At 38.0% G+C, this 108,735-nt stretch carries 98 protein-coding genes and 1 pseudogene (1 of these 99 only partly in view); 36 read left to right on the top strand and 63 right to left on the bottom strand.

Annotated elements, in window-relative coordinates; translation table 11 throughout:
• The first annotated feature begins 14 nt into the window (after positions 1-14).
• Complete coding sequence (locus VB691_RS08355) at positions 15-6,878, top strand: SdrD B-like domain-containing protein (protein ID WP_323291029.1); 6,864 nt, start codon at positions 15-17, stop codon at positions 6,876-6,878.
• A 346-nt stretch (positions 6,879-7,224) separates the two neighbouring features.
• Positions 7,225-8,940, top strand: coding sequence for an ATP-binding protein (locus VB691_RS08350; RefSeq protein ID WP_323291012.1), 1,716 nt, complete (start codon positions 7,225-7,227; stop codon positions 8,938-8,940).
• A gap of 170 nt (positions 8,941-9,110) precedes the next feature.
• On the opposite strand, the gene psbB is transcribed toward VB691_RS08350, so the two are convergent.
• A complete protein-coding gene (gene psbB, locus VB691_RS08345; RefSeq protein ID WP_323291011.1) occupies positions 9,111-10,634 on the bottom strand; it encodes a photosystem II chlorophyll-binding protein CP47 in 1,524 nt (507 codons plus the stop codon).
• Between the two features lie 834 nt (positions 10,635-11,468).
• Between psbB and VB691_RS08340 the strand changes: the two genes are divergently transcribed.
• Both VB691_RS08340 and VB691_RS08335 read left to right on the top strand, forming a co-directional pair.
• Positions 11,469-14,657: a CARDB domain-containing protein gene (locus VB691_RS08340; RefSeq protein WP_323291010.1), complete on the top strand. Its 3,189-nt coding sequence runs from the start codon at positions 11,469-11,471 to the stop codon at positions 14,655-14,657.
• Between the two features lie 58 nt (positions 14,658-14,715).
• Positions 14,716-15,510, top strand: a complete 795-nt coding sequence (locus tag VB691_RS08335; protein ID WP_323291009.1) for a PEP-CTERM sorting domain-containing protein — start codon at positions 14,716-14,718, stop codon at positions 15,508-15,510.
• Positions 15,511-15,565: 55 nt separating this feature from the next.
• Here the strand turns inward: VB691_RS08335 and VB691_RS08330 are convergent, their stop codons facing one another.
• Genes VB691_RS08330 through clpS form a run of 3 tightly spaced genes read right to left on the bottom strand, consistent with a single transcriptional unit; the run spans position 15,566 to position 17,072 of the window.
• Entirely contained in the window at positions 15,566-15,874 is a 309-nt protein-coding gene (locus VB691_RS08330; protein WP_323291008.1) for a hypothetical protein, read from the bottom strand.
• Between the two features lie 26 nt (positions 15,875-15,900).
• On the bottom strand, positions 15,901-16,737 hold the full coding sequence (locus VB691_RS08325; RefSeq protein ID WP_323291007.1) for a CPBP family intramembrane glutamic endopeptidase: 837 nt from the start codon (positions 16,735-16,737) through the stop codon (positions 15,901-15,903).
• Between the two features lie 41 nt (positions 16,738-16,778).
• Positions 16,779-17,072, bottom strand: coding sequence for an ATP-dependent Clp protease adapter ClpS (gene clpS / locus VB691_RS08320; protein WP_323291006.1), 294 nt, complete (start codon positions 17,070-17,072; stop codon positions 16,779-16,781).
• 215 nt (positions 17,073-17,287) lie between these two features.
• On the opposite strand from clpS, the gene VB691_RS08315 reads away from it, so the two are divergent.
• Positions 17,288-18,235, top strand: coding sequence for an AI-2E family transporter (locus VB691_RS08315; RefSeq protein ID WP_323291005.1), 948 nt, complete (start codon positions 17,288-17,290; stop codon positions 18,233-18,235).
• 353 nt (positions 18,236-18,588) lie between these two features.
• On the opposite strand, the gene VB691_RS08310 is transcribed toward VB691_RS08315, so the two are convergent.
• Positions 18,589-19,119, bottom strand: coding sequence for a hypothetical protein (locus tag VB691_RS08310; protein ID WP_323291004.1), 531 nt, complete (start codon positions 19,117-19,119; stop codon positions 18,589-18,591).
• Between the two features lie 13 nt (positions 19,120-19,132).
• Positions 19,133-19,330: a hypothetical protein gene (locus VB691_RS08305; RefSeq protein ID WP_323291003.1), complete on the bottom strand. Its 198-nt coding sequence runs from the start codon at positions 19,328-19,330 to the stop codon at positions 19,133-19,135.
• Positions 19,331-19,557: 227 nt separating this feature from the next.
• Here VB691_RS08305 and VB691_RS08300 point away from each other — a divergent pair, with 227 nt between their 5' ends.
• The gene (locus tag VB691_RS08300; RefSeq protein WP_323291002.1) at positions 19,558-19,947 is read left to right on the top strand and encodes a hypothetical protein; all 390 of its coding nucleotides are present in this window, start codon (positions 19,558-19,560) and stop codon (positions 19,945-19,947) included.
• Between the two features lie 42 nt (positions 19,948-19,989).
• On the opposite strand, the gene VB691_RS08295 is transcribed toward VB691_RS08300, so the two are convergent.
• From VB691_RS08295 to VB691_RS08275, 5 genes are all read right to left on the bottom strand, one after another.
• Entirely contained in the window at positions 19,990-20,619 is a 630-nt protein-coding gene (locus VB691_RS08295) for a DUF3782 domain-containing protein (protein WP_323291001.1), read from the bottom strand.
• Between the two features lie 78 nt (positions 20,620-20,697).
• Complete coding sequence (locus VB691_RS08290; RefSeq protein ID WP_323291000.1) at positions 20,698-21,264, bottom strand: DUF3782 domain-containing protein; 567 nt, start codon at positions 21,262-21,264, stop codon at positions 20,698-20,700.
• A 118-nt stretch (positions 21,265-21,382) separates the two neighbouring features.
• Positions 21,383-24,016, bottom strand: coding sequence for a cyanophycin synthetase (cphA, locus tag VB691_RS08285; protein WP_323290999.1), 2,634 nt, complete (start codon positions 24,014-24,016; stop codon positions 21,383-21,385).
• Between the two features lie 121 nt (positions 24,017-24,137).
• A complete protein-coding gene (locus VB691_RS08280) occupies positions 24,138-25,001 on the bottom strand; it encodes a cyanophycinase (RefSeq protein WP_323290998.1) in 864 nt (287 codons plus the stop codon).
• 188 nt (positions 25,002-25,189) lie between these two features.
• Entirely contained in the window at positions 25,190-25,312 is a 123-nt protein-coding gene (locus VB691_RS08275) for a hypothetical protein (protein WP_323290997.1), read from the bottom strand.
• A 126-nt stretch (positions 25,313-25,438) separates the two neighbouring features.
• Here VB691_RS08275 and trmD point away from each other — a divergent pair, with 126 nt between their 5' ends.
• Entirely contained in the window at positions 25,439-26,140 is a 702-nt protein-coding gene (trmD, locus tag VB691_RS08270) for a tRNA (guanosine(37)-N1)-methyltransferase TrmD (RefSeq protein ID WP_323291028.1), read from the top strand.
• 5 nt (positions 26,141-26,145) lie between these two features.
• On the opposite strand, the gene pstS is transcribed toward trmD, so the two are convergent.
• On the bottom strand, positions 26,146-27,309 hold the full coding sequence (pstS, locus tag VB691_RS08265) for a phosphate ABC transporter substrate-binding protein PstS (RefSeq protein ID WP_323290996.1): 1,164 nt from the start codon (positions 27,307-27,309) through the stop codon (positions 26,146-26,148).
• Positions 27,310-27,653: 344 nt separating this feature from the next.
• Between pstS and VB691_RS08260 the strand changes: the two genes are divergently transcribed.
• From VB691_RS08260 to VB691_RS08250, 3 genes are all read left to right on the top strand, one after another.
• Positions 27,654-29,603 carry an FAD-dependent oxidoreductase gene (locus tag VB691_RS08260; protein WP_416244859.1) on the top strand — a complete coding sequence of 650 codons (1,950 nt, stop codon included), beginning with the start codon at positions 27,654-27,656 and terminating at the stop codon, positions 29,601-29,603.
• Between the two features lie 39 nt (positions 29,604-29,642).
• On the top strand, positions 29,643-30,839 hold the full coding sequence (corA, locus tag VB691_RS08255) for a magnesium/cobalt transporter CorA (RefSeq protein WP_323290995.1): 1,197 nt from the start codon (positions 29,643-29,645) through the stop codon (positions 30,837-30,839).
• A gap of 171 nt (positions 30,840-31,010) precedes the next feature.
• On the top strand, positions 31,011-31,154 hold the full coding sequence (locus tag VB691_RS08250; protein WP_323290994.1) for a hypothetical protein: 144 nt from the start codon (positions 31,011-31,013) through the stop codon (positions 31,152-31,154).
• Here VB691_RS08250 and VB691_RS08245 read toward each other — a convergent pair.
• Positions 31,151-31,510 (bottom strand): sulfite exporter TauE/SafE family protein, encoded by a 360-nt coding sequence (locus VB691_RS08245; protein ID WP_323290993.1) that lies wholly within the window; start codon positions 31,508-31,510, stop codon positions 31,151-31,153. The genes VB691_RS08250 and VB691_RS08245 overlap by 4 nt on opposite strands.
• A 106-nt stretch (positions 31,511-31,616) precedes the next feature.
• Here VB691_RS08245 and VB691_RS08240 point away from each other — a divergent pair, with 106 nt between their 5' ends.
• Positions 31,617-32,126, top strand: coding sequence for a hypothetical protein (locus VB691_RS08240; protein WP_323290992.1), 510 nt, complete (start codon positions 31,617-31,619; stop codon positions 32,124-32,126).
• 7 nt (positions 32,127-32,133) lie between these two features.
• Here the strand turns inward: VB691_RS08240 and VB691_RS08235 are convergent, their stop codons facing one another.
• Together VB691_RS08235 and pheT are read right to left on the bottom strand one after the other, a co-directional pair.
• Positions 32,134-32,403 carry a YciI family protein gene (locus tag VB691_RS08235; RefSeq protein ID WP_323290991.1) on the bottom strand — a complete coding sequence of 90 codons (270 nt, stop codon included), beginning with the start codon at positions 32,401-32,403 and terminating at the stop codon, positions 32,134-32,136.
• A gap of 64 nt (positions 32,404-32,467) precedes the next feature.
• Positions 32,468-34,909, bottom strand: coding sequence for a phenylalanine--tRNA ligase subunit beta (gene pheT / locus VB691_RS08230; protein ID WP_323290990.1), 2,442 nt, complete (start codon positions 34,907-34,909; stop codon positions 32,468-32,470).
• Between the two features lie 159 nt (positions 34,910-35,068).
• Between pheT and VB691_RS08225 the strand changes: the two genes are divergently transcribed.
• Together VB691_RS08225 and VB691_RS08220 are read left to right on the top strand one after the other, a co-directional pair.
• Positions 35,069-35,215, top strand: a complete 147-nt coding sequence (locus VB691_RS08225) for a DUF6888 family protein (protein ID WP_323290989.1) — start codon at positions 35,069-35,071, stop codon at positions 35,213-35,215.
• Positions 35,199-35,420, top strand: a complete 222-nt coding sequence (locus VB691_RS08220) for a DUF6887 family protein (protein WP_323290988.1) — start codon at positions 35,199-35,201, stop codon at positions 35,418-35,420. Before VB691_RS08225 ends, VB691_RS08220 begins: the two co-directional genes overlap by 17 nt.
• A gap of 6 nt (positions 35,421-35,426) precedes the next feature.
• On the opposite strand, the gene VB691_RS08215 is transcribed toward VB691_RS08220, so the two are convergent.
• The gene (locus tag VB691_RS08215) at positions 35,427-37,013 is read right to left on the bottom strand and encodes an ABC transporter substrate-binding protein (RefSeq protein WP_323290987.1); all 1,587 of its coding nucleotides are present in this window, start codon (positions 37,011-37,013) and stop codon (positions 35,427-35,429) included.
• Between the two features lie 340 nt (positions 37,014-37,353).
• Between VB691_RS08215 and VB691_RS08210 the strand changes: the two genes are divergently transcribed.
• The gene (locus VB691_RS08210; RefSeq protein ID WP_323290986.1) at positions 37,354-39,048 is read left to right on the top strand and encodes a mechanosensitive ion channel family protein; all 1,695 of its coding nucleotides are present in this window, start codon (positions 37,354-37,356) and stop codon (positions 39,046-39,048) included.
• Between the two features lie 27 nt (positions 39,049-39,075).
• Here VB691_RS08210 and VB691_RS08205 read toward each other — a convergent pair whose 3' ends face one another.
• From VB691_RS08205 to VB691_RS08190, 4 genes are all read right to left on the bottom strand, one after another.
• On the bottom strand, positions 39,076-40,200 hold the full coding sequence (locus VB691_RS08205) for a glycosyl transferase (protein ID WP_323290985.1): 1,125 nt from the start codon (positions 40,198-40,200) through the stop codon (positions 39,076-39,078).
• A 208-nt stretch (positions 40,201-40,408) separates the two neighbouring features.
• Positions 40,409-40,951 carry an EF-hand domain-containing protein gene (locus tag VB691_RS08200; RefSeq protein WP_323290984.1) on the bottom strand — a complete coding sequence of 181 codons (543 nt, stop codon included), beginning with the start codon at positions 40,949-40,951 and terminating at the stop codon, positions 40,409-40,411.
• 114 nt (positions 40,952-41,065) lie between these two features.
• Positions 41,066-41,476, bottom strand: coding sequence for a CAAD domain-containing protein (locus tag VB691_RS08195; RefSeq protein WP_323290983.1), 411 nt, complete (start codon positions 41,474-41,476; stop codon positions 41,066-41,068).
• 236 nt (positions 41,477-41,712) lie between these two features.
• The gene (locus tag VB691_RS08190; protein ID WP_323290982.1) at positions 41,713-42,588 is read right to left on the bottom strand and encodes a 6-carboxytetrahydropterin synthase; all 876 of its coding nucleotides are present in this window, start codon (positions 42,586-42,588) and stop codon (positions 41,713-41,715) included.
• 258 nt (positions 42,589-42,846) lie between these two features.
• Here VB691_RS08190 and VB691_RS08185 point away from each other — a divergent pair, with 258 nt between their 5' ends.
• Together VB691_RS08185 and VB691_RS08180 are read left to right on the top strand one after the other, a co-directional pair.
• Positions 42,847-43,449, top strand: a complete 603-nt coding sequence (locus VB691_RS08185) for a DUF6272 family protein (RefSeq protein WP_323290981.1) — start codon at positions 42,847-42,849, stop codon at positions 43,447-43,449.
• Positions 43,450-43,490: 41 nt separating this feature from the next.
• On the top strand, positions 43,491-43,844 hold the full coding sequence (locus VB691_RS08180; protein ID WP_323290980.1) for a slr1659 superfamily regulator: 354 nt from the start codon (positions 43,491-43,493) through the stop codon (positions 43,842-43,844).
• 1 nt (position 43,845) lies between these two features.
• On the opposite strand, the gene VB691_RS08175 is transcribed toward VB691_RS08180, so the two are convergent.
• Positions 43,846-45,798 (bottom strand): SpoIIE family protein phosphatase, encoded by a 1,953-nt coding sequence (locus VB691_RS08175; RefSeq protein WP_323290979.1) that lies wholly within the window; start codon positions 45,796-45,798, stop codon positions 43,846-43,848.
• Positions 45,799-45,806: 8 nt separating this feature from the next.
• The gene (locus tag VB691_RS08170) at positions 45,807-47,081 is read right to left on the bottom strand and encodes an ABC transporter substrate-binding protein (protein ID WP_323290978.1); all 1,275 of its coding nucleotides are present in this window, start codon (positions 47,079-47,081) and stop codon (positions 45,807-45,809) included.
• A gap of 301 nt (positions 47,082-47,382) precedes the next feature.
• On the opposite strand from VB691_RS08170, the gene VB691_RS08165 reads away from it, so the two are divergent.
• Entirely contained in the window at positions 47,383-49,203 is a 1,821-nt protein-coding gene (locus VB691_RS08165) for an alpha/beta hydrolase (RefSeq protein WP_323290977.1), read from the top strand.
• Positions 49,204-49,299: 96 nt separating this feature from the next.
• Here VB691_RS08165 and VB691_RS08160 read toward each other — a convergent pair whose 3' ends face one another.
• Positions 49,300-49,980: a COP23 domain-containing protein gene (locus VB691_RS08160; RefSeq protein ID WP_323290976.1), complete on the bottom strand. Its 681-nt coding sequence runs from the start codon at positions 49,978-49,980 to the stop codon at positions 49,300-49,302.
• A 396-nt stretch (positions 49,981-50,376) separates the two neighbouring features.
• Between VB691_RS08160 and VB691_RS08155 the strand changes: the two genes are divergently transcribed.
• A complete protein-coding gene (locus VB691_RS08155; protein WP_323290975.1) occupies positions 50,377-51,036 on the top strand; it encodes a DUF2301 domain-containing membrane protein in 660 nt (219 codons plus the stop codon).
• Between the two features lie 83 nt (positions 51,037-51,119).
• Here the strand turns inward: VB691_RS08155 and VB691_RS08150 are convergent, their stop codons facing one another.
• The 5 genes from VB691_RS08150 to gcvP all read right to left on the bottom strand — a co-directional run bounded on the left by VB691_RS08150 (position 51,120) and on the right by gcvP (position 59,646).
• Positions 51,120-53,738 (bottom strand): family 10 glycosylhydrolase, encoded by a 2,619-nt coding sequence (locus VB691_RS08150; RefSeq protein ID WP_323290974.1) that lies wholly within the window; start codon positions 53,736-53,738, stop codon positions 51,120-51,122.
• A gap of 247 nt (positions 53,739-53,985) precedes the next feature.
• The gene (locus tag VB691_RS08145) at positions 53,986-54,321 is read right to left on the bottom strand and encodes a XisI protein (protein WP_323290973.1); all 336 of its coding nucleotides are present in this window, start codon (positions 54,319-54,321) and stop codon (positions 53,986-53,988) included.
• Positions 54,309-54,725 carry a XisH family protein gene (locus tag VB691_RS08140; RefSeq protein WP_323290972.1) on the bottom strand — a complete coding sequence of 139 codons (417 nt, stop codon included), beginning with the start codon at positions 54,723-54,725 and terminating at the stop codon, positions 54,309-54,311. The genes VB691_RS08145 and VB691_RS08140 overlap by 13 nt, the downstream gene beginning before the upstream one ends.
• A 134-nt stretch (positions 54,726-54,859) precedes the next feature.
• Positions 54,860-56,236 (bottom strand): serine/threonine-protein kinase, encoded by a 1,377-nt coding sequence (locus tag VB691_RS08135; RefSeq protein ID WP_323290971.1) that lies wholly within the window; start codon positions 56,234-56,236, stop codon positions 54,860-54,862.
• A 449-nt stretch (positions 56,237-56,685) separates the two neighbouring features.
• Positions 56,686-59,646 carry an aminomethyl-transferring glycine dehydrogenase gene (gene gcvP / locus VB691_RS08130; RefSeq protein WP_323290970.1) on the bottom strand — a complete coding sequence of 987 codons (2,961 nt, stop codon included), beginning with the start codon at positions 59,644-59,646 and terminating at the stop codon, positions 56,686-56,688.
• Positions 59,647-60,031: 385 nt separating this feature from the next.
• Between gcvP and VB691_RS08125 the strand changes: the two genes are divergently transcribed.
• Positions 60,032-60,328 (top strand): HigA family addiction module antitoxin, encoded by a 297-nt coding sequence (locus VB691_RS08125; RefSeq protein WP_323290969.1) that lies wholly within the window; start codon positions 60,032-60,034, stop codon positions 60,326-60,328.
• Positions 60,329-60,563: 235 nt separating this feature from the next.
• On the opposite strand, the gene VB691_RS08120 is transcribed toward VB691_RS08125, so the two are convergent.
• From VB691_RS08120 to aspS, 4 genes are all read right to left on the bottom strand, one after another.
• On the bottom strand, positions 60,564-61,382 hold the full coding sequence (locus tag VB691_RS08120; RefSeq protein WP_323290968.1) for a methyltransferase domain-containing protein: 819 nt from the start codon (positions 61,380-61,382) through the stop codon (positions 60,564-60,566).
• Positions 61,369-62,064 carry an alpha/beta hydrolase gene (locus tag VB691_RS08115; RefSeq protein WP_323290967.1) on the bottom strand — a complete coding sequence of 232 codons (696 nt, stop codon included), beginning with the start codon at positions 62,062-62,064 and terminating at the stop codon, positions 61,369-61,371. The genes VB691_RS08120 and VB691_RS08115 overlap by 14 nt, the downstream gene beginning before the upstream one ends.
• Positions 62,054-63,235 carry an 8-amino-7-oxononanoate synthase gene (bioF, locus tag VB691_RS08110; protein ID WP_323290966.1) on the bottom strand — a complete coding sequence of 394 codons (1,182 nt, stop codon included), beginning with the start codon at positions 63,233-63,235 and terminating at the stop codon, positions 62,054-62,056. Before bioF ends, VB691_RS08115 begins: the two co-directional genes overlap by 11 nt.
• 79 nt (positions 63,236-63,314) lie before the next feature.
• Positions 63,315-65,111 carry an aspartate--tRNA ligase gene (aspS, locus tag VB691_RS08105; RefSeq protein WP_323290965.1) on the bottom strand — a complete coding sequence of 599 codons (1,797 nt, stop codon included), beginning with the start codon at positions 65,109-65,111 and terminating at the stop codon, positions 63,315-63,317.
• Positions 65,112-65,389: 278 nt separating this feature from the next.
• On the opposite strand from aspS, the gene VB691_RS08100 reads away from it, so the two are divergent.
• Positions 65,390-65,566 (top strand): hypothetical protein, encoded by a 177-nt coding sequence (locus tag VB691_RS08100; RefSeq protein WP_323290964.1) that lies wholly within the window; start codon positions 65,390-65,392, stop codon positions 65,564-65,566.
• 2 nt (positions 65,567-65,568) lie between these two features.
• Positions 65,569-65,883 carry a hypothetical protein gene (locus tag VB691_RS08095; RefSeq protein WP_323290963.1) on the top strand — a complete coding sequence of 105 codons (315 nt, stop codon included), beginning with the start codon at positions 65,569-65,571 and terminating at the stop codon, positions 65,881-65,883.
• Between the two features lie 81 nt (positions 65,884-65,964).
• Here the strand turns inward: VB691_RS08095 and psb34 (VB691_RS08090) are convergent, their stop codons facing one another.
• The gene (gene psb34, locus VB691_RS08090) at positions 65,965-66,135 is read right to left on the bottom strand and encodes a photosystem II assembly protein Psb34 (protein ID WP_323290962.1); all 171 of its coding nucleotides are present in this window, start codon (positions 66,133-66,135) and stop codon (positions 65,965-65,967) included.
• A gap of 294 nt (positions 66,136-66,429) precedes the next feature.
• On the opposite strand from psb34 (VB691_RS08090), the gene VB691_RS08085 reads away from it, so the two are divergent.
• The gene (locus VB691_RS08085; RefSeq protein ID WP_323290961.1) at positions 66,430-66,627 is read left to right on the top strand and encodes a hypothetical protein; all 198 of its coding nucleotides are present in this window, start codon (positions 66,430-66,432) and stop codon (positions 66,625-66,627) included.
• A 108-nt stretch (positions 66,628-66,735) separates the two neighbouring features.
• On the top strand, positions 66,736-66,897 hold the full coding sequence (locus VB691_RS08080) for a PCP reductase family protein (RefSeq protein WP_323290960.1): 162 nt from the start codon (positions 66,736-66,738) through the stop codon (positions 66,895-66,897).
• Positions 66,898-67,154: 257 nt separating this feature from the next.
• On the opposite strand, the gene VB691_RS08075 is transcribed toward VB691_RS08080, so the two are convergent.
• The 7 genes from VB691_RS08075 to VB691_RS08045 all read right to left on the bottom strand — a co-directional run bounded on the left by VB691_RS08075 (position 67,155) and on the right by VB691_RS08045 (position 73,714).
• Entirely contained in the window at positions 67,155-69,311 is a 2,157-nt protein-coding gene (locus VB691_RS08075; RefSeq protein ID WP_323290959.1) for a Tex family protein, read from the bottom strand.
• Between the two features lie 22 nt (positions 69,312-69,333).
• The gene (locus VB691_RS08070; RefSeq protein ID WP_323290958.1) at positions 69,334-69,927 is read right to left on the bottom strand and encodes a Uma2 family endonuclease; all 594 of its coding nucleotides are present in this window, start codon (positions 69,925-69,927) and stop codon (positions 69,334-69,336) included.
• A 111-nt stretch (positions 69,928-70,038) separates the two neighbouring features.
• Positions 70,039-71,055, bottom strand: a complete 1,017-nt coding sequence (gene hpnH / locus VB691_RS08065; protein ID WP_323290957.1) for an adenosyl-hopene transferase HpnH — start codon at positions 71,053-71,055, stop codon at positions 70,039-70,041.
• A gap of 368 nt (positions 71,056-71,423) precedes the next feature.
• The gene (locus VB691_RS08060) at positions 71,424-72,035 is read right to left on the bottom strand and encodes an alpha/beta hydrolase (RefSeq protein ID WP_323290956.1); all 612 of its coding nucleotides are present in this window, start codon (positions 72,033-72,035) and stop codon (positions 71,424-71,426) included.
• Positions 72,036-72,179: 144 nt separating this feature from the next.
• A complete protein-coding gene (locus VB691_RS08055) occupies positions 72,180-72,692 on the bottom strand; it encodes a Spy/CpxP family protein refolding chaperone (RefSeq protein WP_323290955.1) in 513 nt (170 codons plus the stop codon).
• A 54-nt stretch (positions 72,693-72,746) separates the two neighbouring features.
• Positions 72,747-73,148, bottom strand: a complete 402-nt coding sequence (locus VB691_RS08050; protein ID WP_323290954.1) for a hypothetical protein — start codon at positions 73,146-73,148, stop codon at positions 72,747-72,749.
• The gene (locus VB691_RS08045) at positions 73,148-73,714 is read right to left on the bottom strand and encodes a sigma-70 family RNA polymerase sigma factor (protein WP_323290953.1); all 567 of its coding nucleotides are present in this window, start codon (positions 73,712-73,714) and stop codon (positions 73,148-73,150) included. The genes VB691_RS08050 and VB691_RS08045 overlap by 1 nt, the downstream gene beginning before the upstream one ends.
• Before the next feature lie 116 nt (positions 73,715-73,830).
• Here VB691_RS08045 and recJ point away from each other — a divergent pair, with 116 nt between their 5' ends.
• Together recJ and VB691_RS08035 are read left to right on the top strand one after the other, a co-directional pair.
• The gene (gene recJ, locus VB691_RS08040; protein ID WP_323290952.1) at positions 73,831-76,161 is read left to right on the top strand and encodes a single-stranded-DNA-specific exonuclease RecJ; all 2,331 of its coding nucleotides are present in this window, start codon (positions 73,831-73,833) and stop codon (positions 76,159-76,161) included.
• Positions 76,162-76,185: 24 nt separating this feature from the next.
• The gene (locus VB691_RS08035; RefSeq protein WP_323290951.1) at positions 76,186-77,016 is read left to right on the top strand and encodes a tetratricopeptide repeat protein; all 831 of its coding nucleotides are present in this window, start codon (positions 76,186-76,188) and stop codon (positions 77,014-77,016) included.
• An 88-nt stretch (positions 77,017-77,104) separates the two neighbouring features.
• Here the strand turns inward: VB691_RS08035 and petJ are convergent, their stop codons facing one another.
• A complete protein-coding gene (petJ, locus tag VB691_RS08030) occupies positions 77,105-77,443 on the bottom strand; it encodes a cytochrome c6 PetJ (RefSeq protein WP_323290950.1) in 339 nt (112 codons plus the stop codon).
• Between the two features lie 234 nt (positions 77,444-77,677).
• On the opposite strand from petJ, the gene petE reads away from it, so the two are divergent.
• Together petE and csaB are read left to right on the top strand one after the other, a co-directional pair.
• Complete coding sequence (gene petE / locus VB691_RS08025; protein WP_323290949.1) at positions 77,678-78,037, top strand: plastocyanin; 360 nt, start codon at positions 77,678-77,680, stop codon at positions 78,035-78,037.
• Between the two features lie 111 nt (positions 78,038-78,148).
• Positions 78,149-79,189 carry a polysaccharide pyruvyl transferase CsaB gene (gene csaB / locus VB691_RS08020; protein WP_323290948.1) on the top strand — a complete coding sequence of 347 codons (1,041 nt, stop codon included), beginning with the start codon at positions 78,149-78,151 and terminating at the stop codon, positions 79,187-79,189.
• A gap of 74 nt (positions 79,190-79,263) precedes the next feature.
• On the opposite strand, the gene psb34 (VB691_RS08015) is transcribed toward csaB, so the two are convergent.
• The 11 genes from psb34 (VB691_RS08015) to VB691_RS07965 all read right to left on the bottom strand — a co-directional run bounded on the left by psb34 (VB691_RS08015) (position 79,264) and on the right by VB691_RS07965 (position 87,770).
• Entirely contained in the window at positions 79,264-79,434 is a 171-nt protein-coding gene (gene psb34 / locus VB691_RS08015) for a photosystem II assembly protein Psb34 (protein ID WP_323290947.1), read from the bottom strand.
• Positions 79,435-79,683: 249 nt separating this feature from the next.
• Positions 79,684-79,827 carry a high light inducible protein gene (locus tag VB691_RS08010; protein WP_323290946.1) on the bottom strand — a complete coding sequence of 48 codons (144 nt, stop codon included), beginning with the start codon at positions 79,825-79,827 and terminating at the stop codon, positions 79,684-79,686.
• Between the two features lie 145 nt (positions 79,828-79,972).
• Positions 79,973-80,278, bottom strand: a complete 306-nt coding sequence (locus VB691_RS08005; protein WP_323290945.1) for a DUF2442 domain-containing protein — start codon at positions 80,276-80,278, stop codon at positions 79,973-79,975.
• Complete coding sequence (locus tag VB691_RS08000) at positions 80,259-80,495, bottom strand: DUF4160 domain-containing protein (RefSeq protein WP_323290944.1); 237 nt, start codon at positions 80,493-80,495, stop codon at positions 80,259-80,261. Before VB691_RS08000 ends, VB691_RS08005 begins: the two co-directional genes overlap by 20 nt.
• A gap of 268 nt (positions 80,496-80,763) precedes the next feature.
• Positions 80,764-82,026: a hypothetical protein gene (locus VB691_RS07995; protein ID WP_323290943.1), complete on the bottom strand. Its 1,263-nt coding sequence runs from the start codon at positions 82,024-82,026 to the stop codon at positions 80,764-80,766.
• Between the two features lie 43 nt (positions 82,027-82,069).
• Entirely contained in the window at positions 82,070-82,951 is an 882-nt protein-coding gene (locus VB691_RS07990) for an NAD(P)-dependent oxidoreductase (protein WP_323290942.1), read from the bottom strand.
• Positions 82,952-83,111: 160 nt separating this feature from the next.
• Positions 83,112-83,621 carry a hypothetical protein gene (locus VB691_RS07985; protein ID WP_323290941.1) on the bottom strand — a complete coding sequence of 170 codons (510 nt, stop codon included), beginning with the start codon at positions 83,619-83,621 and terminating at the stop codon, positions 83,112-83,114.
• A gap of 171 nt (positions 83,622-83,792) precedes the next feature.
• Positions 83,793-84,749 (bottom strand): ABC transporter permease, encoded by a 957-nt coding sequence (locus tag VB691_RS07980; RefSeq protein ID WP_323290940.1) that lies wholly within the window; start codon positions 84,747-84,749, stop codon positions 83,793-83,795.
• 322 nt (positions 84,750-85,071) lie between these two features.
• Positions 85,072-85,311 (bottom strand): hypothetical protein, encoded by a 240-nt coding sequence (locus VB691_RS07975; protein ID WP_323290939.1) that lies wholly within the window; start codon positions 85,309-85,311, stop codon positions 85,072-85,074.
• Between the two features lie 32 nt (positions 85,312-85,343).
• Positions 85,344-87,080, bottom strand: coding sequence for a peptide ABC transporter substrate-binding protein (locus VB691_RS07970; RefSeq protein ID WP_323290938.1), 1,737 nt, complete (start codon positions 87,078-87,080; stop codon positions 85,344-85,346).
• Between the two features lie 132 nt (positions 87,081-87,212).
• Positions 87,213-87,770, bottom strand: a complete 558-nt coding sequence (locus VB691_RS07965; RefSeq protein WP_323290937.1) for a DUF2808 domain-containing protein — start codon at positions 87,768-87,770, stop codon at positions 87,213-87,215.
• 187 nt (positions 87,771-87,957) lie between these two features.
• On the opposite strand from VB691_RS07965, the pseudogene VB691_RS07960 reads away from it, so the two are divergent.
• Positions 87,958-88,707 (top strand): annotated as a pseudogene (locus VB691_RS07960) (class I SAM-dependent methyltransferase); the annotation flags it as partial.
• Here VB691_RS07960 and cbiB read toward each other — a convergent pair.
• The 3 genes from cbiB to VB691_RS07945 are packed head-to-tail and all read right to left on the bottom strand — an operon-like array spanning position 88,697 to position 90,585.
• Positions 88,697-89,695 carry an adenosylcobinamide-phosphate synthase CbiB gene (cbiB, locus tag VB691_RS07955; protein WP_323290936.1) on the bottom strand — a complete coding sequence of 333 codons (999 nt, stop codon included), beginning with the start codon at positions 89,693-89,695 and terminating at the stop codon, positions 88,697-88,699. The pseudogene VB691_RS07960 and the gene cbiB sit on opposite strands and share 11 nt — an antisense overlap.
• Positions 89,696-89,724: 29 nt before the next feature.
• On the bottom strand, positions 89,725-90,129 hold the full coding sequence (locus VB691_RS07950) for a GFA family protein (protein ID WP_323290935.1): 405 nt from the start codon (positions 90,127-90,129) through the stop codon (positions 89,725-89,727).
• A 12-nt stretch (positions 90,130-90,141) separates the two neighbouring features.
• Positions 90,142-90,585: an RrF2 family transcriptional regulator gene (locus tag VB691_RS07945; RefSeq protein ID WP_323290934.1), complete on the bottom strand. Its 444-nt coding sequence runs from the start codon at positions 90,583-90,585 to the stop codon at positions 90,142-90,144.
• 312 nt (positions 90,586-90,897) lie between these two features.
• Between VB691_RS07945 and VB691_RS07940 the strand changes: the two genes are divergently transcribed.
• Positions 90,898-91,281 carry an AbrB family transcriptional regulator gene (locus VB691_RS07940; RefSeq protein WP_323290933.1) on the top strand — a complete coding sequence of 128 codons (384 nt, stop codon included), beginning with the start codon at positions 90,898-90,900 and terminating at the stop codon, positions 91,279-91,281.
• Between the two features lie 363 nt (positions 91,282-91,644).
• Here the strand turns inward: VB691_RS07940 and VB691_RS07935 are convergent, their stop codons facing one another.
• The 3 genes from VB691_RS07935 to VB691_RS07925 all read right to left on the bottom strand — a co-directional run bounded on the left by VB691_RS07935 (position 91,645) and on the right by VB691_RS07925 (position 93,912).
• Positions 91,645-92,895, bottom strand: a complete 1,251-nt coding sequence (locus VB691_RS07935) for a transposase (protein WP_323290932.1) — start codon at positions 92,893-92,895, stop codon at positions 91,645-91,647.
• A 190-nt stretch (positions 92,896-93,085) separates the two neighbouring features.
• Positions 93,086-93,358: a DUF3143 domain-containing protein gene (locus VB691_RS07930; protein ID WP_323290931.1), complete on the bottom strand. Its 273-nt coding sequence runs from the start codon at positions 93,356-93,358 to the stop codon at positions 93,086-93,088.
• On the bottom strand, positions 93,355-93,912 hold the full coding sequence (locus VB691_RS07925; RefSeq protein ID WP_416244844.1) for a J domain-containing protein: 558 nt from the start codon (positions 93,910-93,912) through the stop codon (positions 93,355-93,357). Before VB691_RS07925 ends, VB691_RS07930 begins: the two co-directional genes overlap by 4 nt.
• Before the next feature lie 66 nt (positions 93,913-93,978).
• Here VB691_RS07925 and VB691_RS07920 point away from each other — a divergent pair, with 66 nt between their 5' ends.
• The 4 genes from VB691_RS07920 to VB691_RS07905 all read left to right on the top strand — a co-directional run bounded on the left by VB691_RS07920 (position 93,979) and on the right by VB691_RS07905 (position 96,579).
• Complete coding sequence (locus tag VB691_RS07920) at positions 93,979-94,569, top strand: thylakoid membrane photosystem I accumulation factor (protein WP_416244842.1); 591 nt, start codon at positions 93,979-93,981, stop codon at positions 94,567-94,569.
• Between the two features lie 79 nt (positions 94,570-94,648).
• Complete coding sequence (locus VB691_RS07915; RefSeq protein ID WP_323290930.1) at positions 94,649-95,401, top strand: polysaccharide deacetylase family protein; 753 nt, start codon at positions 94,649-94,651, stop codon at positions 95,399-95,401.
• 12 nt (positions 95,402-95,413) lie between these two features.
• Complete coding sequence (locus VB691_RS07910) at positions 95,414-96,004, top strand: GNAT family N-acetyltransferase (RefSeq protein ID WP_323290929.1); 591 nt, start codon at positions 95,414-95,416, stop codon at positions 96,002-96,004.
• Positions 96,005-96,159: 155 nt separating this feature from the next.
• Positions 96,160-96,579 (top strand): response regulator, encoded by a 420-nt coding sequence (locus VB691_RS07905; protein WP_323290928.1) that lies wholly within the window; start codon positions 96,160-96,162, stop codon positions 96,577-96,579.
• Between the two features lie 52 nt (positions 96,580-96,631).
• On the opposite strand, the gene VB691_RS07900 is transcribed toward VB691_RS07905, so the two are convergent.
• The gene (locus VB691_RS07900; RefSeq protein WP_323290927.1) at positions 96,632-97,495 is read right to left on the bottom strand and encodes a tetratricopeptide repeat protein; all 864 of its coding nucleotides are present in this window, start codon (positions 97,493-97,495) and stop codon (positions 96,632-96,634) included.
• A gap of 255 nt (positions 97,496-97,750) precedes the next feature.
• Between VB691_RS07900 and VB691_RS07895 the strand changes: the two genes are divergently transcribed.
• Positions 97,751-98,083 carry an antibiotic biosynthesis monooxygenase gene (locus VB691_RS07895; RefSeq protein ID WP_323290926.1) on the top strand — a complete coding sequence of 111 codons (333 nt, stop codon included), beginning with the start codon at positions 97,751-97,753 and terminating at the stop codon, positions 98,081-98,083.
• Between the two features lie 78 nt (positions 98,084-98,161).
• Here VB691_RS07895 and metK read toward each other — a convergent pair whose 3' ends face one another.
• From metK to VB691_RS07875, 4 genes are all read right to left on the bottom strand, one after another.
• Positions 98,162-99,421: a methionine adenosyltransferase gene (gene metK, locus VB691_RS07890; protein WP_323290925.1), complete on the bottom strand. Its 1,260-nt coding sequence runs from the start codon at positions 99,419-99,421 to the stop codon at positions 98,162-98,164.
• Positions 99,422-99,497: 76 nt separating this feature from the next.
• Positions 99,498-100,235: an HAD family hydrolase gene (locus VB691_RS07885; protein ID WP_323290924.1), complete on the bottom strand. Its 738-nt coding sequence runs from the start codon at positions 100,233-100,235 to the stop codon at positions 99,498-99,500.
• 25 nt (positions 100,236-100,260) lie between these two features.
• The gene (locus VB691_RS07880) at positions 100,261-101,385 is read right to left on the bottom strand and encodes a mechanosensitive ion channel family protein (RefSeq protein WP_323290923.1); all 1,125 of its coding nucleotides are present in this window, start codon (positions 101,383-101,385) and stop codon (positions 100,261-100,263) included.
• A 45-nt stretch (positions 101,386-101,430) separates the two neighbouring features.
• A complete protein-coding gene (locus VB691_RS07875; RefSeq protein ID WP_323290922.1) occupies positions 101,431-102,531 on the bottom strand; it encodes a mechanosensitive ion channel family protein in 1,101 nt (366 codons plus the stop codon).
• 215 nt (positions 102,532-102,746) lie between these two features.
• On the opposite strand from VB691_RS07875, the gene ligA reads away from it, so the two are divergent.
• Positions 102,747-104,777, top strand: a complete 2,031-nt coding sequence (gene ligA, locus VB691_RS07870; protein WP_323290921.1) for an NAD-dependent DNA ligase LigA — start codon at positions 102,747-102,749, stop codon at positions 104,775-104,777.
• A 2-nt stretch (positions 104,778-104,779) separates the two neighbouring features.
• A protein-coding gene (locus VB691_RS07865; protein WP_323290920.1) for an AAA family ATPase crosses the window boundary here: on the top strand, positions 104,780-108,735 show its 5' portion. The gene runs 1,429 nt beyond the window's last position; the window shows 3,956 of its 5,385 coding nt (coding positions 1-3,956); its start codon is at positions 104,780-104,782; the stop codon falls past the right edge of the window.

The following is a 108,735-nucleotide window of genomic DNA, read 5'->3' as shown; positions in this document are numbered from 1 at the left end:
AATTTACTGGTTTAATTCCAGGTGACTACAGCGTAATGTTTGTGGCTCCTGAAGGGTTTAGTGGTGTTAGTCCCTTCCAAGAAGGAAATGCCCCCGAAATTGATTCTGATGCGAACCCCAATAACGGTTTGATGTCCAATGTTATTACCCTCGAAGCAGGGGATAATAATGACACTATTGATGCGGGTTTCTTCAAAGTACCTGGCATTCTCATTGATAAATATACCAATGCTGCGGGTTCCCCTAACGCTTATGATGCTGATACCCCTACCGGCCCTGAAATTCCTGTAGGTGAGACAGCGATCTTTACCTATAAGGTGCGTAATACCGGAGAAACCCCATTAGTTGATGTGATGGTCACGGATGATAACGGGACTCCCGATGATCTCAGTGATGACTTTAACCCGACTTTCGTCGATGGGGATATTAATGGCAATCACATTCTCGACCCAGGAGAACAATGGATCTGGAATGCTACCCACATTGTAACTGAAGGTCAATATACCAATATTGGTAAAGTCAAAGCCACCGATCCTAACAGTGGACAAATGGTAATGGATGATGATCCTAGTAATCACATTGGCATCATTCTCCCTGGAACCATTGGTAACTTTGTTTGGAATGATGTTGATAAAGATGGGATTCAAGATGCTAATGAGTTAGGTATTGCTGGTGCAACAGTTAAGCTACTCACGGGAGCAGGAGTTTTATTAGCACAAAAAACCACCGATGTCAATGGACTTTATCAATTTACGAACCTAAATCCTGGCGACTATCGGGTGATGTTTGTCAACCCCGATGGGTTTGATGGAGTTAGTCCTTTCCTAGTTGGCAATAATTCAGGGATAGATTCTGATGCGAATCCTAATAATAACCTCACCTCCACTGTAATTACCCTAGCCAATGGAGAAACCAACAACACGATTGACGCTGGTTTCTTCCAAAATCCTGCGAGTTTAGGGGATTTTGTTTGGAATGATCTTAATGCTAATGGCATTCAAGATGCAGGAGAACTTGGAGTAGATGGGGTAAAAGTTACCTTAACGGGTGCGGGTGCAGATGGTCTGTTTGGTACAGGCGATGACATCATGGAGATGCAGAACACTGCTAACGGTGGTCAATATCTGTTTAATGGACTGACACCAGGGGATTATAAAGTCACCTTTAGTAACTTACCCGCAGGGTTTGTCTTTACTCAAGCTGATAAAGGGACAGATGATAAAGATTCTGATGCGAACCCCACTAATGGCATGACTCCAGTTGTCACCCTCAAATCAGGGGATAATAACCTCACCTTAGATGCGGGTATTTACAACCCAACTCCTGGCATTAAGATCATTAAGGATGCTAACCAAGAGTTTACAGCCCCCAATACACCTGTCACCTATACCTATTCAGTCTCTAATACAGGTGGCGTAGCACTGGCCAATGTCACCGTTACCGACGACAATGCTACCCCAAACTTTATAGTTGATGACTTCAACCCGACCCCAATACTCGCTAATGGCAAGAATATCGGAGATCTTGATGGTGATAATCTACTCGACACCAATGAAATCTGGAAATACACTGCTACGGTTATTCCTCCAGTGGAGATGGATGTTACCTACAATGGCGTAACCTATGATTCTGGGACTCTTAGCTATCAAACCCTCGCTAACGGTGATATTCGCGTCTTCTACCGTCAAAGCCAAGATGTTAATGATAACAACTACACTGATAGTGGTAATGCTCCGACTTGGAATCGTAGCCACAAATTCAACGATCTAGTTGGTAGTGACAAAGCTGGGTTTGAGGTGCGGGCCACAGATGGCACGGTACTGTTCAAATTCTACCAGGACTATATCAGTGCGTCGGGGAATGCAACTTCTACCTACTCAGGCTACCAGTCTCTTGGCATTAGTGGTGGTGATGGTAAATTAGAGAGTGGCGGAACCCTGAACGCTCAGGCGGCGACTTTACTGAAGGACTTCGATAGCACCCTGGAACTAAACCTCAACCGTGCGGGTTATACGACTCAAACGGTGAACTCTCCCATTGGTGACGCAAACTGGGATTACGTTAATGGCTACTACTTCACTATCTCGGCGGCTGCTTTCAATGGTGGTAAAACCTTCGGCGGCGTGACCATCTTTGACCAGCACAACTCCCCCTCAAAAGTGGGTACTAACTCCCTAGTTCCTGAGATGATAGGGAGTGTTGCAGTTAATACGGCTGTAGTCACAGGGGTTGGTAATGGTACCACCGTAACCGATCATGATGATGCCTCCGTTGTCATTGTGACTGGTCCTCTAGGTTCAATTGGCGATCGCGTTTGGTTCGATACCAATGCCAACGGTGTACAGGACTCTGGCGAAGCAGGTATTAGCGGCGTAAAAGTTACCCTAACAGGTGACTTCAACAATGATGGAATCGTTGACTACACGGCTACCACAACTACAGGTGCTAACGGTATCTATAACTTTGGTGGGTTGCCCTCTGCTAACTATAAAGTGACCGTAGATGCGGCAACTTTGCCAGCAAATTACATCCAAACCTATGATCTCGATGGTTTATCAACTCCAAACATGGCTGTTGGCAACCTAGCCTCTGGACAAAATCGCACAGACTTCGACTTCGGTTATGTTGGTTCAGCCCCTGGCTTCTCATTGGTCAAGACAGCTAACAAAACCTTTGCTGGAGCAGGTACACCTGTCACCTACACCTACGAAGTCACCAACACCGGAAGCAGCCCCCTGAGTAATGTTGTTATTAAGGACGACAACGCTACGCCTAATTACGCAGGGGATGATTTTAACCCGACTGCCCTGTTAGGTACTAATGGCAAAAACATCGGCGATCTCGATGGCGATAACTTGCTTGATACCAACGAAATTTGGAAATATACTGCCACGGTGATCCCACCTGTGCAGATGACGGTAACGATCGATGGCACGGTCTATGACTCAGGCATATTGACCTACACCACCCTGGCCAATGGAGATATTCGCGTTAACTATCTCCAAGATTTCAACTTCAATGACAACACTTACGGTACTGGCTCTGACTCTGGCTGGACAAGCCAAGGCAAAACCCACACCTTCAGTAACCTGACAGGTAGCGACAAGGCCGGCTTCGAGGTTAAGGATGGTAATGGCACTGTACTGTTCAAGTTCTACCAAGATTACATTACCTCGTCAAGTACCAACATTGACGGCTACACCTCTTACTCCGGCTACGAGTCCCTGGGCATCAGCGGAGGTGATGGCGGTCTAGAGAATGGCGGCACCCTCAACGCTAGTGCTGCAACCCTGCTGTACGACTTCGACAGTACCCTGGAAACCAACCTTAACCAAGCAGGGTACACGGGTTTAACTACCAACTCGCCAATTAACGATCCCAACTGGAACGACGTTAACGGCTATTCCTTCACCGTTAAAGCTTCGGCCTTCGGTACTGCTGGCTTTGGAGGTGTAAGTATCTTTGACCAGCACAACTCCCCTGCGAAGACAGGCGGCAGCAATAGCTATATTCCTGAAGTAGTAGGCGGCTCATCGACAAATACTGCTGTTGTTACGGCCCAATTAAACGGCAATACTGTGGTGGCGGTTGATGATGCTACAGTGGCGATTATTACGGGTCCGCTGGGTTCAATTGGCGATCGCGTTTGGTTCGATACTAATGCCAACGGTGTACAGGACTCTGGCGAAGCGGGTATTAGCGGCGTAAAAGTTACCCTAACAGGTGACTTCAACAATGATGGAATCGTTGACTACACGGCTACCACAACTACAGGTGCTAACGGTATCTATAACTTTGGTGGGTTGCCCTCTGCTAACTATAAAGTGACCGTAGATGCGGCAACTTTGCCAGCAAATTACATCCAAACCTATGATCTCGATGGTTTATCAACTCCAAACATGGCTGTTGGCAACCTAGCCTCTGGACAAAATCGCACAGACTTCGACTTCGGTTATGTTGGTTCAGCCCCTGGCTTCTCTTTAGTCAAGACAGCCAATAAGACTTCTGCGGCAATAGGCGAGAAAGTTACTTTTACCTACGAGGTTTACAATACCGGAAGCAGCCCCCTGAGTAATGTCGTTATTAAGGACGATAACGCTACACCGAATTACGCGGGGGATGATTTTAACCCGACTGCGGTGTTAGGTAGTAATGGCAAAAACATCGGCGATCTCGATGGCGATAACCAGCTTGATACCAACGAAATCTGGAAATATACTGCCACGGTGATCCCACCTGTGAAGATGGATGTCATTATCAACGGTACAGCCTATGACTCAGGCATATTGACCTACACCACTTTGGCTAACGGCGATATTCGTGTCAATTATCTCCAAGATTTCAACTTTAATGACAACACCTATGGTACTGGCTCTGACTCTGGCTGGACAAGCCAAGGCAAAACCCACACCTTCAGTAACCTAACAGGTAGCGACAAAGCGGGCTTTGAGGTTAAGGATGGCAACGGCACTGTGCTGTTTAAGTTCTACCAAGACTACATCACTTCATCGAGTACCAATATCGATGGTTACACCTCTTACTCCGGCTTCCAGTCCCTAGGTTTTAGCGGCGGTGATGGCGGTCTGATAAGCGGTGGCACTCTCAATGCCAGTGCAGGTACTCTGCTATACGACTTTGACAGTACCCTGGAAACCAACCTTAACCAAGCAGGTTACACTGGTTTAACTACCAACTCGCCGATTAATGATCCCAACTGGAACAACGTTAACGGCTACTCCTTCACGGTTAAAGCTTCGGCCTTCGGTACTGCTGGTTTTGGCGGTGTAAATATCTTCGATCAGCACAACTCCCCGGCGAAAACAGGCGGTAGTAACAGCTATATTCCTGAAGTGGTAGGCAGTTCATCCACTAATACCGCAGTCGTTACTGCTACATTAAACGGCAATACTGTTGTCGCGGTTGATGATGCTACAGTTATGATCGGACAGTCTGGTGGCCCTGACCCTGGTTCAGAATGTATTACTGGTCCTATTGGTGGCATTGATCTAGGGGACTTAACCAAATATTTGTTTTTCTTTGCTAATGGCAGTCAAGATGCCAACTGGCAAGGAGCGACTAAAGGCTTTGCAGGGGATGTGGTAGTTGATGGCATTCAAGCGACTGAGCGCACTTCTGGTGGTGTTCCTTATGCTGGCACTATCTATACTAACGCCAGTACATTGGGTGCTTGGCAGGGCATTGTCGATCAGAACCCTGGTCAGGCCAATGGAGTTACAGGTCAAACCACACTTGTTACAGACTTGGAAACAGATTTACTCAATGCCTTCACCCAAATTAATGCTCTCGCTGCTACCCCTGGCTATACAAGCGTTTCCTCCACTTCCCTCAATGGTCTTAACACCCAAGATGGCATCGCTAAAACCTATGTCATTAACATCACTTCGGGTCTTAATTTCTCTAGCCAAATCAACATCACTGGTGATGCGTCCGATACCTATGTCCTGCGTTGGGATACGGATGGCAACCCCAATAATGGCTATCAAGGTCAGGTTAAGCCTCAAAGTGGCGGTGCGATCAATCCTTTAGGCGGTCTGACGGCTGCTAATTTCATCAACGTCGCGGGGGATATTAACGCTTCTGGTGGTGGCAGTAATCCTAGTGGACTGCCCCAAGGGCCCATTGATGAATCGACGGGAACCCTGATTAATGGCGGTTCTAACTTTAGTGGCGGCGGCTTCTTTACAGGTTACTGGCTAACTACCGGAGATCCTACCAGTGGAGATACAGCCTCTCTGAGTAACGCTATCTTTACGGGCGGTTGGTACACCCTCAGCGATAAGTTCAGCATGACCTCTGGTACTAGCGGGGTTCATATCTGTCCTAATCCTGCGACTATGGACTCTACATACCCAGGTAATGTTAATAATGGGGGTACAGGGGTTACTGCCCCCACTGGGGACTTAGAGGATGCCTTTGGCAAGCCAACTTCCATGACCTTTACCTACATTGGTGGTAATGTCATCAATACAGGTGGCAAGAACAACAACCAAGATGGTAAGACTGCCATCGAAAGTGGCGCACCTGACAATGATTCGAGTGCTTACATTGTGGTTTCTGAAAGTAACAATGTGGCTGATATCAAGAGTGGTAGCAAGAAAGTTTACTTCGCAGGTAATGTGGACATTGGTCAATCCTTTACTGCTAGTCTTGGCTTCACTAATGAAGATAAGTTCGAGAATGACACTCGCTTCTTAGTCTTTGAGGATGAAGCAGCTTTCATTGCGGGTTCTAATCCCTTACAAGTCACCAAATACAAAACAGATGGCTCTGAGCCTATCACTCTTGGGGATAAAATTGCTGGCGTTGAACTTGTGGGATATCAAGGGCTGGCTGACGGCTACAATAACCACGCAATAGATCCCCTCACGGGTGAAATCGGTAAAGGCTTCTCAGTAGTTGGTCTGTTTGGGGATGCCGAGGAACTAACCTTCCGCTATGACTCAAACCTAGCGATTCGTACAGGAGGTAAGGATAAAGACCTTAACGGCTACGGTGATCAGGATGGTAATGCCAAGATTCTCAGCAATCGTACCCTCGATGATGATCTTCTGAGTGGTGGTTCTTCCTTCATCCGCGTTAGCGATAAGAGTAATGCTAATGACCTCGGTGGTAAAGAGTATTTTGAGGGAGTGGTCGGTCTTGGACAAGAATTTACAGCTAGTGTCTTTGCACCTAGCGCGAATACTAGCAAATTTGGCTCTAATACCTACATCCACTTCTTTGATGACTTAGGAGGAACTTACCTGGGTTCTGCTCAGTATAAGACAGATGGTTCTCAACCCATGCAACTTGAAGATGAACTTGCTGGTGCAACCCTCATTGGTTTCCAGGGTGTGGGTGGTTCTGCTTTTCTCTAACTAGAAACCTAAATTTTGCATAAATTTGATTAATTAGAGGAGATGTTATAGCTAACATCTCCTTTTTTTATCTATTTCTCAAGAACAAAGGGCGTATGCTATACGCCCCTACAAAAACGGAATTTATCTCACTGTCGGAGCGAAAGGAAGCTGCGCCCGCAATGTAACATAAACGAACTTACTTCATGTATTTTGATGGTCAAATTTGATAGTTTGATCAGATTTTGGGGAATTTTAGGGTCATAGGGTATGAGAGTGAAGCACTCATGATGGAAAGTAAACAAATACTTGTGAAGAATGTTTGATCTCATGCCACTCGCTAGTCCTCTATTCCCTATACTGATTTATGAGTTCTTTGATAAATTTAGAGAATCTTCCCATTCCAAACAGTGAGATGTCGGTTCCAGATCTATCCAACCATTCTTCGTGGCAAGCATTGCAAGCTGAATTGGTCTTTACTCAAGATCGATCAGGTCAATATTTATCATTTTATTGGGAGTTAGGAGAAGCCTTAGGCATTGACCCCTCAAATATTGTGGGCTTTTTTCCTGAACAAAGTCTGAAGCCCGCTTTACCCGATGCTTATTATGAGAGAATCAGACGAGTCTTAGAAAGACGTATCCCTGAACAATGTTATTGTCTCTTTGAATATAAAGGTCAAACCTTTCCCTTGGAATTGGTAATCAGTCCCATTTTGACCCAACAGGGACCAACTAACCGGGTGCTGGTGATGGGCCATCATTTACTAGACATTGATCACAGCTTAATCAATAATTCCGCCTTACCCACTCACCCAGATCCCTATCAAACCCTACTGACTAAAATTGCCCGAAAAATTCGCCGCACCTTGAATTTGGAAACTATCTGGCAAGAAACCGTCGATAACTTGGGAGATGCTCTACAAGTTAGTCGCTGTTTGATGATAGCGATCGCCCCCAACCAAGAATATTTAGAAGTCAAGGCCGAATATCGTCAACCAAGTTGTTCCTCTCAGTTAGGTTATCGCTTTGATCCCCTAACAGAACTTTGGTGGGAACGGGCTTTAACCCAACGCGAACCGATCATTATTGAAGAATTAACTGATAATTATCATCAAATTCAATCAGTATTAATTGTCTCTACCTTCTATCAAAATCAACGCAATGGGTTAATTTGTTTACAACAAGGCGATCGCAGTCGTTATTGGTATCCCGCAGAACTAGAACTGATCCAAGAATTAGCCGATCAAGTGGGAACGGCCATTGCTCACGCCACCCTTTATCAAGAACTCGAACAAGCCACTTTAGCCGCCGAAGAAGCTTCCCGCCTCAAAAGTGATTTTCTCGCCAGCACCACCCATGAATTAAGAACACCCCTCAATGGGATTATTGGCTTTCTCAAACTCAGTTTAGATGGCATGGCCGATGATGCAGAAGAAGAACAAGAATTTCTCGAAGAAGCCCATAAATCTGCCTTACACTTATTAAATCTTATTAACGATATTCTCGATATTGCTAAGATTGAAGCGGGTAAAATGGACTTAGAACTCGGCGCGATCGAATTAGCCGAATTATTTCAAGCCATTGATAACTTTACCCTGCCCCAAGCACAACGCAAAAATCTGAGTTTTCGCAGCAAACTGCCCCAGACTCTGACCCCGATCATAGTTTATGGGAATTATCAACGACTGTTACAAGTAATGCTCAATTTAGTCAGTAATGCCGTTAAATTTACCCATGAAGGCGGTATTGAAGTGAGCGCAGAAATCACGAAAAAGAAAATTGTTTTTCAGGAGCAAGAATTTCCTGGTTTAGTTAAAGTCAGTGTTGCTGATACAGGGATCGGGGTTTCCCTCGATAAACAGGCAAAACTCTTTGAAAAATTCGTTCAAGTCGATGGTTCCCATACCAAGGCCTATGGAGGAACAGGACTCGGCCTGGCTATTTCTCAGAAACTGGTAGAAGCTATGGGCGGACAGGTAGAATTTTATAGCATGGGAGAAGGACTCGGCTCAACTGTCACCTTTACTGTCCCCTTGGAACAAATGCCAGTGATGAAAACAATGACATCCCAGGATGAGTAGGAGTGACATACTCCCGACAGCAACCGCTTAGGCGTTATGCTGCGGGCTTCTCAACATCACGCTAATTCTCGACCAAATGATCCATATTTTTACAAAATTAAGAGTCAAGGAGATTTATCCTTGACTCTCAAAAATTAGATTAACAAGTGTTTGTTACTAAAGAGATAACCTTAAGCTTCCTTACGGGTACTCAAGTCACCCACCTTAGCAAACAAACCGAATTCCACTTGTTCTTCGAGATCAGGATCAATACCCGCAAACACATCACGGTAGAGAGTCCGAGAACCATGCCAGATGTGGCCAAAGAAGAACAATAAAGCAAATACCGCGTGTCCAAAGGTAAACCAACCTCTGGGACTGGTGCGGAATACCCCGTCAGAACCGAGGGTTTCACGGTCAAAGTTAAAGGGTTCCCCTAATTGCGCCTTACGAGCAAATTGCTTCACCTCAGCCGGATTAGAGAAGGTTTGACCCCCTAAAGCCCCACCGTAGAAGCTAACAGTGACACCACTTTGTTCAACACTCAGTTTAGACTCTGCCCGACGGAAGGGAATGTCAGCACGAACAATTCCTTGTTCGTCAGTCAGCACAATGGGGAAGGTTTCAAAGAAATTAGGCATCCGACGAACGGTTAATACCCGACCTTCAGGGTCTTTAAACACAGGATGTCCCAACCATTCTTGGGCAATACCATCCCCACTAACCATCGCACCAGTACGGAATAAACCGCCTTTTGCGGGACTATTCCCCACATAATCATAAAACGCGAGTTTTTCGGGAATTTTTGACCAAGCTTCTGATAAGCTATCGCCCGCCGCTAAGTTAGCTTCCACACGACGATCAATTTCTTGCTGGAAGTAGCTGCCATCCCATTGATAACGGGTCGGCCCAAACAATTCGATGGGAGTGGTGGCATTGCCATACCACATGGTTCCAGCCACCACAAAAGCAGCAAAGAACACAGCAGCAATACTACTAGACAGTACGGTTTCAATGTTACCCATTCTCAGGGCTTTGTAGAGCCGTTCTGGAGGTCTTACCGTTAAGTGGAATAGACCCGCAATAATGCCCACAATACCCGCAGCAATGTGGTGAGCGACAACTCCCCCAGGGTTGAAGGGGTTAAAACCGGCTGGCCCCCATTCTGGTGCCACTGGTTGTACATGGCCCGTTAAACCATAGGGGTCAGATACCCACATTCCAGGGCCCCAGAGTCCAGTTAAGTGAAAAGCTCCGAAACCAAAGCAGAGTAGTCCAGATAAGAACAAGTGAATGCCGAACATCTTCGGTAAGTCGAGGGCGGGTTCTCCTGTCCGGGGATCAACGAATAATTCTAAGTCCCAGAAAACCCAGTGCCAAACGGCTGCTAAGAACAGCAAACCAGATAACACGATATGGGCGGCAGCAACCCCTTCAAAAGACCAGAAACCAGGATTTAATCCTGTTTCTCCAGTGACACTCCAGCCACCCCAAGAACTTGTTACCCCTAAACGGGCCATGAAGGGAAGTACAAACATCCCTTGTCGCCACATGGGGTTGAGTACGGGGTCACTGGGATCAAAAATAGCCAGCTCATAAAGAGCCATAGAACCTGCCCAACCAGCTACTAAAGCGGTGTGCATCAGGTGAACGGAAATGAGTCGTCCTGGGTCATTTAGGACAACGGTGTGAACTCGATACCAAGGTAGTCCCATTGACTACGCTCCTCCTATTGACAATATGTCTACTTAGACGCTTTTTTCTTATGGTGTTGGCTTATGGGTGATCTTTGAGGGCGATCGCCTTTAATAGCCATCAAGGCCCTAAAGTCAGCTAACCTACATTATGCCAAGAAAGTGAAAATTATTTAAAGAATTGTGACTATTGTTAGACTTGATTGCAAGTAAACCCCTAATTTTATAGTTCTTCTGTTCTTATTTGATTGTCAGATGAATATTTTTAGCGAATAAATCTACTTAAGTATTTTTACTCCATGATCCTAGTCAACTTTCTCCCTCGGCACAAGCTATCATTGAGGCAGAAGAATCTCAAAATGGATTATTAGTTTCGGCGATTTCGGTTTGGGAAGTTGCAGTAAAATCAAGTATTGATAAATTAACATTACCTTTGCCAATTGAAAAATAGTATAGTATTAATAATGCAAAACTAGGCATTAGTTTAATCGTTGGGTAATTACTTAATGAAGGATTCTTAATAGATTTATCCATCGAAAATCTAGGTATTCTTATTAAAAATAATTATTTTTCCTTTTGTCTAAAGTTCATAAAGTTCATAAAGTTCATCAATTCAGTATTTGTACTTGACGTTTGTTTTTTTCAGTGTTAACTTTAGAGAAGTCAATAGGTAATTCTACATAAACATAAAAAACGGATCTATACCATAAGAGTGGTTACGAAGCCTGAAACCGTTTACTTTTAACTATATTATTTCTTGTTCCCTAATTTTACAATTAACGTTGATTTTGTCCGACTACTTAGTGGGACAGAATTTGTCATAAAAAATCCCCCAATTTAGGAGAATAAACGATTATGAACCCGATTAATTTTGCTTTAAGTGAGAATACAAATACAGACCCCACAGACATCAATCTAGAGTTAGGGAATCGCTTTTATTTCGTGAGTGGAACAGTAACTAATTTTAGTAACAACACGACTTATAGTCAAGTTGGACTTGACCCCTTTACTATCTCAATTGTTCCTCCCGATGTTAACCTAGTAGTCACAGATATTACGGCTCCTGCTACAGTAGCATCAGGTCAAACATTTTCTCTCTCTTGGACGGTTCAAAATCAAGGGACAACCTCAACAAATACTTATTATTGGTATGATCGCCTTGTCTATTCAACCGATGATATTTTTGGCAATGAAGATGATATTTTTCTCAACGAATTTCCTACTGATTACTACTTCAATAATCTGCCCTTAGATCCTAACGAAACCTATACCATAACCCAAGATATTACTGTTCCTAATTATATCGCTGGTCAGGGGTATTTGCTACTTAATACGGATCAATATAATGATCAATCAGAAAATGATGAAACTGATAATGTTAAGTCAGTTGCTATTAATGTTATCCCACCAGATGTTAACTTGGTAGTCACAGATATTACGGCTCCTGCTACAGTAGCATCAGGTCAAACATTTTCTCTCTCTTGGACGGTTCAAAATCAAGGTCAAGAGGCGACAAATTCTTATTATTGGTATGATCGCGTTGTCTATTCAACCGATGATATTTTTGGCAATGAAGATGATATTTTTCTCAACGAGTTTCCTACTGATTACTACTTCAATAATCTGCCCTTAGATCCTAACGAAACCTATACAAATAACTCAGAAATCACCATTCCTGGCAATATAGTAGGTGAGGGGTATTTACTGATTAAAACAGATTCCTATAACTCTCAAGTAGAAACTGACGAAACCGATAACATTAAATCTATTCCCATCACTATCACTCCTCCAGATGTTAATCTCGTTGTCACAGAAATAACCGCCCCAAGTTCAGTCGCTATTGGACAGTCATTTAATGTTTTTTGGACAGTTCAAAATCAAGGTCAAGAAGCGACAACTTCTAATTCTTGGGTTGATAGTCTTGTCTATTCAAAAGATGAGATTTTTGGCAATGAGGATGACATTTATCTAGGTGAATCTAACTATTATTATGGTTATAGTGGTAATGTAGAAGCCAACGCAACCTATTCAAATAACCGATTTATTACCCTTCCTACCGAAATAACAGAAAGTGGTTATTTACTGCTTAAGACAGATCCAAATAACAACCAACCAGAAACGAATGAAACCGATAATGTTAAATCTGTTGCTATCAATGTTACTTACCCACAAGACAATTTAGTAGTAACAGAAATTACAGTTCCCGAATCACCAAAATTTGGTCAAAAAATCTCCCTATCTTGGACAGTTCAAAATCAAGGAATAGAAACTACAACCTCTAGTTATTGGAATGATACTGTTGTCTATTCAACAGACGAGTTTTTTGGCAATGAGGATGACATTTATTTAGGGGGAAGTCTTAATTATTATTACTATCCATATAATTTTCCTTTCCCTGATTACTCTACTTATGTTCCTCCCGTAAATCCCAACGAAACCTATACCATTACCAGAAATATTACTCTTCCTACTCAAGCACCAGAAAATGGATATTTACTAGTTAAAACAGATTCGTATAACTCTCAACCAGAAACCGATGAAACCGATAATGTTAAAGCAGTTGCCATTACGCTTACCCAACCGAAAGATAATTTAGTGGTAACGGAAATTACCGCCCCTACTGTTGCATTACCTGGTCAAATAATTTCCCTAGCTTGGACAGTTCAAAATCAAGGAATAGATGCGATAACCGCTAGTAATTGGACTGATCACGTTGTCTATTCAACTGATGATATTTTTGGCAATGAGGATGACATTTATCTCACTGAAAGTCGGAATCGTAATTATATCTTTGGAAGTGGATCTTATAATGTGGGTCCTAATGATAATTATGTTCCTTCCCTAAATCCCAACGAAACCTATACGATTAACCGATCTTTTGTTGGTCTTCCTAGCGAAATAATAGGCAATGGTTATTTATTGGTTAAGACGGATGTAAATAACAATCAAGTAGAAACTGATGAAACAGATAATGTTAAAGCGGTTCCTATTACTATCACAAAACCCAACTTAGTTGTTACGGATATAACTGCTCCAACTTCGGTAAAAAATGGAGAGACTGTCGCTGTATCTTGGACAGTTCAAAATCAAGGAGGTATAGCAACAAATTCTTCTTGGTTCAGTACCTCTTGGACTGATAGCATCGTCTATTCAACAGATGATATTTTCGGCAATGAGGATGATGTTAATCTACCCATAGATTTTTTGCCTGGGTTGTATTCCTCCCTTGCTCCCAATGAAAGTTATACCACCAACCTAAATATTACTATTCCCAATGATATCGCGGGTCAGGGATATTTATTAGTTACAACAGATGTAGGGAACTCTCTAGGAGAAACTGATAAAACAGATAATGTTAAAGCTATTGCTATTAATGTTACTCAACCCCATGCACCTACTGATATTCAAATCAGTAACATTTCTATCTCAGAAAATGCCCTCAATAATTCCTTAGTTGGACGTTTCAAAGCTGTAGATAAAAATACAAATGATACTCACACCTATCAACTTTTAAATCCAGAAAGTATTCCTTTTACAGTTGTTGATAATGAACTTCGTGTCTCTGGAAAACTCGATTATGAAACTAAAACCAACTATCAATTGCAAGTTCGTACTACAGATCAAGACGGACTATCTTTTGATAAAACCTTGACAGTTAATATTCAAGATGACCGAGATTTTGATATTACGGGAACTTCTGGGGATGATATTATTGTCGGAGGTATAGGAGGCGATTTAATGCAAGGAAATGGAGGAAAAGATATATTTCAATATAACAATTACAAAGAAAATGGAGATACAATTATTGATTTTAATCCAATCAATGATGACCGTTTTGACCTCAAAAATCTCTATACAAATCCTCGGATTAATTTAGGAACTAATCCTTTTAATAGTTACATTAAAGTGACACAATTAGGAGCGAATACTCGCATTGATTTTGCGCCCTTTGCTAATTTAGCCCCTAATTATTTCCTTCCCCTAGCTACTGTAGAAAACGTTAACGCTAGTCAAATCGATAGTAGTGACTTTATCTTTATCTAGCTATATTGATATCTTTTGCCTTGAATAATTATCTTCTATCACTCAGAGAAAAACCATCATGAAACCGTCTGTAACTCATTTAATACGTCTCAACAAACAAAGATTATTCCTGTTTGCTTTACCTAGTTTTTTCTTACTGCTGTCTCAGACTGCACAAGCTACCGTTTTAGGATTTGAAAGCAACGATTTTACCGACTGGTTAACATCAGGTAACACCAGCATTAAAGATAGTAGCTATGGTAGTATTCCCACCGAAGGAATCTATCACGCTTTATTAGAAACTGGCGCAGGCAGCACAGATGTTTTTAGTCCTTTTCTAGACTCTTTAGAAGGTCAAAATGTAGTCAATGGTTTTCTCTTTTCGGGAGATTCAATCAGTGCCTATGGTACATCCCAAGGATTATTCTATACTCAAGGTTCAGCCATTAAGAAACAAACTCAAATTGAGGTTACTTCTGGCAAAATTATTACCTTGAGTTTTGATTACAACTTTTTAACAAATGAAAACCCGACAACAGGCAATAATGATCTGGCTTTTTTTAGTCTCAATGAGCAATTAATTCCCATTACTTCTGTTAAAACGGCAAACCTCATTTCTTCTACTCTAACACCGTTTAATTCGTCAACTGGCTATCAATTAAATCAGGTTTATACGATTACAAAACCAGGAACTTATACTCTGGGATTTGGGGTTTTAGATGAAAGGGATTTTGCCACTCCATCAGGACTATTAGTGGATAATATTCGCATTGAAAGTGCTGACGCTGAAATTATAGCGAGTATTCCTGAACCTTCTTCTTTGCTAGGATTGGGGCTTTTTGGACTTTTGTTGTCAGGTTTAACTAGAAGGTAATATTAATAAAATTAGGCGAAACGATACTGCTCGGTTAAGTCCAAAAACTTGCATTTTAAGTTTCTTTTTTGAAGATTTTGGAGGAGTTTCTCAGTTTATCTAAGACTTGTTCGGCATTAATTAAGCGTTTGAGTACCACTTGTCCAATAGCAGAATTTTCTATTTCTGGGTCAAGGGGTTTAATTTCTACCATCAAGACTGCTTCTTCAATTTCGTATAACCAAAAGATGTCTTCTTCTTCGGGAATTCCTATATCTATTCTTTGAATATAGGGAGGTCGTCTCCAGGAATTTGTATCCCATAAGTGTCCTAATTCCCAAACTCGACCCACTGTCCAACCTTCTGCTAAAAAAAAGTATTTCATTGTGATTGAATAACTATCTTATACTTTTAAATTTTACCTGTATTTTGAAATTTTTTACTCATCAAAAAACTCAAAATTCCTAAAAATATTAACCCCATAACACCAGCAATCGGATTATTATCAATTCCCGTAATTATCGGAGAAACTTTACCAGTATAATTAAACAATTTACCCACATTTAAGATATAATATCCCCAGACCAAACCCCCATGTAAGCCAATACAAATCCCCAAGCGATTGCCCTGTCCCCATTTAGCTAGAACTAAAGTAAATCCCAATAATACTAAAGCAGGAAATTGGGGAAAGGTTCTGATGATTTCTTCTAGAGGTTTTAAAAAGTGTAGAGTAGCAAAAATAATAGCATTAGAAAAAACAACAATTTTTAGAGAATAATCTCGTTTTAATTCTTCTAATAACCAACCTCTAAAAAATAATTCTTCTGCTAAACCAATTGCTAATGCACTCAATAATCCTTCAAAAACTATCCGAATTAAACTGGCTGAAGGTTGCACAAAATTTACCCAGCCCAAAATAGCTTCTAAACCAAACAAACTAAAGGTAAATAATAAGCCAATACTCAAGCCATTTAATAACTCAATGCCATTTTTCCGAGTGAAAACTAATCCATAAACTTGCCACCAATTTGATATATTATAAACTGTTTTATTCCAAATAAATAATAAGCCAACAAATTCAAGATACAAAACCCCCATAGTCACAATAGTAGTTAAATTAGGGTCATCTTTGAGTAATAAATACAAAGGAATGGCTAAGGGAAGCCAGAGCAATAATAGACAAAAGATAAAAATTCCCAGCCTCAAAGGTGCTGGGTAATTCTCAATCGTAGTAAAATTAACTTTCAAGGGTTCAAACTTTAAGTAATAGTTGATTAACTATATCAAGATTATTCATCCGGTTCAAGACTACTGGTTAACCCATGATTTTTCAGAGTTTCACAATAAAATTCTGCGGGTTCTAACGCACAAGTAATAACCAAAGCAGTGCCATTGGTATGCGCTTCCATCATGATATCAACCGCTTGAGGCTGAGTCATTCCACCAACAGTTTGCATCAAGGTTTGCACCACATGCTCCATGGAGTTAAAGTCATCATTATGGAGTAATACTCGATATCTAGGGGCTGGTTTACGAATAGTTTCATTAGAAGCGGAACGCTTTTCAATTACTTCAGTGGTCACAAATTTCCTCCTTTCGTTAAAGCACTTTCGCAAAGTTTCCCAAGGAAGGGAACCTATACATCATCTATCATGATATCAAAGTTTAAAAAATTACCTTAAAGTGATATTCTGCTAACCTGAGTGCGACGTAAAACAAGGAAGTCAAAATGTGGAAAAACCTTAATAATTCAGCCCTTCTGCGCTTTCTGTTGCTGTTTAGCTGTGGTTGAGCCACTGTGGTCTTAATTAATTACTTTTTCAGCACGATTGCTCTGTTTACCGCCGCCGGAATCTTTGCTGCTCTGCTAAACTATCCGGTAGTCTGGCTATCCCGTTATTTGCCCAGAGGACTGGCGATCGCCATCACTTTTACCGGAGCTATAGCCTTACTAATTGGGGGCATTACCCTGCTAGGATTAGAAGTATTAAACCAGGGACAGGGTTTGCTAACGGAGCTTAAAGGCACATTAAATCAACAAAATTTGCTCCCCTTTCAGGATTTCCTTAACCAACTTGATATGCAAAAAGTTATTGAAACCCTCCAAACGGGTTTGGCTTCTGGTTTAAGCATAGTACAAGGAATCTTTTCCGGTGTCTTCACTGGAGTTTTTGGGGCAGTTATCAGCGTTTATATGTTGATTGACGGTGATAAACTGTGGCGGTTATTTCTGATGCTTGTACCAGCACCATCCCGCGATCGCTTTGCTCAAACATTTCAGCAAAGTTTTCTCGGATTTTTGCGGGGACAACTAATTTTGATGATGTTTTTATCGATCGCTAGTTTTATTGTTTTTTCGTTTTTGGGAGTTCAATATTCTCTGCTTCTAGCTATCATTATCGGTGTATTAGATGCTATTCCAGGGGTTGGGGCTACTTTGGGGGTTCTGGTGGTAACAGTGTTAGTTTTCGCATCTCAAGGGGGCGAGATCGCCATTAAAGTAGTTATTAGCTCTATTTTACTGCAACAAATTCAGGATAATATTGTACATCCAAAAGTTATGGGCAATGCACTAGAATTAAATCCGGTGCTTCTGTTTTTGGCTTTATTTATTGGGGAACGAGTAGCAGGGTTATTGGGCGTTTTTCTGGCTATTCCTCTTGCTGGCATGATTGCTGCTTGGATGCGGTCAGTTAAAGCGGAATCAGAGACAGTTCTCGAAGAAGTTCTGCCAGAAAGTGATTGAAGGAGGCAGGGGGCAGGAGGCCGATTAGAGTGTGGTCTGCTTCGCAGTGCCTTCGGCAACGCAGATCTTGTAGGTTGGGTTGAGGAACGAAACCCAACAAATAACCCATTCTGTGACTATTACATTATTAGGTGTTGGGTTTTACTTTATTTGACCCGACCTACGTTTTATTCTTCGCTAATATTAGCATCAAATATGAGCCTTCCAATTCAAATTGTTACTTTACCAATAAATCCTGAATTTTATTTTGATTATCTTTATAAGAAACTAATAAGATATGACCCATTGATGAAGCTCCTATTATAATATAACGATTTTCGGTTTCAGAGTGATCGGGATCATAAAATGTTTTCTTAACAAGGTTCGTGAATTGATTTACATGACCAAAAATAACCAGGCCCCACCGTTAAAATCTGCTCCGTTGGCATAAACAACTCCCAATAAGCAAGCCCAGAATCATCCTCTAAATCTGGTTCTAAAATCAGTTGATAATGATCTTCAAAACTCAACGTTAAACGAATTGTTTCTGCATCAACTGTTAGATCAAGTAACTTTTTATGCTCTAATTGTTTAACTATTACCTTAGCATTTTCCGTCTCTTGATCCATATCCGATTCAGATGTAACCACTAAAACGCGATCGCCATGCTTCACCGTCCAAGGGGTAGCCCTTGCCCCAAATCGCCAACTACCCTTTAGTAAATGTGCTAATTTAGGATGGTCATAGGGAGTCATTTCACCAAAATCTAATTCTAATTCATCACCATAACTGAAGGAAACTTGATGACAAATTTCACCTATTATCGGTTGGGTAATAGTGGGAATAATTTTTTCAAGACTTGGCTTAATAATCGATTTTTCAGATACCAAAGAAGTCGTTGCCATATTTTTAACTCCCTTAAAAACTTTCTAAAAATTCTTCAGCTTTCTGTTTCAGTTCATCCCAAGTAAAATCCCCTTTAGCATTTAATGTTCCAACATCACCATTGGCTTTTTCCTTCTCAATAAACTTTCCAAATAGCTTTCTCACTGATGCTGACATATCAAATTCTCTAGCGATCGCATTAACCTGTTGAAGATCACGTTTTTTACCCATTAATAAAGAGAACGGATAATTACCAAAAGTTTAGCATAAAACAGTGATTTTCTCTCCTGTAACCCACCCAGTAAAATATTGTAGCTTAATATACATTTTTACTAAAAGTACGGGAGGGTCTATAGTTGGGACTTCTGGCGACATTTTTCTAAAATGTGAACATTTTCATGGTATTTTTGGGTGGGGACTTTTCCCGAAAATTTTGTTAAAGCAGAAAAAACTTACCAATGAAGCCAACGAGAATTTTTGTTCCTGCCATTCTTGGTCTATTAAGCCTGACGATAGCAAATGGGGTTCGTGCGGAAATCATCATTAACCCCGCCGACAACGGCAATTTTAGCGTCACGGGTATGATCCCTGGTAATGGTTGCACTGTCCTTTTTAACCCTAGAGGAGCGGTTATCCAACAGGGTAGTTCCTGTAGCCAAAAAGAAATCAGAAAAGCCCAAGATGCGATGGATTCCTATTTGCGCGAACAAAATGCGTCCGATGGTGACGAATACAATGGTCGGGGTGGGAATTATGCTGATAGTGCGATCGCTGATCTTGTAGGTTGGGTTGAGGAACGAAACCCAACGAATAACCCATTCTGTATATATTATATTATATGGAGATGATCTGGTAAGATAACAATCCCGTCAATTTTAAATTGAGAAAAATTAATAACTTTGGGGTTGAAAGTTTTCAGGAATATCGAGTTCAAATACTTGATCGTGAATACGAGCAACATAAAATCCTTCTTGCAGGGTTTTTTCGCGTAATTCGGGGGACATATCAACAGCCGCTAAAATGGCATAGAGTTGTTTATCTTTGTGTTCAGAGAAAAAGGTACGAAAACGTTGCAAAATACTTTTTAATTGAATAATAGAATCTTCTCTCGCATGACTTTTAACCTCGACAATATAGGCAGTATTCAGATTACCATTGGTATATGCAAGGACATCAATTGACCTGTGTTGCCCTTCTTTACTGGCGCGTACACTGGGACTAATGATTTCCATGCCAAATCGTTGTCTTAAAATCTTTTCCATTGAGGGGAGGGCAAGACCTTCCGTAAAGCTACCAAATTTTGCACCGAGTCCCCCAATTTGTTTACCCAATTCTTTGATTTGGCGGTCAGTCTTCTTCTGTTGTTGACTAACTTCCTTCAGTTGTAGGTCAGTTTCCTTGAGTTGTTGAGCATTTTCCTTCTGTTGTTGACTAACTTCCTTCAGTTGTAAATCAGTTTCTTTTTGAGCAGTGGTTAATTCAGCGAGGAGTTGCCATACGTCGTCTGCGGTGGTTGCCATAGATTATTTATTGCATTCTTCGGTTTTCTCTATTTTATACGAAAATGCGATAGCCCTTTAATAATAAATCGAGAAAAATTAATAGCTTTGGGGTTGAAAGTTTTCAGGAATATCTAGTTCAAATACTTGATCATGAATACGAGCAACATAAAATCCTTCTTGGAGGGTTTTTTCTCGTAATTCGGGAGACATATCAATAGCCGCTAAAATGCCATAGAGTTGTTTATCTTTATGTTCAGAGAAAAAAGTACGAAAACGTTGCAAAATACTTTTTAATTGAGTAATAGAATCTTCTCTCGCATGACTTTTAACCTCGACAATATAGGCAGTATTTAGATTACCATTGGTATAGGCAAGGACATCAATTTCCAGGTGTTGCCCTTCTTTACTGGCGCGTACACTGGGACTAATGATTTCCATGCCAAAGCGTTGTCTTAGAATCTTTTCCATTGAGGGGAGGGCGAGTCCTTCCGTAAAACTACCAAATTTTGCACCGAGTCCCCCAATTTGTTTGCCTAATTCTTTGATTTGGCGGTCAGTCTTCTTCTGTTGTTGACTAACTTCCTTGAGTTGTAGATCAGTCTCTTTTTGAGCAGCCGTTAATTCAGCGAGGAGTTGCCACACATCATCTGCGGTGGTTGCCATAGATTATTTACCTTCATCATCTTTAGTTTTCTCTATCCGTAGCGGCAATACCTAGACATGATGTCTAGGTATGTCTAGTATTCTACGGGCTTTTGTCTTCTAGAAAAAGCTCCAAGATTTATAGACCATCATCCGCCAGAGGATTGCGCTTTTTAATCACGGAAATGGCCTGACTGACACTTTCCGGGAAGATGACAACTAAACCCCCTTTCTCGACCTTATCTAAGCCAAATTCGAGGGCTTCGCTTTCCTCTAAAATAGCTTCGTACTGGGCTTGAGGGTTTTCTTGAACAATACCTTTGATAATGAGATCGGCAACCTCTCCGCGATCGCGTCCTCGTTTATCCTCATCTTCCTTGATAATAATTCGATCAAACACCTGGGCCGCAATTTTGCCCAAGAGGATCAAATCTTCATCACGGCGATCGCCAGGGCCTCCAACTACTCCTAAGCGTTGGCCCTTCCAATTTTTCACAAACTCGCCTACTGCTTGATAACCCGCCGGATTATGGGCATAATCAACTAAGGCGTGATAATCTCCCAAATTAAAGAGATTCATCCGGCCTGGGGTCTGATTAGCCGAAGCTTTAAAGGTTCTTACCCCTTGACGAATGGCTTCAATATCAACTCCTTGAGAAAAGGCAGCCAAACAAGCAGCTAAAGCGTTAGCGATCATAAAGGGGGCCATTCCTCCCATAGTCACAGGAAGATTGGTTGCTTGCTCAATTCTTAGAGTCCATTGACCCTCTAAGATAGAAAGATAGCCATTTTCATAAACAGCAGCTAACCCTCCCCGTCGGAGATGATTTTCGATGATCTCATTGTCAGGGTTCATGGAGAAGTAGGCGACTTTCCCCTTAACTTGTGGGGCCATGGCCGCGACTAGAGGATCATCAGCGTTGAGGATCGCATGACCATCAGCACTCACCACTTCAGCGATCACACCTTTCACTTTAGCCATTTGTTGAATGTTGTTAATATCCCCTAAACCTAAGTGATCCTCAGCCACATTCAACACGATCCCTACATCACAGGAATCAAAGGCCAACCCTGATCGCAGGATACCGCCTCTGGCACTTTCTAAGATAGCCACTTCTACCGTGGGATCTCTCAGGATAACATTGGCACTAAAAGGCCCGGTATTATCTCCTTTTTCCACCAAATATTCCCCGATATAAATGCCGTCGGTGGTGGTATACCCCACAACTTTTCCAGTTTGGCGATAGATATGGGCAGTTAAACGGGTGGTGGTAGTTTTGCCGTTAGTTCCAGTAATAGCCACAATGGGGATACGACTAGGGGTATCGGGAGGAAAGAGCATTTCCATAACGGGGGCCGCCACGTTGCGAGACAACCCTTGACTGGGGGAGACGTGCATCCGAAAACCTGGGGCCGCATTGACTTCCACAATTACCCCATTGACTTCTCTGAGAGGTTTGGTAATGTCAGGTGTCACCACATCAATGCCCATGATATCTAAGCCGATGATTTTGGATACCCGTTCAGCGATCCAGTGGTTTTCGGGGTGAATATCGTCGGTGCGATCAATAGCAATGCCGCCTGTACTGAGGTTAGCAGTGGCTCTGAGGTAGGCAATTTCCCCTTTATCTAAAATCGTTTCGAGACGATAGCCCTGGCGTTCTAGTACCCCTAAAGAGGTTTTATCGACGGTAATCTTAGTTAAGACGTTATCATGGCCTTCGCCACGATTAGGATCTTGATTGGTTATTTCGATCAGTTCGGCAACCGTATGTTTATCATCCCCGATCACATGGGCGGGAATTCGTTCAGCGACGGCGACTAATTTGCCATTTATCACTAAAATCCGGTGATCGCTGCCGACATAGTAACGCTCAACAATAATACTACGGGTTTTTGATTCTTTGGTGGCGAGATCGTAGGCTTCGGCGGCTTCGGCCCAACTGTCAATATTGATGGTGATGCCCCGGCCGTGGTTGCCATCGAGGGGTTTAATGACGATGGGATAACCCCCCACATCAGCGATCGCGCTTTCTAATTCTTCAAAAAATTGGATTGTCGTCCCTTGGGGAACGGGAACACCAGCATCTTTGAGAATGGTTTTGGTGCCTTCCTTATCACAGGCTAATTCCACGGCCAAAATGCCGGAATAGTCACTTAAGGTAGCTTGAATGCGTTTTTGATGAACCCCATAGCCTAATTGGACCATAGCCCGCGCACTGAGGAGCATCCAGGGGATTTTTCTGGCTTCTGCTTCGGTGACGAGGGTTTCCGTACTGGGGCCAAGGGAAGCATTAGCTTGAAGATCTCGTAAATCGCTTAGATCCTGTTCTAGTTCTTCTAGATCATATACTCCGGTTTCGGCGATGGACTGACATAAACGAACGGCGGCCCGTCCGGCATAGCGGCCAGCTTGTTCGTCTATATATTCGTAGACGACGTTATAAACACCAGGATCACTGGTTTCTCTGGTACGACCAAAACCGACGGGCATTCGGGTTAATTCTTGCAATTCTAGGGCGACGTGTTCAATGATATGCCCCATATAAGTGCCTTGTTTGACCCGTTCAAGAAAGCCGCCACGATGGCCGGGGGAACAAAAATGCTCAATTAAGCTGGGCAGTACCCTAACTAAACCTTCGTAAAAACCGGGGATCTCGTTCGAGGGCTTCTCTGCTAGATCCTCCAAGTCAAGGCGCATCACAATCAGGTTTTGTCGCCTAATACTCCAGTAGTTGGGGCCGCGTAGGGTGAGAGTTTTTAGAATTTTCATGTTTGCCGTTTCGCCGTTTCTTAGATCCGCACTCGGAAGGACAAAGAAGCCGTATCCTACTGATTCTGTCTTTTCAGAAGACTTGATATCTGTTCACGGTGAACATTTTTTCAGTTAGGCTTTACTGTAATGGGTTACTTGCTTTCGCAATGGATTTGTGTTGATGAAGATGATAACCATCTCCATGAGAGAGAATATGAAGTCGTAGGTTATGGAGGCTTAAGGGATCGGCTGCTTCCACCTGATCTTGGTTGGTGTAGGTCATTTCCCTGCTATCTACCAGGGTGACAGTTCCTTTACCCACGACACGCATTAAGCCATCTCGTTCAAACATGGCACAGGTATCTTCATCAATGCCTATGCCTATACGTTCTGGATGAGTACATAAGGCACTTAAAAGACGAGCCATGCGGTTACGATTATGAAAGTGTTGATCGACAATAATTTCAGGAATGATCCCCAGTCCCATGGCCATATCCACCAAGGCGCGGTTGGGAGACTCTCCACTACTGCCCCCTGCGATCATGTGATGTCCCATTACGGCTGCTCCGGCACTGGTTCCTGCTAGGGAGATTTCTCCTAATTGTACCCGTTGACGAATGCGTTCCATCAGGGGGGTATCGGCCAGTAATCCACATAATCGTAGTTGATCCCCACCGGTCATAAAGACTCCGCTACATTCTTCCACATATTGTTGAAAGTAGGGGTCTTCTCCTTGGGCGCGATCGCGGATGTCTAAAACTTTGACGTATTTGGCCCCCATTTCTTCAAAAATTTGTTGATACCGTTCCCCAATGAGGACGGGTTCTCTGGAGGCGGAGGGAATAATGGCAATGGTAGCATCGGTTCCCCCAGAGCGAAACCAAAAGGTATGGAGAATTTCTTTGCCATGCACTTTATCTTCGGCACCGCCAATGATTAAAACGGCGGTGGTGGTGGATTGGGACATGGGGCTTTGTTGGGATTGAGTCTCTAAGTGCAACATGATCTTGTTTTTAAGCCAAAGAAAAAATTTAGGTACTTTAGGTTTAGTTAGTCATCATAGGGATAAGATTTTAGATATGCCAACTCTAATGCCTTGGTACTCAATTCTCGGCCCCCTTTGTTCGGACTAATTCATCGCACTGTTCCTTGTTTCTCCCTAGGTTTCCCTCAATGTTACCGAGGTTTTGATTAACGGTGTTCTTGGGTTGGTTTTGTTGCTGTAACAGATTTCGATGTTTGACCTTCACTATTTAACCGAATTGTTTGTCTATCTGGTAATGTCCAGTTTATCGCTGAACCTAAAGTTTTCACAATTATTCCATAATAGGGTCAAAGTTCCATAGATTGAAGCTCTATCCTACCTGCCATCCATTTTAAGCTAGACTAGCAACGGAACATTAAAATTAATATTATTTTTTGAACTTCCCGAACCTTCCTGTGAAAATTGATGTGATTACTCTGTTTCCAGATTTCTTTACCTCTCCCCTGGCCTCTGGACTCTTAGGGAAGGCTTTAGAGAAAAATATTGCTACGGTTAATCTGGTTAATCCCCGTGATTTTACCCTAGATAAGCATCATCGGGTGGATGATGAACCCTACGGTGGTGGGGTGGGAATGTTACTGAAACCGGAACCTATTTTTGCTGCGGTTGCTTCTTTAAGCTGTTTACCCAAACGAGAGATCATTCTCCTCACGCCCCAAGGTTCACCTCTTAATCAGACTATTCTACAAGATTTGGCTACCAATTATCAACAATTAGTGTTGATTTGTGGTCATTATGAAGGGGTGGATGAACGAATTCGCTATTTAGCGGATCGGGAAATTTCTTTAGGGGATTTTGTGCTAACTTGTGGGGAAATTCCGGCTTTAGCTTTAATGAATGGGGTAATTCGTTTGTTACCTGGAACGGTGGGAAAGGTGGAATCTTTGAAGGCGGAAAGTTTTGAGGATGGTTTGTTAGATTATCCTCAATATACTCGTCCGCCTATATTTCAAGAATGGGAAGTTCCAGAAATATTAAGGTCAGGGAATCATCAAAAGATTGAAGAATGGCGACGGTGTGAACAAATTAAACGGACTCAACAACGTCGCCCTGATCTTTGGGAAAAATGGCTTAATTCTCAACAAAAATCCGATTGAAATATCTACTCACTCAGTTTAATTTGAAAGTCTGGGGTAATTTGATCCGCAGCAGCCGCTACTTTTTCCCTAACATTCTGAGGAAGTCGAATATAACCAAGGGCAGGAGCTTTTTCTTGTCCTTCATTGAGGGCAAATTGAATCATCGCTTCCATGGCGATCGCTTTATTGGGATCGTCATATTTTTTAAATAATAACATCCAAGTATAGGTAACAATGGGATAGGATTCTTCTCCTGGAGGATCGGTAATAAAGGCTCTTAAATTATCAGGTAATTCTACTTGAGAAAGGGTATAAGTCCCTGATTCATCTGAGGGAACAATAAATTTACCTGCTTTATTTTCTAAAGCTGCCATCGTCAAGTTATTCTTTTTAGCAAAGCCAAATTCCATAAAACCAATTGACCCTTGAGTTTGTCCAATGAGAGCAGTTACGCCTTCATTACCTCTCCCCCCAATAAAGTTGCCTTTGGTTGTGGGCCATTCCACGGATGTTCCCGTACCAATGTCCTTTTTCCATTGAGGACTAATTTCACCAAGATGATTTGTAAACACTGCTGTCGTTCCACTGCCATCTGAACGGTGTACTACTGTAATTCGTTGGTCTGGTAACTTTAAATCAGGGTTAGATTTGGCGAGTTTAGGATCATTCCAATTGGTAATATTACCAGCAAAAATATCTACGTAATTTTCTCTGGTTAATTTTACTCCTTCTACTCCTGGCAAATTGTAGGCTAAAACAATACTCCCCGCTGTAACAGGTAACAACAAAACACCCCGACTGACTTGCGCTATCTGTTCATCTGTCATAGCGATGTCACTGGCCCCAAAATCTACCGTTCCGCCAGTAAATTGTTGTATTCCGGCCCCACTTCCAACGGATTGAAAGTTAAACTGAAGTTGAGATACTTGTCTCGATAACAAGACAAACCAAGTTTGATAAAGTGGAGCGGGAAAAGATGCGCCCGCACCATTAGCCCTAATATTTTGTTGAAAGGGAAGGACAATGGCTACACTACTTTGACTAGGACTTTGGCCTTGATCGGGAGTTGGGTTTTGATTAGCAGCTTGGTCACGACCACAAGCAACGAGGGTAGCAGTGAACAAGATAACCGATAAAGAACTGACAACATTTTTGACAGACCTGTCTAGAAAAATGTTTTGAAACATAGGGATCAAACTCTCCTAATATACAGTAACTACATAACAATTTTTGTCACTATTTCAAGAATGAGTCATGAGGCTGAAAACCCTTCTGTCACATTCTTTATCCCATTATCCTCAATAGTTAACCTGAATTTTGTTCCGTTGTCAATGTATTCTGGATAACATACTGTTAAAAGGGCTTTATTAGGCATATTGACAATAATTAATGATATTAATTTCTGGCAGTAATAAAAGTTTTTTTATGAGAGTTTCATGAGAGATTTTATTGTTATTTATTGTTTTTTTGTTTATTTCGGAAGATGTGGATTGAGAAATTATATAATAGGACTATCTATTTTTATTTATCCATGAATCAATTGCCACCTACTTTAACATCATCGATGATTTCTCGCCGCATTGCCCTAAAACTCTTAGGCTTAGGAACCCTAGGAACCCTGATCGGTTATTCCCGTTTTACTAAGCCGAAACCTTCTATTTATCAACAAGATAGTTTAAGTTTACCCTATCAATTAAGTCAGCAAAAATCTGTGGTTGTGGTTGGGGCAGGTTTAGCGGGTTTAGCTTGTGCTTATGAATTGAGTCAACGGGGATTTAAGGTTACTTTGTTAGAAAAATCACCAAATTTAGGCGGTAAAATTGCTAGTTGGACAATTGAATTTGGTCAAGAATCTTTTCTTATGGAACATGGATTTCATGGCTTTTTTCCTCAATATTATAATCTTAAAAGTATTATTAATGAATTAGAAATTAAAGATAATTTTAAATCGTTAGATTTTTATTCAGTTGTCTTTAATTCTGAAAATTACAGTTATCAACCAGAAATGTTTTATCCGAGTCATTCTGCTTTTCCTTGGAATATTATTGATTTGGCTTTTTGGTCAAAAAATTGTCTTAAATGGGGCATCAATTTAACGAATATAAATCATTGGCAAGTTTTCCAAGCTATTACCGGGTTTCAAATTCCTAAAAGTTTTGATAAATTAGATCATATTGCTGTAACTGACTGGGTAAAAAATGGGTTTCCTCAAGGACTTTATGATTTATATTTCTTGCCTTTTGCTAAATCAACTTTAAATTCTCCTGATACTTTAAGCACCGGAGAATTATTACAATTTTTTCATTTTTATTTCTTTGGAAACCCTGAAGGATTAGCATTTAATGGGACAAAAGATGATATGGGAACTAGCTTGGTCAACCCGATAGTAACATCGATCAAAAAACAGGATAATAAAATTATTTCAGAAGCCAATGTTAGTCAAATTAATTATAAAAATGGCATAATTACCTCTTTAAGTTATCAATCAGGAATGGAGCAAAATAATGTTCCTTTTTGGGTTGACAAAAATAACATTTTAAGTAATGGTGAATCAACTTATTACGGAGCAGGTGATCGCGTTTTTCTGGAGACATCAAAAAATCAGGAAACTATTACTCTAACTTGTACTCATCAAGGTTGTACTGTCAATAAACAGGCTGATGGTACGTTTTTATGTCCCTGTCATGGTGCATTATACGATCAAAAAGGAAAGGTATTAAAAGGGCCAGCAAAACGAGATTTATCTCGCTATAAAATGCAACAAAAAAATGAAACATCAGCCCAATTAATATCCGCGTATCCGAACTTATTAGAAACCTCCAAAACCCTAGAAGCAGATTATTATGTAATTGCTACTGATGTACCAGGAATTAAACAATTATGGCAGTTAATAGAAGGAGATATTAACCCTAATCTTAGCAAAAAGATTGAAGGATTAGCGATTGCTGATCCCTTTGCCGTTGCACGGTTTTGGTTTGATCAAGATTTTGACTGGAAATATAGTGATTTTACGTCCATTTCTGGTTATAAACTTATTGATAGTATTACCTTATATCATCATATTCAAACTCAGTTTATTGAGTGGGCGAAAAAGACAGGAGGAAGTGTTATAGAATTACACGCTTATGGTTACAAAGAAACAGAATTTCCTAACCAAGAAACTTTATTAAATACCTTTGAACAAGAACTATATGAAATTGTTCCAGAATTAAAGAAAGCTAAAATATTGCATCGAGAATTAGTTAATCAGAAAAACTTCTCAGGATATCCCCCAAATAGTTATAATAATCGCCCAGAAACAACCACAGAAATAAATAACTTATTCTTAGCAGGAGATTGGGTTAAAATGCCATTTCCTTGTGGCTTAATGGAAAGAGCAGTCAGTAGTGGATTATTAGCAGCCAATGAAATTTTACATCAAGAAGGACTACAAAGACGTAAAATATTAACAGTAAGACCGGAGGGATTACTCAATATTTGAAATATATAGTATCTTATTCCTAAAAATTTGAGAATACTCATGAATAATCAATCATTTTCTCGCAGAAGAAACTCTCTATCCCCTTTAACTCAAAAACCTGACGATAATAATTATCTTAATTATCGTCATAGTAATCCAGGTTCAATGCCAGGAACCCTACGCATTGCCCAAGATGCTCAACCTACAGAAATTAGCTTAATTGATTATACCCATGAACAAGCAATTCAACAGAATAATTTAACGCCACAAGATTGTCTTTCCTATCTTAATGATTCTTCGGTTTCTTGGTTTGATATTGCTGGTTTAGGGAGTCAAGAAATTTTACAACAACTCGCAGATATCTTTCAATTAGATAGCTATTTATTGGAAGATGTAGTCAATGTTCCCCAACGCCCTAAAATTGAGGAATTTTCTGAGCAATTATCAATTATTACTCAAATGGCTATTATTAAACCTAATGGACAAAATTTTTGGCTTGAACAAGTTAGTTTAGTTGTGGGAAATAATTATGTTATCTCCTTTCAAGAAGAACCTTTTAAAGATTGTTTTGATCTAGTTCGTGATCGCATTCTTAATAATAAGGGAAAAATTCGCAGTCTGGGAACAGATTATTTAGCCTATGCGCTTTGGGATGCCATTATTGATGGATACTATCCAATTATAGAAGCATTTCGAGAACGAATTGCTGCCTTAGAAGAGGAGGTTTTATTTAATGCTAATCTCAAAACCTTAGAAAAAATTTATATCACCCAAAAAGAGTTACTATTTTTACATAGAGCAATTTGGCCACAACGCAATGCTTTAGAATTTATAATTCAAGAAAACACCGATTTTTTTGGAAAAAAAGTGCGTGCAGGTTTAAAGGATTGTTATGAACACACATTACAAATAATAGAAAGTATAGATTCTGGAGATGAACTTCTTGGAGAATTATTAAATCTCTATTTATCTTCTGTTAGTAATCAAACTAATGAGGTGATGAAATTATTAACTATTGTTTCTACAATTTTTATTCCTTTAACATTTATTGCGGGAATTTATGGCATGAATTTTAATCCAGAAGCTTCTCCTTTTAATATGCCAGAACTTAATTGGTATTGGGGGTATCCTTTGTGTTTAGGAATAATGTTAGGTGTTTCTTTAACCTCGATTCTTTTGTTTTGGCGTAGGGGATGGTTTAAACCGCAATTTCCTCGCAAAACTCCCTTTCATTTGCCTACAGAAAGACATCGTTAATCGTTCTAAAGTTTGCCTTAATAACTTAAGTCTAGGGGCAAGCACAGGGACATTGCCCCTAGGGATGCTGTCGTTTGTAAGTCTTGTTGATAGGATTTTCACTCGATTAGGGGAAGATTAAAGACCGTCAATGTGAGATATTGGAAGGTGTAGTGATTGGCGGATGCTTCTATGACATTTCTCTTGAGATTTACCTTAGCAGCTACGATGGTTGTTTTTATTGCTGATATTATTCCCTTTCCCGATTTTCCCCCTGGATTTGTGTCTCAAATGATTAGTCAAAATATCAACAACAGCAGTGATAACAGCCGTTAATGAGAGAAAAACATTTTTAATCCAATCACAATTAAAGTGGTTCCAAAGATTTTTTCAAGGAGATTTGTGGGCAAGTTGATCGCAATTTTAGCTCCCCATAAGCCTCCTAAGACAAAGCCTAAACAAATTAGAATAGCAGCTTTCCAATTGACTAATCCTTGTTCATAATAAGTCCAAGCTGCTAAAATTCCAATGGGAGGAATTAATAAGGCTAGAGTTGTTCCTTGGGCTTGCTGTTGAGAAAATTTGAAGATAAAAATTAAAGCCGGAGTAATTAGTACACCGCCGCCAATTCCAATTAATCCACTCAGAATTCCCGCCAACATCCCTAGTAATAAAAACCCAATAATTTCCATTTTAGGTAATTCCTTTAACGCTATTATTGACTATAACAATACTACATGATTTGTAAACTTAACTGTTTCATCTAGCATTAGGAGACTTGAATATCTAATAAAAATCATGAATTCTATAATTAGTTATCAAAAAACAACTCAACTTATGGTTGAGATTTATGTAAGGTCTTCGACTCATTTTATTATAAATCATTACTCGAAATTATTACCAGATTGGGACTTTTATCCTGAAACTGTTGTGATTATTTTATTAGAATCTGCCATTCCTCTAAATACGGTTAATCGAGATGTTATAAAAGAAAAAAAACGATTAAGAAATGAATTTTTAGAATGGGCAAACATAATTAAATTCCATTGTAAAAAACAAAAATGGTTAACGGAAATTATTGATCCTCAAGATGGAATGCCTATTTATTCATCTCAAGGAAAAATGGGGTTTGATGTTGTCGCAGTTGTTCATGAGTTACTCCGTTTCGATGTTAATGATACTAAAGATGGCTGTAAAATGTTGCATCATCCGATCAAAAAAACAGCCATTTATCCGAGTCTTTTGTTATCTGATGCTAAGGTTAAAGACATGAATTATCTCTTGCAAAAAACCTTAACAACAAGATAAAATAGAATCAAAATGCTTGTATCCATTCTTTCACTTCATAATCTGTCCAAATACCATTTTTCCAATAGGGATCATTTTCAATTAATTCCTTGACTTTTTCGCTGTTTTCTGCTTCATAAATACCAAAGACTTTTGTATTATCTTTGGTGGGGCCAAGGGTAATTAAAATTCCCGCGTCTTTTTGCTTTTGTAACCCGTCTAAATGATCTTGACGGTAAGGGGTACGCTTTTCTAAGGCATTTTCGCAATAGTTACCAAATAAGATGTATTTTGCCATGATTATCAATTAAGAGTTTTGGGTTTTATGTAGGGGTTTAACACTGTTAAACCCTCAGACTATTTTAACTACGAAGGCTGACATCAAATTCTTTAACCAAAGTTTGACGAATTTTATCATGAACAGGTTCAACATCCTCATCCGTTAAGGTGCGATCGCCTGAACGATAAGCTAAACTAAAAGCTAAACTTCTTTGTCCTTCAGGGACGTTTTTACCCTGATAATCATCAAATAATTCTACCCCGGCCAGTAAATTTCCTCCTGCTTTATTCATAGTTTTGGTCAATTCTGCCACAGTAACTTTAAGGGAAGCAAAAAAGGCCAAATCTCTTTCCACTGCGGGATAAGCAGAATAGGTTTGAAAATGAGGGGTTAACAAATTATCTTTATTGAGGGCATTTAAAAGACAATTAAAGTCTAATTCAAAGGCATAAACTGCATCAATTAAATCCCGTTGTTGCCGTAATTGGGGATGAATTTGCCCAAACGTACCTAACCGCTTCCCATTTAACCATAAAGATGCGGTTCTGCCAGGGTGTAACCGTTCATCTTGACTATCGGGTTGATATTCCACAACTAACCCTAAGCGTTGAAAGATACTGTCCAAAATACCTTTGGCCTCATACCAAGTCATGGGGTTAGGTTTACCACTTCTTGTCCAGCGGCCTTGGGGTAAAAAGTCACCCCCCATAATTCCCGCCAAATTATCCTGTTCGTGAATTTCTCCGTCAATACGGCGGAAAACACGCCCAATTTCAAAGCCATTGAGGGCCCCGTTTCCTTGGGACTGGTTATAAGCAAAGGCATCGATTAAACCATCAAAAAGATTGGTTCTGAGGGCAGAATATTCCGCAAATAGGGGGTTTGCTAAGATAACCTGGGCCCCTTCTGGTTTGACTAAGGAATATTGTACTAATTCTGTAAGGCCAACGGCGCGGAAAACTTCTCTAACTTTGCGTTGGGTTTGATCTTCGAGAGACAGTCCCCCTGCTTCGGTTTTGTCGGGAAGCTCATCACAAAAATGATCGTAACCGTAGAGACGGGCCACTTCTTCAATGAGATCAATTTCTCGTTCTAAGTCCCGGTAACGGTAGGAAGGAATAGCAACTGACCACACATTGGTTTTACCCTTAACAGGGCTTAATTGACAGTTTAAATTCGTTAAAATGCGTTCTACATCATCAGCAGCAATTTGGGTGATCTCATCGCCTTTTTTGATGGGGCCTAAGACCTGATGAATCCGTTCTAACCGTAGAATAATTGATTGAGTGGACAAATCAGGACGGTTATCTGCGATCGCCTGGGTGACGGGGGTTCCGCCAGCTAATTCCGTAATTAGGGAAATGGCCCGTTGACAGGCTAATTCTAACTCAGATTGATTGATTCCTCGTTCATATCTGGTGGAAGCTTCACTGCGTAAACTTTGACCCCGTGAGGAACGACGGATCGTGACTTGTTCAAATAAAGCTGCTTCTAAGAGGATGTTTTGAGTCCCTTCATAGACTTCCGTTTCCTCTCCTCCCATAACTCCGGCGATCGCCACAGGGGTATCATTAGCAGCAATCAATAGGTTAACAGGTTTCAGGGTTCTGTCTTGGCCGTCAAGGGTTTTTAAGGTTTCCTTTTCTTGGGAAAATCTTACACTTACGGTTAGGGATTTTTTGTTTCCTGCAACAGTTTCTAAGCGTTGCAGATCAAAAGCGTGAAGCGGTTGCCCCCATTCCAACAAAATTAAGTTAGTAATGTCTACTACATTGTTAATGGGACGGACTCCGGCCGCTTCCAGTCGCTTTTGTAACCATTCAGGAGATGGGGCGATTTTTACCCCTTCAATGACGGTTCCAATGTAAGCAGGACAAGCATTTGCGTCAGAAACGGTTATGTTGAGAGGATATGGCTGCTTTTTGGGTAAGGGAGTTTTGGGTGGTTGGGGTAAGTTTAATTCCCCTCCGGTTAAGGCGGCCACTTCTCTCGCTACCCCGATCATACTCATCGCGTCGGCCCGGTTAGCGGTGGGGTAAATATCTAAGATTACATCATCTAAACCCAGGAAGGGCCGGGCATCTGCGCCCAATTTTAGGTTATCTTCGTCAAAAATATGAATTCCGGCAGATTCTTTGCTTAAACCCACTTCTGCTAAGGAACAGATCATGCCTTCTGACTTAACGCCCCGTAATTTGGCCGGTTTGATTTTTAGGTCAATTTTGGGTAAATAGGTTCCCATAGTGGCGACGGCCACATAAATATCGGCCTTAGCGTTGGGGGCCCCGCAAACTATATTTAAGGGGGTTTCTGCGCCAATATCGACTTGACAGACGCTTAATTTATCGGCGTTGGGGTGAGGTTGGCGATCTGTGATTTTACCGATCACAACCCCATCGGCCCATTGACGGCGATCTTCTATTTCTTCGACTTCTAGCCCCGCGATGGTTAAAATATCGGCTAATTCTTCAGGGGTGAGGGTGACGTTAACGAGTTCCCGTAGCCAGTTAACGGAAATCTTCATGGTTTAATGTTTTAGTTGCGATCGGTGACCAGATCTTAGTTTACCGTGATCATCATATTCAGTAAAGTTGATTTATAATTAAGTCAAACAAATTCTAGACTATAAAAAGCTATTAATCCTACTAACGAACAAGCTCAAGCGTCTTTGCGTGTCTGTCAGATGTTGTCTAATACTTATCGAGACATTCAATTATTCCGTTATAATCCCCAAAAACGCTATGTTTTTCTTATGTCGGGGGATGAACTACAAATTATGATTTTTCCCAATGGACAATGGAGATTTATTAATCATGAAACCGAATTTTGAAGCAATGACTATCCAAGAGTTAACCGCTTATTTGCGTAGTCATCGAGATGATTTAGAGGCATTAGATGCTTTAGTTAATCGTCGTACCCCTGATGAGGAAGCGACTTGGTATCCTGCGGTAACAATGCCTGATGGTACTCCCATTGAAGAAAATATTCGTATTATGGAAACAGCGATTAAAAAGCGTATTGAACAAAGTAATTAGTTCATGCTAAATAGGTTTAAATGAATAACCATAGGTAGCTTTATCATCTTTAACTATTTTTACCAGTTGAACTTGTGGAGCAAAGCGATCGCCACAAGTGGTAAAGGAAACCTTGTTAGAAGCACCCTTAGCAAAAAAATTATTTGACAACAGTTTTTTTTGTACCTCTGTTTTGGAGGGTTTATTGTTAGTAGCTTCAATATTTTTTATGGCTTCAATTAGGGCTTTTGCTGCATCATAAGCTGTTGCCGTTCGCCAGTTTATATCAACATCTCCCCAAAGTTCTTTTGATTTTTTGACAAATTCACTTGTTCTGTTAGCGTCAATATGCCAAGGAATTGCTATGACCATTCCCTCTACATTTTGCTTTCCATATTTTAGGGTATTTCCCGTATAAACATCATCTGCTGCTAATAGATCAATGTTGTTTTTATTTGCAAAAAGTAAACCACTCAATCCTTCTTCTAATTTATCAGAGGGAAACGCTAACATTAGCACATTAACGCCATCTTTATCAGCTTGATCTACCGATTCACTAATTTTAACATTATTATCCGATAAATCAAAGGTAAAAGGTACTTTACCACCTTCTTTTTCAAGGTTTTCAACAAATTTGGATTTGAGAGAGTTGCTATAGTTACTTTGAGAATAGTAGAATACAGCCGCTTTTAATTTACGCTCATTTTTTAAATGTTCTACTAATTTTTTAGCTGCATCAGCATCAGTAGGAATCGTCCTAAAAATATAATTATTGCATTTCTCTGTGAGTTCAACTGAGCTACTAATGGGAGATATAGCAACTAACCTTTTTTCCTTATACGTATCACTTACTTTTAAAGTTACGTCACTAGCATAGTGACCAATAACTCCTAATGATTCTGTGTTTTCCGCGATTTCTTTCGCAACTTTTTGAGCTTCTTCTGGATCATTTTTATCATTAGCAATAATCACTTGTAATTGTTCTTTATTGATTCCTATTCCCTCTTGATTAATTTCTTCTTGAGCTTGAGCTACGCCACGTAAGATTTCTTCGGAGGCATTTTTATTATTAATAGGAACCGAGACTGTAATAGTCAAAGGTTTGTCCTCTCTTATCTGGGCATTATTGTAAAAAATACGAGTTTCTGGATCATTTTTTAAGCTGTCTAATGATTCTCTTAGATACTGGGCAGCTTGAGATTTTTGCTCTTTTAATGAGAATGCTTTTATTCCTTTCTCTTTAGGCGAATCTGTTTCTATTTTAAAGAAAGAACAGTCGCCATAACTCCAAATTTTATTAGTATTTTGACAGTTATAATCTGAGCTAAGTTCAGTATTTTTTATTGGTGTTCCTGTTGGTGTTGGTGATATTTGTATAACCGTATTTTGCTGTTTAATTAATCCAAATATCAAAATCAAAAGAACCCCAAATATAAATATAAGTGAGAACCGTTGTTTTTCATCTAAATTCCTTTGATTCCAAGGCCAAGGTAGTTTACCTGAAACCCCACTAAAAAGTGAAATAATCGATATTATAAATAAGATAAAAGCGATTAAATTAAGAAATGCTTTATTATCTGAAATCAAATCCCAAATACCTGACAACCAATCCATTATTTTCCCTTTTAATACTTTCTACTCAAATTAAAGGCTATACTAACATAAATACTCAGAAAAATCTACTATAGCTTGTGCTACATTTATTTGTAACCACCTATTTAGGAGAGTTTTGGTAGGGTCAATTAATGAATTGACCCTACAAATAATGCTGATGTATTAGTTTTATTTGATTTTTTTAAACTTGATTATCCATTTTAAACAACTTACTCTAAAATCCTGAATTTTTGCCAAAATTAAATATTTTTTTTATAGCTTTACTTAAACTAGAAACGCTATGATTAAGTTTCTAGTTTAAGTAAACAATTATTGTTAGAGATAGGGGATTTAGAATTATATGGACAAATGGTTAAAATTTCGCAAGCAATCAATTATTATTGCATTTATTATTTTATTTACTATCTTTTTTCTGGATCTTTGGGGATTTTCTCAAATTAGTTTGTCAGAAGATGCTCCAGGTAATACTAGAGAAAAACCAGCAGAAACTAATGTTATTTTGGATGGACAAAAACTTTTTTCAATTGATAGTCCTGCGGGTAGCTTTACTCCTGAATTAAGGGCTGTTTATGTCTCACAAAATATTCAAGAGTTTGCTAAAAATTATGATCTCAATGTTGAAGATATCAAGATTATTAGGACGGGAGATTATTTAGATATAATAATCGGGGATAAAATTTTAAATTCAGTGACTCCTGAAGATGCTAATAAAACAGGTATCATGCAGCAAAAATTAGCTGAAAAACATCTTCAGATTATTCAACAAACTGTGCAAAAGTATCGGGTAGATAATAGTTTAAGCACTTTTCTCTTTAGTTGCTTAAAATTCATCCTATTAACGGCATTTTCTATTTATTTTTATGTTTGGCTAAAAAGTGATTTACGTCATAAAATTTATAAAAAACTATTTGAAAAACTTGAGCAAATTATAAACAATATAATTCCTAGTATTGAACAACAAACTTTACTGAGCAAAATTATTAATTTTATTGGCTCTTTATTCTATTCTTTACTATTAATTACCCTCAATTGGTTATTATTTATTTCCTATGGTATTTTAGCATTAAAAATCTTTCCAAAAACCAAAAATATAAGCCAAAAAATAATTAGTGTTATTGAAAATGAATTTAATTTTATTGGCAACAAAATTGTTGATTATTTACCTGATTTATTTATGACTTTATTTATTGGGAGTATTGGTTACTTTTTGATTAAAGTCATCAATTTAGTCTTTGAAGAAATCAAAAATGGCAATCTTGAATTTTCAGGCTTTTATCCAGAATGGCATAAACCGACTAAACGGTTAATTAATGGGTTAATTATCATGATTACTCTGATGGCAATTACTCCTTACTTACCTGGGTTTAACTCTCCCGCTATCAAAGGAATTACCATATTTATCGGGGCTTTAATTTCTTTAGGATCGTCAGGAACAATTTCTAATTTATTAGCAGGAATTGTTTTAATTTATACTCGATCATTTAGACTAGGGGACTATATTAAAATCAATGATATTAGAGGAGAAGTTATCGCCACTAATATGTTAGTGACTCGATTAATGACTTTTCATAAAGAAGTCATTACCTTTTCTAATACTCAAATTTTAAGTAGTCAGGTAACTAACTATAATATGGGAATAAATAACAAAACTCAAGGGGTATTATTGAATGTTACTATAACTCTAGGTTATGATGTTCCTTGGCGCAAAATTTACGCAACTTTAATTAAAGCAGCATTAAAAACAACAGAAATTTTAGCACAACCTGAACCCTTTATTATCCAGGAAGGATTTGATGATTCTTATGTGAGTTATACCTTAAATGCCTACACAAAAAATCCGAATAAAATGATGTATATTTATTCCCATTTATACGAAAATATTCAAGATTGTTGTAATGAAGCAGGGATTGAAATTCTTTCCCCTGAATATTTACAATTACGAGATGGTAATCATACTACGATTCCTGAAACTTACTTAGCTGAAGATTATCAATCTTCTCAATTCCAAGTTAAATTTAAAAAATCCATAGAATAAGCTAAAATTCAAAAAGCAACTAGGTTTTTATAGATCGCTGCTGAGATTTTTTCGGCAATCTTCAAAAAAATCTACTACAGCTTGTGCAATCATTTCTGCTCCATCTTTTCGTAAAATTTTACCAATTTTTGGAGGGTGAGGAGACTTATTTAAAAATTCCCAATTGCCTTGATAAAAAGTCTCTGTATCAATAATTTGATGATCAGCATAATTTTCAATGCCTTCTAATAATAAATGAGCCTCAGCAAAATCATCTCTAGTTAAGGATACAATAGGAACATCTAAACGCATTGTCTCTGAAAAGGTACTAAAACCAGGCTTAGAAATTACTTTGCTACAAATTGGCATAAAATCTACGGGACGCAATAAAGGTTCACTAATTTTTATTATATTAGGTAAATCAGGAGCTTGGCGATCAAAAGTAATAAATTGCCAGTCAGAAAATCGAGCTAAATTTTGATAAGGAATTTGGTCTAAACCTAAGCCACCAAAGGTTAATAAAATCGTTTTATCTTGGGCAGCTATTATCTTAAATTTAGTTCTTAATTCTTCAGAAGAATAATGAGGTGTCCCCCCAGTTAAACCCACATCAATAATAGAATTAAAAGCGTTCATGGGTTCCGCCATTGGAAGACGAAATAAGCGATCGCATTGTTGATAACAGTCTTTGATCCAATTAACAATATCATCAAATTCTTCCCCCCAAGCTTCATAAATAAAATCCCAACCAAAATTACTCATCATCCAACAAGGAATACCCGCTAATTTAGCAATGGGAGCCATTAAAGGAGGAATATCAGCTAAAATAAGGTTAACTTTATTGGTTTTAATAAAGTTAATTTCTCCCGCAATTAAGGCATTCCGTTTTTTATAAATTTCCTGCATTTTTTCTAGAGTTGCTGGTTTATCCATCTGAAAACTATCTGATTGAATTACCCCCACATCAAAAGCTCTCGGACGGTAAATAAAATCCCCTGGAATATAGGATTCTAGCAACCATCTGGGGGCAGTTGTTGCAAAAATTAATAAGATCTCAGGATTCAATTTTTGGATAGCCGCAGCTACCGTAGAAATTCGCACAGCATGACCAAAACCATGGCCAGTAGCTGCTAAATAAAGGACGGGGCGAGAATGATTAATTAAGGAAGTCATTTGCTTAAGTGGCAAAGATTTTTAGCTAAACTAACAATAGGCTAAAGCCTTATTCTATCAAAACTAAGTCCGCCTTCGCGGACTAAATTATAGGTTGCGTAGGCAACCTTTGTTTATATAGCTTAACTCTTAAGAGTTAAAGTCTATTATTTGTGATGATTTAGCATAACTGGTAGAACCATTATAGTAGTTATTCAACAAAAATCAATTAATAATTACCCCAAAACCAATTACCAGGAGCCTCAAAATCTTCACTATAGAAAAACTCATTAAGTAAGATATTTAATTCATCTTTTGTCAGATAGCCATCTTGATTTAAGTCTAATTTTCCAAAAGTCTGATTAGCTTCTTGATCGGCAATTTTATAGATTTGATAAAATCGTTTAAATTCATCTAAACTGATCTTATCATCTTGAGAAAAGTCCATAGATTTTAAAGTAATATTAATCAAACCCTGTTTAATATAGTAAGCTTTAAACTCATCTAGCATTTGTTCTAAATACCATAACCATTCAGCTTGAGTGATTTTTCCATCGCCATTGCGATCAGACCAAACTTGCAAACGACTACTAAAACCAGTCCAGAAAAAATGCAGTTCTTCATATTCAGGAGATCCCAATTTCCAGCCTCTCAGGTTAGTAATTTCATTGATAGCTTGACTAAAATCTTCGGGACTTAGTACGCCGTCATGATTAAGGTCTAAAATGTCAAATAAATGGGTTAATTTTTTTTGTCTAAGTTGGCTAAGCATTATTAGTCTGATTTAGAGATAACATAGCTATTTTACCGCAATTTACCCTAAATACAAAAATCCTCCGTACTATAATAGCCGGAGGGATTTTAAACGTACAAAACGTTATGAGGGTTAGCCGTTATCGCCAAACATTTGATTTTTTAAAGCATCAAATTCAGCCAATAACTCTTTACGGTTAGAGGCTTTCCAGAGATAACGCCAGACAAACCAAGCAGTATAAGCTAATCCTACAATTTGTAAGATAGGAGCTAACAGAGGAATATCATCGATCGCTCCCAAAACGGCAACGATAATTTTGACACTAATAATCGCTAAAAGTAAGAGGCCCAGAGTGGTTAAGGGTTGTTTGTACTCACCAAAAAATTGTCCGATATATTCGGGGACTTTAGCGAGGATATCCACAACCGGAGTCAGCCATTCTTGCCAGGGTTGATCCCCAACAGAAGGCTTTGTCATAATTGTACCTGGGGCTTCATTACTCAAGTCTTTGGGCGTTGTTTGTTGTTGAACATTCGATTCCATCTTTGATCTATCCTTATCACAATCTAAGATTTGGAGGTTTTTTAGGGCGAGGAGACAATCAAACTATATATTAGTAGACTGTCTAGCTTCTGCCCATCTTATCAGACACCTTTGAGGCGTAGATCGTTTCAGTTAGGCAACTATATAACACTCCTATTCAAGTCTATAGCCCCAGGATGTCTCCTAGGGCCAGTTCAATCAAGTCTGGGGATTTAAGGACAATAACGTTACATTAGTTAATGAACGGACAGTAAAGCAGTTTCTTTTTCGGAGGCGGTTGCTTGAGGTTGGGGCAACTCCCCGCAATAAATCTCACAAGAATTATTAGGACTTTCGATTAATTTAACTTTTTCTAGTTGGGCCCCCAGGTTAGCAATGGGTTGTTGCAGTAGTTGGGCAATGTGTAGGGCAATATTTTCGGCCGTGGGAACCACTTGAACAAAATAGGGGATATCTTTGTTTAAGAAGCTGTGATCAAAGGGTTCTACTACATAATCGTTAACAATAGTTTGTAAGTCCTCTAAATCCACTAACATTCCGGTACGGGAGTCAATTTCGCCGCTTACGGAGACTTCTAAATGATAATTATGACCATGGCCGTTGATACGGGCGCATTTGCCATAAATTTCGCTGTTTTGTTCTAAACTGAGGTGAGGCAGGGCCAGACGATGGGCCGCACTAAAATGGGTTTGAATGGTTAAAGTAGCTTTCATGGCGTTTCCTTGATATTCGGCCCACATTTGGGGATGTTCAAATAGTTGAATCTTGACGAGGGGTAAATGGGGGACTAACCGTTGCCAAATTACTCTGGCAATGTTTTCCGTGGTGGGTAAAGTGGTTTGAAATTCTGCCCAAACGTCGTTAAGGTAAGCGTAGTCAAGTTGACTGGTTACTTCTTGTTTAATCACTTGTTTAACAGTAGAAAGGTTCTCTACCATTCCATATTGGTCTATTTCACCTAATAGGGAGACAAATAAGACATAATTGTGTCCATGACCAGGAAAACGACTATTAGCCCCAAATTTACGTTGATTTTCGGCTTCATCCCATTCCGGCAACCAATAGCGGTGACTCGCTGAGAACTGAGCGCGACGGTTTATGATACATTGCATAGCGACGGTTAAAAATTGGGTTTTGTAAAGTTAAGTAAACTCTACTTATTTCCAGGATAAACGGTTTCGAGGGATTTTTGTAAAACCCATGATCCTGAAAAAATTTTTTAGGTATGTTAAATCCTTCCGAAAAAATGGGCATAATCAGTAGTAGACAGGAAATCTTAAATAATTAATCTGTCCTAGGGCATTGATGTTAGACTTAATGAAAATTCAAGTCTTTTATTTTCTGGTTAGTTATTGTTATCAACAAAAATTATGATTGAAGTTTTTGGAGACTTTACCGAGCAATTTTCCTTACATCAGGGTTCCTTAGAATTGATTTTTTCTCCGAGTTCAATTGCTCTGAAAAAACGCTGGAGAAATAATAGATTATCAGCCTATTTTGTGGCGGATTATTTTTCATCTTTTATTCCGGTTGATGAGGACAATAATCAGGACAAAAAACGAATTAAAGAAAGTAAAGCAATTGTGAGTTATGTGGCTAATGAATTAATAGAAAATGCCATGCGTTATAATGATGTCAATAGCCAAGACAAAGTAAAATTTGGCATTTATTTTTTGGATTATCCTCAAACAACTGAGGAATTAACAGTGGTTATTATGACCATTAATCAAGTGAGTCAATCAGACATAAAAAATCTCAAAAATTCGATTAATGAAGTCCTAGAATCAGATCCAGATGAATTATATCTTACTAGGATTGAAAAAAGTCTAGAAAATAAACATTCTGGTAGATCAGGACTAGGTTTTCTGACCATGATTAATGATTATTCTGCTAAACTAGGTTGGAAATTTGAGAGAGAATCAAACAATTCTGATCTTATTTTTGTAACTATTATGGCAACAATCAAAATTTAGCGAGATCTCTAACAATTATCAATTAAGGAGAATTTAAAAAGATGAAAGAAAAAGAAATTAAAGGTGAAGATTACAGAATTTTTTATGATTCTGAGGGAACAATTATTAACTTTCAAGGTGATTTAAGTTTAGAGGGGGCCAAAGAATACGAACCGATCATTGAGTTATTAGAAAATGTGGTAAGTAACGCCCCTTCACAGATAACTTTAGATCTGAAAGAATTAGCTTTTTTAAATAGTTCTGGCATCAGTATGTTGTCAAAATTTGTACTAAGTTTTAGAAATAATAACCAGATTCAATTAGTGATTTTAGGTTCGGATGAAATGCCCTGGCAAAAAAAATCTTTGAAAAATTTGAAGAAATTGTTACCTAATTTAACCTTAGAAATTAATTAAGTTATTGCCGCTTAATTATTAACAAAGTAAGATCATCAAACACCCGTTGTTCTCCAATATGATTATGGACATCTTTAATCACTTTCTGTTGTATTTCTTGGGCGGAAAATCTCCAATTTTGCTGAATTATATCACACAATCTATCTAGTCCATAATGAGTTTTATTGATATCTCTTGCTTCCGTAATTCCATCGGTATAGAGAACCACTCCATCCCCAGAATTTAACTCAATTGTAACCTGAGCGATAAAATTAGTAATGTCTTGATCTAACCCAATAGGAAGACCTAAATCTATGGTATCAATAAGTTCAATTTCGCCGGAGGCCCGTACCACAATGGCCTCCTCATGTTGTCCACTTAAACTGATTATTCCTTGGGAATAATTAAGAATACAAAGGGTAAGATTTTTGTCTGAGTTCATACGCTTTAAATTTTTATAAATTACACGGTTAAGGGTAGCTAAAAAGGTAACAGCATCGATTTTTTGCAATTCTTTAAGAGTCCTTACTGCTGTTTGAGTCATCACCATCAAAAGACCACTTTCTAACCCATGACCCGTTACATCTCCAATACCAATTGTTACCATATCATCAGTATAAAGAACATCATAATAGTCTCCGCCTACTTCTGCTGCTGGTTCCATAAATCCGGCAATTTCTAACCCTTGAATTGCTGCGAGTTCTTCCGGTTTAGGGAGAATTAATTGCTGTATTTGACGGGCCACATCTAATTCCGCCCCAATACGAATATTTTCTGCTTTCAATTGTTCATTAAGTAAGCTAATTTCTTCGTTTGCTAGTCCTAATTGTTTTGTGCGTTCCTTGACCTTTGCCTCTAATTTTTCTTGTAAGTCTTTGCGGTCTGTAATTTCAGTTTGAATCGCTAAGTATTGAAATACTTCGTCTAATTCATCCAGAAAAGGAACAATAGTTGTATCAACCCAATAATAGGTTCCTGTTTTCGTTTTATTTTTAATTTCTCCTCGCCAAATATCTCCACTGGTAATGGTTTCCCAGAGATCATGATAAAATTTCACCCCATGATAATTAGAGTTAACTAGATGATAGGTATTACCTAATAATTCTTCTTGGGAATAACCGGAAATTTCACAGAATTTATCATTAACATAGGTTATCATACCCGTGAGATCGGCAATACTGACAATAGAAGATTGATCTAAAGCATATTTAATATCAGATAATTGTTTTAGAGAATTTTGCAAACTTTTAGCATAGTCGCTGACGGTTGTTACCATGCGATTAAAAGCCAAGGCCAACATTCCGATTTCATTGCGATCGCGGACTGATATATTAACTTCATATTCTCCTTTTTGAACCATTTTAACCCCTTGAATTAGCAAGTTTAAATCCTCAGAAATACTGCCAACTAAAACATAAGTGATTAAGCTAATGCCGATAAATAGTAAAGCAATTACAGCAACTTGTTTAAGAGTTGCTATCAAAATTTGATGTTCAATTAATTGCCAAGATAAACCGACGTGAACTTGACCACTAACCCCTGCTAAAATGGAAGATTGAATATCAATTACTCTGCCCAAACCAGCAATATCTAGATTCTGAATTAAGGGAGTTTCTGTCAATTCTTCTGCTAGAAGATTAACCGTTGAGAGATTATGATTGGCAAAAATTTCGGGAATAGTCGGTACAAAAGTATGAGAAATTATTTCTCCTTGATCATCTTCAACAAAGACATAAGCAATGCCATTAATTGCTAGATAATCATCAATAGATGCTTGAATTGTTTCATAGGGACTATTAAAGATAAGATGACTACTAGAACGAGCAATAGATTGAGTGAGGGCCATTCCCTTATTCTTATATTCTGCTACCAAATAGGTATTAAGATTCCACACTGAAAATAGGGAAGTTAAAACGGCAATAATTGCAAAAAGGATCACTGCTGCTATCAGGGCTTTTTTTAGTAACTTTGACATCTTCATCGTCATTTTGACCACTGTTTCCAGCTAAGAATTGGGACAAAGTGATTGTCTTTAACAGTCATATAATAAATTTTATGTAATCCTTGATGAGATTTAGCATTAAACTCAACAGGAACATCTAAACCTAAATCCAAATTATGAATATTTTTAACTGTTGTTTTTAAGTTTTCTCGATTAGATAAATCAGGTAAATTTTGCAGAATTTCAACTAATAATTTAGCATTCAAAAATCCCTCAAAACTCACAAAACTATAAGGGAGAGTTTGATAGGGTTCAGTCACTAAGTTTGGTGGTGGCTTTTGTTGATAAGCATCCATGAGACGGCGATATTCTTTAACTGCTGGCAAAGCAATATTGTCATAACTGGGAACTACTTGAGAATTAATCAGATTTTGGGTATAGTCTATGCCTGTACTTCGAGAAGTTTTTAAGAGCAAATTAAGTAAACTTTCGCTACCGACAAAAGAAACATTAGCAATAGGAACATCCCAATTAGCATTTCTAGCATCTCGAATAAAACCCGCACAAGCTTGATAGCTACCAATGGAAATAATCGCGTCAGGTTCAGTTTTTCTTAAAATGTCTACGTGGGCTTGAAAACTGCTACTATATTCTGTTCCTCTGCGATAAGTAGCCTCCCCAACAATATTAAATCCCTCAGCTTTTAGTTTACGTTTCACCCCATCCCAACCACTGCGCCCATAGGCATCAATTTGATAAAAAACAGCAATTTTTTTACGACCAATTTTTAGAAAATTTTCGACTAACCCCGCCGTTTCTTCTCGATAAGATGGCCTCAAATTAAAGACAAATTCATTGTAAGGCGGTTGGCGATGGGGTTGGGCCCCGGTAAAGGGAAAAAAGAGAAAAATCGGCTTATTTTGATACTTGATAAACAAGGGTAAAACTCTTGTTACTGTTGGGGTTCCCACATAATCAAACAAGAGAAAGACTTGATCTTTTTCAATGAGACGAGTAGTATTTAGGATAGCAGGTAGGGGATTATAGCCGTCATCATAGCCTTGAATGACAATGGGACGGCCCTTGATGCCTCCAGCACGATTAATATAGTCAAAATAAGCCATTGAACCTTGATAAAGTTCGATTCCTAGGCTACGAGATGCTCCGGTAAAAGCCGCCGACATTCCAATTTTAATCGGTTGGGGTTCTGCATAAATTAATTGCGGGGATTTGGCATAGACTAATCTGGGATGAATGAGGAGACAGATACAAAGTAAAACGGCAAAAACAACTAAGAATTTGCTAATTAATTTCATCGCAGTGGCAACAGAGTCTCTTTTTGATATTTTACATTTCATTCATATAACCAGAGGATTTGTCAAGTAAACTTAATAAAAAAATGCAAAAATTAACTGCTAGCTTAATCCTTGTGATTGGGAATACTATAGGAAAGAGTCCCACTGAGTTTATGCTTAAGGCTGAACCGAGGAAAACAGACTAACTTGACTAGACTAGACTCCAAAAGTGGGAAAATTAAGGCTACCGCTTATTATCATTGGATAATTGACAATTGATAATTATCCATTATCCATTATCCATTGTTGAACGTTGGCACTCATGAAATCTTTGAGAAAATCCTTACCCTTGATGTTTAAATTAGTAGGGGGTATTTCTACTCTATTATTGTCTCTGGGAGCTTGCATGACTTCCGCGTCGGCCGCAGAGCAATTAATCTTACAAATTGGCCCACTGCGTCATAAAATTAAGGTTGAAGATATAGAAAAGTTTGCTAATACGGGAGAGTTATCTGCTGAACTAAAACCATACAGCTTTTTATTGACCCCTCAAGTTAAGGACATTTTAGAAAAAAGCTTTACTATTGATCCCCTGATCGCTGAACAGTTTTTGAACGATCTGTTTAAAAGTGATGATGGAGAAAGACTATTAAATCAAATTACTGCTGTTTTACCGAATAGTAACCCAGAGGAGCTAAAAGGGGCTTTAAAATTACTCTTAAGACAAACAAGTAAATTGAGTGTTGTTAATCTTTTGCGGGTTTATCCTCAAGAAACTGTCACCATTGATCTCTCAAAAGCCGCTAGTTTGGGCATTCAATTAAATGCGTCTTTTTTACAAAGTCAATTAATTGCCCCTCAGTTAGAAAAAGCTCTAAAAACAACCAATTCTACCCCCATTGTCCCTCGTTTTGACCCCACGGCCCCAGGACAAGAAACGGTGTTGATGGAAACCTTAGTTTTGAATGATCGCAGCCGCGATCGCCAAATTCCCCTTGATATTTACTATGCTAAAAAGACTAAAGGGCCATTAGTTGTGATGTCCCACGGGTTTGCTGCCGATCGCCGTTTTTTACGATATTTGGCCCGTCATTTAGCTTCCTATGGCATCACGGTGGTGTCTGTCGAACATCCTGGAAGTGATATTAATGCTTTAATTAAAACCGCCACTGGCCTGAAGTTTAGTCAAATTTTACCCCCGGCGGAGTTTGTGGATCGCCCTCAAGATATTAGTTTTGTTTTGACTCAATTAACCACTTTAACGCAACAAAAGGGGCAATTTAAGGGGAAATTTAATACCGAACAAGTGAGCATGATCGGTCATTCTTTTGGGGGTTATACGGCCTTAGCTTTAGGAGGGGCAACCTTAGATTTGAAAGCTTTGCGTCGTTTTTGCCAGGAAAATGAACCCCTAGGGCGATCGCCCGCAGATTGGTTACAATGTGCGGCGGGGGAACTGCCCTATAGTGAACGAAAGTTTAAAGATCATCGTATTAAACAAATTATTGTCTTTAATCCCATTATTGGGGAGTTATTTGGTAATCACTTATCTGAGATTAACATTCCTACCCTGATGTTATCTGCTTCTGAGGATGGCATTACCCCCACCATTCCCCATCAATTAAAACCCTTTCAACAACTGTCTGGGGAAAAGTATCTTCTGGTAGCGGTGGGGGCCACTCACATGAGTGTGACGGATATTAGTAATGGGAATAGTGCTATGGGACAAAATACCCTAGTCAGAGAAGTGATGGGAATTAAGGCGGAACCCTTGCGTCAGGTGGCGAGAGGGGTGAGTTTGGCCTTTATTCAACAGTTGACCCCCCAAGGGCCTGATTATCAGGGGTTTTTGACCGGGACTTATATTGAGTCTTGGTCTGAGAAAAACCTCAAGTTCCGCTTTGGGACTCAATTACCCTCAAGTTTAGATACTTGGCTCAATGTATTAAACCTAGGCCATCAAAAACCCTCTTTAATGCCTTTTAAACCCGATTTCTCCTCATTACCCATCGTTAACTTCCAACATTATTTTGTGGATGCACGACAGCAATTACTGAAACCTGAATCTAGTACGGAAAAACTCAATGAGTTGTTTACGGGATTACTTCATACTCACACGGGACAATTTGATCGATGGAGTTAAGACAAAAAAAAATAGAGAGCAGGAACCATACCTACTCTCCAGGGCAGAAAAGGGAAAGAATCATCGATACTAACGTATCTTTCCCTCAAGATTGGCCTATTCTTGGACGGGAGGACGTTCGCCAGGAGCAAGATCAGGACCCCCAATACTTCCAGCAATACCAGTTTGAAACTGAGTAAGAACTTTAGGAGCTTCAACTCTGGCGGCGTTGTCCGGTTTCAATGTGAAGATCACATTACGGGTTGAGGCATCTTTAGGATCTTGAGAGATAAAGATGACTCGTTGTCCGTTAGCCGTCCCGACAAGACTAGCTTCACCGATTTGAGCAACTTGCTCAGGGGTGATTAGGCCATAGGCGTAGGAGAGATTGGTTAAACGCGCACTGACAGCTTGACAGCGGCTTTCGGGAGTGTAAGCACCCTTGGGATTATCAGAACTCAAGGTGGCTGACCAGTTGATCAAAGCAGTGGGGCTTTCATACATCACTTCTTCGCTGTAAACAGGATAGTGATCAGGATCAACGGTTTGTTCTACCATTCTGGCTGTGGTGGCATAAGTGCCATCTGCCTGAGCTTCACAAGCAAACACCATTTTCTGTTGAACATGGGGAGTAACGGCTCGGTTACTATTCCAATCAACAGGACTAGGAGATCCTTCTGTTACCATGTTGGTTTCAGGATACTTAAAGTGTTGGGCTTGGGCTTCGGAAATAGCACCGAGTACACCAACAGCAGCCAACGCACCTACAGCAATAACCTTAGCGTAATTGTTAACCATTTTGACCTCCAAAGAGTGTAAGAAGCAGTGTTTTAATAGCAACTGCTATATTTTTTTTAGTCGCCCTTAGCTAATTAGCTTAGGGTCTTCGATACTGCCTCACACCACACATTTTAGGTCGCTAAATTGTTTCTCTCTGCCTAGCGCCTTACTTCTCATAATAATTATTCTGGCTCTTGAGTTTTGTTCAAAACTAACAATCTTAGCATTATTTTACAATTGGATTTTTTTACGGGATTTTGTTAAAAACAATTACGAAATATAACTAAATATTTTATCTTAAATTATGACAATTATAGAAAAATTTAAGACTAAATTTATAATCAATCCTAATCTGAGATCTTTTCTCAGAAAACACGATAAAATTGAACTATTCCGTTGGTAATAGAGAAGACGATGAATACTACACAAGAGACGTTAGAAGTCTATCAGGGACAATTCGGACAATTTACCATTACCCCAGAAGATCGCAGGGGAGTGAAGATTTATCGAGGGGGTTTATTATTAGCGGCCTTAAGCTTTGCTGTAGGCAGTGGACTGATTCTCTGGCAGGGAGCAACTTCCCTCACCTTAAGTTTACTAACACCGTTATTTGGCCTATTTTGTCTAGGTCTTGCCATTAGTTTAATCACGATTCATATTTATTTAATTCCCCTTCATAGACTGTTACAATTCTGTTGGGGAATTGGGGTCATTTCAGCGGTGATCATCGCTGGAAACAGTCAAGAACCCTTGGCTGTGACAGTATATCATCAACCTCTTACCCTATTGGGGATGGGCTTTATGTTTGTGGCCTTAACAGGGATTTATTTTAAAGAGGCATTTTGTTTTAATCGTCTCGAAACCAAACTATTAACCCCCTTGGTTCCCTTCCTTTTACTGGGCCATTTAAGCGGAGTTTTGCCCTTACTGGTAGAACAGATATTATTGGGAAGTTGGGCCGGCTTATTTATGATTTTTGCCTTAAGAAAAGTTCCTCAAGAGATTCCCTCTGATATTGGGGATAAATCGGTCTTTACCTATCTTAAGCAACAGCGTTCTGTCTCAGTTTCTTAATCTCGCAAAAATGCCTTTGTCCCAATTTTTCCGCTTGTAGGGGCGCAAGCATTGCGCCCTCTGGCTTGCTTTTCTATTTTTGCTTATTTTTGACTAATTCTTCCCCTTCCTTCTTGAATGACTTTTCTTTCTCCATAAGCGAGTAATTTTTCTAAGGTTTCCAGACGATTTTCCCAGACTTGAACTTGATAAGGCTGAAGGCGTTTTTGTTGATTCATCCAGTTAGGAAACTGTCGCTGAAATTGACTTAAAATGCGTCTAGCAGTGGCCAAATTTTGGGGAGAAGGTTGAGAGGCTAATTGCCCTAAAGCCTGGGATAATTGCCTTTCTTGTTGACTCCAATCATTAAGATTAGCTTTAGGGATCATTAATTGCTGTTGACTTAACAAAAACCCCCATTCTTTTTGTAGGGCTTGATAACGGCCATAAGCAGCTTGAAATGGTTGACGATAGGGCAATGGTTGGGGAGTTTGAGGAGGTTGAGAACGACTTAACAAAGTTTGTAGAGAAGGGGTTAAATTTTCCGTAGCAAACAGAGAAAATCCCCCAATCGGCATATTACGAACTAATTGTAATTGATCGATAGTTACTGGGTCAGGAACCTTCAATAAACGGAGTCCAGGAATAATCAAAGAAGACTTTGGCAAACTATCATCAAAAGCGGCTTGAGTCCGTTCTTCTAAATTCCCCGTATCGAGAGCATAAGTCATTAACACAATCATATCGATCCAGCCTTGACTCATCCATTCTTCCCAATTTTGTTGAAGACGAAATAGGCGATCATTTCTTTCAATAGGAAACACAGAAGCAGAAAGAATTAAATCAGGTTTTTTCTCCTTAAGACGACGGGAAACTGTCGAGACAAAACTATCAATTTGACGAATCCGAAACCCTGTCCACTGATTCCATAAAGGGTGTCCTGGAGAAATTTCAATCGGGTCAACCCCGGTCATATCTTTAAACAAATAACGGGAGGATTTACTATAACCAAAAGTTTGATTAACTTGGGGTTGTTGAAAAGGATAACGAATATAATCAAATTGAATACCATCTACATCATAATTGGTGGCAATTTCTTCGACTAAAGCCAATAAATATTGTTGAACTTTGGGGTTAGCAGGATCTAAAAACGCTTTTTTAAATTGAGGCCCTTTATCAAAATAATTACCATCTTGGTCAGTAATTCCCCAATCAGGGTTTTGGGAAAGAACCGGCCCTAAATAATCGGCCGGTTGTCCTAAAACTTGATTATGACCTTGATTAGCCGCCGCAAATAACCACACCCAAGCATGAATTTCTATGTTTCTTTCATGGGCTAATTTAATCGCCACTCTAAGGGGGTCCCAACCTTTGGTTAAGGGATTTTGTTCTGGGGCGACACGACTAGGATAAATAGGGTAACTAGCGTTAACAGTTTCAATAAAAACTGTATTAATTCCCGCCTCAGCCATACGGTCAAAAATTACCGCTAAATCTGCTTCTGAACGGGTTTTAACAATGGTACCCCGATCTAACCACATGGCCCTAACTTCCGGCTGCATAAATTGATGCTCTGCGGGGTAGCTATCCCAGAGACTGCGACGAGCTTTTAACCATAGTTGCCGAGCTTGATCATACTGTTGTTGATTGACCAGTTGTTGAAAGGCTTTTAAGCTTTGTTTGGCTTCGTTTAAGACTTGTTGAGACTCATGGAGAGAGGCATTAAGATGAGGTTGAGCCGCATTTTTTAACTGCTCTGAGGGCAGGGCAACCATCGGAACAGAATTAGCTTGGGCGGTGAGGAGAGTGCTTTCAAAGCGGGCAATCAGGTTTTGGAGTTCTTGACTCATGGCCTGAGCTTGTTGGGAAGAAATGCCGGAAATAGGAGGAGATAAGACAGGATAATCAGAAGATTGGAGAGTGCGATCGCTTCTTAAGTTTGGGGAGGGAAGGGAGGAGTCAGGGAGGGGAGTAACTGGGGTTTGGGGGGGAGTTTCGGGTTTGGGGATATATTCGGGAGGTAAGATAGGAAAAGGTTCTCTAGGGGTAGTGGCGTTGGCATCACAGGCGGGAATATCAACGGAATTAACAACTACTAATTGATTATTGGCATTAATTCCATAACGGTTTAAGGCGGTTTTCAGCCAGGTAGTATCAAAGGCGGCGGAGGTAACGCCATCAACTCCCCAACGCCAACCCAAAAAGATGCTATTGTCATTCACCACCACACCAGGGGGTTTGCCTTCTGTGAGCCAAACTGCTGCGGGTTGAGCGTTGATGTCACTGGGAATAATAACCCCACCGATAAAGGTAGCACTGAGGTTAGCGGGGTTGAGGAACGATAATTGAGCCGTTTCTTGTAATTTGAGGGTTGAAGGACTAGAGTTAATATAACCCCAGTAGGCTCCTAATAGCGATCGCAGTTGGGTTTTGACTTCTGATTCTGCTAGGTTTCCGGTGGGGCCGCTGACAACAACTCGGCCACCTTGTTTCATCCAATCTTCTAAAGCTGCGACTTGAAGGCCGGTAATTTGTTCAACGTTGGGTAAAAATAAGACTTTAATATCTTTGAGATCCTGGGATTTTTCCCAGTTTTGGGATTCAATGAGACAAAATTGGATACCTGTGGCTAGGAGACGATTACGAATTGATGGCCATTGTTGGCTGTTTTCAGGGCTTTTGACGACTCCTACTCTACCTAAGAGGGCTTGCGCGGGAGCCATTAGCAGGGTGAAGGGAATTAAGGATGATAAGAGTCCTAATAGGGGTTTTAAAGGAGATCTTAGGATTTTTTTCTTTTTTATGTTTATTTCCTGCCACTTTGTCTTCCTCAACACAACAATCTCTCCTTATTTCTGATTTGTCAGGATTTCCCAAATTTTGATTATTCTATCTTAAATATGGGAATCTTAGGGTCGGAGCGGACAATTGTTAGCTTCAATTGCTTAAAATTGATAAAGCTTAGAATGTTTAATTAACAGCAAATTCAGTATAAGCCCTAATTTTAGGGGGATGAAACCCTAAGACAATATCTTCTTTAGGAATACCTTCTTCCATTAAATCTAAGGCAATACCATCTTCTGAACTATCCCTCTGAATCCAAATTTTGTTATTAATAATATCAAGATGAATTATACAAGCATGAACCCTGACATTATTTTCCCATCCCGATGTTATAATCAAGTAGCGATTCTCATCTTTACTAATAATTAATTCCGCTTTTAAGTCCCCATAATGATAAGGAATAGCTGCATAGTCTTCTAATACTTTTTGAATAATATTACGATAATTAGTTAATTTATCCATGTCAAAATAATCTCCTGATTTTCATCAAATATCAATAGTTTTAGTTTGTTTTTCTGAACAATTAATTGACCAATAGGTTCAGCAAAAATATCTTCTGATGTATCTTTACGAATAGCTAAATATAGTAAGCGTTCAGGTTCTTTTTCTTCTAAAATATCACGATAAAGTATATATTGTCCTAATGCTTTTTCTAATTCAGTCGCTTGAGAAAGTCCAATAAAGCTTTTAATTTCAACTGCAATTTTTCGTTCTCCTTTTTCAGCAGCAATTAATTGTTTTGCCCCTAAATCTACAAAAAATTCTCGTTTTCCCCAGGTTAATTTTAAGGGATCATCGGTAATTATCCAGCCATCTTTTATCAAAGCTTTTATAACACTATGGTGATAAATGTCTTTTGCTGGCATAATTGATAGTAATCACCTCAACAACATCAATGTAGGGTGGGCAATGCCCACATTAGGCTTTTCATACGGCTTCTATTTTAATTATAGACCAACTTGGTGAATTATTCAGGTTAATTAGATCAGAATTTTGATAATTATTTTTTTATAATAGGTAAACCTAACCAGTTACTTAATTCCTGATCTAACCAATCTAATTCAGGATCAGATAACTTTAATGTATATTCTTGATGACCAGACCAAATTGCTAAGGAAGCAGGAACTTCTATTTGATCCCCATCAGAGTCTCTTTTATAAGTTTTTTCAGTTCTTTCTAAACGATGAATTTCTCGGCGAGGAGACGGTTTAGGATGAGCATATTTAAAGCCAAATAATTTATAAGTCTGTCTAATTTGTTTTTGATCAATTAATAAATCAATTTGCCCCCATATCGAAAATAAAACGCCGCCAATCATGGAAATTCCTACACCCCAAAAGGGTAAAGAAAATAAAGCTGCCACGATATTAAAAGGAAAGGGAGAAGAAATGGCTCCTAATGTCCAAAAAAGGATAAAACTATTCCAAGCAATTCCAAATAAAATGATGGCAATTAAAGAAGGATGAAAGCCTATTGATGGAATAGTAACCTGAAATTTTTCTTCACTTTTTTTGAGAATCACGAGACTTCCTGGAGGTTGGTTAATAGCTTGAATGATATTTACTAAAATTGGGGAATTTAAAGCTGCTAAAGCTTGTTTTGCCGAGGTAAAACGACGATCTAAACTGGGTTCAACCAGTTTTTTGATCCAACTCAAAAACGGCGGACTAATTTGATTGGTAATTCCCTCAAATTGGATTCTTCCTTCTTGAGTTGGTAAATCGGCGGGATGAATATTTATTAATAGAAATATTAAGGTTGCTCCTAAACTATAAAGATCAGAAGCTGGAAGGGTTCTTCTACCAAATTGTTCGGGAGGCATATAACCATAAGTTCCCACAATTGTTAAGGTTTCATCCTGTTGAGCAGCGACGGTTTGCACTGCTCCAAAATCAACTAAATAAACTTGTCCAATATGATTACCTGAACGATCATTTAAGAGAAGATTACTCGGTTTAATATCTCTATGAATAATAGGAGGATTATAACTATGTAAATAGTCAAGAATTTCTAAAATTTCTTGTGCTAATTGTTTGATTTCTGCTTCTGTAAATTGTCTTCCTGATGTAACTTTTTCAGCTAAAGATTGAGCATCAATATAGGTTTGAACTAAGGCAAAACCTTTTTTGTCGGAAAATTCAACATCAAAATAATCCAAATATTTAGGAATAGCAGGATGATTGATTTTTTGCAATACTGATGCTTCTCTCTCAAATAAAGTTAAATTTTTCCAGTCAAATTCTTCATTAAAGAATAACAATTTAATAACGACGTATTCTTGATTAGTTATATCTTGGGCTAAAAAAGTTTTTCGCCCTATATTTTTGCCTAACTGTTCTTTAATTTGATAACGAGAGTTTAAGATTTGATCAATCATCGAAAATTTGGGTAGAAACCCCGTCCTTATAGGACGGCTTTATATTTTTTATGATATAGTTGAACTGCCGAAAAGCGAAAACTAAGCAGTAGGCAATGCACCTTGAAAACTAGGGTTAGGGGGTTCTGTACAGAAATGCTTGTACAGGTAAAAACCTTAAGCAACAAGTACAAAAAGCTTAAGCTGAAACCGTACCGATGGGCTATCGGGATCGGATCTCTGAAATGGGATAAAAGTCTGTGGACTCTGTGTAAGACGGTACATGGTTTTTAACTGTGGAATGCAACGGTGAATGAATCAGAAACCTAAATCGTGAGGTTTAGGAATCACCGCCCTTTTAGGGCGCGTGAGGATGTCAAGATCCCATGTCCCATCACTTATCAAACTTTTAATAATAACTGGTAACAGATAAATTATGTAGGGGTCAATGGCCGTTGACCCCCAGGGTTTTAACCCTCCTTATAAGCGTCCATTCCTTCACAAGAACAAACTAAATTTCTGTCCCCGTAAGCATTATCAATACGTCCCACAACAGGCCAGAATTTATATTCTTTAGTCCAAGGGGCCGGATAAGCTGCTTTTTCACGAGAATAAGGGTGATCCCACTCATCACAAATGACTGTTTGTGCGGTATGGGGCGCATTTTTTAAGGGGTTATTTTCGGGATCAATTTCACCATTAGCGATCGCATCTGCTTCATGATAAATTGTAATCATCGCCTCACAAAAACGGTCTAATTCGTCAAGATCTTCGCTTTCTGTAGGTTCGATCATCATGGTACCAATAACAGGCCAGGAAACCGTAGGAGCATGAAACCCAAAGTCCATCAAACGCTTAGCAATATCATCAACTTCTACCCCGGCCCGTTTTTTGAGGGGACGCAAATCAATGATACATTCATGAGCCACACAATTAGATGATCCTTTGAACAAAATAGGATAATAATCACCTAAACGATGAGCCATATAATTTGCGTTAAGGATAGCAATTTTTGTCGCCTCAGTTAGCCCTTCCGTCCCCATCATAGCGATGTACATCCAAGAAATGACTAAGATGCTGGCACTACCCCAAGGGGCGGCGGAAATTGCCCCAATTGATGAATCTGGTTTACCATTGTTATGATAGGGGTTATTGTATTTTTCCACTTCAGTACTGGGTAAGAAGGGGATAAGATGAGATTTAACCCCAATAGGCCCCATACCTGGGCCACCCCCACCATGCGGGATACAGAAGGTTTTATGTAGGTTAAGATGGCAAACATCGGCCCCAAAGTCTGCGGGACGACATAACCCCACTTGAGCATTCATATTCGCACCATCCATATAGACTTGTCCACCGTAACGATGAATGATGTCACAAATTTCAATTATTCCTTCTTCAAATACCCCATGAGTTGAAGGATATGTTACCATCAATGCCCCTAAGTTTTGGGCGTGTTTTTCTGCTTTTTTGGCTAAATCTGCAATATCAATATTGCCATCATGATCACACTTAACAGAAACGACTTTCATGCCGCACATAACAGCACTTGCGGGGTTTGTACCGTGTGCGGATTCGGGAATTAAACAAATATTGCGGTTAATTTCTCCTCGACTTTCATGGTATTGACGGATGACTTGTAACCCTGCATATTCACCCTGAGAACCCGCATTAGGTTGTAAAGAAATGCCATCAAATCCTGTTATTTCGCCCAACCAATCTTCTAACTGTTGAAACAGCATTTGATAGCCTTCCGTTTGAGATAAGGGGGCGAAGGGATGAAGTTTACCAAATTCGGGCCAAGTTACGGGCATCATTTCTGCTGCTGCATTTAACTTCATAGTACATGATCCTAACGGAATCATAGAAGTATTTAAGGCAAGATCTTTGCTTTCTAACTGATGTAAATATCTCAGTAATTCGCTTTCGGAATGATGACAGTTAAAAACGGGATCAGTTAAATAAGCTGTGCTACGCTTAAAGAAGATAGGAAAGTCAAATTTAACTTGATTAGCAATTTCTTCAAAGCTAAAAGGTAAATTATCTTTTGCGGCAAAAATTTGCCATAATTCAATCACATCATGGACTGTAGTAGTTTCATCTAAGCTAATAGTGATGATGCCTTCATCGAATAAGCGTAAGTTGATTTTACGAGTTTCGGCTGCTTTAATAACTGCTTTAGCACTAGCATCACCTACCCCAATTTTTACCGTATCAAAGAAGGGTTCATCATTAACACTATAGTTGAGTTTCTGTAATCCTGTCGCTAAAATTACCGTTAATTGATGTATTCTTTGAGCAATATTTTTAATGCCTTCTGGGCCATGATAAACCCCATACATTCCGGCAATAACTGCTAATAAAACCTGGGCGGTACAAATATTACTGGTGGCTTTTTCGCGGCGTATATGTTGTTCTCTGGTTTGTAGTGCTAACCTTAAAGCAGGTTTCCCTTGGGCATCTTTAGACACCCCAACTATACGCCCTGGTATTTGCCGTTTATAGGCTTCTCCCGTAGCAAAATAGGCTGCATGAGGGCCACCATATCCCAAGGGTACACCGAAGCGTTGCGTGCTTCCTACGGCAATATCAGCCCCAAATTCACCAGGGGGTGTGAGTAAGGCTAAACTTAAGATATCAGCCGCAACGGTAACTAATGCGCCTTTATCATGGGCAGTTTGGATAAAGCTACGATAGTCATAAACTGTGCCATCAGTAGCAGGATATTGTAATAATGCGCCAAATATCTCTGTATCGAACTCAAAGAAGCGATGATCTCCGATAATAATCTCAATTCCTAATGGATACGCCCGCGTTTTAAGAACTTCGATGGTTTGGGGGTGACAATGACGGGAAACAAAGAAGGCATGAGCATTTTTGTTCTTACATAGACCATAACTCATGGTCATGGCTTCTGCTGCGGCTGTCCCTTCATCTAACAAGGAAGCGTTAGCAATTTCGAGTCCGGTTAATTCTACTATCATTGTTTGATAGTTTAGGAGAGCTTCTAGCCTTCCTTGGGCAATTTCGGCTTGATATGGGGTATAAGCGGTATACCAGCCCGGATTCTCTAATATATTACGTTGAATAACGGGGGGGGTGATACAGTCTGCATAACCCATGCCGATATAAGAGCGAAATATCTGATTTTTGGAGGCAATTGATTTTAATTGGGCTAATGCAGCGTATTCGCTCTGTGCTGCTGGTAAATTCAGGGGTTTACTGAGGCGAATGGCTTGGGGTACAGTGGCATCAATGAGTTGGTTTAGGGTAGAAAATCCTAAGACTTTAAGCATTGTCTCAATTTCTTCGTTATTGGGGCCTATGTGTCGCTTAACGAAGCTATCTGTAGGAGCGAGTATTTTTTCGAGAGTAGCAGGTTTATTATCGTTTATTTTACTTTGATTCGTGGCAATGTCCAGATTAGGCATATCGGTTATTAGGGTTTTGCTATTTATGGTGTTACGTCCTCTTGACAAGTTATTGTAATCTCTTGTAACAATACTTTGCAATATGGGGGATTGGATGACTGTATCTACATTAATTCATGACCGAATATGATTTATACATACAAAACTATGACTAAATAGCCTTGAGATATATACAGTAAATAGGATTATAGCAGTTTGATATAGATAATATATACAAAACTATGATTTACACATACAAAACTATGACTGAATAGCCTTGAGATATATACAATGAGCATTACAGCCACAGCAGTTTTACATATAGAAAAAGTGGTCAGAAATTTGCAAAAAAAAGTATTGATAAACGATAAAAAGTATTGATAAACGATTATCATATACTGGAATAATGAATAACTCTTTATTGTATAACCCTCATGCGGGTGAAATTTTAAAGCATGAATTTCTAGAAGAATTAAACATTAGGGATGATGACTTAGCAAAATCGATTAATGTTTCTCCTGTAACCATTACAGAAATTATTAATGGTAAGATTCCGATAACTGCTGATATTGACTTACGTTTGTGTCAATATTTTCAATTATCAGAAGGTTATTTTTTGAGATTACAAAATGCCTATGATTTGATGGAAGCTAAAAGAATGTTAGGGGATACTTTAACTCAGATTATCCCTTTAGCAGATTAATGTAGGGTGAGCAATATAAATTTATGACAGTATGATATTAACAGTTGATTTGTATTGCCCACCTTAAGCTGAAAAGCATGGAAAAAAGAAAAGACAAGAGATCACAATGGTTAATACAATAAATTTTCGCCACATAATTGATATTTACTCCAATAATTAACTAATTTTTAATAGTAACGTGAATAAGACTAAGCAAATACTAATATTTTAGTGTGATCATTGTATCTTGTCCACCCTACGAAATTTTGGTAATCACTAAAAATGTAACATGATAAGTAACTTCAATCCCATCTAAATTACTATGATTATTCCAGTAATTTATCAATTGTTTCATCTCAGGAATTGACAATTTTTGATTATTCAAATTAAGTCCTGCCCCAATGACTTTAATACTTCTAAAAAATTCACTTGCATTTTTATAACTTATGGTAATTTCATCTTCATAAAAATAGGTTTGAATATTGTCTATTGGTAAGTTTTGTATTAATTGTTTACTATTAGGTAATTGATTTCTGGTAAAGGGTAAATTTAACGCATCACAAGCATTTTTCCACTCAGGAAAACAGCGATCATTAGGAAAAGCAACTAATAATATTCCCCCAGGTTTCAGCGTTTTAATTAGACGGTTAAAACTATTAATAATATCCTGAAACCATTGGACTGTAAAACTACTAATAATTGCAGCATAACTATTATTATCTATGTCTAATTTCTCTCCATCTATTTCTTTAAATTTAATTAATTCTTTTTCTGTATCAGAAATTTGTAGATTTTCTTGACAGTAGTTTAACATTTCTAAGGATATATCAATAATATCTAGAAAGCGGTTAGGAAACTGTTTAATTAGTCCTTGAGTAACAAAACCTGTTCCACATCCAATCTCTAAAATTGACCCGTCAGGAATCAAATTATTAAGGGTTCTGAGGATATTTAATAGCTTATCTGCACATTCTTTTTGTACTTGAGAATGTTCTAAATAATGACTGACTCCTTTACTAAAATTATCAGCAATTTTTTCTTTTTTACAAGATGATATTATTTCAAGTGTTGCCATGATTTTCTGTTTCTCCTAATGCTTGATTAATAATGGGTAAACAATACTTCATATCCGTAAATGGTAAGGTATGACCAACACCTTCGATTTCATAATATTGACTATTTTTAGTTAATTTTTTAGCAAATTTTTGGGCATGAAATGGGGAAAGAATACGATCTTTTGTGCCTTGAATTATATAAATTTCTGGAACATTTTTGAGGATTTCTCGATTAATTTGAGATGAGTCTAAAGACACTAAATCTTGAGATAATTTATCCCAATGAATAATTGAATGATTATTGGGAATATAAGATAAGGGATAATAACATTTTTTCTGAAATGCTTCTAATACTTTTTGGGGATTTTTTGTGAATTCATTAATCATTAATTCTAGGGCATATTTTGAGCGTTTCTTTTGTTTTTCAGGATATGGATGAAAATAATCAAAACTACTAAAAAGTATCAGTAAATCTGTTGTTTTTAATTGTTCTTGAGGACATAAATGTAAACCATAGGAATGAGCAAAAATAATCTTATTACTCTGATTATTATCAAATCTTTGTAGAATTTCATCCCCGAAATATCCCCGATCAAAAACTTTAAATGTATAGTTATTCGATAAAATTTCCTGCCAATTATTCCAGCAGTTTTTATCAAAACCCCAACCATGATAAGCAATAATTTCTCCTTTAATGTTCATGCCATTTTTTGAGTATGTCAATAAGATAATTAATCTGTTCCTTTGTATGTTGACTTGATAAAACTAAGCGAATTCTAGAAGTATTTGGGGGAACAGTTGGGGGTCGAATTGCCGTAGCTAAGATCTTATATTTCTCTAAATATTGTGATAATTTTAATGCTTTAGTTTCATCTCCAATAATTACTGGGATAATAGGAGAATCTGAATTAATGACTTGATAGCCTAATTTTCTAAGGTTATTTTGTAAATAATTAACCTGTTGTCTTAGATAACTTCTTTCTTTGTCTAAGGTGGGAATTAAATCTAGGGCTGCATTAATTGCCCCAATAATTGCTGGTGGTAAAGCCGTGGTATAAATGAAACCTGGACAACAATTAATTAGATAATTACACATCTGTTTAGAAGCAGTAATAAAGGCCCCAAAAGAACCAAATGCTTTGCCAAATGTACCGATACTAATATCAATTCCAGACTTATAAGCAGTTAGTCCCATTCCTTGCTCTCCCATGATACCTAAAGCATGGGCATCATCCAAATAAAGCAGTGTGTTATATTTTTGAGATAAGTTAATCAAACCATCAACATCACTTTGATCTCCCTCCATACTAAATACTGTCTCAGTGGCGATTAAAATGCGATTGTAGCCTTGAGAAATGCCTTTTTTAAGTAATGTGTCCAAATGACCTAAATCATTGTGTTTATAGCGCGTCCAACGGGCCCCACTGAGGAGAATTCCCTGTAAGATACTATTATGACTAAGGCGATCGCATAGAACTAAGGACTTTTTATCAACCAATGCAGGTATGATAGTAGAATTGGCTTGAAATCCTGTGTTAAAAAGTAGGGCTGCTTCTTTACCACAAAGTTTGGCTAATTTTTCTTCTAACTGTTGATGAATGTCATAAGTTCCCACGACTAAACGAGAAGCTGTCGCCCCTGTTCCATATCGGTTAAGATATTCTTGGCCCCCTTTAATTAAAGCAGGATGCTTAGAAAGTCCTAAGTAATCATTAGAGCTAAAATTAAGTAAAGTTTGACCATTTTTAACAACAGAAACCGCATTTTGTGGTATCAAACTTTGTAATGTTCTCAGATGACCCATTTTCGCTCTTTCTGTGAGCGCATCATCAATAAATGCGAGTTTGTTGCTGTTGTCAACGGAACAAGTCATAGAACATTAATGGTTAGTTGTTGTTGGTGTAGAGACGTTGTATACCAACGTCTCTACTACATTGGTATATTTTGATCTTCTAAGCTTCTTTGGTTTTCGGTTTATAAGTTGAGGCAACCTGCAGTTCTTTTAGCTGTTTAGCTTCAACAGAAGCGGGTGCTTCTGTGAGTAAACAACTCGCTTGCTGAGTCTTGGGAAAGGCTATGACATCACGGATAGAGTCTTCTCCTGCTAATAACATAACCAACCGATCTAAACCGTAGGCAATTCCTCCATGGGGCGGCGTTCCATATTCAAAAGCTTCTAATAAAAAGCCAAATTTATTGTAAGCTTCCTCCCTAGATAAACCAATGGTAGAAAACACTTTTTCTTGGATATCTTTTTGATAAATCCGCAGACTTCCGCCCCCTACTTCTACCCCATTGTAGACTAAATCATAAGCCTGGGCCCTGGCAGTTGTTAAATCATCTAAATCTGCTAAATTGGGGGCGGTAAAGGGATGATGAAGGGCTTCAAAACGTTTTTCATCTGCATTCCATTCAAACATAGGAAACTCAGTGATCCAAAGTAAGTTAATTTTATCAGGATCAATTAAGTTCATTTTCTGTCCCACGACTAATCTTAGGCGAGATAAAGACTTATTAACTATGTCCGTATCTCCGGCCCCAAATAGTAAAAGATGACCAGATTTTGCCCCTGTTCTCATCAACAATTCTGCTGTTTGTTCCTCGGTCAAATTATCTTTGATCGCCCCAATTGTCTCGATTTTATTGTTGTCTTTAACCCGAATATAAGCGATACCTTTAGCCCCGGCATCTGTTGCTTCTTTGAATAAGTCTCCTCCTGGTTTAATGAGAACATTGGAAATTGCATCATTACCATTAGGAATTGGTAAAACTTTCACCTTACCGCCACTTTGTACCGCCCCAGAAAACACTTTAAAGCCGCTATCTTTGACGATATCAGAAACATCAACTAATTCTAATCCGAACCTTGTATCTGGGCGGTCATTTCCATATTTTTCCATCGAATCTTGATAAGTAAGACGAGGAAAAGGACGAGGTAAATCAATATTTTTGACTGTTTTAAAGATATGACAAACTAATCCTTCATTGAGTTCTAAGATTTCATCCTCAGACATGAAACTCATTTCCATGTCTAATTGGGTAAATTCTGGCTGTCTGTCGGCCCGTAAGTCTTCGTCCCGGAAACATCGCGCAATTTGATAATAACGATCACACCCCGAAACCATTAATAATTGCTTAAATAATTGAGGTGACTGAGGCAAGGCGTACCATTGTCCAGGGTTAACACGAGAAGGTACTAAATAATCTCTTGCACCTTCTGGAGTTGAACGAGTCAGAATAGGGGTTTCTATCTCTATAAACTCCTGTTCATCTTCCAGATAACGACGCATTGCTTTGACCACAGCATGGCGTAATTGTAAGTTTTTGGCCATGCGATCGCGTCTTAAATCTAAATAGCGATATTTAAGCCGTGTTTCTTCCTTAACTAACTCTGCTTCTAAACTAGAAATTACAAAAGGTAGTTGTTTATTTACCCCATTAAGTAACTCAATAGACTCAGCGTATATTTCCACTTCTCCCGTAGCAATTTTCTGGTTAAGGGACTCTGGGGGACGCATACTCACCCGTCCGATAATTTTAACCACATATTCATTCCGCAACGTCTCAGCGATGGGGTAAGATGTAGGAGTACGTTGAGGATCGCTGACGATCTGCACAATTCCCGTGCGATCGCGCAAGTCAATGAAGATCACCCCTCCGTGATCCCGTCGGCGATCAACCCAGCCAAATAGGGTGACAGTTTCCTTAATATCCGTTGCCTTTAAGTCGTTACAATAATGGGTTCGCATCTGAATTTTATCTAAATTGTTATTGTCCTAGGTAGTGCATTATATCTCGTTACGGTTGGTAAAATTGAGACGTAATCCCCATTGTCTCATATTTTTGTAATCCATAACTGTGTCATGTCTTACGAGATGTTATTTTTAAGATTAAGTTAATATTTTCGCTAATATTTTTTCAGTGATTAATATTTATTTTATGGATAAATCATTAATCTATAACGTAATATTGCAAATATTAGGATTATAGTTCATCCCTTAAACCTATGACCTAACTCTTGACTTCTATGAAACACACTATTCAACCGTTTAATCCTGACAAACTCTATGATATTGTTGTCAGTGCTTGTTTTTCCATTAAAGCAAAATCTAGGGAAGAAGCACAGCAAAAACTTGACGCATTGTTAAGTGAAATTGATGCTAATAACTGGGAATTTGAAAAAATAAATGAGGTGGAAAATTAGTGATGATTTCTTTATCTGAGGCTGAAACGAAAGCCATTGATTTTGTGATGGAAGAATGGGAACTCTCAAACCAAGAAAAAGACTGGTTACTGGTAAATAATTCACGCAAAATTGATGATAAATGGTGGTATATTGTAGAAGTTGCGGTTAAAGACTTACCGGATAAATGGTTTATTCAAGTTTATGACGACGGAGAATGTGATCCCTGTTACACCTTTACTTCTCCTTTTTCAGCAACAGAAACAAATGCGAAATTAGAAAGTTTACCTCAGAAATTAGCGACGGTTTTGAAAGAAGAAAGAGCAGGACATATTTAAGGATAAATGAAATAAAAACCTCGGTAGCTTACCGAGGTTTATCATGAGAAATATAAGATTTTTAAGCAAGGATGAAAATGTTTAACTAATGAGAGCAGAAACAATAACTAAGCTGGTAACAAATAATGCGGCGATCGCTCCTTGAACGAAATAACGTCGTTGTTGATAAGGAGCAGGGTACTCAGCGTAGTAAGTTTTGTTTTCTACTGCGTAGACGTTGGTGAGTCCATTGTCGAGTTGGGTGGTGTACATCGTTTTTGACCTCCTTCATGTCTCTATGTATATTAATGTAACAAATATATTTACTTTTGTAAAGATGAATTGACAAATTTATTCTTATACCTTCCATAATTGGAACTTATCTGGTTACTGAATTTCGACTTCTGACTTTCTTAAGAATTGCCCCTACTCTGTCTTTTTTTCCACTTAATTCCACTTCATACCCAACAATAGAACAGGGAAAAGGCTTAATATACATAGATTTTGGGACTGACATCACCCCTGATGACCTCATAAGATAAAAGTAACAAGAGAGAGGTCACGAAAATGTTACACACCACCAGCAACAACACCACTATTGTCCGCAACTACATTATTCTCGCTGCTACCGTCATGTTCGCTTCTATGGGGTTAACCGATACATTTTTCTCCCCTACCCGCGCTGGACAAGAAAACCGCCTCGATACCTATGGACAAGTTGTCAGTGCTGGAATGGTTGCCTATTCTCAAAAGCTTGGTCGTTAAATTCCCTGAGTTTAACCCTTTTCTCTTGTTACTGCCCTGTCTTCGGACGGGGTTTTTTGTTGAAATGTTGGGTTATAGTGAGGTTGTTAAATGCAAGAGTGAACCCGAATGAACTGGACACCTGAAGCTGAAGCAAGACTCAAAGAAATTCCTTTTTTTGTCCGTCCCGCCGCCCGCAAGAAAATTGAAAAATTCGCGGCAGAAGCAGGACACAATGAAATTACCATAGAAATCTATGAACAAGCAAAGGCTAAGTTTGGTAGTAAGTAGGAAAGTGTGACAATCATGAAAGTGTCCTCTTTCTCTTGCATTAAAAAATTGTCGCTCTACACTGATATGTAACGAATACCAATCGGTATTACGTGGTGTGTGAGGAGTAAGTAGAAAAGCATTTGGGGTCGAAACACGGCAAGACTCCCAGGTGTTTTTCTCATTTCTAATTAATTGATAATTTTTGACTTCTGTAGGGGCTTAATCTTATTAAGCCCCTACAATACTTATGGAAAGTCAAGATACTTTCTATTTTTTTAAGTCAAATCTTTCATAGATAAACTAACCCGTTTTAACTTCTCATTTACTTCTAAAACTTTAACCTTAACCACTTGTCCCACCTTAACCACTTGCTTTGGATCACTAACAAAATGATTCGCTAATTGAGAGATATGAATTAACCCTTCTTGATGAACTCCAATATCAACAAATGCGCCAAAATTGACCACATTAGTAATCACACCTTCTAAGATCATTCCCTCAGTTAAATCACTAATTTCTGTCACTCCTTCTTTAAAGGTTGCATATTGAAATTCTTCCCTCGGATCTCGGCCTGGTTTTTCTAATTCTGCGATAACATCTTTTAGGGTTGGTAAACCAATGGTATCCGTAACAAAAGACTGAAGATTTAAAGATTTGAGACGAGAACTTGCTTCAGTAATTTGGGATATAGGAACATTTAATTGTTTCATAATTGCTTCAACTACGGGATAACTTTCAGGGTGAACTGCTGTATTATCTAAGGGGTTATTTCCGCCCCGAATTCTTAAGAAACCTGCGGCCTGTTCAAAAGCTTTTGCCCCTAGTTTAGTAACTTTTAATAACTCTTTACGATTTTTAAATGCTCCATTTTGTTCACGGTAACTCACAATATTATTAGCAATAGTTGGGGTAATTCCTGATACAAAGGTTAAGAGTTGTTTAGAAGCCATATTTAATTCTACGCCCACATAATTCACACAACTTTCAACTGTTTCTTCTAGATTCTTTTTTAATAACTTTTGATCCACATCATGTTGATATTGTCCAACACCTATAGATTTTGGATCAATTTTAACTAATTCAGCCAAAGGATCTTGTAATCTTCTACCAATACTAATGGCCCCTCTCACGGTAAGATCTAAGTCTGGAAATTCTTCCCTGGCCACATCACTCGCAGAATAAATAGAGGCCCCAGATTCATTAACAATCACTTGAATTGGTTTATTTTCTAAGGGTTTAATAACCTCAGATACAAATTGATCTGTTTCACGGGAAGCGGTTCCATTACCGATAGCAATTAATCCTATTTTATACTTTTTAATTAAACTTTTCAAGGTCATTTCTGCTTCTTTTCGTTTTCCTTCTCCCGTATGGGGAAAGATAGCTTGATACTCTAAAAAACTGCCTGTTTCTGATAAGACTGCAACTTTACAACCTGTACGAAAACCTGGATCAAGTGCTAAAGTTGGTTTCATTCCTGCGGGGGAAGATAGGAGTAATTCTCTTAAGTTAATTTCAAAGGTTTTAATTGATTCTAAATCTGCCCAAGCTTTGCGATCTGAACGCACTTCTCGGAGCAAAGAAGGCTTCATTAAACGGTTAAAAGAATCTTTGATCATTCCTTGGTAAAAAGCTTTAATTTGAGGGGTTTTTGTCTTAATTTCTTGAGACGCTAAATAATCAAGAAGCCAAGATTCATCAAAATCAATATCTAAAGAGAGGACTTTTTCTGCTTCTCCCCGAAACAAAGCTAAGATATTATGAGGGGCAATTTTCATCACACTTGCCTGAAAATTACGGTACATTTCATATTTAGTGGTGCCTTCAGGATGATCATTTTTAATCTTAGAAGTAAAGATCCCATTTTTGAGGAAATACTCTCGAATATAAGCCCTTAAATTAGCTTTTTCTGCTACTTCTTCAGCCAAAATATCTGATGCACCTTGTAGTGCTTCTTCAACCGTCGTAATTCCTATTTCTTCAGAAATATACTTACTTGCTTCTACTTCTAAAGATAAAGGTTTTGCTGTCGGGTTATTAAGAGATTTTATCAATTCTGCTAAAGATTCTAATCCTTTTTCTCTTGCTACTGTTGCTTTGGTGCGTCGTTTGGGTTTGTAGGGTAAATATAAGTCTTCCAGTTCTGTTTTTGATAAACAAGATTCAATTTGCGTTTTTAGTTCATTAGTGAGTTTATTTTGTCCTTCAATTGCTTCTAAAATTGTTTGTTTTCTTTTCTCTAATTCCGTTAAATAATTATAGCGTTCCCAAATATATCTGATCTGAATTTCATCCAGCAAACCTGTTTTTTCTTTGCGATAACGAGCAATAAAAGGAACAGTTGCTCCTTCTATTAATAAATCAAGAGAATTATTGACTTGTTGAGGTTTAATAGATAATTCAGACGCAATAATTTTAATAAAATCAATCATAATATTTCCTCAAAATAACTGGTTAGGGTTTCATTTTTAGCCAGCCAAAAATTTGCTCGGCTGTTATCCTAAGATCAATTGTATCTAAAATAGGTAAAGTTGGCCGAACCGTTTCATTTTCTGGTAAATTGCTTTTATAAATCTTGGGAGTTTGTTGAGGTTGAAACACTAAAATTGATCTTTCATCAGGATCAATTAACCATCCTAATTGACTGCCATATTCTAAACAATGTAGAATATTATCGATAACTTTGGTTGAATTTTGTTTAGGAGAAAGTATTTCTATTGTCCAGTCAGGGAAAGAATTAAATTGGTTAGCAATTTCTCCATCTGCTGTTGTGGGGATTCTTTTCCAATAAAATATGCTAATATCTGGAACAATAGAACGATTACCAAAACTACAGCGTAATTCTGGTAAAGCATAGGCAATTTGAGGACTTTCTGCAACCTGATTAATGGTTTCGCAAAGTTTGTACTGGAGTTTACTATGTTGTCCTTGAGGCATAGGTTTTTGTGACATTTTAGCGTTAATATATTCCCAAGCAGGAGATTCATCAATGTTGGGTTTTTCAAGAAAATCTTCGAGACTGAGGGTTAGAATAGATGTGGTAGTCATGAGAGATTAAAGATTAATTTAAGCAATGATTTATCTGGAATATTTTGGGTTTTGTAGGGGTAATTAATGAATTACCCCTACAGATAGAATCTATGGGTAAATCTTAGCTAATTAAGCACTCAAAATACTGCCTAAAGCGCGTCCCATATTGGCAGGGTTCATGGCATCAACCGCCGCCGTTGGTTCATAACCACAATGTACCATACAGTCAGCACATTGGGGGTTATCGCTTTTATTTCCATAATTTTCCCACTTGGTTTCTGCCATCAACTCCTTAAAGGTTTGATAATGGCCTTCATTGAGGAGATAACAGGGTTTTTGCCAACCCAAAACACTGTAACTGGGACTTCCCCAAGGGGTACATTCATAATCTTTTTCCCCTAAGAGGAAATCTAAAAAGAGAGGATTATGATTAAAATTCCAACGCTTTTCACCTAACTTCCAAGGCATCAAAATTTCTCGGAATAAGGCTTTAGTTTGTTCCCGTTTTAAGAAATGCTCTTGATCCGGGGCCCATTCATAACTATACCCAGGAGAAATCATCATACCATCGGTTCCCAAAGTTTCCAGAAAATCAAAGAATTCCTGCATTTCTTTGGGTTCAGTTCCTTCAAATACAGTGGTATTAGTTGTTACCCGAAACCCTTTCGCTTTTGCCGCTTTAATACCTGAAATTGCCTTATCAAATACCCCTTGACGGTCAACACATTTATCATGACGTTCCCGCAAGCCATCCAAATGAACACTAAAAGTTAAATAGGGAGAGGGTTCAAACTTATCTAGACTTTTTTCTAAGAGAATGGCATTTGTACAAAGATAAACAAATTTTCTGCGTTTTACCAATCCTTGAACAATTTCATCAATTTGGGGATGAAGCAAGGGTTCTCCCCCAGGAATAGACACCACAGGGACTCCACATTCCTCAACCGCCTTAAAACATTCTTCAGGGGTGAGGTTACGCATCAAAATATCGGGAGGATGCTGAATTTTTCCACACCCTGAACAAGCCAAATTACAACGGAATAAGGGTTCTAACATCAACACCAAGGGAAAGCGTTGACGACCACTTAACCGCTGGCTAATAATATAGGTTCCTACTTGTAGTGCTTGTCGTAATTGAACGGCCATAAATCCCCTCACACTTTTTGATTCTTTATAGTGGACATTCTACTAAAATAAATAAGTTATCGGTGTGTTTTCTGTATTTTTGGTAAATTTAGGCACAGTTTTGCTGCTTGTATTGTAACTTGAGCAAAAGCTGAGGAGATGACAATTAAAAAAGCGTCACTTTGCGGAAACTTATCTGAGAGGCTTGCGTCAAGATAGGGGTGTGTGTGAGGAGTAAGAACGAAAGACAAACGCCCTTGAGGTCGAAACATGGCCAGACTCTCAGGGGCTTTTTCCTTTGACTTATGCAACGCCTCTATAAATTGTTTTTTTGTAGGGGCAATTCATGAATTGCTCCTACGGTTAGTGTCTATGGGTAAATCTAAAGTTTAATGCTGAGCTTTAATAAAGTTTTGCATAATTGTTAGAGCATCAGGAATAATTTCATGACCCATATTAAATTCATGGTATTCTACCTTAGCATTAATAGTAGTTAAAGCTTCTTTTGCCTGATGGGCCATTTTTAAAGGAACTACCATATCTTGTTGACCATGAATGATTAAAATGGGGGGAATTTCTGTGGTTAAATTTTGGGGTTGAAACTGTAAATAACCACTTAAACTACAAATTCCTCCTAATGGTAAATTAATTCCAACATCAAGAGACATGGCTCCTCCTTGAGAAAAACCACTTAAAATTGTACGAGATAAGGGTATTCCCGTTTTTTCTTCTAAGGATAATAACCAATCAGTTAATAATTGCCTACTTTCCGATATTCCTTCATAATTACCTGTTTCTAAAGCATACCAAGCGAGTCCTCCAGGTACTTGAGGATGAGCAAAAGGTGCATTAGGAAAGAGAAATTGATAGGTAGGAAGGGATAACATTGAAGCAAAGGGGGCTAAGTCTTCTGCATTGGCTCCCCAACCATGTAACATGATTAAAAGATGCTGAGGGTTATTACCGTTTTGAGGAAGAATGGAAATGGCATTTAAAGACATAGAATTATTTATTGACAAAATCATTTATTATGATGACAATAAATCCCTTAACTGTCAACTTTATTCGTAGTTTTAGTCAAAAATAACCTTGAATTAGGGCTGATTTAAAAATAGTAAAGCCCTAAAAACAAACTTCTGACTTCCTTAAGGGTTTTCTTCCCTATTTCCTCGATTCCAACCGCCTTGTTGACGGCGTTGCTGCATTAATTGAGCAAATTGTTGGCGTTGTTCAGGGGTCAGTACCTTTCGCATTTGTAACATACTTTCAAAGCGCAAATTACCCATTTCTTGGCGTAAGTTGCTCATATCTTTATGCTTCATCTGAAGAGCAGTATCTGAGGCATTTCCCTGCATCATTTGGCTTAATTCTTCTCCCGTTTTCCTAATTCTTTCCTGTAGTTGCTCCATTTGAGGATTATATTTTTGGCGAATTGCGTTAAGTTGTTGTAGCTGCTCATCACTCAATTTGAGTTGTTCCATGAATTTTTCTGCTCCTCTCCCTTCTCTCCCTTCCCTTTCACCTCGTTGCGCGATGACTTGGGTTTCAGCAATTAACATGGAGGAGGGAGTCTCTTTCACCGAGTCAGCTAAAGCGACAGTACCACCAATACCAAGGGTGACAACGAGTAAAATTAAGGCAGTTTCTTTGACGATCATGATAATAACTCCTAATAGTTAGGTGGGGATAAACTGATGCTAATGATTTAAAAATTAGGGTTGAGAAACCAAATATTGAGTTTCTATATTCCCTAAAGAAAGCCATTGAGAATAAACAATTTGAGGGGAGTTTTCTACTGTTACACTGGTGGTTCCTTGCCAGCTATTTACCATAAAATCCTCAATTTCAGCGACTTCTAATTCCGTCGAATCATTAACAAATTGCTTATAGGGAGAGGGTTGCAGTAGATGATAGCCTCCTAAAATTCCCAATAAAGTCGCGGCCATTGCACTCGGAATTAACCATCTCAATCGTTTTTTATGGCAAGACTGAGACTCTCTAACAATTCTTGAGAATAATTGTTTTTCGAGGGTTGCCTTAGCAGGAGGAGGTAAGGGACGATATCGTTGAAGAAAGGAGATTAATTCTCGATCATCATGAGGGAATTGAGACATCACATTGCTCCTTGTTGTTGCAAAAATTTACGCATTTGATTTCTAGCATAAAATAAGCGAGATTTGACGGTTCCGACTGGTAATTTTAAGATATTTGCTACCTCTTTCTGTGGGACATCTTCTAAGTCATGTAACACTAAAACAGCACGATGCTCTAAACTTAAAGATTGTAATCCTTTCTGTACCAAATCTTGATAGTGTAATCGCATTAAATCTGGGGTATCTTCGGGACGAGATGGCATTATATTTAAGATAGAACCATCATCCTCAGAGGACATATTTTGAGCAAATTGTCGTCGCTTATCCGTTGCCACATTCCAGCTAATACGATATAACCAAGTAGAAAAATAAGCAGGTTGCCGCAGTTTGGGTAAACCTTTCCAAACTCTTAAGAAAACTTCCTGCTCTAAATCATCGAGCATTTCACTCCCACACAGTTGATAGAGAGTAGCTCGCACCCGTTGTTGATAGCGTCGGTACAATTGTTTAAATGAGGGGGTATCCCCTTGTTGACACCGAAGCACCAAGTCTTTTTCTGTTGTACCCGCGGGGTTGTCTGCTAACACGGTTACGTTTTAACCTATCACTGAATTCAAGTCTTTAGACTAGGAGATGCTTAAAAAGGTTCAATGACATTATAAATTCTCAATCATCAACTATTAACTATCAATTATTAACTAATATGTTTCAACCTCATTGGCAAGTTTTACCCGTTGTTTCTCTACCTGCTTGGTTTCTGGATATTGTTAAATCTTATACACCGGAATCTGATGGGAAATATGTGGCTCAATTATTATGGCAACGGGGTATACAAACCCCAGAAAAATTATATGGATTTCTCGATACTAATATTTATCATCCTTTGAGTCCTTTTGAATTTGGACAAGAGATGAAATTGGCGATGAAACGCTTAAAAACAGCTTTTGAGAAACAAGAAAAAGTGACAATTTGGGGTGATTTTGATGCAGATGGAATTACGGCAACCAGTGTTCTTTGGGAAGGATTAGGAGAATTTTTTATACCTCATTTACAATTAAATTATTATATTCCTAATCGTGCAACAGAATCTCATGGTTTAAATATTTCGGGAATTAAAAAATTAGCGACAAAAGGCACTCAATTAATTATTACTTGTGATACGGGAAGCACGAATTTAAGAGAAATTGACTATGCTAAAGAATTAGGTATTGATCTTATTATCACGGATCATCATACTTTACCTGATGAGCGGCCTGATGTAGTTTCTATTATTAACCCTCGTTATTTTTCTAGCGATCATCCTCTCTTTTGTTTATCGGGGGTTGCTGTTGCTTATAAATTAGTTGAAGCTTTATATCAAACCTTACCAAATATTCCTCGAAAACCCTTAGAAAATTTATTAGATTTAGTTGCTATTGGGTTAATTGCTGATTTAGTAGAATTAAAAGGAGACTGTCGCTATTTAGCGCAAAAAGGCATTGACAAGCTACAACAACAGTTACAGAATTCCACTCGTCCCGGTATTGTTGCTCTCTTAAAATATTGCAAAAAAAACGGCGATCGCCCCACAGATATTTCTTTTGGAATTGGCCCCCGAATTAATGCTATTAGTCGTATTCATGGAGATGCTAGTTTTGGGGTTGAATTATTGACCAGTCGGGATATAAAACAATGTCAAAAATTAGCTGAAGATACAGAATTAGCCAATACTCGCCGTAAATCTTTACAAAAAGATGTCGTTAAAAATGTCAAAAAAAAGTTGGCTAATTTAGATTTATCAACAACTCAGGTGATTGTTTTAGAAGATCCTCAATGGTCTAGTGGTGTGTTAGGATTAGTGGCAGGACAAATTGCTCAAGAATATGGCCGTCCTACTATTTTATTGACAACAGCAGAAGCAGAAAATGTTAATAAAGAAAACATAAAGTTAGCCAGAGGATCTGCTCGTTCTATTGGTAATATTGATCTCTATAAATTAGTGGCATCTCAACAATATTTATTAGATCGCTTTGGAGGACATCCCTTTGCAGCAGGTTTAAGTTTACCTGTTGAAAATATTCCCTTATTTCAAGAAGGTATTAATCAACAGTTACGACAAGAGATTATTGATATTAATTACTTAAACAATACTATTAAAGCTGATTTAGTAGTAACAGTATCTCAATTAAGTCAATCTTTGTTTCGAGAATTAAAATTGTTAGAACCTTGTGGAATGGGAAATCCTGTTCCTAAATTATTGATTCAAAATTGTTGGTTCAAAGCCTTAAAAAATGAGAATCTTAGGGATTTAAAACACAAGACAGTTAGATATATTAAGACAAAATTTCTGATTTATGATCGCTCCGTCGAACAAGGATTTCCTGGTATTTGGTGGGAACATTATCAAGATGAATTACCTCAAGGTAAAGAAAACTTATATGATGCTATTGTTGAACTAGACTATAACACTCATACTCATAATTATGAAGTGCGATTAATTGATCTCAGGGAAAGTTTAGTCACGAATAATAATCAACAAACTCCTGAAAATAAACCTGATTTAATTGATTTTCGTAATCAAGATAACTTAAGCAAAAATCATTTAGATGGGGAAATTTTAAAACAATGTCCCACCAGTTGGGATGAATTACAAAAAGTGTATCAAAATAGCTTAAAAAATGAACAAAATTTAACCCTTGCTTATTCAGTTTCTCCTCACTTTAATGGACAAGAAATTATGCAACAATTAATTGGTATTGCTAAATATCTCAGTCGCACTGAAAAAGCCATAACAAAACAACAGTTAAAAGAACAATTAAAATTAAGCGATCGCTCTCTTAATTTAGCCTTATATTTCTTAGATACCCTTGGCTTTAAACTTAATAAAAATCATCAAGAATTACAATTTACTCAGGAATTACCCCAAAATTCTAAGTATCAAGTCGCCAAACAAAAATTGTTAGAAACCCTCAAAGAAGAATACTTTCAAAGACAATATTTTGTTACAATTTCGTTAGACACCTTACAAGAGATTTTAAATTATGCTAAAATGTGAACAATGATTATTTTATAAAAAGCTATGAACAAACCCAAAAAGATCTACATCCTGGGAATATTAACCAGCCTTTTATCTGTTAATTGTGTCCTAGCAATTAACCCCTCAGTCTTAGCCCAAGAAACCCCAAAACCATCCCCACAAACAGAACAAACTAAGCCCCCGAAATTAAGTGCGGTGGAATGGTATAATCAAGGGGTAGATAAAATCGAAGCTAGGGACTATCAAGGGGCGATCAATGCTTTTACAGAATCCATTAAACTCGATCCCAAAGATGCTGATTCTTACTACAACCGAGGCTATTCTTATTTAGTATTAGGGAAGTATGAACCCGCGATCGCTGATTACAATGAAGCCCTAAAATTAAAGCCCAATTTTGCTTATGCTTACGGCAACCGATGCTATGCGTTTTATCAATTACAAAACTATCAAAACGCTGTTTTAGATTGTTCAGAAGCCATTAAATTAGACCCCAAATATGCCGATTTTTATATCTATCGAGGCAATGCCAAAGATGATTTAAAAATGCACGAAGCAGCCATAGAAGATTATAATCAAGCCCTGGCACTCAACGGCAATAATCCGAAAATCTATTATAATAGAGGGCTATCCTACAATCGTTTAGGACAATCCCTAAAAGCTGTTGAAGATTATAACAAAGCCATTCAATTAAATCCTGAATTTGCTGATGCTTATCATAATCGAGGGGTAACTCAATTCAAACTGAATAATACAAAAAAAGCGATAGCCGACTTAGAAAAAGCTGCCGAATTATTTAAAGCCCAAGGTAACACAGATAATGCTGAACACGCTTTAAGTACCTTAGAAAAACTGGAAAATGAAAACTCTCTTTAACTGAAAATACTAAAAAACAAAGCCTACCTCAGTAGACTTTGTAAAAAAAAATTAACAATAAAAGCCACAGTTTTAAACCCTGTGGTTATTATTTCCAACCTTTATCAGCTTGAGCTAAAACATAAGAAGCTACATTTTCAATTTCTTGTGCAGATAACAGTGACTTAAAACTAGGCATGGCCATTTTGCCATTGGTAACTTGAGCCACAACCTTTTCGAGAGAATACATATCATACTTCTCCAAATCAGCTTTTGAGAGGGTTTTAGCCCCATTGACTAAATTTTTGCCCCCCGCGTGACAGGAAGCGCATTTAGCACTAAAAATCTTGCCACCTGCGGCGAGATCAGCATCAGCAAAAGCGGGAGGCATCAAACTAACCCAGAGGAAAGCGATTAAGGGCAAAATAAGTGATAATAGTCTTTTCATTGTGTTCTCCTTCGATTTTGGATCTCTTATCTATCTTCCCCATAAGCCCTTTTCTCGTCAAAAGACAGAGCGTCAAACTTGATATACAGCCGAGTTTGGAGATGATGTCTAGCAAAGTTTATCCTTTTTGTCCAAAGACACATTGTCAAACTTGTCACTTTCGTTTTATAGTGAGATCAGTCAAAACACAAACTATTGAAACGTTTGTATTAAAGCATTCACAGGACGAACCAAATGTCAAGAAAATTAGGGTTATTTATTGCTGCTGTTGTGCTAGTTGTCTCTAGCTTCTTCGTTGCTGTTAACCCCGCAGCAGCAGAAACCTATGAAGTTAAAATGGGAACAGATAGCGGACTATTAGGTTTTGAACCCAAAGAATTAACTATCAGTTCTGGAGACACCGTTAAGTGGGTTAACAACAAATTAGCCCCTCATAACGCCGTTGTTGAGGGAAATGTCAAACTTTCCCACAAAGGACTGGTTTTCTCTCCTGGAGAATCATTTGAAAGCACCTTCAACGAACCTGGAGAATACACCTACTACTGCGAACCCCATCGCGGTGCTGGCATGGTTGGTAAGATTATCGTTAAGTAATTTGTAAACTTGTCACTTTTTCAAGATTGAAGCCCATGAATTTGAGATTCGTGGGCATTTTTCTGTAAAATTGCCACTACAGAACCTTAATATTAACAGACATAAACCAGAATGCGGGCAGTAATTAGCGGCTACTACGGGAAAGGAAACGGCGGTGATGAAGCATTATTGATGTCACTGTTGCAGATGCTACCCCCTCAAATAGAACCCATTGTTCTCTCTGGGAACCCAGAGCAAACCCAACAACGCTACGGCGTGAAAAGTTGCCCGAATCGGTCTGCTTTCCCTATTTTACAAGCTCTACGAACCTCGGATATTTTTATTTGGGGTGGGGGCAGTTTAATGCAGGATGTAACCAGTTTAGCTAGTCCGATTTATTATGCCGGATTGATGGCTTTAGCGCAAAAAAAAGGCTTAAAAACTATTGCTTGGGCCCAAGGAATTGGCCCCTTAAATCATCCTTTTACCCGTTGGTTAACCCGTCAAGTATTATTAGGTTGTACGGCGGTGAGTGTGCGGGATTATAATTCAGCTAAATTAGTCTCACAATGGCAGATTAATCCTTTAATTGCCCCCGATCCAGTTTGGGCCTTAAATTCAAAGTCAGTGCCAGGATTATGGAATTTACCGGCCCCTAGGGTTGCGGTTAATTTACGCAGTCATCCTCAATTAACTCCCCAACGTTTAGCTATTTTAACCCAAGCTTTGATCGATTTCCAAAAAGCAACCAATACCTGTCTTTTATTAGTTCCTTTTCAAGCATCCCAAGATTTAGAAATTGCCCGTTCTATTGCCGCGAAATTACCTGGATTTCATCAAATTATTCAGTTAGAAGACCCCAGAGAATTAAAAGGGTTATTTAAAGGGGTAGAGATGACTATTGGAATGCGTTTACATAGTTTAATTATGGCAGCTTCTGAAGAATGTCGCTGTTTTGCCCTAAGTTATGATCCGAAAGTAAAATATTTGATGGAAGAAATTGATATTCCTGGCTGGGAATTAAGTAAATTACCTGATGATCCTAATATTATTAGTACCGCTTGGTTAGAATATTTTGTTAACGGAGAAGCTTTACATAAAGATCGCATTAAATCTTTAACAGATCGCGCTTTTATGCACCAAGAAATATTAAGACAGGTGATGCTTAAATAATAAAAAGCCCCGGTTTCTATTCCGAGGTTTAAAGTAGGAGAAATCCAATGCAATGGAAACTTTTAATAATTGACTTAGCTAACTGCTAAGGTGACAGCTACCACACCAATAATTAAGAAAACGGCAACGATACCTTGTACTAAATAACGACGTTGTTGCTGTTGTGTCGGATAAGTCGCATAGTAGACATTGGGTTCGTTAGCAAAGTTGTTGAGAATTCCGTTTTCGTCGCTGGTGGTAAACATGGTGCTTTCCTCGTTTGTCCTTATGTATATAAATGTAACGTTTTTATAACGAAATGTAAAGTAGTATTGACAAATATTTATTAATACTATCCATAAGCTAAGGTTATATTAATCGGGATCAGATCAGATCTCAAAATGCCTACACATAAAATAGGGTGAGCTTTTGCCCACCCTATTCGGGAAAAAATGTATATAATCGATTGACCGTACTATCGACAGAAAAGGTGAGTAAAACAACTCACCCTTTTTTTACATGAGGCCTAACTGAGACAGAATACCCTGTCCAGTGAGGAACTCGGTAGCGAGACCAATGACAAAACCTAGCATTGCTAGACGACCGTTCCAGTTTTCAGCAAAGGAGGTAAAACCGAATTTAGCTTCTTGTTTTTCCATGATAGATTCCTCTCTATGAGATAAATGTAATTAAGTCAAGTGCTTAATACTGATTGTAACAAAACTTTTTAAACTATGCAAGATTTCTTTACATTTAGGATAGGGTTCTACTGTCATTAAGGATAAAACCCTTGCTATAACTAGATTATAGCTCGCACCGACTACTTAACCAACGCTGAAATGATTTTTGACTTTCGCCCGATGGTTGTCCAAGAATTAAATTTTTGATACTAATATCTTCATCTAACTGATGCCAATGGATTCCACTACCACCAGCGATGAAGCGATAGTCATTGCGCTCTTCAATTGAACCATGCAGGAGTCGAGGATACCATGCAAGTGGAACCGATATAGTGCGCCCATCAGATAAATCCGCACAGAGGGTGTCATCTGTGAGAGTCACTTGCTGAATGGTCGGTATTTCTAATAATTCAATCGTTAAAGAAGTCATTCCAGCCTACTAGCAATTGCTCTTGATGTTGTTCAACCAGTTTTTGAATCTGGTTAATCTCTGTGCGACTAAATCCTCTGTTACTTTGAAGACGGACTGGCTGAAGCCAAAATTTAGCCTCATTCTTGTCACGCTCAATATGAATATGAGGTGGTTCATCTCGATCGCCTGCATAACAAAAGAATCGATATGGGCCAAGGGTCAACAGAGTGGGCATTCATCTCAAACGAATCATTATAATGAGCATATTGTTAGTTTAACAACAATGTTAGAGAAGTCCCCATTTGTAGATTATCAATAATTCACCAATTTGTTAACCGTCAGGCTGTAGCCAACCCTTCACAACTGCTTTCACAACCTTGAGATACTTGTTCTCTAAAAGGAACTCGTCAATTGCTGTGTCGCCTCCCTCATTCTTAACATCAGACTGAGGTATTTGCCTCACTCAAGAAATTATTGAATTCACTTTCATACTGATAGTAAGGTTATGAATTAGAGGAAGAATTACCCTGAAAAAAGTTAATCCCTTGATCGAGATATCCCCAAAATACTTGGGCGGTAGCTTCTTGCTGAAATTGAGAAATATGGATGGCTTTTTTAGGGCTTAATATTAAAATTCCTGGTTGATCGTTATTAATTAATAAAGTTGTTTCAATGTCTGACATTTTGATCTTTTTCATAAGTTGATTATCAATAAAAAATTTTAAATTATATTGATCGAGATAGATATGTTTTACTCGACTCAGTTGCCATCCTTGATAAATCAGAATTCCTAAAACTATTGCTAATTCTAACACATTACGCCAATTCCAATTAGGGTTAAACCATTCCAGGGGAGAAGGGAAGTAAATAATCACATCTTTGCCTTGAAAAACAGCAATAATATTATTTAAGAACTCTCCAAATTGAATCATAAATTTAGCCATGATTAGTAAAAACAGCAAAAATCCTGCTTTATGAAAAACTTCTTTGATCAATATCCAAGAATTTGCCCATTTCCACTGTGAATAAATATGCCATTTTTTAGGGGTTTTTTGACATTTTATGGCTAATTTATTTTGTCTCATCCAAGAATATAAAGCTTGCATATCAAAAGATTGTTCTGCATATTTATTATTTCCTTGGGTTTTTTGAATCATAATTTTAACTTGAAAATGATCAGCCATTTTTTGGGCTGACTCCATGGCTAAATCCAAAGATTTTTGTTCATCAATAATTAAGTTACTGCCATCATAAAGACAAATTTCTATCCGCCAAACTTCTCCTAAAACTTCTTGAAAAGCTCCGCCAAAAACTGAAAATTTACCCAATGAAATATAATTGACTTGACTATTTAAAAACTTAGATTTTAATTGATTTTTGGGTAAAGATAAAGTCCAAATAATTCGCTCTGACTCAGATTGAACAAGAGTTACATTAACTTGATGATTTTGGCGAAGATATTCATGTTTAGAAATCCAGATATCTAGATACCAAATTCCACAAGAAATCAACAAAATTAGTTGATTATAATCTCTTAAATAATAAATACCTAAAGAGAGGAGACAAAAGAGTAAAAAAGCAATCAAATGGGCAACTTCATTATCAAGCTTTTTACCATAAATTAATTCAGACCAAATCAGATGCAAAAGAAAATAATAAATGGTTTGTAAGAGTTTTTTAACCTGAACCAAAGGGAAGATTAATTTAGCATACCAATGGTTAGTTAAATAAAGAACTTTTCCTTTAAAAATTAGCAAGCTAGACATGATAAAAATAGGTTTTTAGTAACGTAATACAATTCATAATCATTTACTTGTTATAATAACGAATCATGGCTTGAGTTCCTTGTTCTTTTCCTTCTCCATTATCCATCTCAGCGACTTCTTTTAAAAAGCCGTCAGCTAAGACAACTCCTGGTAAATTAGTCTGAGATTCTGCCATAATTTCTTGCACCAAACGTAAATCTTTGAGCAGGTGTTTAATGGCAAATCCTGGGGCTAAATCTGATGTTACAATTTTAGGGCCTAAATTGGCTAAGGCCCAAGAACTTGCTGCCCCTGTTTGACAAACTTCTATCATCAAATTGGGATCAATTCCTTGTTTTTCTGCCATTTTTATGGCTTCACATAAAGCCATCATATTAACGGCACAAAGGGCTTGATTACACATTTTAACAGCTTGTCCGCTACCTGTTGGGCCACAGTAAAGAATGGTTTTACCCATAGCTTCAAAATAGGGTAAACATTCCTCAAAATTTGCTTTTTCACCGCCAACCATTATGGTTAATGTGCCTTGTTTTGCCCCCACATCTCCTCCAGAAATTGGGGCATCTAAAAAACGGAAATTTTGCTGTTTTAATTGCGTTCCAATCTGACGCGCTGCCTGAGTGCCAATAGTGCTAAAATCAACGACTAAGGCCCCAGATTTTGCAAATTGAATGACACCATTTTCTCCTAAAATTACTTGCTCAACATCAGGGACATCTCCCACACAAGTAAAGATAATATCAGCCGTTTCTACTGCTTCTTGAATTGAATTAACTAGGGTTGCTCCTGCTTCTTTAGCAAGGGTAACACCAGGGCGGTTTAGGGTACGATTCCAGGCCTTAACAGAAAAGCCTTTTTGTGCTAAATTAGCAGTCATTGACCCCCCCATTAAACCAAGTCCGATAAATGCCAGTTGTTGAGTCATAGAAAATGTTCAGTGAATTTAGTTTTTTATAGGTATAATTCATGAATTATACCTACAGAGCATAATTAAACGAATAAAACCCTTATCTTTTATCTTACTTCTTTCTTACAAAAAATCCCCCCAACTGGGAGGAAATTTTTAACCGATGTCAGGATTGAATTTATTTCAATTCACAGGAACCCCGATAACACCAGCTTAACAATGTTCCCCCAATAATGAGCTTAATGACTTCTAATATCCAATAACTCCAATGGAGAGAAATCATTGTAGATGGCATAGTATTAGTGGCTTCAAAGGGATTGATTTCTAAACTAAAACCACTCATTTCTGGGGTTAAGAAATAGGTATAAATGAGGGCAATTAACAGTAAAACACTGCCCAAAATGATTGACCAACGTTCTTGAAGATTTATGAAGGTATGATGGCGACGGAATACTAAAACTCCCGTTAAAACAAGTGCTGCACAAACTAATTCAATGCGGTTAAATAATCCAAAAATAATGTATCCCGCACTAGCAAAACCGCCCTGAGTCATCATACCGGATAAAGATAAACCAGGAATGACCACAAAATCGAGAATTAAACTGCCACTTAGCCAAAATCCTAGCGCAAACATGACTATGCTTGTCCAACTAAGAAACTTCCAACGACGTTCAGATATAGCATTCATCGGAATTTTCTCCTTTATTTTCCTACTTCCATTATTAAGGAAATAAAGGGCAACTTACAGATTTTGATAAATATCTTTACTTAAGCCCAAAATATATAGGCTTTCTAAATAAATTGTGAATAATCTAACACAGGCATCCTGCCTGTTACAGCCTAGAAGGCGATGCTACTCTTAATATCTTACCCTAGGATCGAGAAATCCATAAGTTAGATCAGCGATCAGGTTAAAAATAACAATTAAAATGCCATAAATAAAAGTAATTGCCATGACAACAGGAGTATCACTGCGGTAAATTGAATCAATTAATAATGCCCCAATTCCAGGGACTCTAAACACTTGTTCTGTGACTAATGCTCCTGTAAAAATGGTGGGAATATCTAGGGCAATTAAGGTTATAACAGGAATTAAAGCATTACGGATAATATGGTCTTTTAAGATGGCAAAATTGGTTAATCCTTTGGCTTGGGCAGTACGCACATAATCATTGCTTAATTCATCTAAAATAGCAGAACGAATAAAGCGCATTAAAACAGCAGATTGATATAATGCTAAGACAGAAATTGGCATGATTGACTGTTTAATTTGTTCAATAAGACTAGAAAAATCAGTAATTTGTAAGGTGCTGTTATAAATAAACTTAAACCAGTTTAATTGAACGCTAAAAATAACAATAAATAATAATCCGGTTAAAAAGGTAGGCAAGGAATAGCCTAAAAAAGCAAAAGTGGTAATGATTTGGTCTAACCAAGAATAACGTTTAATGGCAGAAATTACCCCCAAAGGAAAGGCAATTAAGACACTGAAAATATAAGCGGTTCCCACAACCCATAAGGTGGTGGGTAGACGTTGTAAAATTAGTTCTAAAACGGGACTGCGACTTGTAAAGGAATAGCCTAAATCTCCTTTAATAAAGGCAAAAAACCATTTAAAATAACGAATATAAATAGGTTGATCTAAGCCTAATGTTTTACGGATATTTTCTCTGACTTCTTCCGTAATGGAAGGATTAGAGGCAAATTCTCCTAATGGATCGCCTGGGGCTAATGCTAATATAGTAAAAAGGACTAAACTAATGGCGATTAGGGTGGGAATGGCGGTTAATATACGTTTAATTAGATATTGAGTCATTATTAGTTTTCCACATATTATTTAAAATATCTCTAAGATTATCTTGACTTAAATAATTCTTGATTTTTTCCCTACTATCCATAATAGCAGATACTTGAACAAGGACTATTACCAAAGATATAACAAATCCAATAATGGGAAGTATGATTAATAAAAAAATTCCCCAATTCCAACGACAAGTAAGAAAAATAAGTAGATGATTATACTGGAATTTAGGTTCATTAATTAGTGCAGAAAAATCAAATAAAAATAGTCCAATTTCTCCAAATAATGATGCTGTTACGATGCCTCCAAATAATATTAATATTCTAAAATTATCTCCTTATTCCTCTATATTTTGACCAATCGTTAATTGAGGATTAAGAATAAAAATTACTGGGATATGTTGATTTGTGTCGAGATGATCTTTTAAATGCACTGGCATTGAACGACGATTATTAGTGACTAGAATATAATCATATTCTTCGCACCAATATAATATTTCTGGGTCTTTTGTTCCCTTAGAAGGTGTTAAAGGTTCACCTATAACTAAAATACTTAATTCTGGTTGTTTTAAACGCATTTGAGTAGGATAAAGAGGATCTACATTTTCATCTATTTAATCTTCCAATCTTTAATATTCCAAGTATTTCGATCCCAAGGTGTTAAATTAAATCCTTGTAACCTGTTACTAATAGCAGCAACATCTGCGCGATGAACTAAAGGAATCACCACAAAATCATTAACTAGAATATCATTCATTTTAATAAACATTTCTTGTCGTTTCTTGGGATCTAATTCTTTAGTTGCTGCTACCCATAATTTATCATATTCAGGGTTACAATAACGAGAATAGTTATCCCCTGACCAATTATTGGCTTTTTGAGGGATTTCATCACAAGTATAATTTTTCATATAGTTACTAGGATCTGGACTATCATTTCCCGTTGTAAACATCTGTAAATCAGCATAAAAATGCTCAATTGTGTCATTATTTGCTGGATCACTGGAGAAAAAAATACTAGCATCAATACTCTTTAATTCTACCCCAATACCAATCGATTGTAATCCCTGTTTGACAATTTCTTGGGTCTTCTGACGTAAAGGGTTTACTGAGGTTTGAAAAACTACCTTCATCTCTACCCCATCTTTATCCCTTGTCCCATTATTATTAGTATCTTTCCATCCTGCTTTATCTAATAATTGTTTAGCCTTCTCAAGATTAAACTCGTAGGAAGTATTCGGGGAATTATATTCTTGGGGTAAGATTAAAAAGTTAGCTGTTGGTTTACCTGTTATCCCATATAATTGATTACTAATGGTATCTCGATCAATGGCTAAACTAAAAGCCTCTCTGACAGTTTTATTACTTAAGAATGGATGGGAATTTTTAATACTTGATCTTTCACCATCTGCTGTTGCTTTATTGGGGTCAGAAAAATTGAATTGAATTTGTTCACTTAAGCTTCCTAAAACGGAGGAAATTTTACCTTTTCCTCCTGTTTCTAATTGTTGCAAAACTGGGGACTCTACTTGTAAATTATAACCATAGTCTGCATCCCCTGTTTGTAAGACTGCACGCGCTGCTGAAGTTGCGTCTCCTCCTCCTTTTAATTCAATACGTTTAAAGGCAATATTATCAGCATTTCTAAAGTAAGAATTGGGTTCATAAACAACTACATCCCCAGGCTTAAATTCAACAACTTTATAAGGGCCAGTACCAATAGGAATTAAATTTGCTGGAGCTTCTCTGGCCTTTTCTCCATTATATTGTTCATAAATATGGCGGGGTAAAATCATACCAGCAGTTCCCACAAAAGGGATATACCAAGCGGAATTAACTGTCTTAAATGTGACTTTTACAGTATAATCATCTAAGGCTTCAACTTTGTCTACTATTTCATAATTTCCTGCACTGTTAGCTCCCACTTTGGGGTTAGTTAAAAATTGATAGGTAAAGACAACATCTGCTGAGGTAAAAGGAGTTCCATCTGACCATTGTATATCCTGTTTTAGTTTCCATGTTACTGACTTACCATCCTTAGCTACACCGCCATTTTCAAGAGAGGGAATTTCAGCCGCTAAAAAGGGAATTAACACCCCATTTTTATCATAAGTTGCTAAAGGTTCTAAGGTAATACGACTCGCTTCAGAATCTTTAAAACCTGTGGAAAGATGAGGATTGAGAATAGTAGGAGCTTGCCAATATAATAATTTTAAAGTGTCATTTTGTATCTGAGAATTGGTCGCTGTTTCTTGTTTTGAGTTACAAGCAGATAGGACAAAAGTTGAGCCTAATGACAAGAACAGTAGTAAAGTCAAACTAAAATTATTTAATCGTTTTTCAAACACTGAGAAAAGAACTCCTGTAAGGTTTATTTGATGGGCGTAGAGAGGTTTAATTAAACACCCCTATAGATCATCTGTAACAAAGTTACACTTATTTGATGTTCGATGATCTCATAGCAAATTATAGCTTATAATTTAGTTAAAATCTCCACTATCACCACCATAAAAGTCCAAACGTCCACTACCTAAATACAAGTTCATAGGGTTGTCTCCTGATGGAAATACATTTACGCCAAACAGATAAATTCCCCCATGTTCAGGATTTTTGATGGCTTTTAATCCCACAGTAAAGATAGTTCCTGGAGGAACGGGAGGGGATAAAATAACAGTCATGGTTTCTGTGGTTTCATCCCAATGACTTTCTTTGACAGTTAAAGTTTCTCCCCGATCATCAGGCGTTCCTTTAAAAGCAATAGTTCTATTAGGATAGTATTCGATGATTTCAAACCCTTGACGCTTTTGAATCGTAATTTTTTGTAACGATTCACCACTTTGGGCCGGTAAATCAATTGTATAATAGTAAGTGGGGATTGTGATTCTTGCTCCCTTAAATGTCGTGATCACATCTAATAGACGAGGAGATTTACTAAAGAAGGTTCGCTCGCTTTTTTGTTCAATTCCTAAAGAGGGATAGGCCATCAGAGACATAAACATCCCTAGGCTTAAAGTTATCCCTATGATAAATTTACTCATGATTGTTACTGTGAATTATGATTTAATACGGTTCCTTACTTTTAGTCGAATTATCCTAATGTTTGAGGAAAATGCTGCTTAATTGACTGGTTTGACTGAGGCTTGTTTTCTGGCAAAATTTAAGTATACTAAGGTAAACTATACATCTATTATAGGGAATTGATAATTAATCAATGCTTAAATATTAATGAATGCTTTTAAAGCTTTAATGATTGGTATTATTGTAATTTTGGCGTTTTTCCTGATTGGAAGTTTAAATTTAACCTATGATGCTTCTACTGTTTCTGAGAAGACTTCAACCCCTGATTATCACTATCATCGACTCCATAGTCGAGATGGAATTGGTAAATTTTACCAAGGGAGAGAAATTGCGAAAGTTATGGGCCATCAAGAATTATTATGGTTAGAAAGACCCAGTCGGGAACAGCAGGAAAAGCCATCTCAAGTCATCAATTCATTAAATTTGAAACCAACGGATAGAGTAGCTGATCTTGGGGCCGGTAGTGGTTATTTTACCTTTCGGTTAGCGTCTCTAGTACCCCAAGGAAAAGTGTTTGCTGTGGACATTCAGCCAGAAATGTTGGACGTGATTGAGTTTTTCCAAGCAGAAAATCAGGTAAAGAATATTGAAACCATTCTCGGAACTTTTGACAATCCTAATTTACCCCAAAATCAGCTTGATCTTGCTTTAATGGTAGATGCTTATCATGAATTTGATTATCCGAAAGAAATGATGGAAAATGTGGTTAAGTCCCTCAAACCAGGGGGAAAAGTGGTTTTAGTAGAATACCGACAAGAAAATCCTTTAATTCCTATTAAGACTTTACATAAAATGAGCCAAAGACAGATAAAAAAAGAAATGGCGGCGGTGGGATTAGTTTGGGAAAAAACCCAAGAGAGTCTACCTCAACAGCATTTAATGTTTTTTAAGAAATCAAACGCAACAACTCTGAAGATGAAACCCCGATTAAACCCGCAACCCCTAAGCCTAACCACAATAAACAGCATAGTTTCGTTAAGTTTAAAGCATCATCAATGGTTTGGGAGGTAATGGAGTTAAGGGGATTTCCTAATAGGGGTTTCCGTTTTATCATGCCTTGATAAGTATTAATGCCCCCTAATTGAACCCCCAAAATTGCCGCATAAACACATTCACTCCATCCCGAATTAGGGCTAGGATCTTGCGGCGCGTCCCGACGACAGATAGCCAAAACAGAACGAGGTTTTCCTGATAGAATAGCCAAGGTTAGAACCGTGAGACGACAGGGAAACCAAGTTAAAATGTCCTCAGATTTGGCACTAAACCAACCAATGTCAGTAAAAGGTTCTTTTTGATAGCCAATCATGGAATCAAGGGTACTTGCTGCTTTGTAAGCTAAAGCCAAAGAAACACTGCCTACCCCCGGAAAAAATGCGCCAGCGATCGCATAAAATAAGGGAGCCATAACCCCATCGGTGGCATTTTCGGAAACCGTTTCTAGCACCGATCGCAAAATTTCTGTTTCTGAGAGATTTTCTGTATCACGCCCTACATATTGACGAAGTTTTGTTCTCCCTAGGTCAATATTTCCCTTGCTTAATGGGCCAAGCACATCCTCAGCAGCTAATCTTAAACCTCGGCCCGCAAAACAACTCCCTAAAAGAATAGCCTCAATGGCAATACCCAAAAAAGGATTGAGATAGATCTTGATTAAACTGACGGCCCAGCCGAAGATTCCACTGCTAAGAATTAACCCTAAGCCTAACCCAACCCCGGCCCAACGACGTTGCCCTTTTCCTTGACAAATCGAGAGGACAAAATTACAGTATCTTGAGATGACCCAGCCCATCACTTGTACAGGGTGTAACCATCCCCAAGGATCGGCAATAAGGTAATCAATTATAGCAGCAAGGCCTAAAACGATAACGGTAATATTTGTATCCACATTCGGTTTTTGTCCTAATTTTAGTGTCCTTAAGTCTCTGAGTGAGAATGCCTAATTTTATCCACATTTTCTTCCCAATTTGCTCCATCAAAGGGTTGAATTTTAAAGTTTGATAACACATCCTCATCAAGACAGCGAAGATTGACATCAAACCAACTAGGATGGGAACGGGGATGATAAAAAGAATGAATCCCACAGATTGCACAAAAAGTATGTTGGGCTGTATGAGTATTAAAGGTATAAGTTGTCAGCCTCTCGGCCCCCTCAATTAAGGTAAATTTTTCCGGGGGTACAAGTAAATGAATAAACCCTTTTTTACGACAGATAGAACAATTACAGTTGATAGCTTCAAAGCGGTCAACCGTAACCTGGAAGCGCACTGCACCGCAATGACAGCCCCCTTGATAGGTAATAGATGGGTCAGAATTTTGCATAAAATTAGCTCCTTAAACAACAAAACTGGTGGCTTCTCCTTGAGAGGCTTGCCAGCTACGAGCATCATAGTAAAGATCTGCTAAGGTAATCTTGTAAAGTGCCTCTTTCAGTTTCTCATGAAGTCGCTTCCAGAGGCTAAATGTTACCCAATCTTCTGCTTGTTCAGCATCAGGGTTATAGTGAGGTAATGGCTCAATTGTCTCCCCTACTGCTTCCAAAATTTGCCCCAAAGAAATTTGACTAGGTTGACGGGCTAATTGATAGCCTCCTTGGGAACCACGCAGAGCATTAACTAACCCCGAACGACGCATTTCAATCAGCAATTTTTCTAAGTATGGGGCCGGTAAATCTTGTCGCCTTGCGATCGCTTTTACTGAAGTCGGCCCATAGTTAGGCTGTAAACTTAGATCTAGTAAGGCTTTAACGCTATAATGACTGCGAGTTGTTAGTTTCATTTCCTTCGTTTTTTCTTAGATTTTTGCTTGAATAGCCTAGATTCTCTTGTCTCTGTTGTTGAGTTTATAACATCTTTCTCTCCCCTAAACCGATGAAAGTCAAACATTTGTAAATTCAATCAGCATTCTTATAGAAAGATTGGGGAAAATGAATTATTATTGATCTTGTCGGATGGTGGATCAATTTTACAAATTGTGTGTAAGATAAGGAGAGAGATAGTTAGTAACGCTAAAATTTTTAGGTTGTTGCTGCTTTCCTACTTAGTTCCCATTCTGTCAGCCTTATTATTCACTTAGTTACTGTTTAAGTTAATGACACAAGACAAACCCCTAACCGGTACATCCTTAGTCGAGAAAGTCAAAGAGCTAGGAAACCTCAGCAAAGAAGAAAAAGCGAGATCTTGCGGCTACTATACCCAAACGAAAAATGGGATAGAGCGTGTTAACATGATGAAGTTTCTCAACGCTTTGATTGATGCTGAGGGTATTGAACTCGATAGCACTTCAGAAGGACAAGGAAGAGGTGGCCGTTCAGCCAGCTATAAAATTAGTGTGCAATCTAATGGTAATCTCTTGATTGGTTCAGCCTATACCAAAAAAATGGGATTAGAACCTGGCGATGAATTTGAAATTACCCTAGGGCGTAAACATATTCATCTCAAACAAGTTGGGGCCCCTGATGAAGATGAAGAATAAATCTCTATTTTTCAACTCAGATAGGGAAGCCTTAGAAACCCTAAAAAAATAGCATTGCCTAGCTTCCAACTTAGCAACGCTATCAACTTCAGTTAAATAGATGATTTCCTCTAAGGGTTGCTTTCCACTAGCGGAGAGTAGCCCTTGTGACTTTATCCTATCATTTATCTAGTCCCGCTGCTTTCTTTGGAGTAGGGCAGAAATTTGCCTAAACTCTCCTCTGTGGTTTAAGCCCCTTGCCTCAGTGGAATGATCTAATTCTACCTTAGATCGGAATGGATTATCATTGAATCCCTATCTCTGCCTGGCATTAAGGTAAGGTTATTGACACTCCCGCGCCGTAAAACGGCGGGGATTCTTCATTCACAGACTCAACTTACTTTTGCAGGTATCGCTACCAACAGCAATAGAGGTCGAATCTCCTGAAGCTTTATCTATTCCAAGAATAGAAGATCCCGTATGCCCTACGGTACTCAATCCTTTTTTCAGGATGTTAATTGCTGCGTTAATATCCCTGTCTTCAACATACCCACAATTAGGACAAATATGGGTTCTAGTTGATAGTGACTTCTCAACTTTTTCGCCGCAATTAGAACAATTCTGAGAGGTATTATAGGGAGGTACTGCTACCGTTACTTTCCCATATTTATATCCAAAGTATTCTAAGCATTGCCTAAAAGTTGACCAGGCAGCATCATTGATACTCTTAGCAAAATGTCTGTTTCTCACCATGTTCTTAACTTTTAAGTCTTCATAGGCTACCAAATCGTTAGATTGGATTACGCGCAATGCCTCACCACAGACAAAGCCTTTACGTTGCCTACTTACTCTTAAATGTTTGAGAGCATATTTTACCCTAGCTTTCTGATAGTTATTTGACTGTTTCTGCCCTTTCTTAAACTTTTTAGATTTGCGTCGATTAAGACGGTTCAAACGTCTCTCTGCTTTACGATAGTATTGGGGTATCTCTACCGTTTTTCCATCACTATCAGCATAGAAGATTTTGAGTCCTACATCAATACCTGTACAATGTTTAGTCGGTTCTAATGGTTTAACATAGTCCTGAATATCAACACTAATACAGAATTGAACGTAATAGCCGTCAGCACGACGCACTAATCTAACTCGTTTAATTTGGTCAACGGGGTAAAAGTTTAAGTCCCTAGTTCCTTTTAATTTAACCGTTCCAATTCCTTTTTTGTCAGTAAAAGTTATCTTCTTTTTGTCGTCAGATAATTTCCATCCTGATTGTTTATATTCAACGGAACGATTATTTTTTTGGAATTTAGGAAACCCTTTCTTACCTTTTGTTTTTTTCTTACAATTGTCATAGAAACGAGAAATAGCTGACCAAGCTCTTTCAGATGATGCTTGTCTTGCTGTTGAGTTTAATTCATTGGCAAAGACGTATTCTTTCGCTAATACAGCACAGTATTTATTGAGAGCATATTTATCAATTTTACGATGCACTGAGCTTGCCGAAGTGTCCTCTCGACTAGCATCCATCCAAAGCCGCAAGGCTTTGTTTCTGATGAATTGCACAGTTCTGATAGCATCATTGATGGCATCTTGCTGATATTGCTTGACTACAGCTTTCATCTCTAAGACAATCATTGTTTCGACCTTAAACAACTATATTATTATGCTATCTCTCACAGCGCAAAATGTCAACCCATATAAAGCCGTCCTAAAAGGCTTGCACTGCTTGCCCTGAGCCAAGCCGAAGGGAGCCAAGCCGAAGGGAGCTAAGCCGAAGGGAGCTTGCCGAAGTGACGGGGTTTTAAACCCAATTTTTCGATAAAAGTTAAGGGCCACCAAAAACAGCCGCTTCAATATCTTGACGACTCAAAGAATACTTGAAAATTCGCTTAATATCCGAGCCGTCTGCACCCGCTTTCAGATAACAAACCATTAATTCTTCAATCTCTAAGCTAATCTGTGCGTTCCAGCTAGGTTTTCTAATCATCCAACAGTTTAAGTTTTGTGAGTCTTGCTGACAACCTAAATCAGAGAGCCATTTTTCAATGGCCGGTAGAGGATGATTATACAAGGGCGTATCAGAAGGGGGAAAAATCATAATCCACTTAAAAATAAAGATAACATTTTTGCGCCTGAGATAAAGGCGTAATCTTGAGGTAAGGCAGTGGGAGGTATGGCCTCATCCCCCCGAAGAATTCCCACAAAAATCGCTAAAACCAAACATCCCACTAAGGTTAAGCCTAAAATAAATAAAGCAAAAATTTCTCCCCCTGACAAGGGGCGATCGCTGGCATCAAGATAAGCAGAGCGAGAATATTGGGCTGATTCAGTAGTATTCTTGTTCTCAATTGGAACTTGAATCACATTCCAACGAGAATAACCAATAGTCAGATCGTACAGCGATCGCCGTTCTGGATTACTCAAGATGCCGTAAGCTTCATTTAAGCGTTGAAATTTAGGGGTGGCCACGGAAAATGGCAATTGGGTAGTATCGGGATGATAGCGTTTACTCAACTCTCGATAGGCCCGCCGAATTTCCCTGACGGAAGCGGACGGATCAAGCCCTAAAATAGCATAATGGCTATTAGCAAACGGCATAGGCACAGGAATTTTCTGTGAAGTTGATTGTTTAGTAGTCTGCTGCTCAGTCACAAGAGTCTAGATGATGATTTCTTGTGAGCTTATTATAACCAAACTCAAGGAAAGGTTTCTATACTCATGGCATTAATTCACGTTGATCACAAATTCATCTCCTCATGGGTAGTTAAGGGGTGTCTCACCTGTTTACTGACCCTATGGGTTATGTTAGGACTGTGGGGAACATTGACCGCTTCAGCGAGTGTTGATGATGATCGTCTCGATGGCAATATTTTTGTTGTCTATGCAGGAAATGGTTCTTTAGTTCCGGCCAAGTTAACCTTAATGGATTCCTTGCAGCGTGAAATGCCAACAGTGCTGGCATTTTATCTAGATGATAGTCGAGATTGTAAACAGTTTGCCATTATTGTCTCTCGAATCCAAGAATTTTATGGTCGGGCTGCTAATATTATCCCTATTAGTGTGGATAGTATTGCTTTTAAAGATAACTATACTCCTCAAGAAGCTGGTTACTATTACAAAGGAGTCGTCCCCCAAACTGTGGTATTAGATCAACAAGGAAAGGTCATTTTTGATGGCAAAGGCCAGGTAAAATATGAAGCTGTGGATGATGTTTTAAGAGAAGTCTTTAATCTCTTACCTCGTTCTGAGTCTGTAGAATTAAAACGACAGACTTTTAATGAATTCAATTCGGAATTAGTGGAACAATAAATTATGGTAGGGGTCAACGGTTGTTGACCCCTAGACCTATGAGAAATTGTGTTAGTTTTGAGCTTAAATAAACGTTAAAATGTGGAATTTTCAAATATTTATCTTAGGCATATTATTGCTAATAAGTTACTTAGTGAGTTCAATTTTAATTGTTTTATTACAACCTAGATGGTTATTTAAACTAATCCCTAAAATAGCACCAGGGGTTAAATATTTTGCCGAAACGAATGAGAAAATTGTGGCTATTACCATTGATGATGGCCCCGACTCAATAACAACCCCAACAATTTTAGAAACCTTAGCGACTCACCAAACTCATGCCACTTTTTTTCTGATTAGTGAACGTCTTAAGGACAATGAAAATCTTGTTAAAAATATGATCAAAAATGGTCATGAAATTGGCAATCACATGGTTAAAGATGAACAAAGTATTCAGTTATCAATCGAGGAATTTGAGCAACAATTTTTAGAAGCAGATCAGACATTAAATCAATTATTAGACCATTCATCATCAAGAATACACTGGTTTCGTCCTGGAGGTGGTTGGTATAATGCTAAAATGATTAAGATTGTTGAAAAATACAATTATCAAGCTGTTCTGGGGTCTATTTTCCCTTATGATACTCATATCCCATTTTCTCAATTTGCTGCCTATCAAATTTTATTAAATTTACGTCCTGGAGCGATTATTGTAATACATGATAGTGCTAGAGATGGCCAGTCAGGAGAATGGGGAAAACGAACTAATATGACCTTAAATACTATTCTCCCTGAAATCAAACGTCGAGGTTATCGAACTGTTACCTTATCTGAAATGTTTCTGAATAATTAATCAATTATTAACATGAATAACATTATTTTTCGTCCTGCAATGCCTCAAGATGCCTCAGCTATTGTGCCATTAATTTTGGCTGCTGGCGGAGGAATTTTTGAATTTTTATTGAGTGATTTACTGGTTGATATAACTTTAGAGGAATTATTGATATCAGAAATCATAAAAGAGACAGGAAATTTGTCTTACAGCAAAATAGAAGTAGCACAAATCAATCATAAAATTGTTGGATTGACCAATATTTATCCTGCTAAAGATTACGGAATTACAGAAGAAATGAGACAGTTTTTAGCTCCCAATAAATTAGACTGGTTAACAGATTTATTTACCCGTCGGGTTGAAGATAGTTTATTATTAAATATTTTAGCAGTTGCGCCTCAATATCAAAGACAAGGAATTGGCACAAAATTAATTAATAGAGTGAAAGAAAAAGCTCAGAGTGAAGAATTTTCCTGCCTTAGTTTAACCGTTTGGACAGATAATTTAGCAGCACTTCAATTATATCAGCGTCAAGGATTTCAGGAGGTTAAACCGATTCAAGTTAACTTTCATCCCCTAATTCCTCATCATGGTGGCCTCAAGTTGATGCAATGCTTATTATAATTTTTTCTATCGTTTCATAAGATTGACTAATCTGATATGATAAATTCAAGGCATTATATTAAAAAGTTGGCTACTGTTGTTGAGCTTAAAGTCACTCTAATTGTCATGTCAACCCTAAATTCCAAAAACCATCAACCATCATTCCATAAAGTTTTATGACAACGGTTTTGATTGTAGAAGATGATCCCATTAATTTTCGTGTATTCTCCAAAATTTTAACTAAACGAGGAGGATTAACCGTAAAAGGGACTGAAGATGTAGACGAGGTGATGAGAATTGCCCAAGCGGGAGAAGTTGATATTATATTAATGGATGTTTCTCTATCTCATAGCGTTTATCAAGGGCAAGCGGTGGATGGGATTAAAATTACCCAATACCTGAAAGCTGACCCGAAAACTGCCCAATTACCCGTTATTTTGGTGACTGCTCATGCCATGGAAGGCGATCGAGAACATTTTCTTAAGCAAAGTGGGGCAGATGGCTATATTTCTAAACCTGTAGTCGATCATCAACAATTTGTCAATCAAATTTTAGAGATGGTGATGAATCAGAATAAAACAGATCAGGGATCATAATAGTTTGTTATCCACTGATCCACTGATCGCCCTAATTGTCTCTTATTTTTCCCTAGGAAGACTTCTCTTCAAGATCATCAAGAATGGCACGAATTTGAGGCGTTGTTAAGAACTTTTCTGTATCTTTAATTAACTTTTCTCCCCAAAGATTATCCTTGAGGTGTTGAAGATCGCCATAGCTACTGTCTAATTTTAGGGCCGCTCCCCCTAATTTGATTGCTTGATCTTTTTTGCCCTGAGTATAGAAAGCAACGGCAAGGGCCAGTTGAGGTTCAACCTGTTCTTGATCGATTTCTAGAGCGTTTTCCCACAGTTTAATTGCCCCGTTAACATCCCCTTGCTCATACTTAATTAAACCAATATTATTAATAGCGGGCCAAAAATCCTTTTGTTGAGTAACGGCTTTTTGATAAGCGGCGATCGCCTCTGTCATTTTACCCAACCTTAGATAAGAATTCCCCAAATCAAACAGAGCAGCAGGCACGTCTGGTTTAAGTTTTAACCCTTGTTCTAACTGGGTAACAGCTTCTGCATAATTTCCCACTTGAAAATAAGCATTTCCCAGGGTAAATTTAATCCCCACTTCTTTTGGTTCAAGCTCTAAAGCTTTATTTAAAGCAGCGATACCAGGCTCTACTTGCTGTTGTATCACATACAAAGTTCCCAGAATAAACCAAGGTTGATACTTATTGGGGGCTAACTGGGTAGCAAGTTTGGCCCGGGATAAGGCCAAGTCGTATTGTTGAAAGCGGATTAATTGAGCCGCTTCCTCAGCGACTTCTAACCCTTGTTGTTCGAGTTGTTCTGCATTCAGTTGAGGGGTATAAGGTAAGAGCATTTGAGCCGTTGCTGGCACACTCAACTGCCATAATCCCACACCCACTAACAGCGAAAGTAACCAATTACGTTTAGGCACAGTCTTGTCTCTAAGCTCGCTTAAAATTATTAGCTTTTCTAGTGTAGAGGAAAATTATGAAGTTCTGGTGATTTTCTCTCTTGAGGGTGATTAATTAAGAAACGCTTAAATCATGCCTAGGGCTGAACAAGTTGGGTTATATAGTAAATGGGATAGCTTGAGGGAAAACTGAGTGATTTTTGCTTTATTGTCGAAAATTTTTGCTCAAAATCTATTTTTTCCCTAGAAAGTGAATCATTATTTTGGAGTTTAATAATGTCAACAGAATTTCTCGATTTTCTCACCCATAAATATGCTTATGTGGCCGTGGGGGAATTTAAACCAGGGCAGTTTGCCGAAGCACAGCGACTGTACGAAAAAGCTGTTTCGACCTATAAGCAAGGGTTTAAGGGAGCTTTTCTACTGCAAAAACCAGGGACAGATGAAGGAATTGCTGTGATTATGTGGGAAAAAATTGAGGATATGGAAGCGAATCAAAATGAGATTTATAAGAAAATATTGGAAGAAATGACCCCGTTATTTGTGAAGCCACCTAAGACAGATATTTATGAAATTTGTAGTGAAATTGAGGGATTTTCAGAGGAATAGTTTTACCCAAACCCATCAACATAAACAAGGGAAAAGAGTTTAACCCCTTTTCCCTTTAAATTTCAAAAATAATCAGGTTTAAACACCTACAGCTAAAGGACTAGCTAACAGATCTTTGAGTAAAGTCGCTTTGTCCGTTGCTTCCCAAGGAAGATCAAGATCAGTGCGTCCAAAATGCCCATAAGCAGCTACATCTTGATAGAAACGTCCCCCCCGTTGTGAAGGCAGTTGACGCAGGTTAAGAGACTGAATAATGCCCGCAGGACGTAATTCAAACAACTCTTGAATGGCTGTTAATAACTGAGTTTCATCCACCTTGCCAGTGCCAAAGGTTTCTACTAAAATACTAACAGGACGAGCAACCCCAATGGCGTAACTCAGTTGTACTTCGCACTTATCAGCTAAACCAGCAGCCACAATATTTTTAGCCACATAGCGACAAGCATAAGCAGCGGAACGGTCAACTTTTGTGGGATCTTTGCCGGAGAATGCGCCGCCACCGTGACGAGAATAACCGCCATAAGTATCAACAATAATTTTACGTCCTGTTAACCCCGCATCTCCTTGGGGGCCACCAATGACAAATTTTCCGGTAGGATTAACCAGAAAACGGGTTTCTTTGGTGGGTTTCATGTCCATATCCCCTAATACGGGTAAAACTACCGCATCCCAGAGATCGGATTTAATTTTGGCTTGAACCGCGTCGTTTTCGGTAATTGCACCAATGGTTTCATCATGTTGTGTGGAGATGAGAATGGTATCGATACCCACAGGAATACCATCTTCATAGACGATAGAAACTTGAGTTTTGCCATCAGGCCGTAAATAGGATAATTCCCCCATTTTCCGCACTGTAGCTAAACGACGGGCGAAACGGTGCGCTAAACTAATGGGTAAGGGCATTAATTCAGGGGTTTCGTTGCAAGCATAGCCAAACATGATCCCCTGATCTCCTGCACCGATGCGATCTAATTCGTCATCGCTGAGGGACTTCCGTTGTTCATGGGCTTGACTGACACCTTGGGCAATATCAGCAGATTGTTCATCTAAAGCCACTAAGACGGCACAACTGTTAGCAGAGAACCCATTATCAGCATCAATATAGCCAATTTCGGCAATTTTCTTACGGGCTAATTCAACAAAATTAATATGGGCTTTAGAAGTGACTTCCCCAGTAATTAACACCAACCCTGTATTAACAACAACTTCAGCCGCTACCCGACTTTGATCATCGTGGTAGAGTAGGGTGTCTATAATGGTGTCAGAGATTTGGTCACAGAGTTTATCGGGATGACCTTCAGTAACAGATTCAGAAGTAAACAGATAACGGCGAGTCAATTTTCTTTACCCTCTCTAAATTAAGAATATCGATGCAGTTTTTATTAACGTATCATCATACACCCTAAAATGAGAATTAGCATAATTTAATTTGCTCCAGTTGAGTAATGATGATATCTGCTTTTTCCAGATGAGGGGCCTGAGAGTTGCCCCAACAAATACCTATTGTTCCCGCGACTCCTGCTTGTTGTGCCATGATAATATCCCCTTGAGAATCTCCTACCATTAAAGTTACATTAGGGGATATTTTTAGATTTTTACAAGCCTGAATAAATAACTGGGGATCAGGTTTTGTCAGTCCTTGATCACCACCCATCATTAATTGGATATAATTAGACAATTGATGTTCCTGAACAAAGTTTTCAACATCTTTGGTGGGGGCAGCAGAAAGAATTGCTAATTTTAATCCGGCTTCAGATAAGGTTTTTAAGACATCTAAACTGCCAGCAAATAGGGGAGAGGTGGCTCTATTTTTTTGTAAATATTTATCGGTTTCTGTGAAAGCATTTTCAGCAATGGTTAAAGACTCAAACCAACTGCGTCCGGTTTCTGCAATGTAAGCTGCTGCTGCAATTAAGTTTTCTTGACGACTGCCAACAGCCATTAAACCAGTGGGATCTAAACAGTTATCTTGTAGACCAAAGGCCATTAATAAAGGTTCCCCAATACCAGGAATTTGAGCATCAATTAAACGGGCCCGACGAATACTTAATTCTCTTAAAAAGTTTTGAGAATCTTCTAAAGTCCCATCTTTATCAAAGATAATAGCTTGAATATTGTTAAATTCAATGTTACCGCAGCGAATGTCTACCAAAGTTTTTACTCCTAAATGACTCATCCTAAATTGTAACAGGAGACTCTACATAAATTGTCGGTTCTTTTACCGTAAATTCAATGCCATGATCTTTCAGTTGACTGGTAATTGTATCATTGGCTAATTCTAATAAACGTTTTCGTAATTCTAGGGAATTATCACTGGAACCAAGAATAAAGAATGTCACTCTGGCGCGAATTCCTGGCTTACCTTCTTGAGTAAATAGAGCAATTTTTGTACTGCCTGGATCAATGCCAAATAGAGCATCGGTGCTTTCTTTAACAACTTGTTCTACTAAGGCTTGTTCTGATTCTTCTAAGACTTTAGAAAAGTCTAAATAAAGGAGTACCATAACTTTTTTGCCACGAGTAACATTCTCAATTTCTAGGTTAGCCATGATTGAATTTGGTACAATCATTAGGGTACTTTTGGCAGCAGTTCTGATCTTAGTTGAACGTAACCCAATTGATTCAACACGACCAAATAAACCACTAGGTAATCTAATATATTCTCCAGGAATAAAGGGACGATCTAAATACAAAACACAGGTTCCTAATAGTTGTTCTAAGGTTTTTTGGGCAGCAAAAGCAATGGCTAAACCACCAATTCCTAGACTGGCTAATAATCCTACTAAGTTAATTTGTTGATTTTGGGCAAAGGCAACAACAGCAATAAAGCCAATAATTACATTAACAACAGTTTCACATACTAACAATAATTCATCGGCCTGTTTTCCTAACTTTCCGATTAATTCAATGCCATAAACGCGAATAAATTGGTGGAATATTTGAGAACAAAGCCAGGCTAAACTTCCTATTAAGATAAAATCTATAAAGAATTTTATAAATCCATAAATACCTGGATAAGCTTTTATAAAATTGAGAGAAAGGGAAACTAAAATCAAAGTCCCTGTTAATTTGAAAAGATCTTCTATGGGAGTGATTAGATTATTATAAATCTCTGCAACCAGTTTGGGAGAGAATTTTTGAATGATGAGTTTAACTAAAAATGGTGTGTAACGTCCAATCAATAAAGATAAAATAACGAACACTAAGAAAATAAAAACTTGCAAGCCAAATTTTATAATTAATGTTTGTGTGGTTTCATTAAATTGAAATATGTTTTGTAGATATTCTAGGAAAGTTGTCATGATTAATGTTTACTACGTTACTGTACAATTCAAAGGGGGTTTTACTTAGATTGTAATGGGAGAATCGACATTAATTGTCCTATCTTCAATCTCAAAAGCAATACCATATTCTTTAAGTTGATGGGTAATTTGTTGATTAGCAATTTCTAAAAATTGACGGCGTAATTCCATAGAAACTTCTCCTGATCCTAATATAAAGAAGTTAATTTGTGCTTGGGTAACAGGAGATTTACCATTTTTACCAGACATCTGTTTAAAAATGACTTCTGTACTACGAGAGTCAATACCAAAAATATCACTGGTACTTTCTAAAATGACTTGACGAATTAGGGCTTTTTCATCTTCAGGAATCAGACTATAAAAGGTTAAATAGATTAAAGAAACAACTTTTTTACCTCCCGTAAAGTTCTCAATATTTATCTGAGTCAAAGAACTATTAGGAACTATCATTAAGGTTCCTTTTCCCGATGTTCTGATTTTTGTTGACCGTAAACCGACTGATTCTACACGGCCAAAAGTGCCATCAGCTAGGCCAATATAGTCATCAGCAACGAAGGGTTTATCTAAATATAAAACAATGCCCCCTAGGAGTTGTTCTAGACTTTTTTGTGCTGCAAAAGCAACCGCTAAACCCCCAATTCCTAAACTGGCAAATAAACCCAATACATTAATATTATGGGTTTCGGCAAAGATAAATAAAACAATAAAAATAATAGCAGCATTGGCGAAGTATTTGGCAATAATAATAAACTCACTATTGAGTTTACTACTACTGGCGATCGCCGCTTCTAATAGATAACGATCAAAGAAGTCCTGGAAAATTTGAAATCCCACCCATATAATCAGCACATTGATACTTAACCCTAGGGGAATTTCTAATAGTTTTAACCAAGCTGGAAGATGTAGGAAAATCATCAAGAGATCTGTCACCGTCAGCAACATAATCAACCCTAACCAGTTGTGATAAGGGACGATTATTTTTTCGTAAATTGTGGGAAGTTCTCCTGATAAAAAATGGGTGATTATTTTTCCCATCACTCTCGGCAAAAGAACAATACCAATACTCAAGAACATTAGTATTAAAGTAACTATGGCAAAAATAATTATGGTCTGGATGTCGATACTTGAGGCAATTTGATCTGTCATGTTAGCTAAATCTGTGAGTTAACTAAAAAAAATTTAGCAAAATTTAAAATTAATTATATTATAACATATTGAATCAGCCCCTATTTTATATTCCCTAGCTTAAAAACCCTGATTTTTTACTAAATAGTAGTGAAGTCATGCTTGGTTTCAGTCTTCAAAAATTGGGGTTTTGTGAGTTAAAATTATAATAATTAACATCTCTAGAGGACACAAAAGTGAGTGAATCATCTATTCCACAGCGAGTTAAACAACTCCGACAACAACTCCAAAAAGCAAGTTATGCTTATTATGTCCTTGATAATCCTATTATGGAGGATGCCGTTTATGATCAATTATATCGGGAACTAGAAACCCTAGAAAAGCAAGATCCTGACCTCATTACTCCTGATAGTCCAACCCAAAGAGTAGGCGATAAATTAGCTTCTCAATTTATTTCTGTTGCTCATAATATCCCCCTCTACAGTCTAGAAAATGCCTTTGATCTCGATGAATTAAAACAATGGGAACAAAGATGGCAACGTTATTATGAGAACAAAAACATTAATAAAATTGACTATGTTTGTGAATTAAAAATTGATGGATCAGCCTTAGCTTTGACTTATGAAAATGGTCTATTAATTCGTGGGGTAACAAGAGGAGATGGAACAACAGGAGAAGACATTACTCAAAATATTCGCACTATTCGTTCCATTCCTTTAAAGTTAAATTTAGATAACCCTCCGCCCCTAGTAGAAGTTCGAGGAGAGGCTTTTTTGCCCCTAGATGAATTTGATCGCATTAACCAAGAAAGACAACAAATAGATGAGGCTTTATTTGCTAACCCCCGTAACGCTGCGGCCGGAACTTTAAGACAATTAGATCCCAAAATTGTTGATCAAAGACGCTTACAATTTTTTGCCTATACTTTACATCTTCCTACCTCAGAAATTACCAGCCAATGGGACTCTTTAGAATACTTACAAAAGAGTGGCTTTTTAGTTAACCCTCATCGTAAATTATGCCCGTCCCTGGCAGAAGTTACTACCTATTTTAGTTATTGGGAAACTGCGAGAAAAGACCTACCTTATATGACAGATGGAGTGGTAGTTAAACTAAATTCTTATCAGTTACAACAACAATTAGGGTTTACTCAAAAATTCCCTCGTTGGGCGATCGCACTCAAATATCCAGCAGAAGAAGCCCCCACCTTAGTCGAAGATATCATCGTCAATGTGGGACGAACAGGGGCCGTAACGCCCATGGCCGTGATGAAACCTGTCCATTTAGCGGGAACCATCGTACAACGGGCTACCCTACATAATAGCGATCGCATTGCCCAATTAGACATCCGTGTGGGGGATACGGTGATCATTCGCAAGGCAGGGGAAATTATTCCCGAAGTGGTTCGCGTCCTCACGGAATTACGACCCCCCAATACTCAAACCTATCAAATGCCTGAGAGTTGCCCTGAGTGTCATTCTACCTTAGTGCGTCCCCTAGGAGAAGCGGTGACTCGTTGTGTAAATCGTTCTTGTCCCGCAATTTTACGGGGAATTTTAGTACATTGGTCCTCCAGAGATGCTTTAGATATTCGGGGGTTAGGGGAAAAAATTGTGATTTTATTGATTAAGAATGGGTTAATTAATTCCCTAGCTGATTTATATAATTTAACCCCCCAAAAAGTTGCCAATTTAGAACGCATGGGAACAAAATCTGCGGAAAATTTAATCAAAGCAATTGAAAGCAGCAAACAACAACCTTGGTCACGGGTTTTGTATGGGTTAGGAATTCGTTATGTGGGTAGTGTTACGGCGCAAATTTTAGCCCAAAATTTCCCCAATGTTGACCAACTATCTCAAGCCTCTCTTTCTTCCTTAAGTTTAGTTTATGGCATTGGGGAAGAAATTGCTCAATCGGTGGTTGATTGGTTTAAGATTACCGAAAATTGCGAGCTTATTCAACAATTGAAAAATGTTGGGTTACAATTAGAAGCAACCCCACCACCGGAAAAATCTTCCACTGTTTCCTTAACCCAATTCACGGGAAAAACCTTTGTAATTACCGGAACCTTACCAACCTTAAAACGCAATGAAGCGAAAGCCTTAATTGAAAATGCAGGGGGAAAAGTTACGGGGTCAGTCAGTGCCAAAACTGATTACTTGGTCGTGGGAGAAGATGCCGGATCTAAGTTAATTAAAGCACAAGAATTAGGCATTACTCAATTAACTGAAGCTCAACTTTTAGCCCTGATGGAGTCAGGAAGATAAATATGCTTATTCATGGTTATAAAATTCAGGAAAAAATTCATGAAAGTTCTCAATCTTTAGTCTATCGTGCTATTCGAGAACATGACCAATTACCTGTGATTCTAAAAAATCTTAAGCAAAGTCATCCAGATCCTATCACCATTTCACAATTTAAACAAGAATATAAAATTCTAGATCACTTAAATTTGCCTGGTGTTATTAAAACTTACGGACTGGAAAAATATCAAAATAGTCTCTCAATTATTTTAGAAGATTTTGGAGGTGAATCTCTCAGCATTATTTTACAAAAAAAAACATTAACTTTGGTTGATTTTCTCAGGGTTGCCCTGGGAATTGTTGAGAGTTTATCAGGAGTTCATGCCGCTAACGTTATTCATAAAGATATCAACCCTTCTAATATTATTTTACAGCCAGAAACCCATCAAATCAAACTGATTGATTTTGGAATTTCCACCAGACTCTCTACAGAAGATACAAGTTTATGTGATCCCAATTTAATTGAGGGAACCTTAGCTTATATGTCTCCTGAACAAACAGGGAGAATGAATCGAAAAATTGACTATCATACTGATTTTTATTCCTTGGGTGTTACCTTTTATGAAATGCTAACGGGACAACTACCTTTTGTAACCAATGATCCCCTAGAATTAGTTCACTTTCATTTAGCTAAACAACCTATTTTCCCCAGTCAAATAAATCATGAAATACCTCCTATTATTTCTAAAATTGTCATGAAATTATTGGCAAAAACATCTGAAGAAAGATATCAAAGTGCAGGGGGAATTAAAGCTGATCTAGAAATTTGCTTAAAACAAATCCAACAAAATAACAGTATTCAAGAATTTACTTTAGGAAAACAAGATATTTCTGAAAAGTTCCAAATTCCCCAAAAACTTTATGGAAGAGAGAAAGAAATTGAGAGATTAGTTAATACCTTTGAAAATGTGATTCAAGGACAAAGCAAAATGATGTTAGTTTCTGGATATTCTGGTATTGGTAAATCAGCACTAATTCGAGAAATTTACCCATCAATCACTCAAAGAAAAGGTTATTTTATCGCAGGAAAATTTGAACAATTTCAACGAAATATTCCCTATGGAGCTATTATCCAAGCTTGTCAAGAACTGGTTAGCCAACTATTAACAGAATCTGAACAAAAGGTTATTCAATGGAGACAGCAAATTTTGGATGCTTTAGGGGTTAATGGTCAAGTAATTATTGATGTTATCCCCGAAATAGAGCGAATTATTGGCACCCAACCAGAGGTAATTAAATTAGAACCTTCCCAAGCTCAAAATCGCTTTAATTTAGTCTTTCAAAATTTCTTAAAAGTATTTACCAAACAGCAACATCCCCTAGGGATTTTTCTAGATGATTTGCAATGGGCCGATAGTGCTTCTTTGCAGCTAATAAAGTCACTTATGACAACAATAGGACATCAACATTTATTGGTAATTGGAGCTTATAGAGATAATGAAGTTGATGCTACTCATCCCCTCAGATTAACCTTAGATGAAATTAAGTCTAGAGGAACTATTATTGAGCAAATTTATCTTAAGTCCTTAAATTTAGACCAAATAAATCAATTAATTAGTGAAACAGTAAGATTAGACAAAAAAAGTAATAGTGAAGATCTGGCAAAATTAGTTGAGAAAAAGACCAATGGTAATCCTTTCTTTGTTAAAGAATTTTTAACTTCTCTTTACCGTAAACAAATTTTGAAATTCGAGAGAAGTAATCAGAAATGGCACTGGAATAAAAATAAAATTGAAACCTCAGAAATTACTGATAATGTTGTTGAATTAATGGCTAACAACATTAAAAATACTCAAATAAAAACCCAAGAAATTTTGAAACTAGCTGCTTGTATTGGCAGTAAATTTGATTTAAAAACCTTAGCAATGATTTGTAATAAATCGCAAATTCAAACAGCCAATTATCTTCTAGAGGCTTTAGAAACTGGCTTAATCATTCCCATTAATAATCAATATAAATTAATTGATAGTTATCAAAATGACCAGAAAATTGTCAGTAATTTAAAAATAATTTATAAATTTTCTCATGATCGTGTTCAACAAGCTGCTTACTCATTAATATCACCAGAAAATCAACAAGAAATTCATTTAAAAATCGGAAAAATACTCTTAGAGAATACGCCAATTGAGAAACAAGAAGAAAGAATATTTACCCTGGTTAATCAATTGAATCTTGGGAAAAAACTAATTCATAATCAATCAGAATGCTATCAATTAGCTAACTTAAATCTAATAGCTGGTAAAAAAGCAAAATTATCAGCAGCTTATCAACCTGCATTCAATTATTTGCAAATAGGAATCGACTTATTAACCGATCAAGAAAATTGGATAAAAAAATATCAATTAATTTTAGAACTTCATCTTGAAGCAGCAGAGTCTGCTTATTTATACAATAACTTTGAAGCAATGGAACAGCTAATTAATACCATTGTAAAAAATGCTCAATCTATTTTAGATAAAGTCAAAGCTTATGAAATTAAGATTAAAGCTCACACCTCACAAAATCAGTTATTAGAAGCTATTGATTTATCTTTGGCAACCTTATCTTTGTTAGGGATAAAGTTAACGAAGCATCCTAGTAATTTAGATATTGAGAATGCTCTCAACGAAACAGAAATGTTGCTTCAAGACTCAATCATCAAGGATTTAGTAAATATTCCAGAAATTCGAGATCTTAAAGCCATAGCATCCATGAGAATATTAATCAGTATGAGTATGGCAACATTTTTAGCTATTCCTAGATTATTTACCTTAATTGTAACTCAACAAGTTAAATTATCAGTTGAATATGGTAACTCTCCTGAAGCTTGTGTTGCTTATGCTTTTTATGGTGAACTTTTGTGTCAAATTCTTGGCAAGTTTGATGAAGGTTATGAAATTGGTCAACTCGCTTTATCCTTATTATCAAAACTTCAAGCAAAAAGATTAGAATCACAAACTTCATTTATCGTTATCTTATCTACAAAACACTGGAAAGAACCATTAGAACAACTGCTGCAACCCTTACTTTTAGGATATCAAAAAGGCTTAGAAACTGGAGATATTGAATATGCTTTCTGGAATTCTCAACTTTACTGCGCTTACTTATTTAGTATAGGGAGAGAACTTAATGAAGTCCAAGATGAACTGAGTAAATATCTGGAAGCAGCTAAAAATCTTCAAAGTAAAAATAGTCTTTATTTTTTAGAAATGAATTATCAAGTTGTTCTTAATTTAAAAAATGAATCGCAATTTAGGTGTCTTTTAATTGGTGAAAAATTCAACGAGGAGCAAATGCTACCACGTTACAAAAAAGTTAATTATCGACTGGCACTTTTTCAATTTTATAGCCATAAAACGATGCTTTGTTATGTCTTAGGAGAATTTCGGCAAGCATTAGAAAATAGTATTGAAGGAGAAAAATATGTCGGTGAAATGACAACAGCAGGATTACCAAGTTTTCTGTTTTATAATTCTTTATCTCACCTAGCAATACCTTCAGAAACAACACACCAGCAAGAAAAAATACTAAAAAAAGTAACTGATTATCAAGCTAAGATGAAAGTTTGGGCAACCCATAATCCTAGTCATTATTTGGCTAAATTTTATCTGGTAGAAGCTGAATTATCCCGTGTATTAAACCATGACGAAGAAGCGAGAGAATACTATGATCGTGCTATAAGTTTATTTCAAAAAAATGATTATATTCACGAACAAGCGATCGCCTATGAAATCGCTGCCAGATTTTATTTAGCTAAAAATCAAAACCATCTTGCTCATTATTATTTACAAGATGCTCATTATGCTTATCAGCGTTGGGGAGCTATCGCCAAAGTTAAAGATTTAGAAGAAAAATATCCTCAATTTTTACAAAAAGATAACTTAAAGCCTTTCAAATCTACAATTAAGACAACTGGAAAGCATTTATCAAGTAATTTAGATTT

The sequence above is a fragment of the Crocosphaera sp. XPORK-15E genome (genome assembly GCF_034931425.1).
Lineage (GTDB): Bacteria > Cyanobacteriota > Cyanobacteriia > Cyanobacteriales > Microcystaceae > UHCC-0190.
The sequence above is the reverse complement of the archived record's forward strand: the minus strand, read 5'-3'. Positions and strand labels throughout refer to the sequence as shown.

Bases quoted from the DNA above. Each gene is read 5' to 3' on its own strand.
- VB691_RS08350 (WP_323291012.1), top strand. From the start codon at position 7,225: ATGAGTTCTTTGATAAATTTAGAGAATCTTCCCATTCCAAACAGTGAG.
- psbB (WP_323291011.1), bottom strand. From the start codon at position 10,634: ATGGGACTACCTTGGTATCGAGTTCACACCGTTGTCCTAAATGACCCA.
- VB691_RS08340 (WP_323291010.1), top strand. From the start codon at position 11,469: ATGAACCCGATTAATTTTGCTTTAAGTGAGAATACAAATACAGACCCC.
- VB691_RS08335 (WP_323291009.1), top strand. From the start codon at position 14,716: ATGAAACCGTCTGTAACTCATTTAATACGTCTCAACAAACAAAGATTA.
- VB691_RS08330 (WP_323291008.1), bottom strand. From the start codon at position 15,874: ATGAAATACTTTTTTTTAGCAGAAGGTTGGACAGTGGGTCGAGTTTGG.
- VB691_RS08310 (WP_323291004.1), bottom strand. From the start codon at position 19,119: ATGGCAACGACTTCTTTGGTATCTGAAAAATCGATTATTAAGCCAAGT.
- VB691_RS08305 (WP_323291003.1), bottom strand. From the start codon at position 19,330: ATGGGTAAAAAACGTGATCTTCAACAGGTTAATGCGATCGCTAGAGAA.
- VB691_RS08300 (WP_323291002.1), top strand. From the start codon at position 19,558: ATGAAGCCAACGAGAATTTTTGTTCCTGCCATTCTTGGTCTATTAAGC.
- VB691_RS08295 (WP_323291001.1), bottom strand. From the start codon at position 20,619: ATGGCAACCACCGCAGACGACGTATGGCAACTCCTCGCTGAATTAACC.
- VB691_RS08290 (WP_323291000.1), bottom strand. From the start codon at position 21,264: ATGGCAACCACCGCAGATGATGTGTGGCAACTCCTCGCTGAATTAACG.
- cphA (WP_323290999.1), bottom strand. From the start codon at position 24,016: ATGAAAATTCTAAAAACTCTCACCCTACGCGGCCCCAACTACTGGAGT.
- VB691_RS08280 (WP_323290998.1), bottom strand. From the start codon at position 25,001: ATGTTGCACTTAGAGACTCAATCCCAACAAAGCCCCATGTCCCAATCC.
- pstS (WP_323290996.1), bottom strand. From the start codon at position 27,309: ATGTTTCAAAACATTTTTCTAGACAGGTCTGTCAAAAATGTTGTCAGT.
- VB691_RS08260 (WP_416244859.1), top strand. From the start codon at position 27,654: ATGAATCAATTGCCACCTACTTTAACATCATCGATGATTTCTCGCCGC.
- corA (WP_323290995.1), top strand. From the start codon at position 29,643: ATGAATAATCAATCATTTTCTCGCAGAAGAAACTCTCTATCCCCTTTA.
- VB691_RS08250 (WP_323290994.1), top strand. From the start codon at position 31,011: ATGACATTTCTCTTGAGATTTACCTTAGCAGCTACGATGGTTGTTTTT.
- VB691_RS08245 (WP_323290993.1), bottom strand. From the start codon at position 31,510: ATGGAAATTATTGGGTTTTTATTACTAGGGATGTTGGCGGGAATTCTG.
- VB691_RS08240 (WP_323290992.1), top strand. From the start codon at position 31,617: ATGAATTCTATAATTAGTTATCAAAAAACAACTCAACTTATGGTTGAG.
- VB691_RS08235 (WP_323290991.1), bottom strand. From the start codon at position 32,403: ATGGCAAAATACATCTTATTTGGTAACTATTGCGAAAATGCCTTAGAA.
- pheT (WP_323290990.1), bottom strand. From the start codon at position 34,909: ATGAAGATTTCCGTTAACTGGCTACGGGAACTCGTTAACGTCACCCTC.
- VB691_RS08225 (WP_323290989.1), top strand. From the start codon at position 35,069: ATGTTGTCTAATACTTATCGAGACATTCAATTATTCCGTTATAATCCC.
- VB691_RS08220 (WP_323290988.1), top strand. From the start codon at position 35,199: ATGAAACCGAATTTTGAAGCAATGACTATCCAAGAGTTAACCGCTTAT.
- VB691_RS08215 (WP_323290987.1), bottom strand. From the start codon at position 37,013: ATGGATTGGTTGTCAGGTATTTGGGATTTGATTTCAGATAATAAAGCA.
- VB691_RS08210 (WP_323290986.1), top strand. From the start codon at position 37,354: ATGGACAAATGGTTAAAATTTCGCAAGCAATCAATTATTATTGCATTT.
- VB691_RS08205 (WP_323290985.1), bottom strand. From the start codon at position 40,200: ATGACTTCCTTAATTAATCATTCTCGCCCCGTCCTTTATTTAGCAGCT.
- VB691_RS08200 (WP_323290984.1), bottom strand. From the start codon at position 40,951: ATGCTTAGCCAACTTAGACAAAAAAAATTAACCCATTTATTTGACATT.
- VB691_RS08195 (WP_323290983.1), bottom strand. From the start codon at position 41,476: ATGGAATCGAATGTTCAACAACAAACAACGCCCAAAGACTTGAGTAAT.
- VB691_RS08190 (WP_323290982.1), bottom strand. From the start codon at position 42,588: ATGCAATGTATCATAAACCGTCGCGCTCAGTTCTCAGCGAGTCACCGC.
- VB691_RS08185 (WP_323290981.1), top strand. From the start codon at position 42,847: ATGATTGAAGTTTTTGGAGACTTTACCGAGCAATTTTCCTTACATCAG.
- VB691_RS08180 (WP_323290980.1), top strand. From the start codon at position 43,491: ATGAAAGAAAAAGAAATTAAAGGTGAAGATTACAGAATTTTTTATGAT.
- VB691_RS08175 (WP_323290979.1), bottom strand. From the start codon at position 45,798: ATGTCAAAGTTACTAAAAAAAGCCCTGATAGCAGCAGTGATCCTTTTT.
- VB691_RS08170 (WP_323290978.1), bottom strand. From the start codon at position 47,081: ATGAAATTAATTAGCAAATTCTTAGTTGTTTTTGCCGTTTTACTTTGT.
- VB691_RS08165 (WP_323290977.1), top strand. From the start codon at position 47,383: ATGAAATCTTTGAGAAAATCCTTACCCTTGATGTTTAAATTAGTAGGG.
- VB691_RS08160 (WP_323290976.1), bottom strand. From the start codon at position 49,980: ATGGTTAACAATTACGCTAAGGTTATTGCTGTAGGTGCGTTGGCTGCT.
- VB691_RS08155 (WP_323290975.1), top strand. From the start codon at position 50,377: ATGAATACTACACAAGAGACGTTAGAAGTCTATCAGGGACAATTCGGA.
- VB691_RS08150 (WP_323290974.1), bottom strand. From the start codon at position 53,738: ATGGCTCCCGCGCAAGCCCTCTTAGGTAGAGTAGGAGTCGTCAAAAGC.
- VB691_RS08145 (WP_323290973.1), bottom strand. From the start codon at position 54,321: ATGGATAAATTAACTAATTATCGTAATATTATTCAAAAAGTATTAGAA.
- VB691_RS08140 (WP_323290972.1), bottom strand. From the start codon at position 54,725: ATGCCAGCAAAAGACATTTATCACCATAGTGTTATAAAAGCTTTGATA.
- VB691_RS08135 (WP_323290971.1), bottom strand. From the start codon at position 56,236: ATGATTGATCAAATCTTAAACTCTCGTTATCAAATTAAAGAACAGTTA.
- gcvP (WP_323290970.1), bottom strand. From the start codon at position 59,646: ATGCCTAATCTGGACATTGCCACGAATCAAAGTAAAATAAACGATAAT.
- VB691_RS08125 (WP_323290969.1), top strand. From the start codon at position 60,032: ATGAATAACTCTTTATTGTATAACCCTCATGCGGGTGAAATTTTAAAG.
- VB691_RS08120 (WP_323290968.1), bottom strand. From the start codon at position 61,382: ATGGCAACACTTGAAATAATATCATCTTGTAAAAAAGAAAAAATTGCT.
- VB691_RS08115 (WP_323290967.1), bottom strand. From the start codon at position 62,064: ATGAACATTAAAGGAGAAATTATTGCTTATCATGGTTGGGGTTTTGAT.
- bioF (WP_323290966.1), bottom strand. From the start codon at position 63,235: ATGACTTGTTCCGTTGACAACAGCAACAAACTCGCATTTATTGATGAT.
- aspS (WP_323290965.1), bottom strand. From the start codon at position 65,111: ATGCGAACCCATTATTGTAACGACTTAAAGGCAACGGATATTAAGGAA.
- VB691_RS08100 (WP_323290964.1), top strand. From the start codon at position 65,390: ATGAAACACACTATTCAACCGTTTAATCCTGACAAACTCTATGATATT.
- VB691_RS08095 (WP_323290963.1), top strand. From the start codon at position 65,569: ATGATTTCTTTATCTGAGGCTGAAACGAAAGCCATTGATTTTGTGATG.
- psb34 (WP_323290962.1), bottom strand. From the start codon at position 66,135: ATGTACACCACCCAACTCGACAATGGACTCACCAACGTCTACGCAGTA.
- VB691_RS08085 (WP_323290961.1), top strand. From the start codon at position 66,430: ATGTTACACACCACCAGCAACAACACCACTATTGTCCGCAACTACATT.
- VB691_RS08080 (WP_323290960.1), top strand. From the start codon at position 66,736: ATGAACTGGACACCTGAAGCTGAAGCAAGACTCAAAGAAATTCCTTTT.
- VB691_RS08075 (WP_323290959.1), bottom strand. From the start codon at position 69,311: ATGATTGATTTTATTAAAATTATTGCGTCTGAATTATCTATTAAACCT.
- VB691_RS08070 (WP_323290958.1), bottom strand. From the start codon at position 69,927: ATGACTACCACATCTATTCTAACCCTCAGTCTCGAAGATTTTCTTGAA.
- hpnH (WP_323290957.1), bottom strand. From the start codon at position 71,055: ATGGCCGTTCAATTACGACAAGCACTACAAGTAGGAACCTATATTATT.
- VB691_RS08060 (WP_323290956.1), bottom strand. From the start codon at position 72,035: ATGTCTTTAAATGCCATTTCCATTCTTCCTCAAAACGGTAATAACCCT.
- VB691_RS08055 (WP_323290955.1), bottom strand. From the start codon at position 72,692: ATGATCGTCAAAGAAACTGCCTTAATTTTACTCGTTGTCACCCTTGGT.
- VB691_RS08050 (WP_323290954.1), bottom strand. From the start codon at position 73,148: ATGTCTCAATTCCCTCATGATGATCGAGAATTAATCTCCTTTCTTCAA.
- recJ (WP_323290952.1), top strand. From the start codon at position 73,831: ATGTTTCAACCTCATTGGCAAGTTTTACCCGTTGTTTCTCTACCTGCT.
- VB691_RS08035 (WP_323290951.1), top strand. From the start codon at position 76,186: ATGAACAAACCCAAAAAGATCTACATCCTGGGAATATTAACCAGCCTT.
- petJ (WP_323290950.1), bottom strand. From the start codon at position 77,443: ATGAAAAGACTATTATCACTTATTTTGCCCTTAATCGCTTTCCTCTGG.
- petE (WP_323290949.1), top strand. From the start codon at position 77,678: ATGTCAAGAAAATTAGGGTTATTTATTGCTGCTGTTGTGCTAGTTGTC.
- csaB (WP_323290948.1), top strand. From the start codon at position 78,149: ATGCGGGCAGTAATTAGCGGCTACTACGGGAAAGGAAACGGCGGTGAT.
- psb34 (WP_323290947.1), bottom strand. From the start codon at position 79,434: ATGTTTACCACCAGCGACGAAAACGGAATTCTCAACAACTTTGCTAAC.
- VB691_RS08010 (WP_323290946.1), bottom strand. From the start codon at position 79,827: ATGGAAAAACAAGAAGCTAAATTCGGTTTTACCTCCTTTGCTGAAAAC.
- VB691_RS08005 (WP_323290945.1), bottom strand. From the start codon at position 80,278: ATGACTTCTTTAACGATTGAATTATTAGAAATACCGACCATTCAGCAA.
- VB691_RS08000 (WP_323290944.1), bottom strand. From the start codon at position 80,495: ATGCCCACTCTGTTGACCCTTGGCCCATATCGATTCTTTTGTTATGCA.
- VB691_RS07995 (WP_323290943.1), bottom strand. From the start codon at position 82,026: ATGTCTAGCTTGCTAATTTTTAAAGGAAAAGTTCTTTATTTAACTAAC.
- VB691_RS07990 (WP_323290942.1), bottom strand. From the start codon at position 82,951: ATGACTCAACAACTGGCATTTATCGGACTTGGTTTAATGGGGGGGTCA.
- VB691_RS07985 (WP_323290941.1), bottom strand. From the start codon at position 83,621: ATGAATGCTATATCTGAACGTCGTTGGAAGTTTCTTAGTTGGACAAGC.
- VB691_RS07980 (WP_323290940.1), bottom strand. From the start codon at position 84,749: ATGACTCAATATCTAATTAAACGTATATTAACCGCCATTCCCACCCTA.
- VB691_RS07975 (WP_323290939.1), bottom strand. From the start codon at position 85,311: ATGCGTTTAAAACAACCAGAATTAAGTATTTTAGTTATAGGTGAACCT.
- VB691_RS07965 (WP_323290937.1), bottom strand. From the start codon at position 87,770: ATGAGTAAATTTATCATAGGGATAACTTTAAGCCTAGGGATGTTTATG.
- VB691_RS07950 (WP_323290935.1), bottom strand. From the start codon at position 90,129: ATGCAAAATTCTGACCCATCTATTACCTATCAAGGGGGCTGTCATTGC.
- VB691_RS07945 (WP_323290934.1), bottom strand. From the start codon at position 90,585: ATGAAACTAACAACTCGCAGTCATTATAGCGTTAAAGCCTTACTAGAT.
- VB691_RS07940 (WP_323290933.1), top strand. From the start codon at position 90,898: ATGACACAAGACAAACCCCTAACCGGTACATCCTTAGTCGAGAAAGTC.
- VB691_RS07935 (WP_323290932.1), bottom strand. From the start codon at position 92,895: ATGATTGTCTTAGAGATGAAAGCTGTAGTCAAGCAATATCAGCAAGAT.
- VB691_RS07930 (WP_323290931.1), bottom strand. From the start codon at position 93,358: ATGATTTTTCCCCCTTCTGATACGCCCTTGTATAATCATCCTCTACCG.
- VB691_RS07920 (WP_416244842.1), top strand. From the start codon at position 93,979: ATGGCATTAATTCACGTTGATCACAAATTCATCTCCTCATGGGTAGTT.
- VB691_RS07915 (WP_323290930.1), top strand. From the start codon at position 94,649: ATGTGGAATTTTCAAATATTTATCTTAGGCATATTATTGCTAATAAGT.
- VB691_RS07910 (WP_323290929.1), top strand. From the start codon at position 95,414: ATGAATAACATTATTTTTCGTCCTGCAATGCCTCAAGATGCCTCAGCT.
- VB691_RS07905 (WP_323290928.1), top strand. From the start codon at position 96,160: ATGACAACGGTTTTGATTGTAGAAGATGATCCCATTAATTTTCGTGTA.
- VB691_RS07895 (WP_323290926.1), top strand. From the start codon at position 97,751: ATGTCAACAGAATTTCTCGATTTTCTCACCCATAAATATGCTTATGTG.
- VB691_RS07880 (WP_323290923.1), bottom strand. From the start codon at position 101,385: ATGACAACTTTCCTAGAATATCTACAAAACATATTTCAATTTAATGAA.
- VB691_RS07875 (WP_323290922.1), bottom strand. From the start codon at position 102,531: ATGACAGATCAAATTGCCTCAAGTATCGACATCCAGACCATAATTATT.